Source organism: Allobaculum sp. Allo2 (assembly GCF_022701175.1).
GTDB classification, from domain to species: domain Bacteria; phylum Bacillota_I; class Bacilli_A; order Erysipelotrichales; family Erysipelotrichaceae; genus Allobaculum; species Allobaculum fili.
This window is the reverse complement of record NZ_CP078088.1, coordinates 1250024-1362794: the sequence shown is the minus strand read 5'-3', so window position 1 is coordinate 1362794 and position 112771 is coordinate 1250024. Positions and strand designations below refer to the sequence as shown.

The window sequence follows — 112771 nt, the reverse complement described above, 5'->3', positions numbered from 1 at the left end:
TGTGCCGTAGCGCAGCGAGCAGAGCTGACTGAGGCCGCACGGTTCAAACAGAGAAGGCATCAGGAAGAGATCGCTGCCGGCGTAAATGCGGTGCGCGAGATCTTCGTTGTAGCCCCGATAGAAGCAGACTTTGCCTTTATGCTGGTTTTCCATATCGCGGAATGCGTTCTGGATGGCGTCTTCGCCGGTACCAAGAATCGCCAGCTGGATTGGTGCATTAGCGAGTTCCTGGAACTTTTCGAGCATCAGGTAGAAGCCCTTCTGGTAGGTCAGACGGGAAACTACGCCGACGAGCATAACATGCGGATTGACTTCCAGGCCGAGTTCCTTCTGAAGCGCTGCCTTGTCCTGGGCTTTGCCTTTGGACATGGTGATCTTGTTGTAATGATATGGCAGAGCCGGATCCGTGTTCGGGTTCCATACAGCCATATCGATACCGTTTACGATGCCCCACAGGTCATAGCGGCGCATGTTCAGTACGGCTTCCATATGTTCGCCGTACTGGGGCGTCAGGATTTCCTGCGAGTAGGTCGGCGAAACGGTCGTGATCTTGTCGGCGTAGAGGATGCCGGACTTCATGAAGGATACGCCGCCGTCGAAACGGATGTTGCCATTGTCGAGCAGGTAGTATGGAAGGCCGAGGCAGGAGTCGGTCATTTCCGGTCCAAAGTTACCCTGGAAGAGCAGGTTGTGGATCGTGTAGACAAACTTGATGTTGGCATAGCGGGAATCGCTCGAATGCGTTTCCTTAACCATGCACGGAATCATGCCGGTCTGCCAGTCGTGGCAGTGGATGATGTTGGGCCAGTAGTTGAGCTGGTTCAGCATTTCGATGACAGCTTTCTGGAAGTAAGCGAAACGTTCGCCGTCATCCAGATAGCCGTAGAGCGCATCTCGTTCGAAATAGCCCTGGTGCTGAACAAAGAAGTAAGCCACTTTGCCCACGGTCTGGGAATAGATCGTTACCGGCACTTCACGGTAGTTGATGTTTACCGTATAGGAAGCACAGTATGTCAGATCCTGAAAATTCTTTTCTGCAATTTTTTTGTAGAGCGGCAGAACAACTTTCACTTCGTGACCCATTTCCGCAAGAGCGGCTGGCAGAGAACCGATTACATCGGCCAGTCCGCCGGTCTTAACGAATGGAAGGCCTTCTGCAGCCGCCATTAAAATAGAAGCCATTAATAATTACCTCTGCGTTTGAGATAAACCGGGTTCTCTTCGTTGCCGGTTACTTCGTGCTTGAGAACAACCTTGGCGTCCTTGTCGACAATGCAGTTGGTCAGCATGATGTTGTCGCCGATTTCAACACCCGGCAGAATCAGGCAGTTGTTGATCAGAGATCCTTTGCCGACGGTAACGTTACGTCCGATGATCGAACCCTGAACGTTGCCTTCAATTTTGCATCCGTTGGAGATCAGAGCGCCGGAAGCGGTGCCTTCACCCAGATAAATTGTCGGAGGCGAATCGTTGGTACGGGTATAGATTGGCCAGTTTGGATCGTTGAAGAAGCTCATGTTGGCTTCGTTCAGCATTGCCATGTTGGACTTGAAGTATGTGCGTTTGCTGAGGATCGGGAAGATTACGTGCGTATAGTCGACCATGTTGATCTTGACATCCCATTTTGGATTGTCTGCAACGTAGTTCAGCATGTCAGTCAGCCAGTACAGTTCGGAGCATTCGTGACCTTCTTCCACCATCTTCAGGAACGTTTTCTTGTTGATGATGTATGTATCCAGGAATACATCCATTTCTGCACCACGCGGGCCGAGTTCCGGCTGTCCGATGTACGTTTCCACGTGATCGAATTCGCCGGCTTCGTTTTTGAAGATAACGTTCGAGCTAAGGAAGTCGCGGGCATCGCGGGAATTCATTTCATGATGGTAAAGCAGCGTGATGTCTGCCTTGGATTCGATATGTTTCGCAAGCAGATTCTGGAAGTTGATCTTGTAGACCCAGTTGACCGGAGCGATGATCACGTAATCGTGATTATCTTCTTCGATTTCATCCAGGTTGGAGTAGTAGCCGTGCAGGTCGGAAGAATATTCCTGAGAAAGGCCGCTGTAGCCTACCGGAATAATCGCTACGTGACCGTGCTTGTTGTTGATGTTGTAGTGACGGGCACTGCCAATGTGGTCAAACAGAACTTTCGGGTCGCCGTTGGTGTAAACCTGAATGTTCTGGATGCCGGAGTTTGTCATGTTGGAAATTGGAATATCGACCAGACGGTAGCGTCCTACATAGTTGAACGCTGCCATTGGACGGTACTGACCTACGCCGCTGACATAGATGGCAGGAGATGTGAAGGCGACAATACCAAGTGCGTTAATCATATTAGTTATCTCCTTTCACGTCCTGATAAGCCAGGTAAATATGTTCCGAATCCGGCGAACCTACAGTGGAGCCGGCGCCGACAACAACTTTTTCGGCAACGATTGAGCGGTACACTTTTGCACCTTTTTCTACAATGCAGCCAGGCATGAGTACGCTGTCTTTTACTTCAGCGCCTTCCATGATGGTGACGTTGTTGAACAGAACGCTGTTCACGGCTTCGCCACGGATCACAGCACCCTGGTTGATGTAGCAGTGTTTAACGCGTCCAGTCGGGGATACGTACTGCGGAAGTACAGGAATATCGGAAGTGTAGATTTTCCAGTCCTGATCGCCAAGGTCGAGTTCATCGTTATGGTCGATCAGGTCCATGTTGGCTTCCCAGAGGGAGTCAATCGTTCCAACATCTTTCCAGTAGCCGCTGAAGTTGTAGGCGAACAGACGCTTCTTGTCAGCGAGCAGACGCGGGATGATGTTCATGCCGAAGTCGTGCTTGGAATCCTTGTCCTTGGCATCTTCGATCAGGATTTCGCGCAGCAGCGGCCAGTCGAAGATGTAGATGCCCATGGAAGCCAGGTTGGATTTTGGTTCGGCAGGTTTTTCCTCAAACTCAAGAATGTGGTTGTTCATGTCGCAGTTCATGATTCCAAAGCGTGGCGCTTCTTCCCATGGAACCGGGCGAACGGCTACGGTCAGATCCGCGTCGTTCTGGCGATGTGCTGCGAGCATTTTGTCGTAGTTCATTTTGTAGATATGGTCACCCGACAGAATGAGAACATATCCAGGATTGAACTCGTCGATGAAGTCGATATTCTGGTAGATCGCATCGGCGGTACCCTGATAAACACCGAACTTGGTGTCGTCTTTTTCACTAGGCGGAAGGACGTATACGCCGCTGCCGCGGGTATCGAGACCCCAGCGCTGTCCAGCGCCCGCATACGCGTTGAGCTGTACAGGTTCGTACTGTGTCAGAACACCGACAACGTTGATGTTCGAGTTTGCACAGTTACTGAGGGGAAGTCAATAATGCGGTATTTTCCGCCAAAATATACCGCAGGCTTTGCCGTTTTATTCGTCAGCTGATACAAACGGGAGCCGCGCCCGCCAGCCAGAATCATGGCGAGCATATTGTTGTTATCCATAGTTTTCCTCCTGAAACTAATTTCATTAAAAGTATAGCACTTGTAGCCTTTTCAAACACCCGCCCGCGTGCTTTTGAGGGATAAATTGTATGGGCTTTCATAGAGAAATAGTCATGGGTAGAAATAATTTCTTTACATTTATGTTTTCTTTTATTCAATAATGATTTCATTTTTGATGCATTAGATGCACTATTTGTGTCGAATTGTCAAATGGAAAGGTTTTGCCCACTTTTGCAATGTTTGCCTTTTTCCGGTTTAAACCATGACAAAACCCGCTACTTTCAGTCCGAATCGTGATAAAAATCGGACTGAAATGGCTTTCGAAGGGTAGACTGGATCGCCTTTTTCTGCTCTTTCATTTGGTTTCAGAAAACGGCACTTGCTGGCCGCAGAAGCGGCTTTAAAATGTAGCGTTTTCATGCATAAATCCGTACAGATTGAACGCGCACATTTGTATTTTTAGTATGGCAGGCATTTTCTTTCCGTCCGTTTTGCCTGTTCTCTCTTCCCTTCTCGATTCGCGCACTTCTGCTCTCTCGATTCCTGCACTCCTGCTCTCTCGATTTGCGTGCCGTTCTCTTATGGCGTAAGAAGGCCATAGAAAAACGGCAGGATCCAGAAGGAGGCTCTTCTGTTTCCTGCCGCAGAATACGGGGTTAGATCAGGACCGCGCGGTCATCGGAAAATTCGGTACCGGCTGCTTCCTTGAACTTGTTGTGGAGATCTTCTACGGTCAGCAAAGCTTTTTCGTCACCGCTTACGTCGTAGATGATCTTTCCGTTGTACATCATGATCAGACGGTTTCCCAGACGGATCGCATCGTTCATGTTGTGGGTGATCATCAGCGTCGTCAGCTTATTTTCGCTGACGATTTTTTCTGTAAGATCGAGAACTTTTTAGCCGTCAGCGGGTCAAGCGCTGCGGTATGCTCGTCGAGCAGAAGCAGATCCGGCTTCTGAAGCGATGCCATGAGCAGCGTAATCGCCTGGCGCTGGCCGCCGGAAAGCAGGCCGACCTTGCTGGTGAGGCGGGTTTCCAGACCGAGTCCGAGCGTAGCGAGCTGATCGCGGTATTTCTGCTGTTCGCTTTTGGTATTTCCCCAGCGCAGGGTACGTCCCTGTCCGCGTCTTGCCGCAAAAGCCAGGTTTTCGCCGATTTCCATATCGGCTGCCGTACCCATCAGCGGGTCCTGGAAGACACGGCCGATGAATTTGGCACGCTTGTGCTCCGGCATGAGCGAAACGTCGGTATTGTTGAGAACGATGTGCCCGCAGTCTGGCGGATATACGCCGGCGATCAGGTTGAGCAGCGTCGATTTGCCGGCGCCGTTGCCGCCGATGACGGTAACGAACTGGCCTTCTTCAATGTGAAGATTCAGATCGCTGATCGCTTTCTTTTCATTTACGGTGCCTTTGTTAAAGGTTTTGGAGACATGTGAGATTTTCAGCATCAGAACTTCTCCTCCACGCTTTCGACCGCTTCGGTCAGACGCTTATAGGCGGACGTCTGTGCGCGGTGTTCAAGAACGACCGGAATGCTCAGGGCTGCAGCTACGAGCAGCGCTGTAAAGAGCTTCAGGTTGTCCGGGTTCAGACCGAGCTGCAGAACGAGCGAAACAATGATTCGATACAAAATGCTTCCGACAACGATGGAGATCAGACGACGGAGGAATCCGCCCTTGCGTCCGAAAATGGTTTCTCCGATAACGATGGAAGCCAGAGCCATAACGATGGCGCCGATGCCCATTTTGACATCCGCGTAGCCCTGCTGCTGGCAGACCAGCGCGCCGGACATGGCGATCAGTCCATTGGAAAGCATGAGCGCGATCATCGTGGTCATGTTGGTCGACACGCCGTTGGCACGGACCATGTTCGGGTTGTTTCCCGTCGCACGAACCGACGCGCCGAGTTCAGTTCCGAAAAACCAGTAGAGCAGCGCAATCGTTGCGATGACAAACAGAATGCCGACGCAGATGACGGAAAGATAGCCCGGGGTGATCCAGCCCATGGCTGGGATGTGATCGGTCAGCCAGGAAAAGCAGGTGCTTTCGTTCATGAGCGGAATGTTGGATTTGCCCATGATCATCAGGTTGATGGAGTACAGACCGATCTGGGAAAGAATACCGGCAAGAATCGGCGGAATTTTGCAGACCGTATTGAAGAAGCCAGTCACTGCGCCGGCCAGAAAGCCAACGATCAGCGCAGCCAGTACGGTCAGATACGGATTGACGCCCATTAAGATGAGGGCCGAACTGATGGCCGCTCCCGTTGCGAAGGAGCCGTCGACGGTCAGGTCCGCAAAGTCAAGCAGGCGGAAGGTGATATATACGCCCAGGGCCATGATGCCCCAGAGGATTCCCTGTCCAATAGCACCTTCCAGAGAAAACAGAAGCGCCATTCCTATTCCTCAACGGTAACGTCTGTACCGCGGTCAACAACGGACTGCGGCAGCGTGAGGCCGAGTTTTTCTGCTGTCTTGGAGTTGAAGGAAAGCGTGCAGTCGTCCGTAGCCAGGTATTCAATGGCCATGTCTTCCGGTTTGCTTTCGCCTTTGAGGATGCTTACGGCCTGTGCGCCGGCAAGCTGTCCGAGTTTGTAGTAGTCAATACCATAAGTGGCAAGTCCGCCGTTTAAAACCATGCCTTCTTCGCCGACGATGGTCGGGATGCCAAAGCCGGTTGCGATCTGCGATACAGTCGCCATGCTTTCGGCCATCAGGTTATCGGTCGGTACGTAGATGGCATCGACTTTTCCGTTAAGGGATTCAACAACCTGCTGAATCTGGTTTGAGTCGGTTACGGAAGCTTCCACGAATTCAAGGCCGCGGGCTTCGCATTCTTTTTCGCCAGTTCAATCTGGAACGCGGAGTTGCTTTCGGCGTTGCAGTAGAGCAGACCTACGGTTTTCGCATCCGGTACGATTTCCTTGAGCAGATCGAACTGCGCTTCAATCGGGTTGAGGTCGGAAGAGCCGGTTACGTTGTTGCCTGGCTTTTCGTTGCTTTCCACCAGACCGGAATCTGCAGGGTCGGTTACCGCGGAAATGACAATTGGAATGTCCTTAGTTTCGTTGGCTGCAGCCTGCGCGGCCGGCGTAGCGACGGCGTAGATCAGATCTACTTTGTCGTTCACGTATTTCTGGGCAATGGATGTGCAGTTGGCCACTTCGTTCTGTGCCGAGTTGAAGGTAATCTGCGCATCGGCATAGCCGTTTTCCTTAAGATAATCTTCAAAGCCTTTAGCAGCCGCATCGAGTGCGGGATGTTCGGTGTACTGGAGGATGCCGATCTTGACATCGGAAGCGCCATCGGCTGCCGCGGTGATACTGGAACCATCGGCGCTGCTGGCTGTGGAGGAGCTGCCGCCATTTCCGGAACATCCGGCAAGAGGAGCGCAGCACTCAGTGCAGCAATGGAATATCTGTGCAGTTTCATTGGATAAATGTCTCCTTTTTTCGTATTGCACACATTCTACACAATTCACACATTCTGCGTCATTGTAAAAAGACTTTTCAAAAATTTTCATGAAATTAGCTTTCAGAGTGCGGAATTTCATCCGATCTTGCAATTCTTGGACCTTGCTTCTCAATTTGTTCGCTTTTCAAGAACAGAACGGCCGTTCTTTTTCTTACACGATTTCCGAATTTACAGCCGATTCCTGCGCTGAAAAGCACAGAACCGCTTTCCACTCGATTTCCATGAAAAAGCGGACCGCAAAGGTCCGCATTCATACGGGTCTGTATGGAGATGATTTAGTCGACGCCGTTGATTTTCTTTTCGTTTTCTTTGATTTTTCTTCGTGACGAGCAGCTGCCTGTTCTTTGCGTTCGATCACTTTTTCGTCATGGTCGATTTCTTTTTCACGCAGCTCTTTCATGAATTTGGACTTGTCGGCGTCCTCTTCCACTACATGCATATTCATGTCCGCACGTTTCTTATCAATTTCACGCTCGTCATGACGAACTTCGTCACTCAGAACCTTGTCTTCAAACTTTTGAATTCTTCAGCCATAATCATCAGCCTCCTGTTTGACAGTACAATTATACGATCCTTTGTACAAAGGCCCTTGTACCGTGCCCGAAAGGATAAATCCGCATGCACAGACAAAAAGCCGTCCCTGAACTGGGAAGAACGTTTTCCTTGGTTCAAAGGACGGCTTTGTTTTTCATCTTGTATCAATTCTGTCTGCTGATTTTGTGCAGACGATTTTCTGCAGCGTTTTCTTTCCCGCTCGAGCGGGCTTTTGTTAGGCGTTGGCGTTTTCTTCGAGCAGCGTATTGAGAATGTCCTCGGGCATGTAGTCGAAGCGGATCGGCGTTCCGGAGATCAGATAGTCGAGGCAGTCATCGGAATAGCCGGTTACGACATAGACCATCTTCTTGCCGTCTGGGTACGTAAGCAGCACCTTGCCGTTTTCGACCGCATAGCTGCCGCTTCTTTCTTCCATCAGTTCCTTGCCGCGGAAGTCGTATTCCTTGAATTCATGATCGTCCCAGAAGCTCTGGCAGGTGTAGAGATCTTTCTGGAAGTAGTGGATCCAGTTGCCAAGCAGGCTTCTTTCCGAGAAACCAGAAGCGATCACATCCTGGATTTCCTTGTCCTTGCGGCTGCCCAGACGGATCTTGTCGAGCGTTTCTTCCGAAGCGGCCGGCATGCCCAGCAGGCTCTGCGCGAAGTCGATAACCTGCGTGCACTGCTCGATGCGTTCCTTCAGGCTGCTTTCGAAGGCGTTTCTGGCTTCTTCGTCGGCGGGAAGGGAAAAAGTCCGTCCTGGCTGACCTGAGCGAGCAGGGATTCGAGTTCTTCTTTCTGGCTCGTCGCAGTCTGCACCATTTTCTGGATTTCCTGTTTGTTACGTTCTTCCTGGAGAGCGATCTGTTCCTTGATCTCTCGGATCATCTGATCGTTGTCCTGAATGTTCGTCTGAAGCTGACTGAAAATATCTTTCCAGACCTGAATGTCTGCTGTGTTCATAGTTCTGATCCTTTCAATGGCGGCCAAGCGGCTGCCTTTTCCGTTTGATTGTTGCAAAAAATATCTTAAGGATCAAATACGACCGTCAGAAACGAAGATCAAATTCATACAAAAATCGCCATTTATGCCCGTATTCGCTTGACAGAACGTTCAAAACGTCCTTGTTTTGTACACATTCTTTCCAGTACTTTAAACTGGATCCGGTCTATATCCAGTCCTATATATCTTCTTTCTCACAAAAATTTCTTTCTCACAAAAATGGCCGCGATAATTTTCGATCCAAAAGGAATACCTGGAACAACAGATTTCCCCAAGAAAAGCTCCCTCAAGCCCGTCCGTTTCTTTCTGGGACCGGCTTGAGGGAGCGTAATTCATTCCCTGTCTGCTCGAGCAATATTTACTGATTCAATATCTGTACTTGATTCTATTTTTTGCCGAACAGGGCACGAAGCAGCGCGATGCCGCCGGCAACCATCAGGAACACCTTGCCGGCTTCAATCAGAGCGGCTTTTGGATCGTCCTGCATTTCCTGCGCGAAATCACCGACATGATCCACAGCTTTTTCACGGAACTCGCCGAATTTTTCGCGGGCATCCTGTGAAAGTTCATTGAATCGATCATCAAAGGCGTCTGCACGTCGGTCGACTTCTTCGCCAAACTGATGCGCGTAGTCTTCGAGCTGCGAACCGGCTTCTTTCGATGCCTGATTAAAATCGGCTTCTGCTTCTTTAGCAGCCTGACTGAAATCGGCTTTCACCTGTTCTTCGGCTTTTTGCGCTTCTTCTTTTGCGGCCTCCGCGTAGGCGCCGGCTTCGGCCATTTTCGCATGGGCCTGATCGACCGCCTGCTGGAAGTCCGTCTTTACGCTTTCACGAACCTGACTGGCTTTTTCTTCGGCGCTGGCCAGATCTTTTTCATATCCTGATCGAGAACTGTTTTCTCGTCTTTTGTTGTTTCGGCTGTTTCGGGATGCATCGTGCTTTTTCTTCGTTCATAGTAAACCTCCCATTTCGACCATCTATACTCGTTCCCTTTTCCGCTTCTTCTATCCGATCCTTTTCCGCGCCGCTCAACGCTTCGTTTGGCTTTCTTACGAAATCCAGAACAAAGGAAGAACGTGAAAAAGAAGAGGCAAATCGGAAAAAGCGGCGAATCGATCCGCGGGAACCGTTCCCTGTATGGATCGGTTTATAGATCGTCTTTCTCTGTTTCCATTATCTTGCAGCATGCGTTTTTCAAGAATTGCGTTGCCTGAACAAAAAAATGGTAAGAAGCGAGAAAGCGGGCGGACAAACAAATACGCGTTTCGTTCTTTTCAATCCGTATGGATTTAAAAGAGAAAACGAAAAGCCTAAGTTCGTTCGAAAACTCAGGCTTGAATCGTTTTGTGCGTGTGTGGTATTGCAGCCGGGCAGTCGTTTACGTACGCTGGGTTTTGGGCGACCGACTAGAGATCGATTTCCTTTTCCAGAGACCGTGCAGATTGCAGTATTCGTAGACAGCTGCTTTGCCGCTCTGTCCTTTGACATCGAATACAGCGACTGGTTCCTGACCAGGAAACAGAGTCTGCTTTTCTACGGATCCATCCGGATATTCCATCCAGATGTTGGTGATCCAGTGCGCCGGAAGCATCGGGTGCTTGGTCGAGCCGACCTGTACGGAGACTTTGCCGTCTTCTACTTTTACATCCGGTACGTGTTTTTCGAGCGCAGCATCGGTAGAACCGGCTTCGAGAAGCACTGCTGGTTCGCCGTTAATGGTAATATCAAGTTCCTTGTCCACGGGCAGTACAACTTCAACTACATCGCCCTGAGCACTTTTGTAGAGTTTCATAAGAAATTCCTCCTTGTCTCTACTAGTCTACCATTGACCGTTTTGCGGCCTCCCGATTACGACCGTAAACTGACATTCGTTCGGAAGAAAAAGTATAAAAACATAGAAAACTTCACAGAAAAGATGACTTTGCCTTTTTGCGCTTTGAAAGTGGATAATTCCGTCTTCCACGCAGGCCTCGACCCGCATTTTCCGATGCCCTGGCAGCCGTTCAAACCCCTTCCCTTTGCGTAAAACAGGCAAACGTTCATCATTTCCTCATTTGTGGCCGCTTCGGGATAAGATGAAGAAAACAACAGAAAGGTTTTAATCATGTCCATTCAAATTCATGTTCTCCCTGATGGAAATCTTCAGGCGCTGACGGATCTGCCGATCACGCTGGAAGAATTCAATACATTTTTGGCGATTTCCAAAGAAAAGAAAAAACATACGGAAATTCTGAAAAACGGTCAGGTCATCACCAACCCGGCTGAAGAAATTTCCCCAAAAGATAAAGTCACCGTTCGCATCGACCAAACGTTCGATATTTCAGAAACGACACCGCTGTCCTTTGCGGGCGTTCCGATCGTTTACGAAGACGATTTCTGCCTGGTAGCCAACAAGAAGCCGTTTTTACTCGTGCATGGTGACGGCAATACCGAAGATACGCTGACCTCCCGCGTCAACGGCTATCTCGTTTCCAACGGCGCCCGCTTTGCGGCGCAGCCGGTCAACCGCATCGACCAGGAAGCCAGCGGCCTCGTTCTTTTTCCAAGCATCCGCTTGTCAAGGCGTTCCTCGATGAGCAGTTCGAAAACGGCACCGCCAAAAGGAATATCTCGCCGTTGTAGACGGCCGTGTGGATCATCGGGAAATCGACATCAACAACCCGATTGCCCGCAACCGTCACGAAGCCGAAAAGATGATGGTCTTCTCCAAAGGCAAACCTGCCCATACCCACATCACCCGTCTGAAACTGTTTGAAGACAAATCGCTCGTCTGTGCCGACATTTCCACCGGACGCAAGCACCAGATCCGCGTTCATCTGGCCAACATCGGCTATCCGATCATGAACGATCCGCTGTACGGTCTTGTCCGCAACAAAAAGGCCTGATGCTTCAGGCCTATCGTCTGCGCTTTCTGCAGCCGTACACGCGCAAGCCGATCGAAGTCGAACTCGACATGGATACCCGCTTCAAATGGTTTGATCCGGCCCTTGCCCGCAAAAGCGATAACTAATGCGGCATTTGATCTTTCGTTAACCATTTTGATCCATTTTGCTAAAACGCTGAGCTGCCAAAATCCGGCAGCTTTTTCATGTCCTGCAGCAAGATCTGGACCAGCAGGTTTCCTTTTCCTCCGGTTCAATTCGTCCGTTTTGATTCGTTCGTTTAAAGCAAATCGTGTTTGGCGGGATCGAGCAGTTCAAAATGATTTTTTCAAACGCGATCAGTCCCTCTTTTTCATGCGGCCAAGTTCCTTAGAGAGGGCGCTCCGTTCTACATTCAGATAATCGGCGAGCTGCTGTCGATCAAACGGGATTTCGAAAACGCGGCTTCCCTTTTTGAGCGCCGCAAAACGCAGATACGCAAGTACGCGGGAGCGGATCGTTCTGGAAGATGTGAAAAAGCTGCGTCTGGATAAAGCCAGATTTTTCTGCGCACCCAGCAGCGTCAGATTGTACAGAACTTTCGTCTCCCACTCCCGCATCGGCAGGAGCCGGGTTTCAGATTTTGCAAATCCAGAAGCAGAATGCGGGTCGGTTCATTGGCTGCAACCTCCACCAGTGTCGGCTCATTGCCAAGAAGAGCGTATGCCTCCGCAAAATACTGACCAGGGACGATAAGGTTTAAAATCGTCCGGTTTCCCATTTCATCCAGGCTTTCAATGCGAACGCTTCCCGACAGAACCAGACCCATTTCATGCGTTGAGCGGCCCACATGCAAAATCGTCTCTCCCTTGTCAAAATGGCGTTCTCTGGCGTGCAGCGCATGAAGCGACTGACCCAATTCATCCTCATCCATTCCTTTAAATAAAGCGGTTTTCAGCAGCTGTTTTTCGTCCATGAAAATTCTCCCTAAAATTTGTCGATGTGGTTTTAACCACATACTTATCGTCTGCATTTGAATACAGTAAAAACGAACACAGAAGCAAACAAACTGCCCGCTTGCCGCGCCTTTTAAAGGCGCGCCTTCTTTGTCCGCCCGTTCTGGGCCGGTCCGGGCAGTCTATGGAGGAAATACATATATGAAAGAGAAAATGTTCTGTTATCAGTGTCAGGAAACCGCAGGCAATACGGGATGCACCATCGCAGGGGTCTGCGGAAAAAGCCGGAAGTCGCGGCCATGCAGGATCTGCTCGTCTACGTAACCAAAGGCCTTTCGAGCATTACAACGAAAATGCGTGCTGAAGGTCTGCCGGTTTCGCAGGCGGTCAATCATCAGATTTCCAGAAATCTGTTTACAACGATTACCAACGCCAATTTTGATCGCGATTTCATCCGTCTCATGGTAGAAGACACGCTGGAAATGAAGGAAAACCTGCTCGGACAGCTTGGCAGTACGGACGGTCTGCCCGAAGCTGCCTTCTGGAACGGACCGAAAGAAGACTTTGAATCGAAAGCCGCTGAAGTCGGCGTGCTTTCGACCAAAGATGAAGATATCCGTTCTTTACGCGAGCTCATCACGTATGGACTGAAGGGCCTTTCCGCCTACTCCAAGCACGCCAACGCGCTTTTGCACGATAACGAAGCCGTTGACGCGTTTCTCCAGAACGCTTTAAGCAAAACGCTCGACGATTCGCTGAGCGTCGACGACCTCGTCGCCCTGGCTCTGGAAACCGGAAAATACGGCGTAGACGGCATGGCCCTTCTCGACAAAGCCAATACCGACGCGTACGGCCATCCGGAAATGACCGAAGTGGAAATCGGTGTCCGCCAAAACCCGGGAATTCTTGTTTCCGGACACGATCTGCGCGATCTGGAAATGCTTCTGGAACAGACGCAGGGTACAGGCGTAGACGTCTATACCCATTCCGAAATGCTTCCCGCTCACTACTATCCGTCGTTCAAGAAGTATCCCCATTTTGCGGGCAACTACGGAAACGCCTGGTGGAAGCAGCGCGAAGAGTTTGAAAAATTCAACGGTCCGATTTTAATGACGACAAACTGCATCGTTCCGCCGGCCGAAAGCTATAAAGACCGTCTCTGGACAACCGGAACGACCGGATATCCAGGCTGCCGCCATATCGATAGTGCCTATGGAGAAATCAAGGACTTTTCCGCTCTGATTGAACAGGCGAAAACGTGCCCGGCACCAGAGGAAATCGAAACCGGAACAATCGTCGGCGGCTTTGCGCATGAGCAGGTGTTCGCACTCGCCGATCAGATCGTCGAAGCCGTAAAGAACGGCGCCATCCGGAAGTTTGTCGTTATGGCCGGCTGCGACGGCCGTCAGAGAAGCCGCGACTATTACACCGAATTTGCGAAAAAGCTTCCAGAAGACGCGGTGATCCTGACCGCAGGCTGTGCCAAATACAAATACAACAAGCTCAATCTCGGCGCTATTCAGGGTATTCCAAGAGTTCTGGATGCCGGTCAGTGCAACGACTCGTATTCGCTCGCGCTGATTGCTCTGAAACTGAAAGACGTCTTTGGACTCGACGATATCAACGACCTTCCAATCGTCTACAACATCGCCTGGTACGAACAGAAAGCCGTCATTGTTCTGCTTTCCCTGCTCTATCTGGGCATTAAGAACATCCATCTCGGTCCAACGCTTCCGGCATTCCTGTCCCCAAACGTGGCGAAAGTCCTGATTGAAAACTTCGGCCTTTCCGGAATCCGTACGGTGGACCAGGATCTGAAGCTGTTCTTTGGCGACGAAGCGTAAGCAATCTGTTCGACTGGGCGAATTCCTTCCTTTCCGCTAAAGGATCCTTCCCATCCGCTTTACAGATCGATTGTAAGTGTCAAACAATCGACGGGTATACGCGAGACTGAATATTAGATACGCTAAACGGGATCCCTTTCGAGATCCCGCTTGGCGTATTTTTTATTCTTCATCGTTTTCTTCATACTTCGGATCCGGTCCACGGTATCCAATTCGAAGATATTCAGGTAAATCCTTTGAATACGGCAGAAGTGACTTCAATACATCTACCGCGATTTCATCGTCTTTGAACCATTTGAGTTCATCCAGAACGTACTCCATGTAGCGCTCTGGATTTAAGTCGTTCATTTCAGCCGATCGAAACAAAGTCATAAACGCTGCGACGACTTCCGCACCTTTGATACTCTTCGTAGTCTGGAAGTTTTTGCGATTGATCACGAATGGCTTTACGGCTCTTTCTGCCACATTATTGTCGATCGGATAATCACCGTCTTCCAGGTACCTTCCCAGCGAGTTCGCTCGATCCATGAAGTACTTGGCTGCTCTGTAGGCGGTGCTTCTTTCCTCGAATCCACTCTGAATCTCCATCATGACTCTTGTGAGTCTTTCAAAGCAGGGCTTTGAAAGTTCCTGCCGAACTTCGGTTCTCGCCTCGTGCGAGTAAGAAGCAACGTGGGATTCGATGTGGTAGAGCTTCCCGAACAGAGACAGGGCTGTGAGCAGAATCTGGAGACCCGGACTTGGTTCGGGTCTCTCTGTTTCGTCCAGCTGGGCTGCCGCTTCTGCGGCCTCTTCGTCGTTCTCCAGTGTGGTCTTTTCCCACTTCAGGACGTCTGCCTGATACTGCGCGAAGTCTGACCGGACTTTGATGGCTTCGAAGATCTTTCTTCTCGCATGGGCCATACAGTTGAGCTTTCTGCAGGGGCCATAGTAGTTGGCATATGCATAAAGCCCGTCTGTCATAAGGGCATGACGAAAAGAACCGCCAAGGAGGGAGATTACGAACTCCTGTTTCTTGTAAGGGAAAAACTTATAGACAGCCATCTGGTTCTCTTCATAGATTCCGCTGACGGCGACAACCATAGAAGACTGTTTTCGATCTTTAACCTCCGTGCACTTTAAAACCGTCTCATCCATATGGACGACGTTACAGTTTGGGAGATCCTCAATCATTTGTTTTACGAGGGGCTTCAGATAAAGATCGTAAGTTTTTTCCAGGATGTTGCCCATGGTCTGACGGCTGATCGGCAGTCCCGTGAGACTCAGGTGCTTTTCCTGACGATAGGCCGGGGTTCCCATTACGAACTTATCGTAGGCAATTCCCGCGACCATAGAGGAAGTTGCGACACTCTTGTCGATCAGTGCAGGCTCGTCAGGTTCGGCGGTGCGGATGATGGCTTTCCCGTTTTCATCCGTACACTTGTTTGGGCACGCGACTGTCTCACGCAGCACTTCTTCCAGCCTATAGCGAGCGGGAATCCGATGAATCCTATAGTGACGTTTCATTCCAACAGTTTTCATCTCACAGCCGCAAACTGGGCAAATGCGCTTTTCCCCTTCTACACTGAAGGTAGTGGTTTCTTTGACCGCTTCCTGCTTTCTGCACTTGGTGGAAGGTTTTTCTTGCTTCCTTCAACAGAACTGAGCTTTAAATCTTCAGCTTCTTTACGATAGCGGTCTCCCTCTTCCTGATATTTCGCAGCCCGGTTAAAACAATCATCGGCTTTCAGATCAAGCTGAGCCAGCTGTTTATTCAGAATATTGATATCTGGGCCGCCGTCCTCGTTTTCAGAGTAATCCAGTTTCAAGGGAACCATCTTTTCCGTAGAAGGACCAAAGCGGCCGCTTTTCACGGCTTTATTGATTTCTTTAGCGAAATAGAGATCCAGGTACATATCCTCAATAAATTTGTCTTTCTCTTCTTCCGTCATGGTGCTGATCTGATGATGAAGATCTTCGAGGAGCTCGTTGCGGATTGTCTGGTAAGGGCTCGGCACATCATGTATTAATTTTAACATATTTAGAGCGATAGATAAAGTAAATGGGATGATTTATCTTGATATTCCTTCAAGAAAATCATCCTTTTAAATTGGTTTAAACACAATGTCATTAAGTTAAGATTTCTCAGACCACATCAGCGTTAAGCAGTGATGTGGTCTTTTTCTACTCTTCAAGTCAAATCTCGAATGATTCGAGTTTTTTCACTTTTTCTAAAAATCTATTGACAAATTTCTGCTGCCGCGCGGCTGCTTCGCAGCCGATGGGGAGAACTTAAAGGAGTTTTCCCTATGACTGCTATCGCCAAAGAATGTTCTTTCTTCAGAAACACCTTCCTCAATATCATCAGCTCAGAAACGGCGAACCCTGCCAATTTTACTTCTCAGTCCGCCTTCACCCGTAAGCGGCAGATTGACCTGCATGAGCTTGTCCTCCTTCCGTTTCAGCTGACAGAGGAATCCTCGCTGCTTCCTTTCCCTGGATCCTGTTTAAGGGCGGATCATCTGTTTCAGCCTCTGCTGTGTCTCAGGCCCGTTCCAAAATCAACTCTTCACTTTATAAAAACGTCTTCAATCGGTTTAACAAGGCAACTTCCAGCTCTGATGTTAAAACCTTCAAGGGTTATCGCCTCCTCGCTGTAGATGGAAGCGAGATTCAAGTTCTTCCTGAACAGGACAATGACATCACCTATGGCGCTTCTAAAAAGGCAAGAAGAGGCACTTTGTTCATTTGAATGCCGAATTCGACGCCCTCAACTCCGTCTTTACTGACGCGCTGCTTCAACCCGGCTCTGAGAAGAATGAAGATTCAGCTCTTCTTGAACTCGCTCAGCGTTCTTCATTTCAGAAAGCCATCTTCATCGCTGATCGGGGATACGAAGCTCTTATGTCTTTCTATCGCCTGCAGAAGGAACATGTCCCTTTTGTCATACGTATCAAAGACGAGACATCATCTACAAGCATTCTCAAGTACTATAAGACTCCCGAGTCAGAAGAGTATGACATTCCTTTCAATGTGATTCTGACCAGTAAAAACAACAGGCATGTCAAAGACCATTGGGATGTCTATAAGTACATCTCTTCGTACAGGAAGCAGCCTGAATTTGACGGTCAAACGACTGAACTCCCTTTAAATATCAGGGTTGTGAGGTTCAAAGCTGCCTGCGAAGGGAATGAATCATTCATTACCGTCTGCACCAATCTGTCGGAAGCTGAGTTTGGGACCGAGGACATCAAGCAGATCTACCGTCTGCGCTGGCAGGTTGAAGTCGGCTTCAGGGGACTGAAACGAAACACCGATCTTGAATGGACTCATTCAAGGAAGCTTGATCTGGTCCAGGCAGAGATCTATGCCAAAATGACTCTCTACAATCTTTGTTCCCGTTTGCGCAACAAGGTAGAAAGATCTCGTCAGCACCAGAAGCGCATCGCTCAGGCCAAAAGCACAAGCAGAAGGCAGATTTCGGATTCATCATCAAAACGATTCAACAGTGGCTGTTCAAAAAGCCAGAATCAGCTTGAGTACACTGGAAGATCTTCTTCTGGCCAGGATATCTCCGATCAGAGAAGGAAGAGCTGATACCAGAAAGAAGAAGTGACAGATTTGAAAACCGAAAAGTCATCAGGATGATTTTTTCAACAGGTAGAAAATCATCCTTTTCGTCATGCCTGAGACGCAAAATATAAGAAATAACAACGCTCATGAACAGGGTATACGATTTTTATCCCTCCTTAACTTAATGACATTGGGTTTAAACATACTTATAAGTTCGTGGCAGAAATGCCGGCTGGGGAACAATCGACAGACCGGAAAGCAGAGAAGCCAGCTGCGAACAGTCAATTCGCATGAAGTCGGACTGGTCAGTGCTGACAGGCCACTGAAGGGAAGATCTGGAGAGTCGCTTATAAACAAGCCAGAATCCATTTCCGTCACGAAGGATACCTTTGATCTTGTTCTTCTGTCGATTAACGAAGAGAAAGAGGGATCCATCCAGCGGATCCAGAGCGAGAGGTCCTTGAACCAGGGAGACGTAACCGTCAATTCCTTTGCGAAGGTCAGCAGGCATCTGAGCCAGATAGATGTTTTTAACTTTGGAGAAATCGATACCGAGATCGATTGCAGGGATGATTGATTCCATGAAAAAGCCTCCTTGAATAAAGGAATTATCCCAAGGAGGCGGTCGAGAAAATACCCGTCTTTTATTTGACGCTTACGATCGATTTCATCCCCTGCCTGATTTCCTGAATTCTTTTTCTGCCTGGTAAACGAACAGCCCAAAGAGCCGGTTTTTCCGGTTTTCTTCGGGCTGTTTTTGTATGGGAATGGGGAAAATGCGCATTTCAAAATCGGAAAAGCTGCTAGACGTTTTCCGGTTCGGTTTCTTTTTCGCCGGACATCACCCGCACATAGGCATCGGGATCCTGGGCGTTCAAAACGGCCGGTTCAGAAGACGGACTCGCCAAAGAAGCTGGATCGGTATTTGTCTTCTGATCTTTGGAATTCTCTGTTTTCGAGGATTCGTCTTCTGTCTGGGTTTGCGGCGTTCTGGACAGTTCTTCTTCGAGTTCGTCGTTGCCTTCATGAATGGCGCGTACGTGATGCAGCGATTCCACGAGTGCATCGAGGCAGTACCAGATCCAGGCCAGCGTATAGCTCAGCGGAATCTGCTCTTTAATGGCTTCGACTTTGGATGGAAAGTGCCCGCTCTTTTTCAGATAGCGATGGAGCACAACCATGATTTCTTCCCGTTTCATTTTCGAGAAAAATTCAACGATCCGAAATTCATCGCCGTCGTAGGACGACTTGATCGCATCCAGCTGCGTGACGATCTGATCAAGATAGTCGCCGTAGTCGTACAGCGCGACGGGATCGATTTTGGCCAGCAGTGCGAGCGCCTCGACCAGCCGGCCAAATTCATAGCCAGGATCCGCTGCAGCAGACGAGCGGCCAGGCGTATAGCCGAGCGCGCTTTTCAAAATGTGGAAATCCAGATCCGGGATTTTCGGGAAAACGATATGCATCTGCGTCGTCTGGCGAATGAGATAGTTTTCCACGATCTCAATCAGGGGCAGATCCCGGTTTTCAAACGTATACACATAGCCGCAGAGCGACCCGAGCTGCTTGCGCGTTTCGAGATAGCCCTGGTTGTACATGCGCATCGCATGACCGGTAGAAAAATCCAGCGCGTTTCCCGGATTAATCAGCGGTTCGAGATAAAACATGTCTTCCGTTAAGGAAGGCGGCAGCGGTTCGCCCGGATCGTGCAGGTCGACGACGACCGTCCAGTCCAGGCTGGGATCGAGGGCATTGAGCAGATCGATCGGCACGTTATCCGCGTACATGCCATCCATATACTCTTCTCCGTTGATCGTCACTTTCGGAAACGCGGGATAGCACGCCGAGGAAGCCATTACGACTTCTTCCGCGTTTTCCGCAGTAATTTCGCCTTTAAAAAGGCGCGGGCTTCCTTTTTCGTATCGTTATACGCCATGCATCCGTAGCGTACGGGCGATTCTTTGAACGTTTCGTAATCGAACATCATCCGAAAATGTTCGCGCAGCGGTGTGATGTCCATTTTGGAATCGAAGTACTTGATAATGAAATTCAGAACTGTCCGGCTTCCGAGCACTTTTTCCTTCAGTGTCACCGGCAGAACCGGCAGATCTGCCGCAATTTCCTGGGGCTGCATGTTCATGACAAAGTCTGTAACCGTCTCGATGCGGTTTCCCGGATAAAAATGCCGACCAGCGCGCCGATCGACGTCCCGCTCAGCGCGTCAAAGGTGATGCCGGCTTCGTTAAACGCCTGCCAGACGCCGACGTGATAGCACCCTTTCGAACCGCCGCCTCCAAGGACGAGTCCATATTTTTCATTCGGCTTCTTATCGGCCGGACGCAGGTTCTGATGTCGTTCTCTGTTCATAAGCTGCCTCCATGAAAAACCAGACCAGGGCAAGCGCGACCTGGCCGGGCAGAATTCGATTGTACGGGGTCGTTTTCAGCATCGAATCGACGCCAGTGCGCGCAATCCGCTCTTTCATCAGTACGATCAGCCGCATTTTCGAATGAATGTCGTCTTCATTCTGGATTGTCGTGCGAATCGGATGGGCTTCAATCTCGCCCAGACGCGTAAAAAGCAAAGAAAGAAAATCCGCAAATGAATACACGCGATACGGATCGAGACCGGCCAGATACGCCAGAATTTCGAGCAGTTCCACAAAGCTTTCCTGTTCGAGCAGAGCCTTCGACAAGTCGCTTGGCGAATACTTCACGGCCCAGCGGCTGAGTCCTGCAATTTCTCTGGCCTCCATGGAAATACGATGAATCGAAAGAGAAAGCCCAGATAGCCTTCGTAAAAATCGATGGCTTCCTGACTGCTTCGATCAAAGGTAAAGAGATGACCGGCATACAGGCCGAGCAGTTTTCCCATTTCCAGCTCGCCCGCAGCCAGATTTTTCATGCACGCAGCGCGGAGAAATCGAGAAAGTTTTCCAGCGGCAAAATCGGCTTCATCAAAAGAGATCGACCGATGGAGAAACCGGAAGCACGAGGCCTGGCCCTTCGACATCGACGCCAAGTACCTTTTTCGCGCCCATCTTCACGGCCAGATCTACCGGCACGTTGTCCCAATAGCCGCCGTCAATGTACTCCTGATCGTTCATCTTCATGACCGGAAATGCCGGGTAACACGATGCGGAAGCCAGAATGATGTTCTGCGCGTTTTCTTCGTTCATCTCGTTTTTGAAATAGGCTTCCGGCCTTTTCGTGCTCAGATTAAACGTCATGCACGCAAAGTTGGTCGGCGATGCCCTGAACGCTTTATAGTCAAACATCGCATCCAGCGATTCCTTGAGCGGCGAGATGTTCATCCCCGTTCTCGAAAAGATGTAGCGGGAGAGAAAGTCTTCAATTTTCTTTCGATCCTGAATCCATTTGCCAAGATTTTCGGGAAAGTAAACCATATCCTTGGCAATCGCCTGCGGATGCATCGTCTGTACAAATTCGATCATCTGTGGCAGGGCACCCTGCACATACATGGCGCCGACCAGCGCGCCGATCGACGTGCCGCTCACCGCATCAAAGCGAAGCCCGGCTTCATTCAGAGCTTTCCAGAGACCGATTTCGTAGCAGCCTCTCGCCCCTCCGCCGCCTAAGGCAAGCCCATTTGGGACGGCGTTCAGGTTTTCAAACCAGCTGTTCATTCGGATCCCCTCCTTTGACAAAATAAAAATGCATTCCTGTTCAGAAATATGCATTGAGTGTACCAAAACCGGCAGGAAAGCAAACCTTTCAAAACTGGAATTCTGTTCGTTTTCTCAGGAGCCTCCGGTGCACGATCCGCGAACAGAAAAATCATAAGCAGCCCGCAAGTTTCTCATACAGAGTCATACCGTGCGCAAAGGCGATCACAAATCCGATCATCAGCGCGCTTCCAAAAGGAATATCCTCATTTGAGAAGCCAAGTAAAACGAAGCCTGTAAGAAGACTGATGGCCATGCACACCTGCATGCGTTCAAAGCCAAGCCCAAACGCCAGGCCGAAAAGCAAAAGCACATCCGCAAGCCCCAGTTTCTTCTGTCTCCATAAAACCAGACCGCCAATGCCATACACAAAGCCCAGACCATCCAAAAGCGAAAAGCCCCGCAATCCCGGGTGCGTGAGTCCGACACTCCAGAAAAGAAGAAGTCCAAACGGTAACAGCCAGTACGCGCTGAAATAGCGCGTATACAAATCTTCCATCCACGCCATGCCGCCAAAAAGACCGAGAACGCAAAAAGAGCAGTTCCTCTGACCAGGCCAGTTCGAGCAGAACGTACGGATAATACAGCACCCAGAAGATAAGTCCAGCAGCGGATCGACCATAGTGGCGCCAAATAAAAACAGAAAGCAGCCCGTGCAGACGAGCGCAGAAATGAGCAGTCGTGTCATATCTGGACGGTAACAGAAACTTGTGACTTTCCAAACCGGCTCTAGTTTCGCTCCGTACGCTGGATCTGCACGCTTTCTGTTCTGTATTTAATCTTTATAAAATCGCCAGTTTGGCGGTCTGCTTTCGGCTTTCGCTTCAGACTTCCCGCTCGAATTCCCTTCTAAAAATCCGCAGAAAGCGTTTTTAAGGACAGTCTTTCGCTTTTGGGAATTTCGATGACAGCCGGCTTTTCAAAAGGCGTGTTTTCCAGCGAAATTTTCCACGCCTGCAGCCGGTAATCGCCTTTTCCTTTTTATCGCCGTACTTCACATCCCGGGCCAGCGGGGTATGGAAATGGGCGAGCGTGGCGCGGATCTGATGAAAGCGCCCGGTATGCAGATCGATCTGCGAAAGGCACAGATGCCGTACTGGATCTTCCTCAATCGTGTGCACATCCATAATGGCGCTGTCATAGCCGTCTTTCGGGCTCTCGCTGATCAGGGCCTTTGTTCCTTCTTTTTCAGCCAGACTTCAATATGTCCCTGAACGGGCTTTTTGCGGGTAACGGCCAGGTAGCTTTTTTGAGCGCGCGCTCCCGGATCGCCTCGGCCAGCGTTCGCGCGCTTTCGGCGTTTTTGGCCGCCAGCACCAGACCGGACGTATTCCGATCCAGACGGTGCGCCAGAGCCGGTCGAAACGACTGTTCCGCTGCGGGATCGTATTCCCCGTTTTTATACAGATGCCAGAGCAGACGGTCGTTGAGCGTATCCTGGCTTTCGGCCGAATCTTTAACCGAAAGCAGACCGGCCGGCTTGTTTGCCGCAATCAGGTTTTCGTCTTCGTAGACGACATCCAGATCGGGCCGCTTTTCCATCGTCTGCGGTTTGGTTTCGAGAAGATCCGGCGCCAGAAAGAGCAGAATGTGATCGCCTTCCTGCAGGATCTGATCAAACTGCGCCCGCTTGCGGTTCACCTTGATTTTCTTATTGCGCACCGCTTTATAGAGCGCGCCCTTGTGCAGATTTGGAAACGCCTTGAGCAGAAACTTGTCCAGGCGCTGCGACGCGTCATTTTTCTGAATGATCAGCTCTTTCATAGAAATTTCTCCTTCTCCAATCAAAATTCCCGCTTTCGCGGATTTTGAATATTTCCAAAGAAAAGCGTGTTTCCACCGTCTGGACGGAGCGCTTTTCTCCTTTTCTTCTTCATTTTTCTTCTTTATGCCGACGGAGTATCCAGCCGGCTTTTTTCCATCCCGTTTTCTGTTTTCAAAAATCCTATTTTCTGAGGATGAAAGGAAGCGGCTCCGGCTTGCTTATTTCCTTTTTGTGCAGTGCGATATCATTTTGAATCAATACATTGAAAAAAGGATGACCGGAATAAAAATAATAAGGAACACACTGCGAAAGCCGCATGGGAAACCGTCACTTCCTGTGCCTGAATTTTAAGGCGATATTTTTCGATACCCCTTACATTTCCAGATAATTTTCGACAGTTCATGATTTCTGTTTGTGAATTTTGTAACAACTTGTTATTCTAAGAAAGCTGTTTAAGTAAATTCATCAGAAATCACATTTTGATTCCATACAGAGGAAGGAAGGAGCAACTTACATGAGAGGTGTTTACAACTCGGTTACCGATATTCGTCGTAAAGTCTTTGCGGCCATTGCCGATATGGCTTACAGCGATGACGTCGATTACAAAGAAAGAATGGAAGCCATTCCCTATGAAATCATTCAGGGCAAACAGGCCAAATACCGTGATTCCGTTTTTCTCGAACGTGCAATCATCGGTGAACGTCTGCGCTTAGGCATGGGCCTGCCCGTACGCGACATTACCACCGCCGGCGCGATCAGTGACGGCGTCGAAGAGAGCGCTGTAGCGACAAAGTACTATGACCAGCCTCTCGTTAACATTATCTCCTTTGCCTGCCATGGCTGCCCGGAAAAGAAAGTCATGGTCACCAGCGCCTGCCAGGGATGCCTTTCCCACCAGTGCGTAGAAGTCTGCCCGAAAAAGCCGTACACATGGTGGACGGTCATTCGAAATTGATCAGGACCTCTGCATCAAATGCGGCAAGTGCATGGAAGCCTGCCCGTATCATGCGATCGTAAAATTGAACGTCCGTGCGCGGTAAGCTGCGGCATGAACGCCATCCATTCCGACGAAGACGGAAAAGCCAAAATCGACTACGACAAGTGCGTATCCTGCGGTCAGTGCCTCGTTTCCTGCCCGTTTGGCGCCATCGTCGACAAAGGTCAGATTTTCCAGACCATCAAGGCCATGAAGGAAGGCGAAGAAGTTATCGCCGCTGTAGCTCCTGCCTTTGTCGGCCAGTTCGGTCCGACCGTCACTCCGGAAAAAGTCGTTGCGGCGCTGAAGGAAGCCGGATTCTCGGATGTTGTTGAAGTCGCCATCGGTGCCGACCTGTGCACGATTGAAGAAGCCGAAGACTTCCTGAACAAAGTTCCGGAAAAGCAGCCGTTCATGGCGACCAGCTGCTGCCCGGCCTGGTCCGTAATGGCGAAAAAGGAATTCCCTCAGTTCAAAGACTATATTTCCATGGCGCTTACGCCCATGGTTCTGACCGCCCGTCTCATTAAAAGGAACACCCGAACGCAAAAGTGGCCTTCATCGGTCCCTGCGCGGCGAAGAAGCTCGAAGCGAGCCGCCGTTCCATTCGTTCGGACGTCGACTTCGTTCTGACCTTTGAAGAAGTCATGGGCATGTTCGTCGCCAAGGGCATCGATCTGCCGCAGGTTGTTGCCGAAGAAGGCACCTTTGACAAAGGTACCGCAGCGGGCCGTGAATTCGCGGTTTCCGGCGGCGTAGCGAAAGCCGTTAAATCCCTTATCGAGAAAAACAATCCGGGTACCACGGTAAAAGTCCAGGCTGCCGAAGGTCTGAAAAACTGCCGTACGATGCTGATGATGGCCAAGGCCGGCCGTCTCAACGGCTACCTGCTCGAAGGCATGGCCTGCCCGGGCGGATGCGTAGCCGGTGCCGGAACGCTTGCCCCGATCGCCAAGACCTCGGCGCAGGTCAAGAAGTACGCCAAGGAAGACAAGATGCAGTTTGCGGACGAATCCATGCATTCGGATCGCGTGCACGAAATCTCCCATATGTACGACCCACCGGAAGAATAATTTCCAGCTTCGTCTTCCCTTAACGCTATTTACGCCGGAGCAAAACGCTCCGGCGCTTTTGTTTTTCGGGGAGATCTGTTTCAATAGAGGACAGCCGTAAACCCGTTCGAAAACGGATTTTTCACTCTGTCTTCCGATTTCTTTTATAATTGGAGGGCACGGTTTCTTCTGTTTCACACAGGTACCGGCTTCAAGGAGGCTTGACATGAAATCCATCCGCGAGTTCTACGAATATCGCGAACTGCTCAAGACGAACGTTCGCAAGGATATTCGCGGCCGCTATAAAGGTTCATTTCTTGGCGTCCTGTGGACATTTCTGACCCCTCTGCTTCAGGTGCTGGTTTACTACCTGGTATTCCCTTACCTGATGCGCGGCGGCATGCCGAACTTTCTGGTGTATCTGATTACCGGTATTTTCCCCTGGAACTTTTTCCAGAGCGGCGTGGTCGGCGCGACCGGCTGCATCAAGGCCAATGAGGGCGTCGTCAAGAAGGTTTACTTTCCGAGAAAGATCCTCGTGCTTTCGCAGGTTCTTTCCGGACTGGTCAACTTCTTCATTTCCATTCCGATCATGCTGATCTTCGTTGTGATCTACCAGATTCCTCTGACGTGGAACGTTCTCTGGATTCCGGCAATCGGAGTGATTGAAGCCCTTCTCATTTACGGCATCGGTCTGATTCTGGCTGCCGTGAATGTGTACGTCCAGGACGTTAACAACATTATTCAGTTCGTCTTAAACCTGCTGTTCTATGGAACGCCGATCGTTTATTCGCTCAGCGTGTTCCCTTCCAAGCATATTCTCGCCTATATGATCCGTCTGAACCCCCTGACGATGATCGTAGACGCCAGCCGCGCCGTCATGATGGACGGAACGGCGCCAAACTTTATCTGTCTCGGCATCGTGCTGCTGCTCGGCATTGTTCTGACCATGTTTGGTACCTGGGTATTTGACAAGCTGCAAAGAGGCTTTGCGGAAGAGCTCTAAGGCTTCCAAAGGCTTTCTATCTTTTCTTACCCGCTGATAAAGCGGCACCAATTGAGGGATTCTGCACATTTAATTTGTTGGTTACGTGTTAAACACGAAGGAAACAAGCAATCGAAAACGCATTTCTCTGCAGAATCAAGAAGACCTGATCCGGATGTTCTATCCGGATTTTGGCTGTATGGAGATCTGCTTTTTCCTTTATATAAAAAGAGCATCCCGACAGAAAAGAAATATGCGATCGAAGTTGAACTGCTTTGGTTTGCGCAAAGCGAAAATTTGACAGTGTACAAGAGTTCATTTCGACGCGATGGATTCATCAATGTTATTTTGATGTTAAACATGAAGTAAAGTAATCAGACGGCAGCCCGAACGCCGCACCGACAAAGACCTGTGCCCTGGGACTGACCGGTTTAAAAGGACATTTTATGAGCAATGAATTTTATTCTTTAATGATCAACCAGTTTCTCGTAACCCCGCATCCGGATCAGTCCGTTTCGATTGTGATGTCCGGCATCGCGGTCGATACCGAAACTCCGGAAGGCGGCGACTTTGAGCTGAAAGTCAACGGCCAGCCTGTACACACGCGCGTACGCCGCGACCGCCGCAATCAGGGTGCCCGCCTCGCCAAACAGGCACCGGAAATTACCCACGCCGGCTTTACCCTGCGTGCGGATCTGCCAAACGTGAACGTTGAAAAAGTTGAACTGACCTACAACGGCCGCGGAAAAAAGTATTCGAAGGCCAGGCGCTCGAAAAAGCGACCAATACGACTGGCCTGATGTCGATGATCGACGTCTATCTGTACCAGAAGAAAAAGACCTTCTGATCATTCAGGGCTGGCTGATCGGCACCAATTCGTCCGAGCCGTTCGAAATCACCCTGCTCGACGCGCACGGAAACGAAGTTAAGGACGCTAAAGTTCGCTTCTCCGCCCGCTTTGATGTTTCCCGCAGCTTCTTCACTCTGACCGAACGCGTCAGCGGCTTCCATATTTATGTAAACAACCCGGCCCGCTTCGATAAGCCGTTTTCCATGAAAGTGTCGAACGGGCAGCAGGAATGGATCGTTCCGATCGTTCAGCCAAAACTGAGCTGGCTTAATCTGAAAGGCATCAACGCCCAGCGCATTTCCCATGGCGTGGAATACCTGCGCATCCACGGGCTGAAACCGTTCCTTTCCCGTCTCCACTTCAAGGCGACCCATAAGGACTCCCCGTTTAACGATGAGTACAACCGCTGGTTCCTCGCGCACCGCGCTACACCGGAACAGCTTGAAGCGCAGCGCAGGGTGAAATTTGACTGGAATCCGAAAGTTTCCCTGATCGTTGCCGCGTACAACACGCCGCTCGATCTTCTGGAAAAATGATCGATTCCGTGCGCGAACAGACGTACGATAACTGGCAGCTGTGCATCGCCGACGGCTCTTCGACAAACGATGTCGAAGACTACCTCAAGGCGCATCCGGATCCAAAAATTTCCTGGTGCCGTCTGGAGAAAAACCTCGGCATTTCCGGCAACATGAACGCCGCAGCCGATCTGGCGGACGGCGAACTCATTTCGCTGTACGACCACGACGACTTCCTCGAACCGGACTGCCTGTTTGAAGTCGTTAAGGCGTTTAACGAACACGACTACGACTTCGTCTATACCGACGAAGACAAATTTGAAGACGCGACCGGCCGCTATGTCGGTCCAAACTTCAAGCCGGATTTCTCCCCGGCTCTGCTGCGTTCCACCAACTACATCTGTCACTTCCTGACGATGAAAAAGAGCGTCTATGACGCGGCCGGCGGAACGCTCAAAAGCGAATACGACGGCGCGCAGGACTTCGATCTCGTGCTTCGTCTGATGGACATCTGCAAGCCCGAAAAGATCGGCCATCTGCCGCGCATCCTGTATCACTGGCGCATGCATGCCGGATCGACCGCGCTCGATTCCGAAAGCAAGCTCTGGGCCTACACGGCCGGCGAACGTGCCCTCAAAGACTGGGCGACACGCAACGGTATGGATGTCGAAGTGCTCGATACCGACGTCCATGGCCAGTACCATCTCAAATACCCGACACCGGGCAATCCGCTCGTTTCGGTCATCATCCCCAACAAGGATCACATCAACGACCTCAACGTCTGCCTGGACAACCTTATCCGCCGCTCGACGTACAAAAACTTTGAAGTCATCGTGGTCGAAAACAACTCGACGGAACAGAAGACGTTTGAAGGCTACGAAGATATCAAGCGCACGTATCCGGATAAAGTACAGATCATTGAATGGCAGCATCCGTTCAACTACTCCGCCATCAACAACTTTGGCGTAAAGCACGCCAAAGGCGAATACCTGCTGTTTCTGAACAACGATACCGAAGCCATAAACGGCGATCTGCTTCAGGAACTCCTCGGCCAGGCCGTTCTGCCCGGTGTGGGTGCGGTCGGTGCCAAGCTGTACTATGAAGACGGCACGATCCAGCACAACGGCGTCATCATCGGCCATTCCGGGGTTGCCGGTCACGCGATGATCGGTCAGGTCGAAGGCGGCGAAAACTACCGCCTGCGTACGATGACCAACGTCTCCGCCGCAACGGCTGCCTGTCTGATGGTTCCCCGCCACGTCTTTGAAGAAATCGGCGGCTTTAACGAAGATCTCGCCGTCGCCTACAACGACATTGATCTCTGCCTGAGAATCCGCAAAGCCGGCCACCAGATCATCCAGAACCCATTTGCGATCATGTTCCACTACGAATCGCAGACCCGCGGCTACGAAGATGATGAGAAGAAAAAGCCCGCTTTGAAAACGAAGTGCGCCGCATGTATCATCTGTGGCCGGATGAACTGCGCAGCGAAGATCCGTACTACAACCCCAATCTCGACCTCACCAGCATTACCTACCAGCTGCGCAAGGACGATGAAGTCAACCCCTACATCAACCCGGACTTCCTGGGCGAAGACTACTACACATGCGGAACCCTCCGTCCAGAACGGCCAGAACCAAAAACGAAGACGAAACGAAAGCTTCGTCTGAAAAGAAATAACCGGCCCATCGATCCGGAAAAGAACCGTTCCGAAACGAGAATGCCAGGGATGAGAAGTCAGTCACTGCCTTCTCATCCTTGTTTCTTTCCGAATGCGTATGGCCATTGCCCTGCCGCCTGATGGCAGAGCCAGAACGATCAAAACCAATTTGAAAAACGAAAGAACAGGAAACAGCCTCTGAACCCGAGGTGCCTTCCTTTTTCATAAATTAAAAGAATCTGAACGAAAAGAAACTGAAACAAAGTAAGGAAATCCGTAAGGATTTCGCATTAGAAACGCGAGGTGGATTCATGGATCAGTCCAATGCTATTGAAATCCGGCATATGACCAAGACCTTCAAGATCTACAAAGACAAACAGAAAACCCTCAAGGAAAGACTCACCCGCCGCAAAGGCGCGATGACGGAAAACGTCGTCCTCGATGATATTTCCCTCGACATAAAAAGGAGAAACCGTCGCTCTGATCGGAACCAACGGGTCCGGCAAGTCGACTCTTCTCAAACTGATGACCCGCATTCTCTACCCGAATAAAGGTACGGTAGAAACCCAGGGCAAGCTGACCAGTCTGCTCGAGCTTGGCGCCGGCTTCCATCCGGACTTCACCGGCCGCGAAAACATTTACTTCAACGCGGCTGTGTTCGGTCTGAACAAGGATGAAATCGACAAGCGTATCGATGACATCATCGAATTTTCCGAACTCGGTCACTTTATCGACGAACCGGTCCGCACGTACTCTTCCGGTATGTATATGCGTCTGGCTTTCTCCGTTGCCATCAATGTTGACGCCGAAATTCTGCTCATCGACGAAATTCTGGCCGTCGGCGACCAGCACTTCCAGAACAAGTGCTTCGACAAGCTCGAAGAACTGCGCGACTCCGACAAGACGATCGTCATCGTCAGCCACTCGCTGGGCATGGTCAAAATTCTCTGCTCCCGCGCGGTATGGATTTACAAAGGCCATCTGCGCCTGGACGGCGACCCGACGTACGTCATTTCCAAATACCTGGAACAGTCCGCCATCGACAACAAGGAAGAAGCGCAGAAAGCCGCCGAAGACGCCAACGCCCATGTACGCGGCGCCGTCTTCATCGATACCCCCGCGCCCTTCCAGTCGCTGCCCAACTCGGAAAACCTTCACGTCAAAGGCTGGGGCGTTTCCAACTCCCTGGATGAACAGCTTGAAGTGCTCTTCGATGACGAAGTACTTCCCAATACGTGCCGATCCCGTCGAAGCGACGTGTTCAAAGCGTACGAAGAAGACTATGCCGGCTTCATCCATGAAGACACCGTCGGCTTTGAAGTCATCATTCCAAAAGAAAAGCTCACCGACGGTGCCCATCGCATTGAAGTCATTTTGCGCGACGGCAAAACCAAGCGCCAGATCGACCACAAGAGCATCCGTGTGCGCTTCGATGAAAATCCCGTCAACTTTGAAGACGATGATAAAGGATAAGGATCTCTATGCCTCTTTCTTCTGAATCGTCTTCCCCGCTCTCCGTTCCGGACCCGGTTTTGGAGCGCGTCAGTGTTGTCGTTGCTGTCTATAACGGCGAACCGTATTTAGCAGAACAGCTCGATTCCATCGCCAGCCAGACCCGTCCCTTTGACGAACTGCTCATTCGCGATGACGGTTCTACCGATCACAGCAACGCCGTTATTAACGCCTGGATCGAAGCGCATCCCAATTTGAACGTACGTGTTCTCGACAGCGATGAAAATCTTGGCTACATCCGAAATTTTGCCCGCCTGCTCGAAGCGGCAAGCGGCGATTTCATTTTCCTGTGCGATCAGGACGATCGCTGGCATCCGGATAAAATCGAAACGATGCTGCAGGCGCATCGGGAGTTTCCCGAAGCCCAAGTCATCGCCTCTTCCTTTTCGTTCATGAACCAGAACGGCGAACTTTTCGAAGCAGATCCCCTTCCAGGCTGGTCTAACCAGAACCTGCTCGAAAAATCCGACATCACTTTGAACGGCATGACGCCAATCGAACTTTCGGATATCTTCATCCACAACGGCTTTCAGGGCTGCGCGATGATGATTACCAGAGACATGGCCAAGCGCTACGTCGCCGATCAGAACTTTCTGCTTCCCCACGACTGGCAGCTCGCTCTGCTGGGCGCAACAACCCATTCGCTCTATTATCTGGACAAGCGGCTGTTTGACTATCGGATTCACGATTCCAATACGACCAGCCTTCCGCAAGCGTATTCCGATTCGCTGCTGACCAAACTGAAGCACGCGAGAACGTATTATTACCGCACGGCACCCTATCTCGATCGAATTCACGTCCTCTGCTCACTGCAGATTACGCAAAGTGACCTTTTCACAAAAGATATGGCCGAAGAGCTGGCGTTTCTGGAAACGTATATGGAAGCGATGGATCGCAGGTCCTTCTCACTCTATCGAAAGCTCATGAAAGATCCCAAACGTTCCTGCATGACGCGAAAAGAGCAGATCTGCGGCTGGATTTATGTCCTTGCCGGCTATCGCGACAAAAACAGAAAACGATAAAACGCGTCTGGTGATGCGTCATTCTCTGCCTCAATACCGCAAAAAGCAGGACAGGCGTACGTGCATTTACCATAAAGAACAATAGAAACACCGAACCGAAATCTTCGCGTCGCGGCAGGATTTCGGTTTTTCTTTGCGGCGCTGATCCAATTCCAGACCAAAGTTCGAAGGCGCCCGTAAAATGCGGGTAAAATAGGACTCAGAATGAAAAAGCGAAGGAAAACTTCGGGCATTTTTCTGTCGAATCGTTTCCTTCGCCTGTTCTGGAAAGCGAGCTGAATCATGAAACCTTATACCTATTATGAAGTGGCCGCGCTGACGCCGTCGGTATCGATCGGCGATCCGATGGTCAACGCCATGAATATTCTTTCTCTTTGTGAAAAGCTGCCCGAGACCGTACGTCTGGCGGTCAGCCCGGAACTCTCGTTAACGGGCTATACGTGTCAGGATCTCTTTATGAATCCCTCCTGCAGAAAAAGTGCTGGAAGCCCTGGAATGGCTTTGCGAAAAGCTGCCGGATCACCTTTCCCTTCTGGTCGGACTTCCTTTGCAGGTGGAAAACCATCTGTACAACGCCGCCGCCTTTATTTCCAATCATCAGGTTTTAGGCTTTTACGCGAAAAACTATCTGCCCAATTACAACGAATATTACGAGCCGCGCTGGTTTACCTCCGCGCTCTATTTACCGGAAAACGCGACCGTTCATTTTATGAAGCGCGCCGTTCCGGTTCGCGAGCGCATCGTGTTTGAAGACTTTACGACGGGCGCCGTGATCGGTCCGGAAATCTGTGAAGACCTCTGGGTTTCCATTCCTGTAAGTTCCCGCCTGGCAGCAGCCGGTGCCAACGTGCTGTGCAACCTTTCCGCTTCCAACGAAGTCATCGCCAAGGAAGAATACCGGACGTCTCTTGTACTCGAACAGTCCGCGCGCAATTATGCGGCTTATATTTATGCCAGTGCCGGTCCGGATGAAAGTTCCAGCGATCTCGTATTTGGCGGACAGAAACTCATCGCCGAAAACGGTCATATTCTCGCGCAGAGCTCGATCCTGCATCCGCAGGAAATCATCACCGCGCAGATCGATCTGGAAATTCTCAAAAACGAGCGCATGAAATACAAGACGTCCTTTGAATCGCTCGAAGACGGCGTAACGAAAGTACCGTTCGCGTCCAAACCTGTACATTCGATCGAACTCAAGCGAACCGTCAACGCCTATCCGTTCGTTCCTTCCGATCTGCATCGCCGCATTGCGCGCTGCCAGAAAATTCTTACGATCCAGGCGACCGGTCTGGCGACCCGTCTGAAAAAGATCCGCTGCTCCAAAGTCGTTCTCGGCATTTCCGGCGGTCTGGACTCCACGCTCGCTCTGCTCGTCTGCGTGCGCGCCTTCGATCTGCTCCATCTCGATAAGAGCGGCATTATCGCCGTGACGCTGCCGGGATTTGGTACGACCGACCATACGAAATCCAACGCCATGAAGCTGATGGAACTGCTTCACGTCACCACAAAAGTCATTCCGATCGCTGATGCGGTCAACATTCATTTCCGCGACATCGATCAGGATCCGAATACCTTCGACATTACATACGAAAACAGCCAGGCCAGAGAACGTACACAGATTCTCATGGATCTGGCCAACAAGGAAAACGCACTCGTCATTGGTACCGGCGATTTGAGCGAACTGGCTCTTGGCTGGTGCACATACAACGGCGATCACATGTCCATGTACGCAGTCAACGTATCCGTGCCGAAAACGCTCGTTCGCTATCTGGTCGAAACCGAAGCGCTCGAAGCGAAAAATCAGGGCAATACGGCTTTATACGATGTCCTTACCAGCATTTGCGACACCCCGGTTTCCCGGAACTTCTTCCGCCCGATAAAGACGGGTCGATCGCCCAGAAAACCGAACAGGTACTCGGCAGCTACGATCTGCACGACTTCTTCCTGTATCATATGATGCGATTCCACGAATCGCCTTCCAAGATTTTCGATCTGGCCTGCCATGCTTTCCCAAATACGGATCCAAAAGAAATTCTCAAGACGCTGCGTCTGTTTTATCAGCGCTTTTTCAGCCAGCAGTTCAAGCGCAACGTCATGCCAGACGGCGTCAAGGTTGGTTCCGTCAACTTCTCCCCGCGCGGCGACTGGCGCATGCCTTCCGACGCTTCCCGCTCCATGTGGATGGCCGATCTCGATTCGATCGAGCTCTAGCATCACCCGATCCGGATCCTGTTTTGCATAGAGCAAAGGATCTCCGGACTGCACCGCCCCTGTTTTTGAAAGATATTGTGTATCCATTGCCTGTCCCTTTCCTGTAGGAATCGGACAGGCTTTTTGTATAAAACCAGCCAGAAGCGGATGTTTTTTCGTAAGTGTCAAACAATCGACGGGTATACGCGAGACTGAATATTAGATACGCTAAACGGGATCCCTTTCGAGATCCCGCTTGGCGTATTTTTTATTCTTCATCGTTTCCTTCATACTTCGGATCCGGTCCACGGTATCCAATTCGGAGATATTCAGGTAAATCCTTTGAATACGGCAGAAGTGACTTCAATACATCTACCGCGATTTCATCGTCTTTGAACCATTTGAGTTCATCCAGAACGTACTCCATGTAGCGCTCTGGATTTAAGTCGTTCATTTCAGCCGATCGAAACAAAGTCATAAACGCTGCGACGACTTCCGCACCTTTGATACTCTTCGTAGTCTGGAAGTTTTTGCGATTGATCACGAATGGCTTTACGGCTCTTTCTGCCACATTATTGTCGATCGGATAATCACCGTCTTCCAGGTACCTTCCCAACGAGTTCGCTCGATCCATGAAGTACTTGGCTGCTCTGTAGGCGGTGCTTCTTTCCTCGAATCCACTCTGAATCTCCATCATGACTCTTGTGAGTCTTTCAAAGCAGGGCTTTGAAAGTTCCTGCCGAACTTCGGTTCTCGCCTCGTGCGAGTAAGAAGCAACGTGGGATTCGATGTGGTAGAGCTTCCCGAACAGAGACACGGCTGTGAGCAGAATCTGGAGACCCGGACTTGGTTCGGGTCTCTCTGTTTCGTCCAGCTGGGCTGCCGCTTCTGCGGCCTCTTCGTCGTTCTCCAGTGTGGTCTTTTCCCACTTCAGGACGTCTGCCTGATACTGCGCGAAGTCTGACCGGACTTTGATGGCTTCGAAGATCTTTCTTCTCGCATGGGCCATACAGTTGAGCTTTCTGCAGGGGCCATAGTAGTTGGCATATGCATAAAGCCCGTCTGTCATAAGGGCATGACGAAAAGAACCGCCAAGGAGGGCGATTACGAACTCCTGTTTCTTGTAAGGGAAAAACTTATAGACAGCCATCTGGTTCTCTTCATAGATTCCGCTGACGGCGACAACCATAGAAGACTGTTTTCGATCTTTAACCTCCGTGCACTTTAAAACCGTCTCATCCATATGGACGACGTTACAGTTTGGGAGATCCTCAATCATTTGTTTTACGAGGGCTTCAGATAAAGATCGTAAGTTTTTTCCAGGATGTTGCCCATGGTCTGACGGCTGATCGGCAGTCCCGTGAGACTCAGGTGCTTTTCCTGACGATAGGCCGGAGTTCCCATTACGAACTTATCGTAGGCAATTCCCGCGACCATAGAGGAAGTTGCGACACTCTTGTCGATCAGTGCAGGCTCGTCAGGTTCGGCGGTGCGGATGATGGCTTTCCCGTTTTCATCCGTACACTTGTTTGGGCACGCGACTGTCTCACGCAGCACTTCTTCCAGCCTATAGCGAGCGGGAATCCGATGAATCCTATAGTGACGTTTCATTCCAACAGTTTTCATCTCACAGCCGCAAACTGGGCAAATGCGCTTTTCCCCTTCTACACTGAAGGTAGTGGTTTCTTTGACCGCTTCCTGCTTTCTGCACTTGGTGGAAGGTTTTTCTTGCTTCCTTCAACAGAACTGAGCTTTAAATCTTCAGCTTCTTTACGATAGCGGTCTCCCTCTTCCTGATATTTCGCAGCCCGGTTAAAACAAACATCGGCTTTCAGATCAAGCTGAGCCAGCTGTTTATTCAGAATATTGATATCTGGGCCGCCGTCCTCGTTTTCAGAGTAATCCAGTTTCAAGGGAACCATCTTTTCCGTAGAAGGACCAAAGCGGCCGCTTTTCACGGCTTTATTGATTTCTTTAGCGAAATAGAGATCCAGGTACATATCCTCAATAAATTTGTCTTTCTCTTCTTCCGTCATGGTGCTGATCTGATGATGAAGATCTTCGAGGAGCTCGTTGCGGATTGTCTGGTAAGGGTTCGGCACATTCATGTATTAATTTTAACATATTTAGAGAGATAGATAAAGTAAATTGGATGATTTATCTTGATATTCCTTCAAAAAAATCATCCTTTTAAATTGGTTTAAACATACTTATAAGTTCGTGGCAGAAATGCCGGCTGGGGAACAATCGACAGACCGGAAAGCAGAGAAGCCAGCTGCGAACAGTCAATTCGCATGAAGTCGGACTGGTCAGTGCTGACAGGCCACTGAAGGGAAGATCTGGAGAGTCGCTTATAAACAAGCCAGAATCCATTTCCGTCACGAAGGATACCTTTGATCTTGTTCTTCTGTCGATTAACGAAGAGAAAGAGGGATCCATCCAGCGGATCCAGAGCGAGAGGTCCTTGAACCAGGGAGACGTAACCGTCAATTCCTTTGCGAAGGTCAGCAGGCATCTGAGCCAGATAGATGTTTTTAACTTTGGAGAAATCGATACCGAGATCGATTGCAGGGATGATTGATTCCATGAAAAAGCCTCCTTGAATAAAGGAATTATCCCAAGGAGGCGGTCGAGAAAATACCCGTCTTTTATTTGACGCTTACGTTTTTCAACAAAATGTTCTGGCTCAGAAAAGCTTGTACGCATCTGCTTTAAAACCGTTTTCCGCAAAGAATTTCTGAAATTGCTTTTTCGTGAAAGAAAGAAGATGGACGTATGTACTTTTTATGACCAGTCGTACAAGCCCGGTGTCATGGCATGGAACGCGGTGCCGATTTTTAAAAATTCTGGCACTTTTCGCAATGCCAAATGTCAATTTGAAACCGTTGTAGGCCAAAAATAAACCACGTAGGATGGAATCAACAAAGAAAGGAACAAAACGATATGAAACAGAAGCTTCAGACGTTCGGCCGATTCCTTTCCGGAATGGTCATGCCGAACATTTCCATCTTCATTGCCTGGGGTATTATCACGGCACTCTTCATCCCTACAGGCTGGTATCCGAATGAGACACTGAATCAAATTGTTTCCCCTATGCAGCGCTTCCTGCTGCCCGTACTCATCGCCTACTCCGGCGGCGAAATGATTTACGGCGAACGCGGCGGCATCATCGGCGCCTGCGCAGCCATCGGCGTAGCCGCCGGCGTAGAAACCCCGATGTTCATCGGCGCCATGGCGGTCGGCCCGCTCGGCGGCTGGTGCATGAAGAAAGTGGATGAGTTCATCACCCCGCGCACACCGCAGGGCTTCGAAATGTTATTCACAAACTTCTCCGCCGGCATCCTCGGTGCCATCCTCGCGATCCTTGGCTGCCTCGCCATCGGTCCGCTTTGCGAAGTTCTTACTTCCGCTCTTGAAACCGGCGTTGCCTTCCTCGTTCATCACGGCATGCTCTGGCTGACGAGCCTGATCGTTGAACCGGCAAAAGTTCTCTTCCTTAACAATGCGATTAACCACGGCGTATTCACCCCGATGGGGATGAATCAGGTTGCCGAAACCGGCAAATCCATCTTCTTCCTGATTGAATCCAATCCAGGTCCCGGCTTAGGCCTTCTGCTCGCCTACTGGTTCTTTGGCAAGGGCAATGCGAAAGAATCCGCTCCAGGTGCCATGATTATCGAATTCTTCGGCGGTATTCACGAAATTTATTTCCCGTACGTTCTGATGAATCCGATCACCATCGTCGGTCTGATCGGCGGCGGCATGGCCGGCGTCATCACCAACTCGATCTTTAATTCCGGTCTGGTTTCCGCAGCTTCTCCTGGATCCATCATTGCCATCCTCGGCATGACCGCCCGTGACAGCTATCTCGGCGTCATTCTTTCCATCGCGATTGCCTTCGCCGTTTCCTTCGGTCTGAACTGCGTTCTGCTCAAAGTATTCGGCAAAGACGAAGACATGGAAGCCGCAAAACAAAAAGTCGCTTCTTCCAAATCCGCATCCAAAGGCCAGGCCGTTCCAGCGGCTGCTCCAGTCCTGATTCAGGCCGACGTGAAACTGCCGAAACTTGCCTTCGCCTGCGATGCCGGCATGGGTTCTTCCGCCATGGGCGCTGCAGCACTGACGAAAAAGCTGAAAGCCGCCGGCGCAGACTGTACGGTTCCGCATTACGCCATTAACGATCTTCCCTACGATATGGAAGCCATCGTTACCCAGGCCAGCCTGGTCGATCGCGTCCGCACCAAATGTCCAAACGCAAAAATCTATCCGGTAAACAATTTCATGGGCGGTGCTGAATACGATGCCATCGTTTCCGATCTGCTCTCGAACACTTCCAGCCCAGCTCAAGCCAAACCTTCTAAAGCGCCTGGTGCACTGGAAAAATCGTCTTTGCCTGCGATGCGGGCATGGGCTCCTCCGCCATGGGCGCCGCGGCACTTGCCAAAAGCTGAAAGCCGCCGGCCTGAACATTCTCGTTACCCATTGCGCCATCAACGATCTCGCCAGCGATACCGCCTTTGTTGTAACGCATGAGTCCCTTGCCGACCGCGCCAGACAGCAGTGTCCGAACGCGACGATCCGTCCAATCACCAATTTCATGGGCGGCAGCGAATACGACGCCATCGTCGAAGAAATCGCCGGCTAAATACCTGACCCTTTCTAATCTCTCATTTCCACAGGGATCCATCGCCCTGGATCCCTCCTCGTTTTCCCTCGTTTCACCTGCATGGTTTCCTCTCTGAACTTCACAAAGGAAACGTCCCTTTAAAAACACGCCACGCTTATGAACCTTACTCAACGACAGATTCGAATCTTCCGGACGCTTCTGGACCTTGAAGACGGACAGACCATCAGCACTGAGCAGCTGGCTGCCAAAGTCAGGGTGAGTCGACGAACGCTGTTTCGCGAACTCGAATCGATCCGGCTGATTCTCGAACAATACGGCCTGTCCCTTTCCCGACGGCCCGGCCTCTCGCTCAACGGGGACAGAGAAAAACTCGCCAGAGCCCTCGACACAAGACAGGCGCCTGGCGCACTCGATAAAGACGAACGGCAGGACATGCTTCTGTATGAACTGCTGCGGGCCGAAGAAAAGAAAAGCTCATTGTCTATGCCGCCCGGTTTCAGGTTTCGGAAGCGACGATCTCGCACGATCTTGAAGACCTGCAGCCCCGTCTGGACGCCTGGGATCTCCGGCTTTCCAAAGACGGAACCATTGAAGGCAGCGAAGACGCCAGACGACGCGCCATGGCCGAACTGGTCCGTGACGGCGTCGAATACAAAACCGTGGACTATCTCGATCCCGATACCGTCCTCGAACAGATTTTCAACGGAAGTGCCATCTTCTCCCTGCTCAATCAGGACATCCTCAAACGGATTCTCGACCTGTTTTCCGAGCGGCGCGAAGAACTTGGATTAAGCCGCTACGAACAGAACTCCTATATCGGACTGGTCATTCATCTCGTCATCGCTCTCGAGCGCATCCAGGCCGGCGAACCGGCCAGCGAGCGCATCGAAGGCTTGCCGGATCTGGAAGAAAGCCGGCAGGAAGCCAGAAAAATCACTTCCTTGCTGGAAGACGAATTTGAACTGACCTTTCCGGAATCCGAAATCGATGCCATCGCGCTTCATCTGCGCGGAGCCAAGGTCAACGCCGCCACCGGTACGCTTGACCACGACCAGAACGAAATTCTCGAACTGGCCAGACAGTTTGTGGAAAGCTTCCCGCCGGGCGACGCCGCGCTGCTCAGTACCGACCCGCAGTTCATTCAGGGCCTGCTTTCCCACCTCGAACCGACGGTCATCCGCCTGAAAAAGGCCTTCCCATTTACAACCCGCTGCTCTCTTCATTAAAGGAGCAGTACGAAGCCCTCTTTGAAAAGACACGAAACGCGGCAGCGTCGATCGAACGCACGCTTTCCCTTCCCTCTCGGATGAGGAAATCGGTTTTCTGACGATGCACGTCGGCGCCTGCTTCGAGCGAAGCGGCTATCAGTACCGGCGAAAGATTCACGCAGCTGTCGTCTGTGCCAGCGGCATCGGCGTTTCCGCCCTGCTTCGTGCCCGTCTGGATAAGGCGTTCTCCAGCCAGATGGATCTCGAAAACCTCTCGCTGGCCCAGGCCAGAAAACGCGCAGATCTCGAGCTCTTCATTACTACGTTTTATCCCGGCACACTTCCGGCGCCGTTCATTCAGGTTTCGCCGATGCTGCCGGTGAGCGACCTGAAAAAGATTCAGGAACAGCTGGCCCTCATGCAGACCACACCAGCGCCGCTTGAAAGCGCCCAGGCCGGTATGGATCAGGATCTGCTGGAACTAGAAGAAGCCATTCAGGCCATTCGTCCGCTGCTCAACCGGATACCAATCATCCATTCCGATCGGAAAACCGCCGACGAACTGATTCACGAAGCCGCTTCGGTTTTCGAAGGCGATTCTGAGCGCCTTGAGCGCGATCTTCTCACCCGCGAACAGCTCGGACCCGTCGTCGATCCCGACGAAGGATTTGGACTCTTCCATACCCGAAGCCAGGGCACCGACAAGCCCCAGGTCGCCGTGCTTGTTCCAGATGACGGTACCTTCCATAACGGCCTGCAAGTCATTCTGGTCACCATTCTTCCCGAACAGCACACCAAGGCGATGCAGGAAGCGCTCAGCGAACTCAACGTTGCGCTCGCTCTTGATCCCGCGTTTCGAAACACGCTCAAAAGCGGACCCGATTCCAAGCGGCACGAAGCGCTCAACCGCATTCTCAGCGGCTATCTCCACCGCATTCAGAGCCGAATCGGCTTTTAAGAAAAGCCGGTCCTGCATAAAGCTTTCCCGCTTTATACGCCTCAATATTTTGAATTTTCCAGCAGCCAGACTGTCGGATCGTACCGATCCATCGAACATTCCGCACAGGAATCAGAAAGGAGCCCTCTCATGGCACTGTTTTTAAGAAAAAAAGCCGAAGAACCCAAAACGAAATCCTCAGTAAGGAAAACATCCGCACCGGATGCAAAGCCGCAACCAGCGATGAAGCCATCGTCTCCGTCGGCCAGATGCTGCTCGATGCCGGCTACATTTCCGAAGGCTACATTCAGGGCATGCTCAACCGCGATCATTCTCTGACCACCTACATTGGCAACGACATCGCTATTCCGCACGGCGAATACGAAGTAAAAGACTGCGTGAAGAAAACCGGTCTGGCCATCCAGGTGTATCCCGACGGTGTGGAATGGGCCGGCAGCCGGGCCCGCATCGTCATCGGCATCGCCGCCACAACCGATGAGCACATCACTATCCTGCAGAACATCGCCGAGCGCTTAGGCGACATGGAGATGGTTGAAAAAGTCGTTGCGGGCGATCCCGATCTGATCCACAGGATCATGACCATGGAGGCTGCATGATTACCACCGTTACCTTCAATCCGGCGATCGATAAAACCGCACAGGTTCCGCAGCTGATCGCCGGCGGCCTCAACCGCCTTGAGAACGTCCGTCAGGACGCAGGCGGAAAAGGCATCAATGTCTCCAAGACGCTCAAGGCGATCGGCCAGGACAGCATTGCCACCGGCTTTCTGGCCGGATCGGCCGGCAAGTTCATTGAAGACCGTCTCGACGATCTCGGCATCGATCACGTCTTCGTCCAGATCGAAGGCAGCACACGAACCAATCTGAAAGTGCTCGACGCCCAAATGAACCTGACTGAGCTCAACGAAGCCGGACCGATGTGCACCAAAGACGATCTCGACAAGCTGATCGATCAGCTTTCGGATCGCGAGGGCATTCTCGTTCTTTGCGGCAACACCGGACCGGGCGTTCCCAAAGACATTTACCGCACGCTGACCGAAAAAGCGCACGCAAGCGGCCTGCAGGTCATTCTCGACGCGGACGGCGGACTCTTTAAGGAAGGGATTCAGGCCCATCCGGACATTATCAAGCCCAACCGCTTCGAACTCGCCCAGTACTTTGGAAAGCGCGAAGAAGACATGGACGCTCAAACCATGATCGAACTGGCCAGAACGTTCATAAACGAAGGCGTCAAGCTGGTCGTTATCTCGATGGGCATTGAAGGAAGCCTCTTCGTAACCAGAGACCGCGCGCTTCAGGCTCCGGCACTGAAAATCCTGTTCCAGTCCGCCGTCGGCGCTGGAGACGCGATGGTCGCTGCCCTGGCTTACAGCCTGGAGCATGAAATGAATCTGGAAGACACCATCACGCTGGCGGTTGCCATGTCCACCGGCGCCTGCATGACCGAAGGCACGCAGCCCGCTGATGCAGCAACCGTAGAAACACTGAAACAGGAAGTAACCTGGAAGGAGATCTAAATCATGAAAACAAAAGCGATCCGCCTGTATGGCGTAGACGACATCCGTCTTGACGAATTTGAACTGCCGGAAATTCAGGATGACGAAATCCTGGTAAAAGTCGTATCCGACTCCATCTGCATGTCCACCTGGAAAACCGTAAAACAGGGTGCGAAACATAAACGCGTACCAAACGACGTATACGACAACCCGATCATCATCGGCCACGAATTCGCCGGCGACATCGTGAAAGTCGGCAAGAAATGGCAGAACCAGTTCAAGCCCGGTCAGAAATTCGCGCAGCAGCCGGCCATCCCCGGTCAGATGGAATCCCCGGGATACTCCTACCGTTACTGCGGCGGCGACACCGAATACTGCATTTTCCCCAACCACATCATTGAATCCGGATGCCTCTGGACGTACGATGGCGACGCCTACTTCGCCAGTTCAGTAGCCGAACCCGTTTCCTGCTGCATCGGCGGCTATCACACCAACTACCACACGATTCCTGGCACGTACCAGCACGTAATGGGTACGAAAGAAGGCGGCGATATCCTGATCCTTGGCGGATGCGGCCCGATGGGTCTTGGCGCCATCTCCTATGGCCTGACCTTTGAAAACAAGCCAAAACGCATCGTGGTTACGGAAATCAGCGATGATCGCATTCACCGTGCCAGAGAAGTCATCAGCGAAGAAGAAGCTGCCAGAAACGGCGTTGAACTCATTTACGTAAACACCGCCAAAATGGAAGATGCCGAAAAAGAACTGCGCGACATCACCGGCGGCAAAGGCTACGACGATGTCTTCGTCTACATTCCGAACCGGGCTGTATGCGAAATGGGTAACCGCCTGCTCGCCTACGACGGCTGCATGAACCTCTTCGCCGGCCCGACCGATCCGAAGTTCTCCGCCACCTGCAACCTGTACGACAGCCACTACTCCCGTACCAAAATCATCGGCTCGACCGGCGGTACCATCGATGACATGAAAGAAGCCATCGAAAAGAACGCCGACGGACGCATCGATTCCGCGGTCATGATCACCCACGTTGGCGGTCTCGCTTCCGCTGTAGACGTTACCAAGGATCTGCCAAACATACCTGGCGGCAAAAAGCTCGTCTACACCCACATCGACATGCCGATGACCGCGATCGACGATCTGGCCAGCCTCGGCAAGCAGGATCCGTTCTTCTACGAGCTCGACAAAGTCTGCAAAGCCAACCGCGGACTCTGGTCGGCCAAAGCCGAAAAATGCTTCTGGAACACTTCGGTGAATAATTCGCCCGCACCTTGAAGTGACAGAGCCTGAGGAAATAAACGGACCGGATTTCGCCCCATCCGATCCTATCTTCCTCATTCCTTTCTAAATCTGTACCTCTTCATCTGTATCCTTTCTGTCTCCTTTGTACAGCACCCCGCCTTCATCCATCCGGCAGGGGTGTTTTCTGCAGGTTCGTGATGCGAATTTTCACCGTCTTCGCTATTTTGGATGTACACCCCATACGCCGTTCCCAATTTTTTCTAAAACGGAATTTCCCGTTTTATAACCCGCAAAAGAAAACCGCATAAGGCCTTTTATTTTCCCTGTGCGGTTTATTGGATTTATGGAATGGAGCGTCTGGCGTTTGCGTCGGCAGTTTCTGGTTTCCTACCCAGAAGACCGGGGATCGCCTGATCCATCTCGCCAGATCCGCTATTTTTTAGAGGCAGAGGCTTTTGGATCCTCAGACGAAACTGGATCCTTCGTATTTGAAACCTCCCTCAGTCCGGCTTTTTTACAGATGAGGGACAGCCAGTAATTGAGATTGTCCAGATCCCGATAATATAAACGCTGCTTCTTTCTCTCGGCCAGAGCCTGAAATCTGGGCTGCAGTCTGGTGAATATCGAAAGCGCTTCCTGAACATAGTTTTGTTCAGCCAGCGAGATTCCATAATGAAGTTCCGTAATCCCTAGATCCCTCTCGTCGAAAACATCCGCATGTTCGCACTGAAGCTTTTTCTGGCCAGTTGAATAGCATGATGATAAGAAGCTTCGGCATTCTGCCATTCCCCGGTTCTTGAATACATATCCCCCAGACGGTCATACGTATTCATCCAGGCTTCCAGATATTGTTTTGAAAGTCCGTTTTCCGTCAAATACAGATTTTGAAAACCTTCAAGAACTTCAATGAAAATCTGGACCGCGATTTCAAATTCGTGCAGATCGTAAAAACAGCTGCCAGCCAGATATGCGGCTTTCCCCGTTCTGCCTGAATTACAGGGAGACCATACCTTTCGTAAAGACTGTCGAAAATCTCCATCTGTTCTTGATAAACCGCAAACAATCCCGATTTCCATGCCGCTGCTTTTGCTTTTCTGAATGGGAAGGAAAGCCTCTGTTTGAGTTTTTAAACACATCCGAGTTCCATGCTTTCCTGAGTTTTCCAAGGATCAGTTCAATACCGATCCCGGAAACTCTGAGCTGGTATTCCAGCGGTGCGGATTCGAGATGATCAACGATCGTATCGACGAAACCAAGGACTTCTGAAAAATCATTTTCATTCTCCAGATTTCCGATCTGGCAGAACAGATCGATTAATCTCTGTGTTTTCGAACAGAGCAGATCATACGCTTCTAACGGAATCAGAGCCTTCGCAAGATATCCATTCACGATGCAGCAGTTTTCCCAGGTGTATTCGTCGTTTTCCGGGCTGCGTCCATAAAAACGAAAGATATCCTTTTCTACCAGAGCGGAATCTTCCAGCAGAACATTTTTTGCCTGCTCATAATCCTTCAGATTCATGCAGCTTCTTCCGGCCAGTACAAGAAGAGAATAATGACGGAAACGATAGTCCTCATATTCCGCTGTGTCCGAAGTTTTTTCAAACAGCGCACTGGCCTCATATAAAACTCGAAGCGCTTCAGAATCCCTGTCCTGAATATATAAAACCTGTCCATACTGATATTTCAGAATGGCAAGGAAAAGCGTGAGTTCCGTAGAGTTCTCCTCTTCCAGATCCTCTTCAATCCTAGGAATCAGAAATTCAAGTTCAGGCTCCGCCTGCGCAATATTCTGGTGCTGACAGATGGTTATGATTCGTATGGCGCAATTTTCCAGTCGAGTGCGTGTATCGGGATCCGGATCCAGTTTATAAAGCTTCTGGAGCCGTTTTAAAAGAATCCTGCGGTATACAGCTTCGCTTTCTTCATCCTCCTGCTGAGGATACAGATCCGCAATATTTTTCAAAATCATCTCGTCCTGCAAAAGGGTATCGCAACTGGCACAGTCCTCTGCAGACAAGACGGACCGAATCTTCCACCAGCTTACAAAATGCTTCAAAGCTCTTATGTGATCGCCCGATTGCAGAGCGCATAGGGCTGCGTTGCTCAAGGCTGTGAACAGATTCTGAAGCGAAAGATCATCGCGTCGCAAGTCGTAGTCTTTCCGTGCGGACTGAACGCTTTTTCGAAATGGCCCAGCGCCGTTTCAAGGTCTCCTGAGCCATAAAAGATGCGTCCCATATCGCTCTCCAGTACATTTTCCAGAGAATCGGGATGATCGGAATTTGCAGGAAAGGCATTCAGCTGATTCAAAGCCTCTCTATAAAACTGAATCGCCCGTTCTGGATCCCTTTGACGTTCAAAGAACAGACCCGCTTTTCGAATCGAAGCTGCCGCTTCTGGAAAGCGCATGGAAACTTTTTCCGAATCTATTTTGTCTTTGTTCAGCTGGTTCTTCTCTACCGTGCAGTCCTGCATTTTCAGCAGGGCCATCTGATAACAGCTTTTGGCCTGTTTTTCTGAATCGGTAAGAGAATGGCTTTCTCCAAGCCCGTATAAACAAAGAATCATTTCCAGATTGTCATCTCGCGTCCTGTTTTGAATGTCAGAGATTCTTTTTATGGCTTTTTCAAAATAAGAGCGCGCACAGGCCGGTTTGTTCAGGCGCATATAATTCTCGCCCATCAGCCTGTATATATGAGCCAGACTGCTTTGATCGGACGGCGAAAGGTAAGCGCCTTTGTCAAGCAGAATTTTTCCAGCTGTCGTAAGGTTCGAGCCGACTGCACATAGTCTTCCTGTTCCCTGGACAGCCAGGCCTTCAGCATCAAATCTGTTTTTCTAAGTATTCTTTGCAGAAGGCGTATCCAGTGGTGCTGTTTTGGATCATGTCCTCAATTTTCTTCAGCAGATTGGAAACCCCATCCATATCCTTTTCTTCACACAGCAATGTCGCTTCAAGACCCGTTAAGTACGCTTCCCATTTCAATCGAGTACTGTATACATCCGCGCCAGAGCTGTCGTTCAGCGTCTTTTGAATGCATTCAAAGTTCTTCTGGCTTCACTGAGATGATTCTGCTTTTGCAGGATGGAGATCCTGTCGTACCAGGCTTTCCAGTAGACATCCAGCAGTTCGACACTCTCTTCGAGGCGATCTGCCAGAATATTGGTAAGAGAGCGGTAAGCGCGTAATGCTTCTTCATATTTTCCCTGCGCTTCTTTGACCTGGCCGAGAGTGGAAAACAGAAGAACGGTTAAAGGATATACATCAAACTGGCTCTCTTTTAACGCCTGCATAATCGGAAGCAGGGAGTCGTTTACTTCCTTCTCCGCTTCTTTGTACAGCCCAAGATGGATCAGATCCTGAAGGTATCCCTTTAGCGCAAGGTAAAGCTGCAGGGCATGCTCCTGGTCCCTCCTGTTCGCAAACTGTTCAGCACACCTGAAAAGGTATCGTTTAGCGTACGTTAAAGCGGTCCGATAATTTCGGCGGACTCCATCGCCAGAGAAATACATTTCCGACAATTTTCTGAACGCTTCAATATAGCCTTTTTCGGCAGCCTGTCCGATCAGCATTTCTGCCTTTTCACCGTTTCTTTTTTATTGATTCCTTTGAGAAGTGCCAGCCCGAGATAATAAAGCTTTGAGGGATCGCTGCCATCGAATGAAGTATCGGACTGGAGAAGCCGGTTCAGTCGTTTGCGTAAAACGGGGTCACTCACCGAACGAATTTCCGGAAGATCTTTATAGAGACGGGCGAGCTTTTCTGAATCCGCTGATTCCATTTCGATTGGAATTATCGTTTTTCGCATCCAGAGCCAAAGGGTATTCCTGTTTACTGATATAGTTTTCTTCTTCCAGTGCCGGGGTTACCAGCAGTGTGAAAACTTCACTCTTTTCCAGATTCTCTTTGATCACCTGATTAAAATCTTCACCAGGGATCAGATAATCGTCATACCATAACGCGACATCCCATGACGTTTCCAGAGACTGAAGGTATCCCATGAGGTTCTGTGCGTACTGCCAGTCTTTTTTCCGGTAGCTTATAAAAAGATGAAGCCGGAAGGAAGACTGGATCTTTTCAATAACATCCAGACTGACAAACATCTTATCCAGATATTCCTCCATTTTCCCTTCCAGCGTCTTTCCCTTGAGCAGATCGGGTTCCAGCTCAATAAACTGAAGATCTCCAAACACTTCCGCATAGTCGTCAATAAGGCTCGAATCGCTTAATATGGGAAGTGCAGGAAGCTTATTTCGGTCAAGAAAAGGCAATAAATTGTCTTTCAGGAAGGACTGCTTCTGGAGCAGCGATGCGGTAACGGGTACGACAGCCAGAAATACGTTTTCAAGCTGTTCCATGTCAGTCTCAGTCATTTCCTCGATGTTTCCGTCGAGCATCAGAATCGAGCAGTAAACTCTTGAAAATACGCTTTGAACAATCCGCTGGTCGATCTGTTCGGATTCGGAAGAGATAAGAAGCACCTTGGGTCGTGTTTGAAAATTTCCGTTGTCTGGGGTTATGATTTTCAGTTTCATTTTCTTTCCTCCTTTTCTGGTTCGTCAGAAATAAGGACAGCCTGATTCGATACCTGTTGAAGCCATGTGTTTATCCATTCATATTTTCAGGATTGTTTTTGCTTGAGATAAGGAAGATATCTCAAGGATTGCACCGATGACCGTCCTGGATGTTCACGCAAATGTAAGCGCTTTCCCCTGCATTTATGAGTATAGAAGAAAAAGGCAGTCGGAACAGGATGGATTATTTTCTTCAATAAACGTGTTATAAAAAGTAACGTTCCTAATCGTTTGCTGCACAAAAAACCGCATAGGGAATTTCATTTTCCCGTGCGGTTCGCTTGTTTCATGGATTGGAAAGCTAGGCGTTTTCGCCGGCTACTTCTGCCTTCTGGCCAAGCAGGCCGAGGATCGCCTGATAAATCTCGTCAAATCCGCTCTTTTCTACCGAAGAGATCGGATAGATGGATTTCATCGGAATCTGCAGATCGCGCGAGATGACTTTCAGAGCGGCCTGTCGTTTTGTCTTAGGGACCTTATCGATTTTGGTAGCCCCGATAATGATCCTGCGGCCGGTCTGCTTAAAGTAGTCGATCATGTCCAGATCGTCTGCGCTAGGCGCATGACGGGCATCGACCAGGCAGACAACGCCGGCGATCTGTTTGCGTTCTCCGAAGTAATCGTCCATCATCCTGCCCATCTGGCGCAGCTGGGCCTGTGAGAGCTTCGCATAGCCATAGCCTGGGACATCGACCAGCGCCCACTGTCCGTCAATATCAAAGAAGTTGATCAGCTGAGTTTTGCCGGGGGTGGAACCGACGTACGCCAGCTTCTTGCGACCAGTAAGCGCGTTAATGAAACTGCTCTTGCCGACGTTAGAACGGCCGACAACGACGATTTCCGGCAGATCGCTGTCCGGCCAGTTGTCCTTGCCGGAAGCGGAGACGAGAAAGGAGCTGTTCAGCTGTTTCAAGCTACGTCACCTGCCTGAACTGCAGGCTGTCCTGCAGCTGCAGCAGGAAGTGCTGCGGTTTCTGGATTCGTCTTGGCTTTTCGGGTACGCGTTTTCTTTTTCGCCTTGAGCGGTTTGGTGAGCGCGTTGGCGAGAACTTCATCTACGGTAGCTACCGGCGTGAAGGTTACGGCTTTACGCACTTCTTCCGGAATGTCTTCCAGATCCTTTTCATTCATTTTTGGAATGAGGATGCTGGTAATTCCGCTGCGGTAGGCGGCCAGGGATTTCTCTTTCAGTCCGCCGATCGGCAGAACGTGTCCGCGCAGGGTCACTTCACCGGTCATCGCCAGATTGGATTTCACCGGGATGCCGGTCATCAGCGAGGTCAGAGCAGTCGTCATCGTTACGCCAGCCGAAGGTCCGTCTTTTGGTACGGCGCCTTCCGGTACGTGCAGATGAATGTCGTTTTTGGCGAACAGTTCTCCGTCTATGCCGTAGCGATCGGCATTGGCACGCACGTAGTCGAGCGCGATGGACGCGGATTCCTTCATGACATCGCCAAGCTGTCCGGTCAGGATCAGGTTTCCCTTGCCTTCGAACTTATTGGCTTCAATCTGAAGGATGTCGCCGCCAAAGGACGTGTAGGCCAGTCCGGTAACGGTGCCGACCTGATCTTCCTCTTCGCGCTTGCCATAGTCGACTTTCTCATTGCCAAGCCATTCGTGGATGAGATCCTTGTCGATCACAACCTTGTCGAATTTCTTGCGCAGAATGCCGAGGACGGCTTTGCGGGCCAGAGAGCCGAGGGTACGTTCGAGCTGACGAACGCCGGCTTCTCTTGTGTAGTAGCGAATCAGATAGAGGATCATGGCATCGCTGATTTCGAACTGTTCCGGTTTCAGACCGTTTTCTTCGAGCTGTCTGGGCACGAGATGACGCTTGGCGATCTGGATTTTTCCACATCGGTATAGGACGAAATCTCAATGATTTCCAGACGGTCTTTCAGAGCGGCCGGGATGTTTTCGAGGTAGTTTGCGGTAGCGATAAAGAGAACTTTGGACAGGTCGTACGGCTCTTCGATGTAGTGATCGGAGAACAGCGCGTTCTGTTCGGGGTCCAGTACTTCCAGCATGGCCGAAGACGGGTCGCCTTTGTAGTCGGAAGCCATCTTGTCGATTTCATCAATCAGGAAAACCGGGTTGATGACTTCGGCTTTTTCATGCCTTCAATGACACGGCCAGGAAGCGCACCGATGTACGTACGGCGATGACCGCGGATTTCCGCTTCATCGCGCACGCCGCCAAGGGACATCTTGACGAAATGACGGCCCAGCGCGCGGGCAATCGATTTGGCCAGAGACGTCTTTCCGACTCCAGGAGGGCCTGCGAGGCAGAGGATCGGCGCTTTCAGAGACTGGGTGTTCTGCTTCACGGCGAGATACTCCAGAATACGTTCCTTGACTTTTTCCAGACCGTAATGGTCTTCTTCCAGGACCGCTTCGACCTGATCGAGGTCTTCGTTGTCCGTGGTCGTCTGCCACCAGGGCAGATTCATGAGCCAGTCAATGTACGTCTTGATGATGCCGGTCTCGCCGCTGGCTGCCGGCAGCGTTTCGTAGCGGTCGAGTTCTTCGAGAACTTTCTTGCGAATGTTTTCCGGATACGGATTGTCTTCCAGGCGCTTGCGGATTTCCTGGCCTTCCTTGCCGATGGACGGTCCGTCGGAAAGCTGTTCCTGCATCGCCGCGATTTTCTCGCGAAGGAAGAAGTCCTTCTGGTTCTGATCAATACGTTCCTTGACGGTTTCGTTGATCATTTTTCTACTTCCGCCAGATACTTTTCCTGCTCAATGTCTTCTTTAAGCATGTACAGTCTGGCGTTAATGCTGGTTGTTTCGAGATACTTCTGTTTCCGTTCGATGGAAAGCGGGAAAATCTGGGCCGCCTTGTTGGTCAGATTTTCCGGCGTAATTCCTTTGGAAAGGTCGAGCAGGAGTTCTTTGGACATGAACTTTTCGCCTGTTTTCATCCCTTCCAGGGACTCTTTAATCATCCGCATCAGAACGGTTTCTTCCGTTTCATCTGCTCTTTCGGATTCGAGAACTTCGACTTCGCAAAGATCAGACAAGGCGCCTTCTTCAAAGCTTTCAAGCTTTACCCGTTCAATACCCTGAAATTTCACGCGGACGAAACGGTCGAAACGACGAGCATGACGGATCCAGCAGAGGGTACCCACTTTGTGGATATCGTCTTCGGTGGGAGCGTCAATATCATTCTTGATCTGTGAGAACATGCAGATCTGGCCGCTGTAGTTTCCCTGTGCGTTATCAATCGCGCGGATGCTGGATTCCCGGCCGACGTCAATGACGATTTCCTGGCCAGGGAATACAACTACGCCGCGAGTGCAGATAATGGGATATGTCTTGGAATTCATTCAAGTATACCTCCTGTCTGTTACGGCCCATATATGGGCAAAAAGACGCACAAGCGTCTTTTTTATCTTAAATAAATGCCTGTTATTCAGCTGCTGCTTCTTCGCCCTGTGCGGCTTCGAGAGCTTCAACTGCCTTGTCGTGCAGAAGAGAATGTTTTACTTCTTCACGGTTTACGTTTTTGAGGATGTCTTCCACCTTCGCGTTGTTGGCTTTTGCGAAGTCTTCGATTTCGGCATCAACTTCCTCATCGGTTACTTCCAGACCGGCTTCACGGGCGATCGCGTCAAGAACGAGCGTGTTCAGAACGCGCATTCTGGACTCTTCGTAGAACTGGCCGGCAAGAGCGGACGGTTCAATGCCTGCCTGCGAGAGGAAGTTCATGAAGTTGTCCATATTGCCGAACTGGCTGGCCAGACGGTTGATCTGGTAGTTGGTTTCATTGCGGATCATGGATTCCGGAATTTCTACATCGGCTTTTTCGCCAACGGCTTTGAGCAGTTCGCCGATGAATTTTTCTTCCGCTGCGTTTTCACGTGCTTCCTGCATGCGTGTGCGCAGAGTTTCTTTCATCGCGTCAACGGTTTCCGGCTTGTCCAGATCTTCCTGCGCTTTGGCGAATTCATCGTTCACCAACGGAAGCTTGTCGCGGAATACGTCGCCGACAGTCAGGTGGAGCGTCGTTACGTTTCCTTCTGCATCGGTGTTTTCTACGTCTTTTTCTTCACCGGTCTTCATGCCAAGCAGAGCGTCTTCAACGGTTTTGTCTGCGCCGGCACCGATGACGAGCTGTTTTTTCACTTCGGAGTCGCCGTCTTTAACGGTTACGGCAACATCGTCGCCTTCTTCAATGGCACCGTCTTCAACGAGTTCGCTTTCTGCGGCTTTTTCTGACGGTCCTTAATGGCGTTTTCTACGTCTTCGTCGGTAACGGTCACTTCGTCCTTTTTAATGCCGAGGTTTTTCCACTGACCGAGTTTGGCTTCTGGAGCTACAGGTACGGTAAAGGTGAGCGCAACGCCTTCATCGTTCACTTCGAAACCGTCAAAGGAAATGCGGTCGATTGGTTCTACGTCGGCTTCTTCAATGATCGCATCGAGATGCTGACGGCTCATTTTCTCTGCTGCTGTTTCTTCGATGGCAGCTTCGCCATAGACTTTTTTGATCATGGCAGCTGGTACGCGTCCATTACGGAAGCCTTTGATCTGGGCACGGCCGGCCAGGTTTTTCAGAGCGGCTTTGCATTCTTTCTGCCACTCAGCCTGGTCAAATGTGGCGGTAACGGTAACGGTATTGTTATCGTTTTTACGGAATTTGTCTTCATACTCAAAATTTTCCTCTCGTTTCTATACGCAGCGGGTACGGCTTGAGACCGTCGGGATAATACTTCTTTTCCATCGCTTCCAGACCGGCCTCGTCGTTCATCTCCCTGCAGACAAGCCGGATAATGGATCCGGCCAGACGCTTTGGATCATAGCCCTCAAAATCATTGGGGAGCATTTCCAGGATTTCCTGGTCCAGAAGCTGATAAGCAAATCGGGCGCCGAACGTTCGATTTCCTTCCAGCATCGTTTCCAGCCAGTCTCTGGTCTGCAAAATGATCGACGTTTTATCGGGGTCATTTAAAAGGGATGGGTTAAACCGATAACTGACGTTGTCTTTTTCCATTGTAAACAGAGAATCTGTTTTCTGTCGGATCAAAGCCAGAATCAGTTCGCCTTTAAATTCCTGCAGAAGCACTGGACTCGAAAGCAGCTGCTGACATGCGTCATGACAGGCATTCAGATCCATCGTACAAAGAAGCGAAACGGCTTTTTCCTGATCCGATTCGGATCCATGGATCAGCCTGAGAACGCTGGCCATATCGTCCGGGTTCTGTTTATTGTCACTTGCGGGATCATTTACGGAATCCGCAAGACGGGGATTCAATTCCAATGTGCTGTCCTTTCGGTTCATACTGCCTCCGAGCCTGAAAATTATACAGAAGCGGTCGTGTTCATGACAACCATTCTTCCATTTCACAAGCCTCAATCATTGTAACAAATTTCAAAATAAAGCTGTATTTATCAGTCCTGACGCCGCTAAATCTTAGCGGGTGCATATGCGGGCAATCCGTTTTGAAAAGTACAGACGATGCAGAGGCTTTCTGAACACTCTAAACCCTTTCTTACGGCATTCCCTAAAGCTTCCGGTTCAGGACGCAGTCTCATTCTGGCAGGAAAGAACCGTATCCTTTTAAAGGGGTGAATTTCTGATCGGGCGGATGAAGGCTCTGTATCGCGAACAGGCCTGCTCTGACTTTTGAGGCCTTTCCGCTGGTCTGGTCATATTGCGCATTTCACTGAAATTTTTCATCAATCGGCATTTCTCACCTGAAAAGCCGTTTTTTGTATCCGATTTCGTCAATTCAAAAGATTTCGTACAAACCGGACTGAAATTCTGACCCCTGAACAATACGCTTGGATTCAAAAATCGCTCCTTCTATAAAATTAAGGATGTAAGGGTTATCAGCAATTCTGGCACAAACCAGTGCAGGCAGAAAGGAGAGAAACTGCACGGGCCAGAAATGGATCGCTCCATCGTTTGATCGAATCTCCCCGCTTCGATCGGACAGGGCGGTCTGGAAGAAGCGTCTTTTTTTCGCCTCTTCCTGCGTGCAGCCAAACGTATGCCGCACAAACAAAAATAAGGATTAAAGAGAAAATCTAAGAAAGGTTCAGCATGATTTACAGAAAAATGAACAGTCTGTTTGTGCTGACGCTCAGCACCTCGCTTGGTCTGTCCGTCCTGCAGGCTGCGCCGAACATGACCTGTGTCCTGGCCGCGGAAGAAACCGCCCCGAAGCCGGTGCTTTCCGTCAGCTTCGATCAGGAAAGCGCCAAGGACGAAGCGGCGGCGAAAACAACGGAACCGTTGTCGGCTCCCCGGAATACGGCAAAGGAAAACTTGGAAAAGCCATCCATCTCGTCAACTCGATCGAACGCACCGATGAAGCGAAACAGTATATCAACTTTGGTCAGCCGGATGATCTGAAATTTGGAACCGGCAGTTTTACCGTTCAGTTCTGGTACAAGGCGTCGGCCGATTCTCAGACCGAAGGTTGCATCGTCGGCAACAAGGAATGGGTTTCCGGATCGAATCCCGGCTTTACCATCGGCGATATGGTCAACGGCGTCACGCTCAACTTCCAGACACCGGGCGGTTCGCGTACGGATTCAAGCCGCATCACGACGCCGACCGACGGCACCTGGCACCACATTGCGGCCGTGATCGACCGCGGCCGTGCCAAAACGATGACGTACTACATCGACGGCAAGCAGGCGGAAGCGCCCAAATCGATTGCCGCCCACCATGGAACAATCGATTCGTCCGACTTTTTGATCGGTGCCTCGAACAAATCCGACGGCACGAAGTTCCTGGCGGTAGACGACGCGTGGATCGATGAATTCAGTGTCAGCCGCCGTGCGCTGAGCGCCGAGGAAATTGCCGCATCCGCCAATACGTATTTAATGGATCTGGAGCTGGAGCGCATCGACCGGCCGATCGATCTGATGACCGCGGGCGAACGCTACACCCCTGACGCTATCGAAACAATGAAAGCGTCCCTCGCTAAAGCGCGAAGACATGAAAGCTGAAGGTGCCGATCGGCAGGCCATTTATGACGCGCTGTTAAAGGAATACGACACGTTCATGGAAGGTACGCCGGCTAAGCTGAGCTTCCACGTCGTCTCCGACCTTCATACGTCCAGTGAAGCGTCTCTGAATACTTTCTCCGAAGCGCTCGCCGACATGAATACGATCAACCCCGAAGCCAAAGCGATCCTTCTGGCCGGGGATCTGACACAGAGCGGCATGCCAGAACAGATGACGAGTTTCTACGACCGGCTTGAGGCCGGTCTGAGCGAGAAAACCGAAGGCGTTCTGGTCGCCATGGGCAACCACGAAATGCGCGGACCGACGTCATCACAGTGGGAAGACAGTCCAAGCGGCGTAAACGCCCATTTCCCGATCATTTCCGCCAGCTATCTGGAAAACAACGCCAGATATATGGGTGAAAATGACGACAAGCTCTACTACGATCAATGAATCGACGGCTATCACTTCATTGTTCTCAACTCTGAAAACTCGCCGAAGGATATGGCGTGGCTCTCGCAGGAACAGCTCGACTGGCTCGATGAAAAACTGAGCGAAGACGAGTCGCTTTCCCGCCCCGCTTTCATCATGATCCATCAGGCACTCAACTATACCCACTCCGGTTCGATGAACTACAACGGATTCGGCGATCAGGATGAAGCCATGAAAACCATCCTGGCTAAACATCCCGAAACGATTCTCATCACCGGTCATATTCATAACCCGTTTGGCACAGCGGAAATCATGGACTCCGTCTGGGGAACCCTTGTCGATGTTCCTGTCTTTACCGGCAAAGGCCTGGGCTATGAAGTGTATGTTTACGATACGGAAGTCGTATTCCGTGCAAGAAACCACAATACGAAAGAATGGATGCCCGATTACGATGTCATCGTCGAACTCAACACACTGCCTTCTCTTGTGGCCCGCACCAAAGCACTGAACGAAAAAGACTACACCGCCGACTCCTGGAACAAAGCGTATCCAGCGCTTCAGGAGTACCAGAGTCAGGCTGAAGAAATTCAGGCCAGGACGTACGGAAACTTTGGCGCTGCTGCGCGTCAGGCCATCAACGTCCTCCAGAAAAAGTACCTTGCCGCGTTCGCAGAACTTGAAGAAGCCGTTCCCGCTGACCGAAGCAAGCTTCAGGCTTCCGTTGATACCGCTGCTGCCCTGCAGACCGCCGGCGGACTCGAAGGTCTTGAAGAAAACATCGTCGCCGAATTCAATGCAGCCTTAACCGAAGCCAATGTCCTGTTAAAAGATGAAAGCGCCACGCAGGAGCAGATCGATGCATCCAAAGTCCGTGTCGATCACGTCCTCGATCTGGCGGCGTTAAAAGACGATCTGAGCGCGCTCAACGCGCTGATCGCCAAAGCCGAAGCCATCGATTCCGACAAATATACCGAAGCCTCCGTTTCCGCACTTACCACAGCGGTGTCGCAGGCAAAAGCTCTTAAAGCGGATCTGAGCCGTCTGAATCAGGAAAACATCACTGCCGCTTCGACTTCCCTGCAGACCGCTATCGACGGTCTCAAAGTCAAAGTCGATCGAAGCGCTCTGCAGACGGCGGTAAATACGGCCGAAGCGAAACAGGAAGCCGGCGATCTTAACGGTCTGCCCCAAGCGATTGTATCGGAATTTGAAGCCGCTTTAAGTGAAGCAAAACCCCTGCTGGTAAACGAGAACGCCGCGCAGGAACAGGTCAATACATCCAAATCCCGTCTGGATTGCTCACTCGAACTCGTCGCTCTCAAAGGCGATCAGCTGCACTGGATACGCTGATCGAAACCGCAGAAGCTGTCGATTCCAAGCTGTATACAGAAGAGTCACTTACGAATCTGACGTCCGCCCTGAACGAAGCCAAAGCGCTCCAGACAAATCTTGAAGCCCTCAGCCAATCCTCCATCGCAAACGCCTGCACCAATCTGCAGAACGCGATCGATACCCTCGAACTTCTGCCTGTCCTGACGCTGAATCTGGATACCCTGCACTTCCTTTCGCAAAAGGCGCACGGATACGCCAAGGCGCAGTTCCAGTCCGCCGGCTGGCAGACGATGGAAGACGTTCTGGAAGCCGCGGATGAGATGATCGCGTCTGTCGATGAGGCATCCGCAGAAGCGATGACGCAGGAAGATATTGATGCGCAGGTGAAAGCCCTGCATGCATCGATTCTCCATCTGCGTCTTCTTCCCGACGCGAAACGTCTTTTCTGATTTCATAACGAAATACGAAAAGCCGGAATCCAAAACAGCTAAGTAAATCCAAATACGCAAATCCAGTTCCATAAAGAACAAAATTTCTTCTGCACATCACAAAGATATTCGGGCTGCGGTGTTCAGATCTCACACATTCGGGCAAAAGGATCCTTCGAATTTTTGAAAAAATCCGGCGGATCCAGATTCCACATCCGCAAAATCGATCGTTCACACGCGATCGATCTGCAGATTTCACGAACGCTTTCCGGCCAGGAAGAATAAACTGTCGCTGAGCCCTGCACTTCCTGCCGCCTCGATGAAAATGGGGTCCACAAAGTTTCATCGATCGAAATCGTTCCATTTACCGCATATAAATTGTCGACAGGCCGAAGCCCGGGCGCATTTTGCCCGGATTACGGCCTGTTTTTGTGAAAAGGCATCCGAATCGGATTCCTCTTTCTTCGCCTTTTCTGCTTTAGTTTTGTGTTTTCATCCGATTCGCTTGCTTTTCCATTCCGTATTGGAATACCTTTGACCCTCGCCCTGAACAGTCTGGCCGGAACAGTCAAATCCCGCATGGTTCATGGTGAATTTGTTAAAATGGACACAGAAGGAAGATGAATATCATGGACTATAAAATTGAATATCCTAAGAAAAATGAGGCAGTAATTACCTTCACCATTCCGAAAGCGGAATACGAAGCCGATATCGAAGCTGCCAAAAAGCAACCGGATCCGAAGATCCAGCGGTAGCCCAGGAATACGCTCTGGCTCAGGAAGGCGGAAAAGTCTTCACCGAAGCCGCAAAGGAACACACACTCAAGCTGGCTACCCAGCCTGCATTCCTTTCCGAAGCGGATGCCGACGGCAACGTTCAGGTTACCCTGACCTGCACCCTCGTTCCAGAAGTGACTCTCCTGCCTATACCGGACTGAACTTTGAAAAACAGCCGATCACCGTATCGGAAGAAGAAGTTCTCCAGAACGTTATGGGCCGTATCAACCAGACGAACCTCTTCGAACCGCTCCCAGAAGACGCGGTTGCGGAAGACGGAAATCAGGTTGTCATCGACTTTGTCGGTGAAAAAGACGGCGTCGCCTTCGAAGGCGGAAGCGCAAACGATTATCCGCTGGTTCTTGGAAGCCACACCTTCATCCCTGGCTTCGAAGATCAGCTGATCGGCGTCAAAGCCGGCGACGAGCGCAGCGTAGAAGTTGTCTTCCCGTCCGACTACTTTGAAGCCTCTCTGGCTGGACAGCCGGTTATCTTCAAAGTCACCGTAAAATCCGTTCAGAAAGCCATCGTCCCGGAACTCAACGATGAATTCATCAAGAAGATGAACCTCGAAGGCTGCAGCACCGTTGATGAGCTGAAAGCCAAGATCCGTGAAGAACTGACCCAGATGAAAACCGAACAGGAAGAAAACCGTCTGGCCATGGCGATCCTCACCCGCGTAGCGGAAGGCGCGCAGATGGACATCCCGGCAGCCATGATCGACTCCCAGGTTTCCCAGCACATGGAACAGTACGAAAACCAGCTCAAACAGTACGGTATGAGCTTCGATGACTTCCTGAAAGCGTCCAAGCAGACTGCGGAAGAATTCCGTGCCCGTCTGGTACCGGAAGCTGAAAACGAACTGCGTTCCGCACTCGTTCTCGATGCCATCGCCAGTGCCGAACAGATCGGTGCCGACGAAAAGGATCTTGCCAAAGAGTACGAACTGCTCTCGACCGTTTACAACTTCCCGCCTGAACAGCTGAAAATGTTCATCCCGCAGGAAGCCGTAGCCGCGCAGATCACTCAGCGCAAAACGCTTGAATTCCTGAAAGCCAACAACACCAAAAAGACTAGTTTCCTCGCCAGTAAAAATCAGCGGCTTCTGCCCGCATCCAATCCCAGGATGCCGGGCAGAAGCCGCTTTTTCATGTTCATCATTTCATAAACGGGCAGGCCGTTTCGGACACAGTGGAGCGGGTATGCGGATTTCGATCGTCGCGCATACTGGAGCCCTTTGTCGTGTGCAAGGGCAGTTCACCGAGCTGTTTTTCAATCTCCAGAAGCGCCTGTGCAAAATGCACGAGATCGTCTGGCAGGCGATCCGAATTTGTTTCTTTACGCAGCTCGTTTCCTTTACGAATCAAACCGTATTTTGCACAGACAGACGCAAGACGAGACTGATTCTCATTTTCAATGGCGATTCCAGATAGTTCCAGACCGTTCAGAAGTGTCCTGTCATCGCTGGCGTATCCCCGCATCTTACTTTTCCAGATACACGATAATCTGATCCCCGTGTCGATCGAAATACGGCTGCCGGCATTCCATGCAGGACCCTCGATCCGGCTGTTCAAGCCATGCGTTCATCGCGGTCACAATTCCCGCACGATCCAAATCCATACTTTGTCCTATTTCTCAGACAGACCCTGCGTATCGATACTTTCCTCATCTTCAAAATCCAGATGAAGCGGTCTCCAGAAACGGCCGGGCACATGCAGACTTTCTTCGCTTTCCGGCACCCAGAGGGCATGCAGATTTCGATTGCCGCTCATGCCTTTGCGTACCATCAGACAGATGTTGCCGCGCTCGTCATACCAGCCGCCAAAGCTCCAGCCTTTGCGCCTGGGAACCGGCAAGGTAAACGAAGGCGTATTGATCGAGTAGGAGAGCACCGGATCGACGTCCAGCACGCCTTTGTCCGGATCCAGGCGAATTTCGTATTCTTCTTCCTTCCATCCCGCGTAAAGCGTTGTTGGCTTGGCAAAGCGCATGGACGGATTCCAGGCGCGATGACAGGCTGGATCAAGATACCAGCCCGTAAAGCGATGGCCAATCCGGATCGGCGAAAACGGCGGGTGAATGCGTCCCGCGCCATCGGTTTTTACCGGAGCGACGCGGCTTCCTCCACATGAGTCAAAGGAAATTTCCACCAGAGCATCGAACGTTCCTTTCAGACGGATTCTTCGCATCCACGACGGATCGATGTATTCGATCAGCTCGCCATCCATCAGCCAGCCGGTAAAGAGCTTGCCTTCGCACTGCGCCGGGTACAGCTTGAGCAGACCGCTTTCGACGGTATAGCTGTGGGGGTTCAGCGGCGAGTTCATGCCCTCGTCGAGTTCGTAAATGATGTTGTAGGAAAGCGGCTTCCAGCTGGGATACAGCTGCATCGTATCGGGCAGAAGTCCCGCCGGGTTGACTGGACGCGTCAGTTCCGGATCGACGTACCAGCCCGCGAAGTAGTACCCTTCCCGCTCCGGGGTATTTTTCGATGATGTATGGGAATCCAAAAGGCGGCTTCGATCCAGAGTCTTTGGCGCGTTCGTTCCGTTCTGGATTTCTTTTGAATATCTTTGGGCATAAATTGCTTGATCCTCTTTCGATTAGTGCTAAAATAATCTCGCTGTCCTGGTAGCTCAGTTGGATAGAGCATGCGCCTTCTAAGCGCACGGTCGGGTGTTCGAATCATCTCCAGGACGCCACTTAGAACGAATCGCCTGAAAAGGCGTTTTTTTGCCTTTTCGGATTTGCCTGCCATCTCGCCTGTTTTCTTTTTACGAAGACAGGCTTTTTCTTTCTAAGCGTTCTGGAGTTCATTTTATCACTGAACCGGGTGCGTGGGCAGAGGCGGTACAAATCGGAATCCGGTTTGTACGTCTTCGTCAGAATCCCTCGCGCGCTGGAGATTTCTCCAGATGAAGACGCTCATCGACCATTCAAAAATCCCGGCCTGCTTTTCTTCAAGCAGACCGGGATCTGTTTTTCCGTTTCGTCGATCAGGTAGATCGGCTTACCACCAGCCGCCGGTCCAGCTGTTTTTCGGTTTGAACGGCCAGTCTTCCTGATGGATCAGTTTTGCGTGGATCTGATCGTTATCGTCGACTTCAATCACCGCGTAGCAGGGCGAATTGCCATCCCGCGGAAAACGCATGCTTCCCGGGTTCACCAGCAGGACGCCGTTGACCTTCTTGATGAGCGGTACGTGCGTATGACCGAATACCGCAATCTGACAGTCGTTTTCCTTAGCTAAGGCGGCCAGTTTTTCGAGCCGGCTGTAATAGCCAAGGCGATGGGAATGCGTCATGTAAATGCGGATCCCCGCATAGGAGACGACCCGGCTGTCTGGCATCATACGGTTTCCGCCGTAGTCATTGTTTCCGCGCACGAAAATCCAGGCGGGAAAGTATTCCGGGCTGTTTTCGAGATCTCCGCAATGCAGAAAGAGATCGGCATGCGGATACGCTTTTCCAGTTCGGTGAGCAGGTTTCCTGCTCCATGGGTATCGCTGGCCACAATAATCTGTGCTTTCAATCCTGCTTCCTCCGTTTCCTGTTTTGAGCAGCGTGATATAGAAAGATCTGCTCTTCGATTTCTATTTTAGTTCCTCGAGAACTTCGCCCTTTTCAAAAAGCTCAGAGGCTGCGTCTTGACCGACATAGCGCAAAACGAACGGCTGCCATTTGACCCCGGTTTTCTCTTCCTTCTGCTGGGGATAGCGGAAGACCCAGCCGTATTTCCAGCTATTCTCGCTCAGCCAGTCGAGCGTGCTTTTCTGCTCTTTACTGAGATCGTCGCAGGCTTTGCTCCAGTCTTCGCCTTTTTCTTTCGAAACCACGTCGTTCCATTCGTCAAAGCCGGAAAGACGAACGCTCAAGCCGAACTGTTCTTCCCGGGTGCCGTATGGGCCCTGATTGTACGAGGCATGTTCCTGCGCCTGCTGCTGGTCTGCCTGACTCATGTAGCCGCCGACGGCCTTGAGTTCATGACCGGCTGCAGCCGCGTCACTGGCCATCTGCAGCCAGCTCGCTGCGGCGGGATAGCGCAGGCTGATGCCCGGCGCGATTTCGGTCAGATCGCCAGGTTCCCAGCGCAGAATCGTTTCGGTTCCATTGAGAACGGCTGTCAGGTCATCGGGGCGTCCGTGATAGAGCGGCAGCGTGCTGCCGGATTCGAAATAGTTGATCAGATCCGTATAGGACAGCCAGCCGAGCAGTTCGCTCATCCGGTCGGCGTCCATGCGATCCCGGTACGTGTTGACGAAATAGACCACAAACTGCGGATCAGCCGCCTGAGCGGCCATGATCTGCTGGTAATAGCGGATGTTGTCCATGTTGAATTCCGCTACGCTCGCGTAGGGCAGCACTTCTTCGGGCAGCAGCTGCATGTTGATCAGCGTGTTGATGTCTTCGTCATCGAGCAGCACCGCCAGCTGATTGCGCTGTTCCGGCGTTCCGTACGGGTAGCGGGTCAGCGGATCGGCCACTTTCTGCAAATGGAAAAAGGTCAGCAGCGCAAAGGCCACGCAGCAGAAGAAAATGACGAGGCGGGTACGCAAAATGACTTTGTTCGATTTCATCGAATGGGTTTCGTTCGCTTTCATTCCTCGCTTCCCCTTTCTGCCCTCTCTTCTGTATGGAGCGAATCGGCCGGATCAGATATTGCAACACTCGGATCCGACGCCGGCGTTTCTGCCGCCGTTCGGGTATTTCCGGCATCCGACACGGGGACGGTTTCGGCGTTTTCCGCCGGACTGGCGGTATCCGTCTTTTCTTCATCGTTTTCGTGCAGGCGCGCATAGAGCAGCGCCGCCGTTTTGGCCGGAACGATTTTTTCAAAATCTTCTAAGGACGCTGCCCGCATCTTTTTCAAAGACGGGTAGGCCGACTGAATCTGTTTTTTGCGCTTTGGCCCAATGCCGGCAATATCGTCGAGAATCGACTTGGTCATGCCCTTGGCGCGCAGTTTCTGGTGGTACGTTATCGCAAAGCGGTGCACTTCATCCTGCATGCGCGTCAGCAGGAAAAACAGCGGATCGGTTTTATCGAGCGGGATTTCCTGAAGATTTTCATTGAGGAGCGCTCTCGTCGAGTGCTTATCGTCCTTGACCAGACCCGCGATCGTCAGCGGAATGCCCAGCTCATCGCGAATGCTCTGGGCGGCATGAATCTGACCGACACCGCCATCGACGAGAAGCAGATCCGGCATTGGCTTGTTTTCGCGCTGCAGCCGGGAATAGCGGCGGCGCACGACTTCCTTCATGGAGTCGGTATCGGAGCGGTAGCCGTCGAGCTGGTATTTGCGGTACGCATTTTTATCGGGCTTGCCGTCGCGGAAGACGACCAGACCGGAAACGTTGTACGTTCCGGAAATGTGCGAGTTATCGAACAGCTCAATCGTATGGATCGGCTTATGGAAAATGGTCGAAAGCTTGCGGTTGGCGCCTTCGAGTTCACGGTCCTTGCGGTAAATGAGCTGGAACTTCTGTTCGTGTGCTTCTTTCGCGTTGGCGCACGCCAGTTCGGTCAGCTTCTTTCGATCGCCGCGCTGCGGAATGATGATTTTCGTATCGAGCGCGTCTTCGAGCGACTCCACATCCGTTCCTTCCGGCACGTAAATGGTCGATGGGATTTTGTTCGTCTGATAGTACTGCAAAATATACGACACAAACGCGTCCTGCACGTCTTCATAAATTGGTGCAACGGACATGTTGCGTTCGAGCAGCTTGCCCTCGCGCACGAAAAAGCCCTGGAAGGAAATGTAGCCTTTGTCTTCGTACCAGCCAAAGACATCGAAGTTGTCCCGGATCGAAAAGTCGATTGTCTGCTTTTCCTGAATGTAGTCGATGGAACGGATCTGGCCAAGCAGTTCCTGTGCCCGCTCGAAATTCAGGTTCTGGCTCGCTTCGGCCATCTTTTCCTGCAGCTCTTCTTTCACTTCCCCGGTATAGCCTTTGAGAAAGCGAATGATTTTCTCGCGGCGCGCGAGCGCCTCTTTTTCATCGACTTTCTGAAAGCAGAAGCCCGGACACTGGTGCATGTGATAGTACAGGCAGGGCGTCTTGCTCATCGTGCGGCAGCGGCGCATCGGGTAGAGCTGACTGATCAGCTTGACCATGTCGTAGGCGTACGTCGAAATCGGATAGGGACCGAAAAAGTCGCTGTTTCTTCCCTTGGCCTTACGGGTAATGCGGACCTGGAAATCCGCCCCTTGGTGACTTCAATGTATGGATACATTTTGTCATCCATGAACATGATGTTAAAGGGCGGCCGGTATTTCTTGATCAGATTGATCTCGAGAAGCAGCGCTTCCTTTTCGGTTGTGGTATTGATGAATTCAAAATCTTCGATGCGGGCCACCAGTTTGGTGGTCTTGTTATTGTGAACGCCGTGAAAGTAGGATCGAACCCGGTTTTTGAGAACCTTGGCTTTTCCGACGTACAGGATTTCCTGATTTGCATCTTTCATGATGTAGCATCCGGGCTTATCCGGAAGCAGTTCCAGTTTTTCTGAATATGTTCGGTCAGCGGCATACGATCCTTTCTAACTCTTTGACAAGAGTGCATTCGTTCAAAAATAAATGGAAAATTCAGACGTTATCTGCGGTCAGAAGACCGTCCTTTTTCATTATCAAACGTCTGTGGGACGAAAAAGCGTCCTTTTTCAGTATAGCAAAGCGCGCAATCCCCGGCTTTGCGAAAGATTGCGCGAAAATCCGACCTGCACTGCAGACGGTTTATTTCAGTTCGACGAGCGTAGCGCCTAGACCGCCGTCGTTAGGTCCGCCGCTGGAAATGCGCTTGACCTGCGGATGGCTCTTGAGATCTTTCCAGACCGCGCTGCGCAACGCGCCGGTACCCATGCCATGAATGATCCGGACGTTTTTAATATTATGGTAAACCGCCTGATCAATATAATGGTCGAGCTCGCGGATGCCTTCTTCGACACGCATGCCGATCAGGTTCAGTTCCATATTGAACGGACGGAAGGAAAGATCCGGACTTTCCTTTTTACGCGGCTGTTTCTGCGCTTTGGGCTTCTTGATCTTTTCGAGCTGATCGACGCTCAGATTGACGCGTCGGCCATTGACCATGACGACAGCCTTATTCTTGCGCACCTGAACGACTTCGCCATGATTGTTGAGGGAGATGACATGGACGTAGTCGCCCGGTTCGATCGTTTCCTGCTTTTCGACCGCCGGCTCTTCGGTTTTCTTCGCGTCGTCGAGCTGACTGAGCTGACCCATTTTCTCGATCTGTTCGTGACTGGCTTTTCCCGTGCTGGCCCGCAGATCGCGCAGGATGGCTTTGGCTTCTTCCTGCTTTTCGTAAAGCATGTCTTCAAGCTGGCGGGCATAGTCGTCGTCGAGACGCTTTTTCATGGACGCCCATTTTTTCTGGTCTTCGTCCGCCTTTTTCTGCAGACGGTGTGCGTCCTTAACGAGCGCGTCGAAGCGGTCTTTCTGCTTCTGTACCTGGGCCTGCTGCTTTTCAAGAACCGACAGCTGCCTGGCGGCTTCGGATTCGTTCTGAGCTTTCAGCTCCCGGGCGCGTTTGAGTACATCTCCGTTCAGCCCGAACTGGCTGGCAATCGGGAACGCGCAGCTCGCGCCGCTGATACCAGGTAAATAGCGATACGTCGGAACAAGTTTCACAGGATCGAATTCCACCGATCCGCACAGCACGCGCGGATTCGTTTTCCCAAAGGCTTTGACCGCGTTGTAATGGGTACTCGTTAAAATCGTAGCCCCGCGATCCATCAGCGCTTCGATGACCGCCTGAGCAAGCGCCGCGCCTTCATCCGGATCCGTTCCGCTGCCGATTTCATCGAGCAGAACGAACGTATGTTCGTTGGCTTTCTTAATGATTTTCGCGATTTTGGAAATGTGCGACGAGAACGTCGACAAGTTGTTTTCGATCGACTGCTCATCGCCGACATCGAAATAAAACTGTTCGTAAATGGGAAGCATAGCCCGATGGGCGCTGACCGGAAAGCCGCACTGCGCAAGAAGAATAAAGAGCGCGATCGTCTTGAGCGTAACGGTCTTGCCGCCCATGTTCGATCCGGTAATCATCAGACAGTCCTGTTCATCGCTCAGCGCATACGAGTTGGCGACTGCGGTTTTCGCATCCAGCAGCGGATGTACCGCGTGATCGATATGCAGCGCGTGGCTCATGCCCTGCAGCGTCGGAATGCATCCGTCGTGCAGCTGCATCCAACGTGCTTTGGCCAGAGCCGTATCGATAATTTCGAGCGTTTCGTCGTTGGACAGAAGCGCCTTGGCGTTTGCGCCGACTTTGCGGCTGAGCTCCTTGCAGATGCGCTTCTTTTCTTCTTCGATTTCGTTTTCCAGACTGGCTGCCGCGTTATTGAGCGTCGCCAGCGCGTCTGGTTCTACGTAGCTTCCGGCCCCGGACTGGCTCGTTCCATGGACGATGCCGCCAAACTTATACTTGTCGGCCGCCTTGACCAGAACGCAGAGGCGTCCTCCGGAATACACCGTCATCGTATCGACCAGCGAAGACGAATGCGCCTGAATGAACTTTTTGGCTGCAGCCGACAGATCGGCTTTCGTCTGCACCAGCTGACGGCTCAGGTTCTGCAGGCGGGCGCTCGCATCCGGTCGAATCGATCCGGAAAGATCGATCGCTTCATCGATGTCCGCCGCCAGGGAAGACAGGTTGGCCAGCGTAGAGGCCAGATCCGAAAGCATCGGTTCCTTTTCGGGCGAAAACGCCTTGGCCGCGGTCTGCGACGCCGTAATAAACAGTGAAATTTCCAGCAGTTCGCTGCCGTTCAGCGCGATGCCCTTTTTGGCCAGCTTGACGGATTTTGTGATGTCGCCAAGTCCGCCTAACGAAAGCTCCTGCCCATCCTGCAAAAACGCAAAGGCTTCTGCGCAAAGATCCAGCTGACGCCGAACGACTGCCGTCGATTTGAGCACTCTTGCGTCTTTTAAATGGGCTGCGGTTTTGGGCGAAGCCGCCAGGCTGGCAAACTGCTCCAGTACCGCCGGCATATCGATGGCATTCCAGTTATCTACGTACATATCCGTCCCTCTCTTTCCTTCTAAATTCCGCAATGGAATTCGTTGTTTCTTTGCATAAATTCAGTATTTACTGCAGAGTCCTGTCGACTCTGGTTTCTGTGAAATCTTTTCTTTCAGCCTGCACCCGATCCGCTGATCCGCAGATACGCGTAAAAGCGACTGGGATCGGCATTGTATCGTCCGTCTTTTGCACGAGGAAATACAGCTTTCCTCTGCAGGGAAGGCCCGGCGGTCCGGAAACGGCCGCAATCCCTGTAATGATACAATAGGAACATGGCAACTGTTGTACGAACCATGAGCTCGAGCCAGATCGAGACTCTCCACAAAAACTCAAACCGCTCTCCAAAGCGAAAAATCTTCCCTCTTACGCGGCCTGGTCGATTTATGTCCTGGATTCTTCCGGGAAAAAGTCGTCGTGACCGCCTATACGTCCGGTAAAGTCGTCATTCAGGGCGGTGATATCGACTGGGTCGTCAGTGTCGCCGATGACATTTTAGGAAAAGACGAATCCAGCGGACGGTTTTCGGCCGCAGAACTTGACGATGTCCCACGGGTCCGTCCCGCGTCGAATTCGTCTTCTGCAGGTCACGGGTCCAAAGCCAATGTTTTCCCGCAGGCCGGCAGCGATGAAGTCGGCACCGGCGATTACATGGGCCCGGTTACCGTCGCTGCGGTAATCGTCCCGGACCAGGAATGTGCCGCGAAGCTGCACGCGATGGAAATTACCGATTCCAAGAAAATGACCGACGCGCGCATTCTTGAAGTGGCCCCGCAAATTGAAGCGATGGTTCCCCATTCCATCGTTATTTTACAAAATGCCCAATACAATCGCATACGCGAGGAAAAAGGCTATAACCTCAACAAGATGAAAGCCATGATGCACAATCAGGTGTACCTGAATCTGCAGAAAAAGGCTATGCCCTGCCTGAACTTTGCGTGATCGACCAGTTCTGCATTCCGCGCACGTACTATAGCTATCTGGCGCAGGAGAAAAACGTCATTCGCACCATTCATTTTGAGACGAAGGCGGAATCGCATTATATCGCGGTTGCGGCCGCTTCGGTACTCGCCCGCTACGCCTTTTTAAAAGTCTGGGAACAGCTCGAGGCGAAAGCCGGGATGCCGCTGGAAAAAGGCGGTGGAGACAAAGCCACCCAGAGCGCCAGAAAGCTCATGGCGAAAATTGGAAAAGAGCGCATGCCGGAATTTGTCAAAATGCATTTCGTCAATTCCCAGAAAATCGGCCTGGTCTAAGCCCGCAGTACATCCAGAACGTCTCCCTCTTTTGGAACCGTTCTGGATTTTCTTTGCCCAGAATGCGTGCGGGAAAATCAAAAATCCGATAATTCAAAAATTTGAAAATTCAAAAATCCCGAAATTTGAAAATTCCAGAAGAATCCAAAACGTGAATTCCGCGCAAAGAGCGAGCGCGCAGGCATTATCGCCTGCGCGCTGTATGGATGGAAACGGATAGTTTTAAGGGCATCGGTTTCGTTTGTTTCGTCTATTCATCTGGATCTGTTCGGCGTCTGTTTTTATCCGACTGCTTTGTGAACGAGCAGATCGATTTCAGCAGATCTCCATCCAGACAAATCTTACTTCCTGCAGTCCGGGCAGCCGCACTCGCGGGAGCCGTCCTCAGCACAGCGGTCCTGGCCTTCTTCGATGCGGGCATCGATATGGACCTGATAGGGCAGCTGAATGAGTTCAATCCCGGCATCCTGGAACATGCGCTTGCTGGCGATGTTGCCTTCGCTGCCGCAGTACTTGTCCGATTCGTATACGACGCGGGTGATGCCGGACTGAATGATCGCCTTCGCGCATTCGTTGCACGGAAAGAGCGATACATACAGGGTACAGCCCGCCAGCGACTGAATGGAGTTGAGAATGGCATTCAGTTCCGCGTGCACGACAAAGGGATACTTTGTTTCCAGAAACTGGCCTTCCCGCTCCCAGGAGTAGACGTCGTCATCGCAGCCGCGCGGAAAGCCGTTGTAGCCCATGCCTACCACGCGCTTTTGCGGATTGACGATGCAGGCGCCGACCTGCGTGTTGGGATCTTTGGAACGGAAGGCGGCCAGATGGGCCATCGCCATGAAATACTGATCCCAGCTCAGTACCGAACGTTCTCTCATGCGTTTGCTGCTTCCTTTTCCAGCTCAGCCAGAACTTTTGCGAACGTCGGATCGAGCGGCGCTTCAAAATGCATCTTTTCTTTCGTACGCGGATGGATCAGCTCGAGCTGCATCGCGTGCAGCAGCTGTCCGCCCGCTTCAATCGTTTTTCTCGGACCGTATTTCGTGTCGCCGGCAACCGGATGCTGGATATAGGCCATGTGTACGCGAATCTGGTGGGTACGACCGGTTTCCAGCGAACATTCGATGTAGGCGTAGTCCTTGAAGTTTTCCAGAACGGTAAAGTGCGTTACGGCCGGTTTCGAGTTTTTCGCTGTTACCGCCATTTTCTGGCGGTCTTTTTCATCGCGGCCGATCGGCGCGTCGACGGTTCCGATCGTATGCGAGAACGGATGATGGACGATGGCGCGGTAAATGCGGCGCAGGCTCTTGTCCTGCAGCTGGGCTGCGAGAGATTCGTGCGCCATGTCGTTTTTGGCCACAACGAGCAAACCCGAAGTGTCCTTATCAATACGGTGCACAATGCCCGGACGCTTTACGCCGTTAATGCCGGACAGATCCTTGCAATGGTAGAGCAGACCATTGACCAGCGTATGTTCCATATGGCCAGGGGCAGGATGGACAACCATGCCTTTGGGCTTATTGATGACGATGATGTCTTCGTCTTCGTAGACGATATCGAGATCCATTTTCTCCGGAAGAACTTCCAGACTCTGTGCAGGCGGCATATGGATTTCGAGAATATCCCCTTCCTGCATTTTCCGGCTGGCTTTAACGCTGCGGTCGGAAAGTTTGACACGATCTTCTTCAAGAAGGGACGCGGTGCGCGTACGGCTAAGATCAAGGACTTTGCAGATGTACTTGTCCAGACGCATACCGGCATCTTCCTTACTGCAGGTCAGCGTGATCTGCTGGGAACCGTCGTCCAGATCGACGGTCTGAATCGAATCGGATGCATCGAGATCGTCTTCGAAGTTTACGTCGGTCATAACTTCAGGGGTGTATTGACCGCATAAAGTGTCTCTTCGACGTTTTCGCTGTTTTTTCTTCCTGTGGCTTTGGATCCATATTATTTGGACTGACTGGATTTGCTGGATTCATTGAACGCTTTCCTCTCTTTCCATTCCTCGACCAGAACGATCACAATGAGCAGCGCGACGCCGATGGTCAGGCAGACGTCGGCCACGTTAAAGACCGCGAAGGGCGATCCGAAAATATAAAAGCGGAAGAAGTCGCGGACATAGCCGAGCGTCATGCGGTCGATCAGGTTGCCGAGGGCGCCTGCCGCAATCAGAGACAGGGCGAATTCCACTTTCGTACTATCGGTTTTCATAAAATAATACGCGATGACGCAAAGGGCGACAGTCGTGAGAATTCCGAAAAATCCCATCGAGACGCCGGTCATGCTGGAAAAGGCCGCTCCAAAGTTTCGTAAGTACGTCAGTTCAAAGAAACCTGGAATAACTTCAATCATGCCGTTGAGGGGAATGCTTTTAACAATGGCCCATTTGGTCCACTGATCGAGGCCGACCATCAGAACGATGATCAGAGCCCCGACCCCTAAAGCGGGCAGTTTCTTTTTCAGTTTTTGTTTTCGCGTCAGTTTATCGTTGTTCGCAGTGTGAGCTGGCTGTTCCATAGACAGGACCTCCCTTTCGATTAAAAACTTTCTTATGTGTATACAGGCTGTATCATGCTCATTTTTGGCATGCGTTTTTATGGATTGCACTTAGTTTTATCGTACGCGCATTCCTTTTGAAAAAGGATCGCACGCCTGAATGAACTGCAGGTTAAAGTCGGGTACGGGACAGTATGATGTTGCTTTAATCCCGCGCAAGCGTGCCTTAATCACAGCCTGTATCATCTTACCGGTTCTTCTGCTCGGAACGCAAAGAACCGAACCGCGCAGGACGGTTCGGCTGTCTGTTTCTGAATGGGATTTAAATTCTATTTGAAGACGTTTCCGAACGGCTTTTGGAAGGAAAAGCAGGTTCAAAATCGACCCGTCAAAAAGAGAAGCCGGTTTATTCTTCTTGAGCATCCGAGTCTTTTTTAAGGCGTCGAGAATGGGAAGGATGTATTTCGGGTTGGTCACATCGTACGTTTTAACGATCAGCCGGGCCATTAACGCCTGAGGTTCGGTCTTGTTTTTCTTTGCGAGAAACGTGCGGATGAACAGTTTCATCATCGCTTTGGAAGACGCGGGCAGTTTTTCCAGGTTAAAACCGCCGGGGCAGTAAAAATATCCTTTACGTTGTGTTCTTCAAAAGCGCGCAGACACTTTTTGCGAAGCCGCTTCACTTCCTCGTTTTCGGACGGACTGGCGCCGACAATATACAGAATCCGTTTCTGATCAGGACAGGTCGGCAAATTGTCCTTCAACCAGTGGAGATCATGAAGATAGCCTCCGCTGATCCAGCTTCCAAAAACGATGGCCTCATACTGCGATAAATCTTCGGTACTGGCGGCTGACACGTCCAGGCAGTCCGCATGGGCTGCCGAAGCAATCCAATTCGCATAGCGCTTGGTAAAGCCCGTCTGCGAACTATAAATGACAGGTGTTTTCATAACTTTTTCCTGTAATACGAAATTCCTGTTCGGGCGGATCATTTCCCTGTTTTCCTGTTTCAGGAAAAATCCGTCGCATCCTTTTCTACTCTTTTAAGGAAAGGCTTTTGGATTCCGGTTTCCTTTTTCCTGGGGCAGAAGATTCCCCGTTTTCTGGTGCAGGAAGAAACCGGCTATTTCCAGAGTCTGGTTCTGAAAAAGCCTTTTACCCGGTTCTGTCTTTTTACGAATCGGCTTCCTTTTCCATTTCTTCCTCGATTTCATCGATCCGGTTCTGGAGTCGATGGAGCAGATGAAAGAGCGTTTCGACTTCTTCGTCCGTAAAAATTTCAAACAGCGCTTCACGCTCCTGCGGGCAGACTGGGAAGTAGCTGTCGTGGAACGCGCCGTCCTGATCGGTTGGATACAGGCAGACGGAGCGCTGATCTTCCGGGTTTGGCTGCAGCGTGACATAGCCTTTTTCACCAGCACATCGGCCAGCTTTTTGACATTCTGTCTGGAACAGCCCAGTAATTTAGCAAGCTGCGTAAAGGTCATCGGTTCCTTGGAATAGCGAACGATCGCCAGAAGGATGATCTGTTTCAGGGAAAGGTCGGGAACGGACTGATCAAACAGCGTCTGGAGCCGGTTGGCGGTAATCAGCAGCATACAGAAGATAAACATTTTCTGGGTTTCTGCTGAGCCGTACAGTTTTTTGATCATTTCTTCCGAATTCATAGTTGTCTCCTGATTGGCAACTTGTTACCGAATATATTAGCAACTTGTTGCGTACTTGGGCACAGAAAGGTGAAAACGCTTTTCGAATATTGAAATTTCACCAGGAATTGTGCCTGTTCTCATCTTTTATCCATTGGTTTTTGCCTCCGGAAATGGCCTCGTTCAGTACGTTCGAACAATATGAATCGATCATTCTTCCCTGTCTGCACAAAGTGCCAGGCTGTCGATCCTATCGACGGGTGCGGTTTGGAAATTTCACTTACAGAACCCTATGGATTCAAGAAAGCCGGTACGGTCAAAAAGCAATCGCGTATTTATCCATTTTCGTTGTCACAATCCGCAATGGCAAGACATTTTCCGCCGTTTTTGACAAAATTTTCATCCCCATGGGATACCCATTGTTTTGGAAACTGATCAAAGACACAATTCTTTCCCGATTTTCGCCATGCACCAGGCCAGACCAGGACACCTCCAAAGCATCAAATACGGCCAAGTCGAAAATCCAGACGCGATCCAGTACAATTCGGACAGATTGCGAAGAACCAAATCGAGAAGGCAGAGAAAAACCGGCTAGAACAGCCGGTTTCCGTTTTTCGATTGAACAGCATTTTGTAAAAGAGCCACAGGCTCAGGCAGAACGAAATAAAGAATCCCGCCAGACCCAGCACCGGAATGCCAAGCAGCTGCGGTTTCATGCCCGTCGTACAAATGATGGAACTGCCCATCAGCAGCGCCGCAATGAGAATGCAGACGACAAGGCGGTCCACCAGATGACTGATCTGGGGCATCAGATGATCGAGATCCGAAATTTTGATGCCGACCTGAAGACGGCCTTTCTGCAGCAAGGATAACGTTCGATCCAGCCGAACCGGCATGTGCGTGAGCGCCTTCAGTCCCGCATAGCTTTCCTTTAAGAAGGTGCTGATTTCCTTGTTCCAGTCGATCTGATCAAGCGTTTTTCCTTCGCTGGAAATGTATTCCAGCATATTCACCTGATCGTCGAGATCTTTGAGTGTCCCCTGAATGGTCACCATCGACCGGGCAAGCATCGTAATCGAGCTTGGCAGCCGTATGGAATAGCGCTGACAGATTTCAATGGCCTCCGTCACCATCACTCCCAGGTCCAGATCTGAAAACGACTGGTTGATGTAGCGGTTTAAATACGTTTCAAGCGCGTTGGAAAAGCCGATGTAGTCGAGATCTTCCGGCGGAATGCCGATATTGAGAATCGCGTCGCAAAGCCGTGGCAGATCGCGCTGCGCCAGCGCGTCCAGTGCTTCGCTCATCTGCTGGGCCTGTCCGCGCGTCAGCTCGCCCATCATGCCAAAATCAAGCCAGACGATTTTATCGTCGACAATTTTCAGGTTTCCTGAATGCGGATCCGCATGGAAAAAGCCGTGCTCAATAACCTGGTCAATGAAGTTCATGCCCAGTTTCATCGCGATTTCCTTACGGGAATAGCCTTCTTCTTCAAGTGCCGGATAGTTGTCGATTTCGATGCCGTCGATTTCTTCCATCACCAGCATGTTCTGTCTCGTATACTGCGAATATATTTTCGGGATATGCAGGTAAGGAACGTCATCGTTTTCCGCCCCAAAGCGAATCGCGTTGGCCGCCTCATGACGGAAATCCATTTCTTCCTGCGCCGTTTTCCAGAACTCGTCGATGACGTCATCGAGATTGACCAGACCGGAAATGACCTGATCGAGAGAAATCAGCTTTGCGGCTTTTTTCATCATTTTGACATCGACCTGCATCTGTTCGTAAATGCCCGGCCGCTGCACTTTGATGACGACTTTGTCTCCATCTGGCGTGATCGCCTCATGGACCTGGGCCATACTGGCGGAACCTAAGGGCTTTTCGTCGATGTACGAAAAGATCTGATCGATCGGCTTTCCATACGCCCTTTCAATTTCTTCCTTGACCACCGCATACGGCATCGGATTCACATCCGAGCGCAGCTTTTCCAGTTCCTTGGCATACTCCTTAGGCAGCAGATCCGTACGCGAAGACATGATCTGGCCCAGTTTGACATACGTCGGACCGAGATCTTCAAAATCTCGCGCAGCTTAACCGGGGTGATGCCCTGCTGGACATGGTGCCGGCTTAAGACTTTGACAATCTGCGCAAAGCGCTCGCCCGAAGAAACGAGCTTTGTGGAACTGGAAGATGAATTTGTGCTATTGGTCGCCATTTTTCTGTTCCTGGTCTGCCGAAGACGAGGCAGACGATGCAGAAGAAGAAGCCGTCGATTCGGCGGATTGGGAAGAAGCGGAAGAAGCGCCGGCTTGTCCCACAGGACCGCTTTCCTGACGGAATTCGGTGGATACCGAATGGGAATCGCTCATGACTTTCGCGGATGTTCGATGCAGCGGGGTATTCAAGTCGACTTCGGATTCGGTCGCGTTTTTGGTAATTTGGATTGCAAACGAGGGCAGCGGGATATGCAGAGAAATATCGATCGCCCAGTCGTTTTTCTGCTTGATTTTAAACATATACAGATTTTAGCACAGGCCCATTCCCGCCCGGAAGCCATGTCCAAATCGTTCGTCCCCGGCAGGAATAAAACGAAAGCGAATACCGATACCGCTGTCTTCAGAGCCCAAAAGAAAAGCCGGACGACCCGGCTTTTTATGTGTCTGAATTGAATATTGAATAAGAGTAAACTGGCAAAATCATGCGCGAAGGATCCGACCAGAGTGAATTTCATACGGAATTCCATCCAGAACTGGATGGTATAGCAATCGCTGTCGATCAGACGTCAAGCTTGAGATCTTCATTGGTGTACCAGCCAAGTTTTAAGAACAGATGATGGAAGAGCAGCGTGAAGATGGCGGGAAGAATGAACGAAATCAGGATCAGTGCCGTCCAGTCCATGAAACCGATGGAAGCACGAAGGCCTTCGGAAATTTCCGTCATCCAGCCGGTGAATACGCCGATCTGTCCGACCAGACCGCAGGTGCCCATGCCAGAAGAAATGGCGGCGCCGTTCATCTGTAAATTGAACAGGCAGGTGGCGATTGGACCGGTAATGGCGCTGGCCAGAATCGTCGGCAGCCAGATGACTGGCTTGCGTACGATATTGCCCATCTGCAGCATCGAAGTTCCCAGCCCCTGGGCAAAAAGACCGGACCATTTATTGACCGCGAAACTCATGACCGCAAATCCGACCATCTGCGCGCAGCAGCCAGCCAGGGCAGCGCCGCCAGCCAGACCGGTTAACGAAAGCGCAGCACAGATTGCGGCCGAACTGATCGGCAGCGTCAGGAAGATGCCCATCAGTACCGAAACGATGACACCCATTAAAAAGGGCTGAAGTTCGGTAGCCCACATGATCATGCCGCCAAGCGCGGTCGCCCCGCTGCCGATCGCAGGCGCGAAGGCAATCGAAAGCAGAGCACCGATGCAGATTGTAACGAAGGGCGTAACGAGAATATCGACACGGGTTTCCTTGGAAACGAGCTTGCCGCATTCGCAGGCGATGACCGCCACCACGTAAACTGCAAGCGGACCGCCGGCTCCGCCTAGGGCGTCCGCCGCATAGCCGACCGCAAGGAGCGAAAACAGTACAAGGTTTGGCGCGTGAAGGGAAACGCCGATGGCTCCGGCCATCGCCGGCCCTTTGACCGCCGTCGCGTACGAGCCGATTTCCGCGAGAATCGGCAGATTGAGCAGGGTTCCCATCGTATTAAGAATGGTTCCCATTAACAGAGAGGCGAAAAGTCCCTGGGCCATGGCGGAAAGGGCATCGATTCCATACCGTTTGGCAGAAATCTGAACGTCCTTTTTGGCCAGGAATGCAGCAGCAGAACTCATGATTTATTTTTCCTCAACTTTCCTGTAATTGCTCAAAGTATAGGAAGAATCGTGTTTTCGTACAATGCGAATCGAAACCGTACACCTTGAAAAATCCCAAAACTTTGCAGTTTTATGGGATTTTTCTTTCGTGAATGCGCTTGCATGAATCCCCTCGTTTTCGGATCTGTTTTCCTATGAATCCAGCAGGAATATGAAACGCAAAACCGGATCTTCTACTGTATTTCTTTGTATTTCTCCCTCCACTTTCTGTCTGCTTTTACCGCCTTCTCGGACTGTTTTCTGAAAGCGGATCTTCCCTCCTCTTCGCTTTCCCAGAGAAAAAGCGAGTCCCGGATCGAAGATATTCTTCGAACGATGGACTCGCTGTTTTTTCTATATCCAAACTGGATTACGCGTTGAGCGATTTCTGTTCTTTCAGATCGTCCGTAACTTTTTCATCGGCCGCTTTGACTTCATCGGCATCGGCGACAAAGCTTTTGGCTTCCTGCCCGTTTTTCTCATTGAGCAGAGCCTGCTTGTAAAACGCGAGACGGTCGATCTGTTCCTTGGATAGCTGCGGATACTTCGGATCGATGTTCTCAAGCGCTTTTAAGATCGCTTCACTGACGAGATAGCGAGCAAACCATTTCTGATCTGCCGGAATGACATACCACGGACAGTGCTTGGTCGCGGTGACGTTGATCGCGTCTTCGTAAGCGTGCGTGTAATCGTCCCACAGGGCCCGTTCCGAAAGATCGGCTTCGGAGAACTTCCAGTTTTTCTCCGGTCGATCGATGCGTTCCAAAAGCGTTCTTTCTGTTTCTTCGCGGAAACGTTCAGGAAGATTTTTACAATCTGGTAGCCGTTCTGGTACAGGTATTCCTCAAAGCCGCAAATCTGAGAATAGCGGCGTTCAATAATATCCTTATTTTTAATCGAAGCCGGCAGGTTGTAGTTTTTCCAGAGCTCACGCACTTTAACGATCAGCACATCTTCATAGTATGAGCGATTGAAAATAGCGATTTTGCCCCGAGCCGGCAGTGCCTTATTGAAGCGCCAGAGAAAATCGTGGGAAAGATCTTCATGTGTCGGGGATTTAAAGCTGTAGACATCCACGCCCTGCGGATTGACACCGCTCATGACATGCTTGATCGTTCCATCCTTGCCTGCGGCATCCCGCGCCTGAATCAAAATGATCAGACCGGCGCTTCCATCCGCATACAGCTTATCCTGCAGCTGCTGGATCTGAAGCTGGTTGGCGGCCGTTCGGGCAATGATTTCCTCTTTCTTTTTCTTATACGCACCCGCCTGACAGGAAACATCCGAAAGGTGAAGTGCTTCTTTTCCATTGTATTTATAGGACTTGAGCATAATAGGCCCTTCTTTCTGGTTTCAGTATAGACAGGCGAACGAACGGCTTTTTGTCGTTTGCCCAAAGGGTGTAAAAAGCGCATGCCCAAACGACATGTGCCCAAAATCAAAAACATGGAAAACGTCTCCAGAATTCCGCGTTTCAGCCTTTTAAAAAGACAGACAGGAGTACGAAGCAACGGAAGCTGCCCGACCTTTTAAATGCTGGTCTGGGTTGGCGGATTGATCTTCTTTTAAGCAGATGCAACTCGATCCAGCCGCGTCCTTCGACCATGAGTATGGCTGTAAAGATCAGCAGGCCGCCGGTTACCATCATGACGGACGGAACCTGATGCAAAATCAGAAAGCTGAAAATGTTGGCCCAGAGACTTTCCGTCCCCATTAAAATGGAAGCCGCCGCGCAGGATGTGTATTTCTGCGCCGTCGTCTGCATCAGATAGCACAGGAATGTCGACAGGCAGACTGTATACGCCAGAGAACCGATCGTTTCCATCGAAATCTGCGCCGGCCACGGTTCAAGCAGACCAAACGGAATGGCCAGAACCGCCGCGGTGCTTAGCTGCAGCGCGTTGACAACCGCAACCGAAAGGTGTTCGGACCGGCCAAGCGCGACAATCTGTGCCGCGAAGAAAACCGAACAGCCCAGCGAAAGCAGATCGCCCCAGCGAAGACCGAAGCTGCCGCTGCTCAAGGAAAGAAAGCCGATGCCCGCCATGCAGACTAAAGAGGCGCAAAGAACGAGCCCATCCGGTTTCTGTTTCCAGACAATCCAGGCCAGATACGGAACGAGAACCACATTGACCGACGTCAGAAACGCGTTCATTCCCGGTTCGGTCAGATTGATGCCAAACGTCTGCAGCGCAAAGGCGATGTACAGAAAGCATCCCGAAATCAGACCCGTTTTCATGGCTTCCTTCTGTACTTTTTCCCGTTTGACCAGAACTGGAATCCAGGCGAGCAGCGCTGCCCCGGCAAATCGAATGAGAAGCATCTGAAACGGTGTAAATGTCTTTAACGCGAAATCCGTAGCAATAAATCCCCCGCCCCAGATCACGCCGATCAGCAGGCAGAGCAGGTTCGCGGTTTTCTTATTCATGAAACAATCCAACCTCCTAAAACGATGGCCGACTTTTCAGGCCAGTCCGCTTTATTGAATCACGTTTGCGGCCTTCCATTTGAAAAAGATCGAGAAACCCACAAAACCGATCGGGTTTTGATCACTTCTGCGTAAAACCAGACCGATTGGTTTTTCAGTCTTACTCGCTTTACCGATCCTGCCTTTCGGATTAAATCCAGTAATTTCTCAGAACCATCTCCGGATTCGCTTAAGTCATTTGTGAATTATCGCCTGTCCGATCCATAGAAATAGATAGAACCTTGCCGAAACAGCCCCTCTATTTCTTCAAAAGGCACCGTCCTGATCAAGGTCCTTCCAGAACGCGCCAAAGAAAAACAGCGTTCCTGCTTTTGGATTCAGAAGCGCTGTTCGATATTTCTGTTTGATGGATTTCAATCCTTTTCTACCCTTCCAATGGAAAGACCAAAACGGACAGGAAATCGAATGCGGTGTGGCAAATTGCGGTATGGAAAGACCGCAAAAATCAAATACAGAACGGAGCTGGCTACGCCAGGGTCGCCGCCTGCAGCAGAGATGGATCGGCATACGCCATCCAGACAGGAAGCGCCATCTGCGGTTCCGGTTCATCGAGGAAACGATCGAATAATCCATCGTTTCTTCTGCAGAAGCCGGTTCGATATACTGGTCGATGCCGCAGTCCTGCTCGTAAATCGCATCCGCCTGCTCCTGGGTAATCATGTCGTTGCGAACCATCGCCCGCAGAACAATTTCCTGTTTGGCTTTGGCAGCATCGAAATGAACGAGCGGGTTTAACGCCGAGGGCGACTGCGGAATTCCTGCCAGCAGTGTCGCCTGCGCGTCCGTCAGCTCCCACGGTTCGACGCCAAAGTAGCCGTTGGCTGCCTGGCGAATGCCATGGAAGTTGTTTCCATAGTTAATGATGTTCACATAGAGGGAAAGGATCTGATCTTTCGTGCAGATTTTATCGAGACGGGTCGCCAGTACGATTTCACCGGCTTTCCATACCGGGGTACCGTCATACTGTCCATACAGGTTTTTCACCGTCTGCATATCGATCGTGGAACCGCCCGATTTAGGCATCCAGGGGACGATCTGGGAAAGGCCTGCGCGAATCAGCGCTTTCAGATCCACCGCCTGATGACTGTAAAAATGCGCATCTTCGACCGCAATCGTCGCCTGATACAGCATAGGGAAACTTCTTCGTACGGCGTATAGCCGGGCATTGCCTCGGCCCGATCCACCAGCGAAGAGAGATTCTCTGGATTCAAATTCATTGGCGGTATAGATTCCCATGCCAAAGAAGATCACGGTTCCCGCCAGCGCTGCAAACACGGTCAGGCTGAGAACCCATTTCAGAAGCTTTTTCAATCTTATCGCCTCCTTTAGTGCAACCAGATCTATCCCCGTTTTTCACAGGAAACCGATCGTCCTATCCCGTTTTATAAAACGGGAAGTTTTATTTTAAGCGTCTTATCTGGCTGTGTCCTAAGTTTAGCATGATCAAATTGCGGGATTCATGGCTTCGCCTTTAGTTTGCCTTGCATCCCTGTAAGGCTGGTGTCACCTGCCCGCCCTTCCCTCTTTCTTTTGGTTCAATGAAAAATTTTGTGGGATTTGGGATTCCTGATTGATGGGTTTCTTGAAGCATCGATGATCTTAAGAAAGAAATACCCATCATCCTTGAAACCGTAAGCTTGTCGTCTTACGGTCTTGATCTTGTTATTCATGCCTTCAATCTTTCCTGAAGATATCCCAAAAATGGTATGTGAAAGGATCCCTTCGTAATGGTTCTCGATTAGTCGCGCAAACCATTTAAAGTGCTTTTTTCGTTCCTTTGCACGTGTCAATCAGTGAATTCAGCAGCTGCACCATCTCCTCTGGATCTGAGCATTTGAAGGCTCTTTCCAGCTGGTCTTTTACCAGATCGCAGGTCATGAAGAGAGAGTTCACTTTGAGTAGTTCGTTGTAACGTTTGACAAAACCTGTTTTGGCAAGAACTGGCTTTAACCCAAACAAGGTGTTCTCGCCACCCATCATGGCTCCAGCCTTCCCTTTTGCATCTTTGGAAGCCAGCGTTGCCTTAGAAGACATCAGAATATACTTCGACCCTTTGAGAAGCCTGGCCTGCTCGATTTCACCGCTTGCGATCAGCTCTCTCTGAACATCCTTCCGGACTTCAGAGACCACTTTATCGTTAAAATTCTTAACGATATGAAAATAGTCAAATACGATAGAAATCCATGGGAATCGATCTTGAAATGCTTCCTGAAAATCAGAGTTCATGTCACAGGCAACAGCTTGAACATGACTCATCCATTCAATACCCGCATGATCAATAAAATCGTATACGACCTGTTTCTTCTTGCCTCTGGCAATCCAAAGAACATGGCCGGTTTCCAGATCGATGATATGGGTGGCGTATTTATGGCCGTTATGAAGCTTGAATTCATCGATAGCCAGATATCGACTGCAGGTATCGGGTTTCTTCAGCACTGGTCCGAGTTCCGTCTGATCCGTATAAAGCCTGCTCAGCCTGGCTTTATCAATCTCGCCAACGAGATGAGCTCCGACACCAGTCCGCTCAGCGATTTCCTTCAGGGTATAGCAGCCGCTTGCCAGCAGATCTTCAATGTACGATTCGAGAGCTGTAGTAATCGTATGCTTCTGTGCTCTGAATGGAATAGATCGCATTTGTGTATGATGGCCGTTCTCGCAGAAGAGGCGCTGAACCTTCACGGTGACATGGATATAAGTCAAGCCAAAGGGAAGGTGACGCAGTGTGATTGAACGAGATGATTTGATGTGCATCTTCTGACCGCAAACGGGGTAGATTCGTTCTTCATCAGTGACTTCACAGAGTACTCCGTCACACTGATAGATGGAATGATTTCCGGAAGCATCGATCCGGGAATAAACACCTGACTGGGTAAAGCCCGGCAGCGATGAGGGAATGAAAAGCAGACCGTTATTCGATTCATTGGAAACTTGAAAAGCAGCTGAAGAGTTAGTAGAGTACATACGGGATCTCCTGTATCTGGTAGTCTTGATCGACTCTTTCAGCTTACGGAAGACCCTTTTATTTTCTATATTAAACTGTACCCCAGAAAGTGGACAATTTTTTAGAGTCAACCTATTCCAAGGACACCCGATTAGCAGCGACCCCAACTACTGGACGATCGTTTTGATCTGTTCCCTAATTGCGGACACTTTCTAATCGACGTTCTTTCGCTGATCACTTTCAGCCCGCATACTGTTCGTGACGGAAATCCCCAAAGGAGACCATTATGAACAGAAATCGCTTCAGCGAAGAACAGATGTCAGCTCTGGCAGCTAATCCATACACAAAGGCTGTCTTTCCAACCACGATCAAATTCACTGACGAATTCAAGGCCGAGTTCCTCCGCCTTTACAACCAGGGCTGCCTTCCACGGGAGATCTTTGTGAAGCTCGGATATGATCCGAAAATGATCGGGGAGAGCAGAATGTCCAACACTGCCTATCTCATTTCCCAAAGCCGGAAAAAGACATGTGATAAAGGAGATGAAGTGGCCAGACTGGAAGGCGAAGTCCGGGCATTGCGCAAAGAGCTCGATACACTAAAAAAATTATTGCACTGGCGAACTCGAGGAAGCCAGGTTGCTCATGATGAACAGGCCTGCTTCAAAATACGCGCTGATTCAGGATGTCATTATGGATCCGGAAAATGTCCTGACTGTGACTGAGCTGTGTGCAATGAACGGTGTCAGTCGTTCAGGTTACTACAGCTGGTGTGCTCAGACAGAAAGCCGTGAACAAAGAGAAGCCCGGGACAGAGCAGATTTCGAACTGATTCTGCAGGCTTTCCGGAAAGCGCGCGGCCATGCCGGTGCCAGACAGATCCAGATGATCCTTCTCCATCAAAGCCCCAGTATCAGGTTCAACATGAAAAAGATCCGGAGGCTCATGAGAAAGTTCAACCTGGAATGTCCGATACGTAAAGCGAATCCTTACCGCCGTATGGCGAAGGCGCTGCGTACGGACAATGTCAGTGAGAACCTTGTCCGTCGGGAATTCGAAGAGCACGGGCCCAGAACGATCCTGCTGACTGATATTACTTACATCCCTTACCAGGGAAGTTTGCCTATCTTTCAACGATTCTTGATGCCTGCACCAAACAGGTCCTGGCTTACAGAGTCAGCGACAATCTCAAGGTTGACTTTGTTCTGGAGACAGTAAAGCAGCTGGTGGAGAATCACGGAGACGAGCTGGAAACAGATGTGATTGTGCACTCAGATCAGGGTGTCACTACACAAGTGTCGGGTTTCGGGAACTGCTCCGTCAGAAGAAACTGCGCCAGTCGATGTCACGCAGAGGAAACTGCTGGGACAACGCTCCTCAGGAAAGCTTCTTCGGCCATATGAAGGACGAGATCCGTGATGATCTGAAGAAGTGCCGGACTTTCCAGGAGATCTGTTCGCTGCTGGACGAGCAGATCCGCTACTACAATGAAGAGCGGTATCAGTGGGATCTGGCGAAGCTGTCACCAGATGAGTTCTACAAATACGTAACAACCGGCCGATATCCTCTTTCAGAATGAATGGGATTTAAGGGGCGCGCAGAATTTTTCTTCCACTCGGTCCCTGCGGGACCGTCCTTGACAGCAGGGCCCTTGCCCCTGGACCCACAAAAGCCGCCTTCAGCAGAAAAGTGAATGGTTCACCATTCAGCTGAAGGCTCAGCAGTGTACCAGGGGCAACCCTCTGTAAAGGAGCGCTTCAGAAAAACTCTGAGCGCATCGCTTCATCGGATTTGTTCACAAATCCTGCTCAAACAACAGACAAACAGATAACAGGGATAACGTGTCCGAACAAAGGGTTCTCTCTAATTATCGTGTCCTTGACATGGGGTACACTTCATATGAAGACATTGGCTCGGAGGATCCTACAAATATTTTCATAGAGCCAGAATATTATATCTGTGCGAAAAAATCATTTGGATTTATGTACCTGTATTCCTTAAAGTCTTGCCATTTCTATCTTCCACAGCTGACAGTTTCCCTTCGTGTTCTGCGGCAATCCGTTTTTCAGGCAGACCAAATTTCCCAGTAATCTATTGGAAATCTAATTCCAGTTCGATGAGTCGTCCTTAAGACCGAACCCCAATGGTGAGGAAATTTCATGGAGTCTTCAAATCAATTCAAGGAAAAGCAGACCCCGATTCGAAACGCAGGTTATCCATCCACTCAAAGTTTTTGTTCATAAACTTCTTTACTTTTTTTCTCAAACCATTATATTTATTAAATAAGTTCCTCATCACGCCTAGACCTTATCTCCACCAATAAGGAATGCGCACCAGGATGGGGTCTTTTTATTTTTCCAAAACGATTGCGTAATGCTAAGCAAAAAGCCAGACAAAAGACAATGTCTTCTCTGGCTTTATAAAACGGAACTGCATCCGGCAGTCAGCTTCAACACGGGGGATGTCAAAAATTTTGTGTAAATTCGTTTTTGGTAGTTGAAACATTTGGCGTTTCGAAGGCTCAAAACACCTCGCTGGACGAGGAGCGAGTGAAAATTTCTGGAGCGGCCCTTTATAGCGGGCGCCCCCTGCTAGACTTGTGTCGCCCCTGCCAGGGTGGCATTTTTCGACGGCGGGGACGTCTTCAGGGAGTGCAGGGGAGCGGGGACCCGCTGTAAAGGGTTTAAGCGGAAGAAAATTTCATGAGCGGATTTCGGATCTGCCGCTTATCTGGCTGAGTACTTCTCCAGCCTGGCGTCCAGTTCTTCCTCGCACAGGAGCTGATTGCGTACCATTGCCCAGTTTTGAACCGTTCGTCCCTGCCATTTCTTCTCAAGCTCCACAATGCGTAGATACAAAGCCTTATAAACTGAATCCTCATTTGGAAACGAGCCCTTTTTGTTACTTTTCGCAGGCTGGAGTTAACCGACTCAATCGCATTGGTTGTATACATTATCTTTCGGACAGCGCTGCCGTGGTTAAACAGCTGGAGTACGTGATGAAAGTTACGTTCCCAGACGCTCACGGAACCAGGATATTGGCTCCATTTCTCCTTAAATTCATCGAAAGCACCCTCTGCTTCTTTAGCGTTCAAAGCACCGTAGACTCTCTTGATATCCTTGCAGAAACCAGCTCTTTCTTTGTTTGGAATATATTTAAGCGAGTTACGAAGAATATGAACAATGCAGCGCTGCACAGTAACGTTCGGAAATACAGCCTTAGCGCCGCTTTCAAGCCCGCTTACACCGTCCATGGACAGGAAAAAATGTCTTCTATGCCTCGTGCCTTCAGTTCGTCAAAGATCTCCATCCAAAAGTGCCTGGATTCGCTCTCGCCGATCCAGATGCCAAGGATATCTTTGCAGCCTTCCGTGTCATAGCCAAGAACCACATATACAGCCTGTTCTTTTGCACCACGATCGGTTTTGACCGATACATAAAGGCAATCGACGAATACGAAAGGATAGCACTTCTTCAGGGGACGATGACGCCACTCATCAACAACCGGATAGACACGATCAGTGATGTTTGAAATCGTATCCGCAGAGACCGAGAAGCCATAGATATCCTGGATGATGTCGGAGATGTCGCGCTGCGACATGCCCTGGCCATACATACGGAGTATTTTGTCCTCGATATCTGAAATATCCCGACTGCCTTTAGGAACAGCCTGCGGTTCGAATGTACCAAGGCGCTCACGAGGAATACGCAGATCCAGCTCGCCCTGAGAAGACCTTACAGTCTTCTCAGAATAGCCGTTCCGCCGATTGTCCGTCGATTTAGGAGCATGCGATGTTTTTGTCAATTGAAAACTGGTCCAGTTGCGTAATTGAAAACTGGTCCACTTTGGGTTATAGAAGACTGCTCTTTCCAGAGCAGTTCCTTCTCCCTTCACCCCCTAGGGGTGACGCGCTTTTCTGATTTTTCCGCCTGATTTTTCTTCAACCCATTTCTTGGTTTCACGAAGCCTGTAACTCTGGCCGGTCATATTGATCATGTAGGCCTTATAAGCCAGTCGATCAATCATCGCTGACGTCAGTACTTCATCTTTGAAAATCTCGCTCCAGCGGTTGAGCTCCAGATTGCTTGTGACGATCAAGGACTTCTTGCCATTGCGACTCGAAATCAAGTTAAACAGAATCTCACCAGATTTCTGATCGAATGAGCAGTATCCAAGTTCGTCCAATATCACGAGGTCAAAACTTTCAAAACGCTTCTTATATCGAAGCAGCTGGTTCTGGCTCATGGCTTCACGGATCTCGATCAACAGATCGGACACCCCGATAAACAGAACGCTCATATTGTTCAGACAGGCTTCCATACCCAGACAGATAGACAAGGCACTTTTTCCCGTTCCTGGATTTCCAATCAGGATTACGTTTTCTCCATTTTTTATAAAGTCCAGACTTGAGAGCTCTTTTACTTTCTGCTGGATTTCGATTCTCAAATGTTCTGTTTGAAAGTCTTCCAGAGACATCCGATTTGGGAAATGCGCCAGCTGGATCCGCTTCTGAATACAGTTTTCATTGCGGCTGATCGTTTCGCCTTTGAGGACCTTTTCCAGAAATTCTTCGTAATCAAGGTGATCTTCTCTCGCCTGGGCAGCCAGTTCCTTATAGTTCTGGCGGATAAAAGGCAGGCGCAGCCTTTTGGCGTAAGCTTCAATGTTCATTTCATACTCGCTTTCTAGGCAAAGAGTGCCTGGTATTCCTCTACCTGTGCGGCCAGAGGCTCATAGACAGATTGGCGCTGAGGTGCCTGACAGGCTTCTATCCTGAGCAGATCTTTGATTTCTTCCATAGGCCGGTCTTTGTGTCTGGTGAGTATTTCTATGAATTCTTTCGGCTTTTCGCTAAAATAGTTGTCGTAAATTGATTTGAGTTCTGGATCCGCTTTGAGGGCTGTACTGTTTCTTAAAGCTCCAGGCTTTTTACGCAGCGTGCTTAGATAGTGCCGAATATCGAAGCACGTTTTTGTTTTCCATCATTGATTCTCTGATGTTCAGCTACCTGTTCATGTTCGTAATAAACTTTGATTGTTTCTGTGTAGGTTTTAACTCTTACTTTTTACCAATCAGATTATCGGGAACGGAATACTGATTATTGTCAACGCTGATTAAAGAGTATTTACTATCCGCTCAGCGATCTGAGCCGCTTCATAGTCAGGAAGGAGCGGCTTCAGAAACGGCTGTTCTTCTTTCCGCTTCGTATCTTTATTCAGTTCATCCAGACGATCCTTGAGCCACATTCTAGCTTCTTCGAGACTGTCGAATTTGTATTTCAAGGCGAAGCTCTTATTTCGAACTACTTCAACGGAACGTTCGACGGATCCTTTCTCATTTCCAGAAAATGCGTTCGTAACGTTTACCCTGAACCCGTAGTAATGGGCGAAGCGGATAAGTTCCGGATTAATTTCTTTCTCGTTTCTTCCTATGAATTTCGAGACGACGTTTCTCATATTGTCGTAAACGCCCTCTCTGAAGATTCCGCCGACTTCATTGAAGAAGCGGATCATCGATTCAAAGAAGACCTGACTTTTCTGGTTTTCGTACAGGCAGGCAGCTCGATAGCCTGACCATGGCGAAGTCATAACGGCCAGATAGAACGTCTTTCTCTGACCATTAATCATCAGCTTCACTTCGCCAAAATCGTATTCAAACCGGTCACCTGGTTCGTAGTCCTGACTGATGAAGCATTCTCTGTGCCTGTTCCTTTTCTCTTTGACCCTTTTTGTGATGGTCGACAATCCAATGTCGAATCCAGCAGCCCTGATCAGATCCCAGATCTGTAAGCAGGTCAGCTGCTGCTTATGGTCAGACCCGAGCAGGCGTGTCTTTTCTTCTTCGTCTTCAAGAATTTGATCCAGAAGCGCGTCGACCTCTGGACTGTATTTCCGAGGTTGTCTGGATGAACTGTCGTATGAAGGCGGATCGATACACTCCTCAATAAACGTTCGGCTGTTTTCGTGGGTTGGATCAGCTTCCAGAGACTCTCTCTTTCCTTGTACTTCCTGTAATACTTCTCACCAGTGGTTCTCGAGATCGAGCACAGCGCAGCGGCTTTTCTGGATGAGACTCCTTGTGTTCGTAAATCGATGTATTTGAAAACTGTCATCTGAGTATGCACTTTCTAGTCCTCCATTACGGAGTACGATACAAGTCAGGTGGCCCAGTTTTCAAATCCGATTTTCGCTTTTTGGACCAGTTATAAACTACAAAAACATGCGATCCGCTGGTATAACCGAGATGCGAATCAAGTTCTCCCTGGAGCATCTGTTCAAGGACAGGGCCAAATATTTCCCTGATGAGGTCTGAGGCTTCTTTAAACGTCTTAGGTTTGTATTCCTTAACGATGGTTGAAGCAATCTGTTCCTGAAGGGTTGGTGCAGCTTTAGCTTTACGTGGCATAAGTGGTCTCCTTGTATAAATTTGTCAGGCTCAAGCTGATTGTATCAGTCTGATGCCTTGATGGAATTTACACAAAAGACCTTACACTCTCAGGGCTGGCTCCATGTGAGGGTGGAGTCAGTCCTTTGGTCGTTATTTCGCAAAATCTATCAGACATTCTTTCCTGCAGAAAGGAAAAATACTAATAATATTTCTAATGCACTGGTTTACAAATATTGAGACAAATTGTTCGCCATTAGTTCTGCTTGAGAAAGAACCAGATCAATCGCACCAGGAATTTCTTCAGGTGGATAATGGTACTTCCTCAAAAGACGTCTAATATTTTTGCGGATTCCGGCTCTGGCACTTTCTTTGCGTTGCCAGTCAATCGAGACACTATGCCGAAGAATATCCGTGAGCTCTTTTGCAATCTGTACCAGTTGGTCGTTTTCATAAAAGTCTTTTACCGCTTCCGGCTTGCAGAGAGCATCATAGAAAGCGACTTCTTCAATAGATAAACCCAGATCATTTCCTGCCTGACTGGCATTCCTGATATCTTGGGCCATCCGCATCAATTCCTCAATCACTTCTTCATTCGTTATCAACCCATTCACATAGGAATTTAACGCTTTCTTCAAGCGATCAGAAAACTCTTCTGATTTAACAACATTAGTTCTTTTGAAGCCACGGATTTCATCATTCAGTAATCTTTTCAGAAGTTCCAGGGACAGATTTTTTCCCTCCATATTTCTGATTTCCTCTAAGAAGTCAGTATCAAAAGTGAAAATTCTTCCCCACGATCTGAGAAAAGGCTTACCACACCCTCACTCTTGATCGTCTGTTTCAGAAGTTCATTAATTTGAGCGTTCACTTCTTTCAAAGACAGCCTGCCCGAAGCACCGGAAGTCGAAATCCGATTTAAAAGCGTTTTTGCAGCGATAAAATAACCCGCTTCTCTTTGTTGTTTATCATCAACCAAACTGCTGCACAGAGAGAGACTGCTTCAAACGCTGGGCTTCCTTGATAAATTTGAACTGTGCTCTTTCTTTTTCTGGAATATTCATTTCTTGATGGGTTAAATCCATGATGTGATTCACTCCACCAGTGATTGCTCTTCCTTTTTCCAAATCCGTACCTTGCAAAAAGGACTTATAGTCGTACCCTTTGAATAAGTCTCTACAGCTGAATAGAGCCTCTTCAAATATAGGAAGTGCCTTTTTCTTAATATCTGGGTCACCAAAATTCTTCTGGTCGCTCTTGGTATAGTCCTTCATTGCTTGCTTTAATGCGGAGGCAATACCAATATAATCGACTACAAGTCCGCCCTCTTTATCCCCGAAGACACGATTCACTCTGGCAATCGCCTGCATCAGGTTATGGCCGCTCATTGGTTTAAAAACATACATAGTAGCCAAGGATGGAACATCAAAACCCGTGAGCCACATATCACGAACAATCGCGATTTTGAAATCAGACTCATTATCTTTGAACTCTTTTGCCAAATCCGCTCGATACTTATCCGTACCCGTATATTCGTGCCACTCTTCTGGATCTTTATTACTTCCAGTCATTACAATCTTGACCTTTTTATCCCAGGTAGGTTCAAGCTCCAGCATCTTATGGTAAAGCTTCACAGCAATTTCTCTGGAGTAAGCAACGATCAGCGCTTTCCCAGTCAATAAATTTTCACGATTTTCTTTGTAGTGATCAATAATATCTCTTGCTAGAGAGTCAATCGTTTCATCACTGCCAAGAATAGCCTCCATATTGCTAAGTTCTTTTTGCTTTTATCAATTGTGATCTCATCTGCCTCAGCAGCCAACATATCGTACGTGTTGTCGATTCTTCGAAGAGTCTCTTCATCGAGTTTAAGCTTCATAACCCGGCTTTCATAGTAAACCGGTCTGGTCGCACCATCTTCAACAGCTTGAGTCATGTCGTAAATATCAATATAGTCTCCGAACACAGCTCTCGTGTCTTTATCTTCAGAATCAATTGGCGTTCCAGTGAAGCCGATATAGGTCGCATTTGGAAGACTATCGCGAACTTTTTGGCTGCCCCAATCACCGTTTTTGCAAGAACATTCCCGTATTGATCCTTGGTCGTTACAAATTTTTCAGTAAGACCGTATTGACTACGATGGGCCTCATCCGCCATAACAATAATATTTTTCCGTTTAGATAGAGCTCCCCATTCTTCTTCGAATTTGGCCATAGTGGTAAAGATGATACCGCCACTTTGTCTATTATTTAAAAGCTCATATAGATTTTCTCTAGAGGTGGCCTGAACAGGCGTTTGACGCAGGAACTTATGACAATCCGAGAAGGTCTTAAATAGCTGATCGTCAAGATCACGGCGATCAGTAAGGACAACAAAAGTTGGATCATCCATTTGCTGGTCTAATAAATGAGTATAGAAAACCATAGACAGCGACTTACCGCTGCCTTGAGTATGCCAAAATACTCCCCTCGTCCGTCTGTTTTTGAAGCCAGCATCGTGGAATGAACGGCTTTCTCAACGGCAAAATACTGATGATATCCAGCCAGAGTCTTGATTAGCCGACCACCAGGCGTCATGAATAAAATGAAGTTTTTCAGAATATTCAGGAAACGATCCTTCTGGAAAATGCCCGTAAAAAGGTTTCAAAGTTTGCAAACTTCGTGTTTTCATAATTTCCATCTGTCGTTTTCCAGTCCATATAACGGTCTTCATTGCTCGAGATTGTACCAGCTCGTGAAACCAACATATCGGACATCACGCAAATTTGATTATAGTTAAATAAGCAGGGGATATCCAGCATATAATTGCGCAGCTGAACATATCCCTCAGAAGCACCTGTTTCATCCCGTGATGGCGATTTGAGCTCGATCACAACTAATGGCATTCCGTTTACAAACAGGACAAGATCTGGCCTTTTCTTTTTAAATTCTTCTACAGTGAACTGATTCACGATGAGAAAAGAGTTGTTCTGTACATCGTTATAATCGATCAAATGAACCAGATCATTTTTCATTTCACCATTTCGATAGTAGGAGACTCTCAGCCCATTCTGCAGATAGTCTGTAAATTGTTCATTCCTGGTTTCAAGAGAACCGACCTCCAAATTCCGAATTTTGACTACTGCTTCGTCAAAGGCAGCAGCTGGAAGGTCAGGATTACACATTCGTAGTGAATCTCTTAATACCTCGAGAAGAAGGGGATCCCTATAATCCCGATCCATATCTGGACCATATTGATATTCATAGCCTAATTCTGACTCGAACAACTGTATCAGAGTCTTTTCATAGGAATCTTCAGTGTATTGATTCATGGAATCCCTCCTTTTCTAGGATTTAGCTGGTGAAAACAAGAATTTATTGGCTTAGAGCTCAATATTAGATATGTCAAGTTCACCGGAGAATAGTTTTGGAAGCAAGATATCTCTTAAGTTGGCAAGCTTTAAATTTTCCGCCTGATTTGCCCAAATGGTTTCAAAAGAGGAGAAACAACATCTGTAAATGAGTTCATTTCTTCTGCTGTTGGCACGACTATTTCTGTTTTCTGAAAATCAGGAACTGTAAGCTGTTGTTGCGTAGTCCCAGTTCCGAGAATTTTGGAGTTCCTTAACCACAGATAAAGATATTTCGCAGATACTATTTCTTTTTCGGGACTAAGGTGATAAGCCGGACTATCGGGGTATATGGTCGATGGCGCAAGCAAACATAACCAATAGTTCCTCTCGCGGAGACCGTAATGCTTTCATCCTCAATTTTGTACCCACTTGAAAATCCATAAAGGCCTTCGTCTCTAATGCCATTAGAATAAATTGGATATGGATATTCTGTGGTTTGAACGGCAGATACAGTTTTTGGTTTATCTCCCCAGCTCCTATTAGGGATACATCCGCGAGAGTGGTCTTTTTCCATCCATCTCGTGATGGTCCTGGTGTGAGGAATCGACTTCTGAAAATTTCCTGTATTTGCTGTTCTAAATTCTTGTTTATCTGATTATTGAGATCGATTTTCGCTTGCATTCGCTCAATCAAATTTATCTGCTTTTTCTGAAATTCCAAGGAAGGTAAATCAATTTCAATGTTTTTAAAGTTCTTCAATGGTTGTGCCAAAGCTGGAACACCAGTCTGGTTTTTAAATGCCAAAATTTTCGATTGCCCTTCTCTGGTGTGGAAATAATAAACAAGGTATGGAACGTATACTTGATCTTCATCAAAAGAGACGCGGAATTGTCTCTGCGAGACTAAGTATTCATTGTATTTAGAGTCTTTCGGGATATAGGCTATCTGCCCAACAGTTCCGCTAATAGTAACAACAACATCACCTTTTTGGCGATAGATCGGCTTAATGATCGCGCCTTCTCTTCCGAAACAAATTTCGTTATATTGTCAGTCACCTTAACTCCCTTGAGATTAGCTCCATCTACGATGGGGAAACCGGATGAAGTGAAGCATTCAACTTTTAAATTCGAACCAAAAGGTCCTGCCGCGATATCTTTAATTACCTCGTCTAATTTAATTATCATCCAATACACCTCCTATGTGAGCTTTTTACATTACTTTGTTTCACCATCGCATATTGCATGGTTGTATCAATCCGTTCATGTCCAAGCAATTTTTGCAATTGCTCAACCGGCATACCTTTATCAATGGCTGTTGTAGCCATAGTCCTTCGAAACTTATGGGGATGGACTTTGGTGATTCCGGCACCTTCGCCGATAGTCTTTAGTCGTGACTCTACCCCATTTATCGTCAATCTGGCATATGGCTGCTTTAATCCTACGAACAGCGCTTCTCCTCCATCTACCCGTTCAGACAAATACTTGGAAAGATGGAGCTTAGTGCGCGCATCAAAGTAGACTGGACGTTCTTTATTACCTTTACCAAATACAATGCATTCCCTCTCGGTTAAATCAACGTCATCAATGTTAAGTTTGACAAGCTCACCAACACGCATACCTGTGGAGGCAAGCAAATCAATCATTGCCAAATCTCTGCTGTTAGACGTTGAATCTCTCATTTTTCGAGTTCTTCATCAGAGTAAGTGTCTTTGATCACCTTATCTGTTTTAATTTTGTGAATCCTTCTTGCTGGACTCTTTAGGATATGGTCCTCTTCTTCGAGCCAAGAAAAAAGCTTGAGATAATTCTTCGGATATTATCGATAGTTACTTTGCTTGATCCATGTAGCTTCTGATAATCAGATAAATAAGATCGGAGATCATCAGTCATGATTCCAATAACAGGCTTACTAATCTGATCGAGCATCTTTTGAATAGTTTTTCTATAATAATCAATCGACTTCTCAGAGCAGCCTTCGACCTGTTTGGCCGATAAAAACAAATCCAAATACTCTTCATTTTGCTTAGAAGGGTCTTCCTGATGATTTTGAGAAACATCGAACTGCGAAACTACAGCTCGAATAACAGTCTCAATCGTTTTCAACTCTCCGTAACCAAACAAACCACTCAACGCCTGGACAACACTGTTCACTAAGATTTCCTGCATAATCTTCACCTCGCCTACAGTGAGTATGCAAATATCAGTAGGTGGAGCAAACAAGAATTTAGAGCAGCAGGCGCAGGCTATTTACGAAGAACTCTTCATTAAAAAGCCAACCCGCAGTGGGAAACAGGACTTCTTTCAGATTTGGTAGAGGTTAAATACGGAAAAGATCATAAAAAGCTGGCTGATGGTGGCTATCCCGTATATGGTTCTGGTGGAATTATGCGTTATGTTGAGCGACCACTCTATTCTGGGGAGTCAGTTTTGATACCTCGTAAGGGTACACTCAACAATGTAATGTATGTCAATGGGGCGTTTTGGTCTGTAGATACGATGTTTTACACTAAGATGCAACGCCCTAATGTGGCAAAGTTTGTTTTCCATTTTATAAAGAGTAAGGATCTTGCTTCGCTGAATGCTGGTTCTGCTGTTCCGAGTATGACAACAAACATTTTGAATGCAATGCAGCTCCGTATCCCATATGAAAAGACACTCCGAGAGTTTGAAGAACTTGTTTTACCTATGTATAAAGCCATGCAGGAAAACGAAACGCAATCCTCAAGACTGGCCTCAATAAGGGATGCTCTACTCCCTCGCCTTATGTCCGGCGAGCTGGATGTCTCGGGCATCGACCTCTAAGCCGCTAAATTCTTGTTTATGAGAGCATTGTTATCCATTTTCTCATCTAGAGAATTCAAGATGCCGGCTATTCTTTTTGAAGCTGAAGAGGCGGAAGATCAATTTCCTGGTTTTCCATATCTTGCTTTGTTATATGAGCCATCACACTTCCATGTCCGCCAGCTTGCATTCTTCGAACATTGTTTAGAAGCCAGTAATACAAATAGTATTTATCTGCTTTACTGTCATCTACCTGCAGTTTCCAAATATGATAGTGATAAATAGATTTTGGTCCGCGATAAATTTTTGGTCCGAATGATGCTGACCAAGCAAACAACAAATCGTCATCCTCACAGTATTTATCTGATTCAAGTTCTAAATCTGAATAGAGCATTTCTGAATTGGTAAAAAATTACCCACTCGAAGAACTTGATATTTTCCTTTCTCTAGTAGTTCGTTTAATTTATAGGCACGGCCATTAATCACCCGACAGACATCTTTAAATTTCATACCCAATATTCTCCAGTTGCTTCCTGATTTCATCTTCGAGTTCACGTGATTGTTTAAACAAATCACCAAGTTCAGAAGTCAGGCGTTTCATTTTTTCGTCGAATGGCTCTCCATCTTCTTTGTCTTCTTCAATTCCTACGTATCTGCCTGGAGTTAGAATATAGTCCTGTTTTGCGATTTCTTCGGTATCGACTATTGCCCAGTGCCCTGGATTATTCTCAAGGTTACCTTCTTCGTAGGATTGATAAAGTTCACCTATCTTTTTAACATCTTCATCGGAAAATTCGCGCAGTTTCCTGGAAACCATGGTTCCCATATCTTTAGCGTCAATAAAAAGCGTCTTTCCTTTTTGCTTTTTATTCATTGAAAGAAACCAGAGTGAAACAGGGATACCCGTTGAATAGAAGAGCTTTTCAGGCAAAGCTACTATGCAATCAACCAAGTCTGCTTCAATGATTTTTTACGGATTTCGCCCTCACCCTTTGTCTGAGTAGAAAGCGCACCATTTGCCAGGACCATACCGATCTTTCCGTTTCGGTTCAGGTGAGAAATCATATGCTCCATCCAGGCAAAGTTTGCGTTTGATTCAGGAGGTGTTCCATAAGCCCATCTCGGGTCATCTTCGAGCGATTTGTGCCACCAGCTTTTATCGTTGAAAGGAGGATTCGCCATCACAAAATCCATCTTTTCATGAGGGTGAAGATCTTCCAAAAGGTGTCTGCGTTGTGGGGGCCGAGGTTTGCATCAATTCCTCTGATCGCCAGGTTCATCTGAGCAAGCTTCCAGGTAGTCGGATTAGATTCCTGCCCAAACACGGAAATATCATTCAGGTGACCTCCATGATTCTCAATGAATTTTGCAGACTGCACAAACATTCCGCCGCTACCGCAGCAAGGATCGTAAACACGGCCATGGTAAGGTTTTAAAACCTCAACAAGCGTGCGCACTACAGAAGAAGGCGTATAGAATTCGCCTGCGTTTTTGCCTTCCTGGGAAGCAAATTTCTGGAGACAATATTCATAGGTTCTTCCGAGAATATCTTTTTCGTTTCCGTGTTCGTGCATTTTGATATTGGTGAACAAATCGACAACTTCACCTAATCTTCGCTGGTCCATTTCAGGGCGGGCATAGTTTTTGGTAGAACGCCTTTCAGTTTTGGGTTCTCTTTCTCGATTTGTTCCATCGCAGAGTCGATGGCTGTTCCAACAGAGTTTGTATGCGCGGAGTTCTTAATCACATCCCATCGAGCACCTTCCGGAACGAAAAATATGTTTTCAGAAATATACTCATCTTTATCGTCAGGATCAGCATATGGGTCTTTTAAAAGTTCAGCACGTTTTGCTTCGAAAGAATCAGAGATATACTTCAAAAGATTAAGCCGAGAATAACGTGTTTATATTCAGAAGCATCCATGCTACCGCGGAGAACATCGGCTGCACTCCACAGTTCAGCTTCAAATCCCACATCTGCTTTATTAGATACTCTCTTCTTTGTATTTGCCATAAGTCTCCTTCTTTTGCCTCATGGGCTATGTATTCTTTCATTATAATCACCCCTGGATTGCAAAGGGCTTTCATCGAAAAAAATCAGGCTATCAGTGGCTTCTTACACCGAAAGATCAGCCGCTATTTAAGCCTGATATAAAGATTGGTTTTCCTGTCCCCTCAATATTGGAAATGGACCAATTTGTTTAGCGATACCATCCTGATAAATCTTTTTTCGCAAAAGGGGCATAAACCAAATGGTCCATTCCATCTTTTATGCCCCGACTCCCGGCGGATTACCCCGTTCTCTTGGCACGGAAAAGCGGGCGTGTTACGCCCGAATAGCATGGTCGACTTACGCCGATAGATAAATCTAAATATATTAAAAATTACTATATGAAGCTTTAAACTCAAACCTTGGGATTCTGATCTCAGATTTCGGAATTCAGAACCCTAAAATACGAAATCTCAGTCTGATTTATTGGAATATACATCTAAGGCCTTCTGCAATCGCCCAAATCGAACGATGCAGTTCATTGCGTTCCCGCAGCCTGTTTTCTGTCACAATAATTCCTTCTGGCTTTGAAGCTGCACGAGTTTCGTATTTCTTTGCGTTCATTCGTTACTGGTTCAATACACCATGAGCGCCATTCTTTTGCTCAAATTTCGTAAAGGTGTCTGAATTTGATTGTTCGTTTCAGAGCCTTGTGAAGACTGTCTTTAGTAATCTTAAGCTCATTATTCACAACAGCTTTAACTAAATTTGGATATTCTTTGGGTTCGCCTCAATCATTGAAATAGGACTTGAAGAACCATCTACGCCTTTTCCTTTATGATGAATCGGTCCAATAATGATATCCGAATACTCATAATTAAGTTTTAGTTTGCCGTAATTAAATCTCTTGATTTCTTCATTAGTCACGAATTCAATCTGTCTGGGGTCAATTCCAACTTGAGAGGCAATTTGATCAATTGCTTTTTATCGAGGTGCGTAAATCCAATGATCATGACCTTGGCTGTATATCGATTGAAGATCCAGTCGTTTTGGGTTGTTTCTGTATCCTCATAAAAGCCAATCTTTTTAGATAAGACTCAAGCCCTCCTGTTCGATTCTCCAGGAGAAGACGATCAGATACGTAGGAACAGACTTCATATGCCAGATTGTCAAGGCCCTGTTTATCTAACGCCAAGAGACTCACCACCCTCATCAAAAAGAGAATCTCGTTTTGCAATAATTCTCTCTACCCGCTGTCTAGCTTCTTTCAGCCGGTCTTGAAGGATCTTATATCTGGCTCCCATGACTTTCTGCTGCTCCAGATCAAGTTTGGGAATTTCCATATTTTTAAGATCCGGGGTTGTAATATTTTTTATAACAGAGCCTTTACTGATGGATTCCAATCTGTTTTTACCGTCGCTCGAAGTGAGGTAAGCCATCAAATACCGAGGATCAATTTTTTGAAGATCGGGGCGGATAACAAGAAAGTTGCTGCTAGGAATCACATGCATTTCTCCAATACCTTCCATAAAAGCAATCTGTGGTGCGACCCCTTTGGAAAAGATCAGAATATCACCATCCATTAAATAAATATCATTTTGAGCTGAAGAATCTTCGCCGATTGTCTCCAATGCGGAGATATCAATCTGCTGATCACGCAGTGCCTTGGCTGTAAGAAGATAACAATCGCCTTCAGCATTCTCATTCATCTTAGCCAGATTTTTCCTCTGAATACTTCAGCAACATCCTTAACACAGTATGTATTCTCAAAGTCTCTCAGACTAGTCTGAGTGTAGTAGCGCTGCGGATATAAAAGGGAGCTGTCAGCTTCTGCCTCTGCAACACTTAAATCGTTAAAGAGGGTCTCGTGATTACGAATCGTTGACTCTAATCCTTCCAGAAGCTCCTTCTGTTTCTGCAAACTCTTTTTCGGCCAAGAGAAAAGATACTATTAAGATCACAGATTTGAATCTTCGAATTCTCTTTTTACTCAGAATAAGAAGCACAGGAGAAATAGAAGTATTAGGGAGGATTCCAGCAGGAAGCTGAATGACTTTTTCAATAACGCTGCTCTTGATCAATGCATTGACGAACTTCTTTTCGGAGTTAGAGAAGAGGACAGAAGGCGTAGTGACCAAAGCGGCAATTCCATCTTTATCCAATGAAATAAGAGCATCATTAACCAACTCAGCCTCGTACGACCGAACGTTGATTTCTTCACCATTAAAAGCGAGGATTGGTGTGCGCTCTACTCGTCTCATTCCAAATGGAAGTTCTCCAAGAACAAGATCAAATCGGCCTTTTTCTGTTTTATGATTCAAGCGATCGATTCTCACTTCGATGGGCAGGTTAAACACCCTGCTAACAATTTGCTGAAGCATGCAATGTCTGGGGTTCAGGTCTTCTGAAACAATTCTGGCAGTCGGGAAATCCTGCGCCGCTTTTGCAGTAATATTTCCACGACACGAATTCATATTGAGGATTCGCAGCGGTTTTACATCCCCTCAAAAAGTCGAATCAGATCAGGAAGAATCTTCAGACCGTTTCCGGGTTCCGTAGAATCAGTAATCGAAAGAGCATTAATAATGGTACTCTTGATCCCTTCATAATCCAGATCCCGTAAAGCCTCTGTCCATAAAGAGACAGCCTCCTGATTAGCCCCGTCTACATTGATGTCGCTAATGTCTTTGTTTAATACATGGGCTGCTGCTACAGCCAGATTTAAAATTTCTTCACTTGATTTGACAGCGCTCAGCTCTTTCATTGGAGATTCAACTTTTAAAATCTCCAGATCACTAGCAATTCTTTCTTTTGATGTCTTTACTTCTGTTGGCAAATTCGTACCTCCTAAGTTTATTTAAACTTTTTCCTTGAGCTTATTCTGGCATTAATCCGACCAAAATTCAAGAAGTTTATATAAACTTTTTCATGATTATTTATGGCAATCCAATTATCATGAGGAATTATTGCCTTTTAACCCTGTGAGACGGAGGAAAACCGAAAAGAAGACATTAGAACGCAAGAAAAACTGTACAGAATTGTTCTGATCCAGGTTCTGTATATGTAAATTCTACTGACTTATTTTTGTCAATTGAAAACTGGTCCAGTCGTAAACTAGAACTTTCCCAATCAGCTAAACTATACGGTCGGATTTTTGCGTGGACGACCACGTTTCCTTTTGGGCTGGTCTACTGGATCTGGTCGTGGAATCAGATCCAGTTTTTGAAGAATTTCTATCTGACCAGGATTCATCTTGATCAGTTCCCACTCATTATCATTTTTATTCTTTTGCCTCTTTGCAGGATATGCATGATTTTCTTATAGCTCATGTCCTCAAGGAGGCCTTTTTCGTCGAACAGGTTCAAAAGTCTGAACGTGATGACGGTCGACAGAAAATCAATGAATTCGCTGCCGATCACTGAGTAGTCATCATGGACTCTGGTTACATCAAAGCCGAGGGCGTTCTTGTAGTACCGCATAACGATCTCGATTTGCCAGCGATAACTATAGGTCTTCCAGGCATCTTCCGGAGACAGATCGACATCTGATTCAAAGACCACTGTTCCAAATGTACGCTTTTTCTTTTCGTATTCTTCGAAATCGTACTTATCTTTACGATGCTTATCCAGCCAGTCCGTCTCCTCCTGAGCCGCTCTTCTCGGATCACGGAAACTGTAGAGCCATTTTCCCTTATTGGACAGCTTCTCTTTCTTAAACTGAATCGGTTCCATCTGCCCAAGAAAGCCGCAGCAGCCTTCGATCACGCCCTCGAAGTTATACATCTCATGATCGAAGGCAAGCTTGGCATTCCGATGAAGCGGGTTGAAGTAATGAAGCTGCGGGCAGTCTTTAAGGACTTCTTCGATCGATTTGACGGGAAACCCTTTATCACCAACCATAATTCCGCTTTGAATACCGTTCTGTTTCACAAAACTGTCATAGGATGTCAGATCGAGCATATTGCCGGGAAAGCACTGCGAACAGATGGGCTCCATTTTTCCAGATCAAATGCATAAAGTACGGAAATATCCCGTCTTCCTTTCAGTCTGGCCTTTCTGGAAAACTCCGAGAGCGTGTTTTGTCTGGAGTCGTTCGACTTCAGTGTTCCATCGATCAGAAGATGATCATCAATCCCAACTTTGGCTGCCCGGTTTTTCATGAACTTCAGAATTCGGTTGCATGTTTTACCAAGATCTTTTGAAATGTACTGATCGTATTCTTGCTCATCGCGGTTTCTGGCATCAGCTCCGTCAGAAACGACTCATCGTAACTCTCTTTGAGTTCGCAGTCTTTGATATGCGGATAGCAGACGCGAAGAATGGCCATGCACAGAATCTTATCGGCGTCCTGACGGTTATAGACCTGAAGCAGTTCTTCCATCAATTCAGCGGACTGCCTGTAACAGAGCTCAACATTGGCCCAGTCTTTAAGAACTGTCTTAGATGTATGAACCGCTGGAGAAGTCGGTTCTTCAAGAGGTACGAATTTGCCATTAATGATGTGGCCGATAGTAGGACCATCGACTGGATAACAATGGCCATTCTTGCGAATACAGCCGACTCGCTGTTTGACAGCGTATCGATCTTTTTTCCATAAGCGTAAACAATCGTATTTTTGGGACGGGCGACGGCCCGGATATCAGCTGGGACAGACATTTTCGGCTCCTTTTTTGTATAGTGTAATTCTATCATTATTATACCATTAAATGACCTATACAGGGAGGATTTTTATATTCAAAATGAAATTTCTCAGAATCGAATTGATTTATAATTTTGCTTAATAAAGCTCGTTAATCGTAGTTATGGTCATTGAGCCAGGGAAAATTAAAAGAGAGCCTCGGAAAAAGGCTCTCTGATGGGATGAAATTTCAAAAACGAGCGATTTGTATAGTTAAGCTCATTGGGAAAGTTCTAGTAAACTGTACCCCTAAATTCGTACAGATTTTTAGATATCAGTCAAACACACAGTTTAGTCAATGGAATTATCCCCAGAAGCAGTTTAAAAAATCTGGTTTTATATTTTGATCCAAGCTATAAACAATATTCAACTGCGAAAACTCTAAGCAAAAGCCCAAATCAAGCAAACGGATTTGGGCTCTAATGCCAGGCAGAGCATGGATTGGATTAAATGACGAGTTCACTTAAGAATATCTATAACTTATTTTGTATATTTAATATCAAATCTGAAAGTCTTTTCTCCAACGTCATAGTTATCCGAAAAGGTATCGATAACAAATGTGAAATCTTTTCGTTCTACAGCCGGATAGCTGATAATGCCGGTTGCACTTACACCAGGCAAAATATCATAGGGGAGTTCTTCATAATCCGCATTATAATTCATTTCCTCTTCGTATTGTTTTCCGTCCTGGACGATTTTCGCGGATATTCCGTATACGCCCCAACTATCCTGAGTCGTGTTTTTACCGTCAAATAGACTCTGGTTTCCTTTTTGAAAATTCGACCTTATGGACAGTAATTTCTAATCCGTTCTGGTTTTGAGTCATGTTTGGATTTAACTCAACTTCTGTTGGAGATAAAGCGTCTTTATAGTCAAGAATCTGATAATCCGTAACCGCAACGGCAGGAGCGGTCAGCGTCGATCCAAAGTTATTTTGAGATTCTCCCTCATCAGCTACCTTTCCGGTAAATTCAAAATAACTGTCCGCCTTGATGGAAAATTCCCCGGCTGGCACGTACAGCCATAAGAGATCATTGGCAGCAGTCTCATCATCAATAATCGGATGCGCCTGAACAATATAATTTCCGTCCTCATCTTTTTCTGGACTGGTGAAGCACTGTGCTTTCATCTTAATGCAATGGTCAACGTAGTCTTCTGTCTTTGTGAAAAGACCGTTAAGTTCATCGCCTTCCATAGGTACCAGTACGTCATTCTCATAAGTACCTACTTCTCTTCCCCGCTTTTCCAGACAGTTTCACCGTCTCCTTCGAAATGTCCGTCCTTAAATGTACCTGTATAGGTCCAGCTTTCTCCTTCATCATTTTTCGAAGTAAATTTCCCTTGTCCATCTGGGATTCCATCTTTCATATCGCCAGAATAAACGCCGGTCCGATCTCCATAGCTGAGATGGAGCGTCATTTCTTCTCCTGATGAGCAGCCTGCGATGATGAACGCCGGCAGTAGCAGTACTAATGCTTTTTTCATCCTGTTTTCTCCTTCTTATCCCCATTCTTCAAACCCGATAACCATTTTGGATTCAGGCTGCAATCAAGAAACAGCCCAGTCTTGACTATCCGCCCTTCGAAACAGCGGCTATAGATCTTCTAGTTTCATCCATTTTCAGAAGGGCTGTTTTGATCATTCCCTGCTCCCCTCAAGGTCATGTCAAAGATCTGCACTCAACTCATCGTTTTCTTTTGAGAAGAAAACCTGCCCGACCCGTTTTCACGTGGCAAACTGAAAAGGAGTCCTGTGTTGTCTTTCGAGAGTATTTGAGCTGCCTGAGAAAGTTACTGTCCGACGGGAAACGAATACCTGACCTCCCAAAAACAGGCCAAGTTCTGTCTGTTTGAAAATTTCAACGGGATTCTGCAGTTAAAACAATCATACTCAAAAAAATAATCACATAGGATAAAACAAAATGAATCTGGTTATTTTTGACAAATTTATTGATCATTATGTCTTGAAATGTGGAGTTATTCCTTTTGCTTTCTGCCTGACTGTATGTCCTATTGCCGGATTTCTATCGGATATAGCATAGCCGATCCAGTCTCAGCGATTTGCTTGTCCAGCCCATACTCTCCCCCTTTTTTGAGAGGATTGAAGTAAGCTTGAAGCGTTCGCTTTTTACGGAAAGAGTGTAGACGGGAGAGCACAGGCGGTTGTACAGCAGAGCGTATTGCGTCGTCCGTATATTTTTGAATCTTGCTTCCTGCCGCATCGACACGTTTTCCTGCCAAAGAAAAAGGAGATCCGAAGATCTCCTGAAAATAAATTCGTCTGAATTCTGTTACTTCTTTTTCTTCCCGTTACCTTGGTTGAGAGTTTTCATGATCTGGCGAACCTGAGCTTCAGAAGGTTTTCTTCCCATCTGAAGGTACATGGCACGGATCATTTTCTCATTGATTGGCGGGTTTTCTTTCAGGTCCTTTTCAAACTTGCGCTTGGTCAGGAAGAAAGTAATGACTGCACCGATTAATGCACCAACCAGCGCATACAGGATAGAAGACCAGAGATTGTCCATTTGTATCGCTCCTCTTTTCTCTTGATATTTTACACAAATCCAGGGATATCCTCAATTTTCTTTCATGGCCTTTCATGAGAATCGTCATGGCCTTCTGCAGCCTGACTGCGGGTGAAAGAGACGGGGCTGAACTGGATTTTTGTTTGGGTTTGTAACAGATCTAATCAACAGGCGTTTCAGACTGGATTCGACTTCGATCTGTCCTGGATCAACCCATTCGGGAATAAAGTGTTCCTTTCTGAACGGATTGCTGGGGGATATTCCGATTTTTTGCCTGTGTACTGTGTACTGTGGACCTGTTTAGATCGACTGTATTCTGTTCGATTCAGTCCTATTCAGTTCTGTTCAGCCCTTGCTAAGCTGCCTGGCTTCTACTCCACACTGTCGAAGAGAGAAAGCTGCGGTTTCTCGTCTGCAGTATCTTCTTCATCTTTGCGAGTCCCGCTTTCGAGTTTTCGATTGGGACGGATAAGCGGTTTTGGCTCATCGAGCTTAGGCGAAGACGCCCAGCCGGAAGAGAGCGGCTTGCGGGTAAGCAGACGAACCGCAACGGGTTCGCTCTGCATGCCTTCAAAGCGCAGAAGATCGGATGCGGAAACGATCTGGAAAGCTTCCACGGATACGGGTTTGGATTTGATGATTCGGAATAAGGTATCGCCTTTGGACGGGCGGTTATAGGCATTGATCTGATCGAGCGCGATGCGCTTGAATTCGCCCTGACTGTTTTCGATGACGAGATCACTCTGATCCATCAGGCCCATGCCAAGCACGCTGTCTTCGTTTTGCAGGCGAAGGGCGCGTACGCCTTTGGATTTGCCTTTGGCGACGGGAATCTGACTGGTTTCCAGACGTACGCCATTGCCCAGGCGGGTGACGATCAGAATTTCATCGTCATCTTTGCCGGAGGCGAGCACTTCGACGAGTTCATCGTTAACGCCAAGTCCCATGGTGCTTACGAGTCTTCCCTTGGAGGGAGTGTCGCACAATCGAAATGGGAGCGGCGGATCTGTCCGTTTTGGAGATCATGATCAGATCGGTGTTCTGCGGTTTTCCATGGATCGCATAGACGGCGCAAATGCGCTCGTTGACTTCGGTCTTGTACATGGAGGAATAGTGAACGCCCAGATCTTTCCACTTTTTCTCTTCAAGCAGATAAACCGGGATCAGACCCATGCGGCCTTTGCTGGTGAAGAAAAGCAGAGAGTCGAGCGTCGAAATCTGATCGACGTATTCGAGATGATCCCCTTCCTTCAGCGCCGGATTGTTCTGGTCGCTGGAGGCGTACGAGCGCAGCGGGACGCGCTTGAAATAGCCCTGGCTGCTGATCATGGCGACAACCTGTTCATCGGCGATCATGTCGGTTTCGTTGATGACGATATCTTCGACTTCTTCGACGAGCTGCGAGCGGCGCGGCATGACAAACTCTTCTTCGAGTTCATGAAGTTCGGCTTTCATCAGCTCCTTGCGGGCATTCGGATCCTTAAGAATCTTTTCGAGGTCGCGGATTTCCTTTTTCAGGCGGCTGAACTCGCTTTTGAGATCCTTGACGTCGGTCGAGGACAGGCGATACAGCTGCATGGTAACGATGGCTTCGGCCTGCGCTTCGCTAAAGCCGAACTTGTTCATGATGTTCGCTCTCGAATCGGCTTTTCCTTTGGACGCGCGGATGGTCGCGATGACTTCATCGAGAATCGAGAGGGCCTTGATCAGACCTTCAACGATGTGCATCCGCTCGTTTTTCTTGCGCAGATCAAAACGGGTCCGCTTGATGACGACGTCTTCACGGTGTTCGAGAAACGCGTCCAGCATGTCCCCCAGCGAGAGCTGTTTTGGCGTCCGGTTGACGATCGCGATGACGTTGTAATGGTAGTTGATCTGCAGATCGGTGTTTTTATACAGGTAGTTGAGAATGGCCTGCGCATTGGCTTCCTTTTTCAGGTCGATGACAATGCGAAGTCCCTTCCGGTCGCTTTCGTCGCGGACATCGAGCATGCCGCTGACTTTGGCATTCAGACGGATTTCATCGATCCGCTTTACGAGATTGATCTTGACTACTTCATACGGAATTTCAGTAATGACGATCTGGTTGATCGTCTTGCTTTCGACGATTTCAGCTTTGGAGCGAATGACGACTTTGCCGCGTCCGGTATCGAGCGCCTGAAAAATGCCGTCCTTGCCCATGATGATGCCGCCGGTTGGAAAGTCCGGCCCTTTCACATACTGCATTAAGTCCTTCGTCGTCGAATCGGGATGGTCGATACGATAAATCGAGGCCTGAATGACTTCGTCAAAGTTGTGAGGCGGAATGGAAGTCGCATAGCCGGCCGCAATACCGGTAATACCATTGATGAGCAGATTCGGATATCTTGCCGGAAGAACGGTCGGCTCCATTTTTTCATCGGAAAAGTTTGGCGACCAGTCGACGGTTTCCCGGTCGATGTCCTGCATGAGATAGCCGGCGATTTTAGACAGTCTGGCTTCCGTGTAACGCATAGCGGCTGCGGGGTCGTCGTCAATCGAACCGTTGTTTCCCTGCATGTCGATCAGCGGAAGCGCCGACTTCCAATCCTGAGACATGCGCACGATGGCATCGTATACGGACGTGTCGCCGTGCGGGTGATAGTTACCGATGACGTTACCGACGGTTTTCGCGGATTTGCGATACGGCTTGTTGTAAGTGTTGCCGTCTTCTTCCATCGCCCAGAGAATACGGCGCTGTACGGGTTTCAGTCCGTCGCGGGCGTCTGGAAGGGCGCGTTCCTGAATGATGTACTTGGAATAGCGCGAAAAGCGGTCGGCCAGAATTTCTTCAAGCGCCGAGTCGACGACTTTTGGCTCAACGGGCTGTACGTCCGCTGCTTTTTCTTTCTTGGCATCCGCTATTCTCCTTCCTTAAAGTCATCTTCCAAAGTGAAGACGACGTTGTCTTCGATCCACTGCCTTCTCAGATCCGCACGGTCGCCCATCAGTTCGCTTACGCGCTTTTCGGCCAGGCGGCCGTCTTCGAGCGTAACACGCAGCAAGGTTCGGGTTTCGGGGTTCATGGTCGTATCCCAGAGCTGGGATGCGTTCATTTCACCAAGACCCTTATACCGGCTGATGTGATAGCCGGTTTTGAATTTGGCTTTCATTTCTTCCAGCTCTTCGTTGGAATACAAATAGTACTCTTCATCCTTTTTCGCGATGCGATACAGAGGCGGAAGGGCGATATATAACATGCCGGCTTCGATGAGCGGGCGCATGAATCGATAGAAAAACGTCAGAAGCAGGTTCTGAATGTGCGCGCCGTCATCGTCGGCATCGGTCATGATAATGACTTTATGGTAGTTGGAATCTTCGGCATCGAAGCTGCTGCCTACACCTGCGTCAAGAGTATGAATGATGGTGTTGAGCTCTTCGTTTTTCTCTACCTGTTCCAGCGTGGCATGCTCGGTATTGAGCACTTTGCCTCGAAGCGGCAAAATGGCCTGATATTTCGAGTCCCGTCCCTGCTTGGCCGAACCGCCGGCGGAATCGCCTTCGACCAGATACAGTTCCTTGCGTCTTGCATCTTTGGACTGGGCATGCACGAGCTTTCCGGAAATAATCTGTTCCGAACGATTTTTCCTTTTCCCTTGCGGGCTTTTTCACGCGCTTCGCGCGCCGCTCTTCGTGCCGCACCGGCCTTGATCATCTTGCGGATGAGCGTAGCGGCGGTATCGGTGTTTTCTTCGAGGAAGTAGCGCAGGTTTTCACTGACGATCGCGTCGACCGCACCTTTGGCCTGCGGAGTTCCCAGTTTTTCCTTGGTCTGCCCTTCAAACTGAAGCAGCGTTTCCGGAATAGCCGTATGCAGGACAAAGGTCAGTCCTTCTCGAATGTCCGAGCCTTCCATGGATTTGTCTTTTTCCTTTAACAGGCCGACTTTTCGCGCGTAGTCGTTGAACACGCGGGTCAGTGCCTGTCTTGCGCCGGTTTCATGGCTTCCGCCATCGCGGGTGCGAACGATGTTCGCAAACGAAAGCATGTTTTCCTGATACGTATCGACGTACTGGAATGCGGCCTGCACTTTGATGCCTCCGGATTCGCCTTCAAAGGAAACGACCGGCGAAATCGGATCGTGATCGACGTCGAGCTCTTCGACGAACGCCTTAAGTCCGTCTTCGTAGACGAATTCGTCTTCTTTCGGGTTTTCGCGCTTATCGATCAGACGGATTTTCAGTCCTTTTAACAGGAACGCGTCTTCCTGTACCCTCTCCTTAATGCGGGAGTAGGAAAAACGGTTTTCCTTAAAAATCGTCGGATCCGGAAGAAACGTTACTTTCGATCCGGTCTGCTTCGTCTTGCCGATGACTTTCAGTTCGCCAACATGACGGCCGCCGTTTGAGAAATCGAGTTCGTAAATGTTCTTTCCGTCCTTAACTTCGACTTTGACCCAGGAGCACAGCGCGTTGACTACACTCGCGCCGACGCCGTGAAGACCGCCGGAAGCCTTATAGGAAGAATCCGAAAACTTGCCGCCCGCATGGAGCACGGTAAAGATGACCTCCAGAGCGGACTTGCCGGATTTGTGCTTGCCTACCGGCATGCCGCGTCCAAAGTCTTCCACGCTGCAGGAGCCGTCCTTGTTCAGGGTCACAATGATTTCGTTTCCAAAGCCGTTGAGGGCTTCGTCAATGGAGTTGTCGAGAATTTCCCAGACCAGATGATGAAGGCCCCGACGATCCGTCGAACCGATATACATGCCTGGTCTTTTTCGAACGGCATCAAGACCTTCCAGAATGACAATTGAATTTTCATCGTATTGCGTCTGTGCCATAGTCTTCCTCCCTTTTTCTAGTTCTGCTTTATGAAAGCCGGTTGTATACCGGCCAAATGGTAGGTTTGGTTTTTTGTCTCAATATTTTATTTTCGACTGGAACGCGCTGGGTATATCTTGAACGATTCCATCGAATGTTCCCGTATCCCATTCAAAAAATGGATCCGGAATGAGGCGATGCCAAAGGCATGTATTGTAAACAATATTTTTCATTCTTTCCACCCAGAGTCTTTTAAAAAACTTCTTCGTATAGGCTTGCGACAAAGGATATTCCAAATGTTTACCGCACCTGATAACCGATTCGTCCGCTCAGCCGCGGCTTCCAGTCTTGCGTTCGGGCTTACTACGTGCGCATCCTCTGCGCTCCTTTTTCCCTTTGGACATAAATACTTTCTTACCATACTTCGCGCATTCTTTCCAATCTGAGATTGTCGGTCGATGCATACCCTGCTCGCGCATTCAGCCATGCAATAATAGAAGACAGAAGAAACTTCTTTCTTGAAAGTGAGGAATTTCAACATGAAAATTCTGCTCATCTGCGGATCCCTTCGCAGTACATCGTTCAACATGGAACTCGCTCAGGACGCCAAAAAGGCGCTGGAGGCTATGGACATCAAAGCCAGCATCCTTCCCTATGGCGATCTTCCCTGTTCAATCAGGATCTCGAAGCCCCGGAACTCGAAAGCGTATCCCGCATTCGTCAGGAAATTCGCGAAGCCGACGGACTCTGGTTCTTTACTCCGGAATACAACGGCATGATTACAGGCGTCCTCAAAAACCTGCTCGACTGGATGAGCCGTCCGACCGCTCCCGATTATACGCGCGCTTCTTCCGTTCTTTATGGAAAGTCTGCGGCCATCAGCGGCGCCGGCGGCCGTATGGCGGCCAAAGGCTCGCGCGAACAGCTCGCCATTCTGCTCAAACGGCTTGGTGTCAAAGTCTGCCCGGAAGAATACGGTCTGGCCTTAACTCCAGAAGAGTTCAGCACCGATTCGTTTACCGATCCAGACGGCGTAGCCGATGCCATCGCTTCTCAGGCCAGAGAATTCATCGTCTGGCTCAAAGGCTGATCCGGTTTTCGAATCCTGAAAGGATCGCTTCGACCTCCAGTTCATATCCGTCCGGTTTCAAACGGCTTAGATCCTTTTCTACCGCGATTTCTTCTTACCGCGATTTCTTTCTGCGATACGGATTGGAATCGAAATCGGATTGCGTTTCGACCTTCTTTTGTCGGCAGGCATTCAAATCTGCTCTTATAAGAATTCCAGATTTTTGCCTGCAGCTTTCAATTTACGATTTTTCAAAGAGGCTTCGGCCTCTTTTTCTTTGCGATTTCGTACGTTTTCAAAAAGTCACGTCTTAAGCATCCTTATCTGACACACTCAAGGCTATGAAAGAATCCATATCCCATTTGAATTTATCTTTTCCCGATTCTTTATCGTCGGATTCGGATGAGGCCATGATGCTGAACGATCCGGCTGTGGAAGGCTATGGCGGATCTGACCTGGAGCCTTCCTTTCCTCCCGTTTTTCTGCATGGGAATTTTGATCTGGACCGTCCGGACGGCCCGAACGGTCCAGGCGGATCCGAACGCACTCTGCATCTGCGCATTCCGAATCTCTTTGGATCTTCATCTGAACGGAATTCGAATGCTTTCGCTTCTCTCGAAGCCTCCTCGGCCTCTGGATCAGACCTTTCTGGTGTTTCTGGCGTTTCGAATGCTTCCGGTGGTGCCGGCATTCGGGAAAGTCGCCTGTCTTTCGTTCTTCAGTATTCGTACCGGCCAAAGCCGGCTTCCCTCCGTCCGGCTTGGACGGTAATTACCGTCTTGTTGATCCTTGGCCGGACGTTTCGACAAAGACGTCCCCTGCTTTGCTTGCCGACTATATCGAGTACGACTACCTCCATTCCTGCCTGCTTCTTCATTTTCAGGATCAGGTGGTGCGGGAAAAGGCGTCGACGATAAACGCCTGGCTGGATGCGCGCTGTCTGCAGGCGGGCAGTTCTCTGCAGGGACGAAAGGAAGCCGCCGCATTTTATCTTAGCGCTCGTAAGTTTCTGCCGATTCTGGTTTCTCTCTCGCCGCTCGAAGTATGGGTACCGCTGCTGCCGCAAAAGGATCCGAAACGGATCTACTGCAGCCTGGCGAACATTCTCAGTCTCGAGCCGTCGGGGACGCACAAAAAACCGCTGCCGGATCCGCTTTCGCGATGGCCTCCTGCTGGAGGGACTTGAGCGAAAGCGTACGGAGCGGATTTTGGTTCAGGCGTATAAATTTATTTTGATGCTTTATTCGTCGCAGTCTTCGCAGTATGCGTCGGACATGCTTCTTTCATGACGGAGCGTGTTTACGCCGCAGCCGTCGATGCAGACCATGGCATCGTCGGGAAGATGAGGCGATTCGACGAAGGTCAGCGCCGGGTAAGGCTGATCGACGAAATTGCTGAAGACTTCCAGGAACTTGTCGCGCAGTTCGATGTCAACCAGATAGACGGTGAATTTCAGAATGTGATCAAAACGCAGATCGAACTGGTGCAGGACATCGGTCACCGCATAGCAGGCGGAAACGCACTGGTCGTGGAACGTGGATCCTTTTCCGATCTGACCGGAAAGGTAGAAGAAATCGCCTAGCTGAACCATGCTGGAGACGCAGTCGTACTGGCTCATCGGTTCGCCGGTCTTTAAAAACAGATTCATTCGTAATCCTCCTCCATATCGTCGCTGCTGGAGATAAGAACCTCCCTGGGTCGGCTTCCCTGCGAAGGGCCGATCACGCCGTTGGCTTCAAGCTGGTCCATGACGCGTGCGCTGCGGGCGTAGCCGATGCGAAAGCGCCGCTGGATCAGGGACGTACTGGCTTTCTTGCTGACGATAACGAAATTTCTTATTTCATTATACAAGGGGTCTTCTTCAAACGATTCGCCATCCATCGGATTGTTTTTCGTTTCCTTGAGCAGAAGGAACGTTTCCTCATATTCCGGCTGCGCCTGCTGGCGGACGTAGTCGCAGATGGCTTCCACTTCCTGATCCTGGATGAAAACACCCTGAATTCGCTTAGGCGAAGTGGCGCCGTTATCGAGGAAAAGCATGTCGCCATAGCCAAGCAGTTTCTCGGCGCCGGACTGGTCGAGAATCGTCCGGGAGTCCGGTCGGGAGGAAACCATGAAGGCGATACGGCTTGGAATGTTGGCTTTGATGACGCCGGTAATGACGTTGACCGAGGGTCGCTGTGTGGCGACGATCAGATGAATGCCGGCGGCACGGGCGAGCTGGGTAATGCGCTGGATCGACTGTTCGACATCCTTGCTGGCGGCAAGCATCAGGTCAGCCAGCTCGTCGATGATGACGACGATGCGCGGCATTTTCTGCAGCTCTTCTTTCGGGTTGCGGCGAACGTATTCGTTGTAGCCGGCCAGGTTGCGAACGCGTACGGCTTCAAAGCGGGAATAGCGCTCATCCATCATGTCGACGATAATTTTGAGCGCGCCCGAAGCGAGCGCCGGATCGGTGATAACCGGCGAGAGCAGATGCGGAATGCCGTTAAAAGGCGTGAATTCGACTTTTTCGGGTCAATCAGCAGAAGCTTCACTTCATCGGGATGGGTACGCATGAGCAGCGAACAGATGATCGAGTTGACGCAGACGGACTTACCGGAACCGGTCGCGCCCGCGATCAGAAGGTGCGGCATGCGATCGAGTCGTCCGTAAATGTTTTCGCCCATCAGATCCTTGCCGAGCGTAAAGAGCAGCGGATGCGAGGCTTCCGATTTGGGAATGCCGGCGATGAGCTCGCGCATGCTGACGGTGGTCTTTTCTTCGCTGGGCACTTCAATACCCACCGCGCTCTTGCCGGGGATCGGCGCTTCGACACGGATGTCCTTAGCAGCCAGCGCCATCTTGATGTCGTTTTGCAGATTCACGAACGTGTTGACGCGAACGCCCTGTCCGGGAATGACTTCAAATTCGGTAACGGAAGGACCGATATGAATTTCGCCAAGACTCGCTTCGACTCCAAATTCCTGCAGGATGCGAATGAGCGTTTCCCCGCGTTCGGCGGCGCTTTTCTGGTTGATAGTGCTTTTCGATTTTGCTTCATTTCCTGAAGCAGGCTGATCGGCGGCAGCACATAGCCGTCCGCTTTCGGGGAAAGATCCAGCGGTTCGGCTTCGTAGCGAACCGGCTTGTTTTCTCGAGAAGACGGGGTGCGGCTGGAAGCTGCCGCTTTTTTCTGGACGGTTTTACCTCGCCCAGCTGATCGGTCATGTCTTTGACCGTTCCGTTTACAGCGGAGCTGCTCAGATCGGGCGCCGTTTCCTGCACGGAGCGCGTTCTGCGCCGGCGCGGCAGTCTTTCGGCATTTGCCAAATCCGATGGGGCCTCGTTTCGGGGATCTTCATAAAGCGATTCATCCGAAAAGTCGGAGGAACGACTGTTCTGGCTCTGAGCCGCTGCTGCGCCACCCGCACCGGCTGTTACACCAGCCGCGGCACCTGCAGCTGCAGCGCCAAGTGCCGCTGCGGCCGCATTCTGACTCTGCGACTGCGCATTCAGACCCGTCTGGGCAAGCTGCATGGCCTGTGCGGCCATCTGTCCAGTCC

General features: G+C 49.5%; 118 protein-coding genes, 1 tRNA gene and 19 pseudogenes (2 of these 138 cut by a window edge). 39 read left to right on the top strand and 99 right to left on the bottom strand.

Annotated features, from left to right (window positions below):
- From glgA to KWG61_RS07635, 12 genes and pseudogenes are all read right to left on the bottom strand, one after another.
- Positions 1 to 1182, bottom strand: partial view of a glycogen synthase GlgA gene (gene glgA, locus KWG61_RS07690; RefSeq protein ID WP_230268199.1) — the 5' portion only. The gene continues 255 nt to the left of window position 1, outside the view; only the first 1182 of its 1437 coding nucleotides appear in the window; it begins with the start codon at positions 1180 to 1182; its stop codon lies beyond the left edge, outside the window.
- Positions 1182 to 2333, bottom strand: coding sequence for a sugar phosphate nucleotidyltransferase (locus KWG61_RS07685; protein WP_230268200.1), 1152 nt, complete (start codon positions 2331 to 2333; stop codon positions 1182 to 1184). The genes glgA and KWG61_RS07685 overlap by 1 nt, the downstream gene beginning before the upstream one ends.
- A gap of 1 nt (position 2334) precedes the next feature.
- Positions 2335 to 3473: pseudogene (locus tag KWG61_RS07680) on the bottom strand (glucose-1-phosphate adenylyltransferase).
- Between the two features lie 656 nt (positions 3474 to 4129).
- A pseudogene (locus KWG61_RS07675) lies at positions 4130 to 4923 on the bottom strand (ABC transporter ATP-binding protein).
- A complete protein-coding gene (locus KWG61_RS07670) occupies positions 4923 to 5870 on the bottom strand; it encodes an ABC transporter permease (RefSeq protein WP_230268203.1) in 948 nt (315 codons plus the stop codon). The pseudogene KWG61_RS07675 and the gene KWG61_RS07670 overlap by 1 nt, the downstream one beginning before the upstream one ends.
- Positions 5871 to 5872: 2 nt before the next feature.
- A pseudogene (locus tag KWG61_RS07665) lies at positions 5873 to 6996 on the bottom strand (ABC transporter substrate-binding protein).
- A 201-nt stretch (positions 6997 to 7197) separates the two neighbouring features.
- The gene (locus tag KWG61_RS07660) at positions 7198 to 7392 is read right to left on the bottom strand and encodes a hypothetical protein (RefSeq protein WP_242745471.1); all 195 of its coding nucleotides are present in this window, start codon (positions 7390 to 7392) and stop codon (positions 7198 to 7200) included.
- A 324-nt stretch (positions 7393 to 7716) separates the two neighbouring features.
- A complete protein-coding gene (locus tag KWG61_RS07655; protein WP_242745470.1) occupies positions 7717 to 8124 on the bottom strand; it encodes a hypothetical protein in 408 nt (135 codons plus the stop codon).
- A gap of 56 nt (positions 8125 to 8180) precedes the next feature.
- Positions 8181 to 8444 (bottom strand): hypothetical protein, encoded by a 264-nt coding sequence (locus tag KWG61_RS07650; protein ID WP_242745469.1) that lies wholly within the window; start codon positions 8442 to 8444, stop codon positions 8181 to 8183.
- A gap of 424 nt (positions 8445 to 8868) precedes the next feature.
- Entirely contained in the window at positions 8869 to 9264 is a 396-nt protein-coding gene (locus KWG61_RS07645; protein ID WP_242745468.1) for a hypothetical protein, read from the bottom strand.
- A 599-nt stretch (positions 9265 to 9863) separates the two neighbouring features.
- Entirely contained in the window at positions 9864 to 10277 is a 414-nt protein-coding gene (locus KWG61_RS07640) for a desulfoferrodoxin family protein (protein ID WP_242745467.1), read from the bottom strand.
- Positions 10278 to 10583: 306 nt separating this feature from the next.
- Complete coding sequence (locus KWG61_RS07635; protein WP_242745466.1) at positions 10584 to 10793, bottom strand: hypothetical protein; 210 nt, start codon at positions 10791 to 10793, stop codon at positions 10584 to 10586.
- Between the two features lie 286 nt (positions 10794 to 11079).
- Here KWG61_RS07635 and KWG61_RS07630 point away from each other — a divergent pair.
- Together KWG61_RS07630 and KWG61_RS16175 are read left to right on the top strand one after the other, a co-directional pair.
- Positions 11080 to 11370: pseudogene (locus tag KWG61_RS07630) on the top strand (pseudouridine synthase); the annotation flags it as partial.
- Positions 11370 to 11495 carry a hypothetical protein gene (locus KWG61_RS16175; RefSeq protein ID WP_256460816.1) on the top strand — a complete coding sequence of 42 codons (126 nt, stop codon included), beginning with the start codon at positions 11370 to 11372 and terminating at the stop codon, positions 11493 to 11495. The pseudogene KWG61_RS07630 and the gene KWG61_RS16175, both read left to right, overlap by 1 nt.
- A gap of 210 nt (positions 11496 to 11705) precedes the next feature.
- Here KWG61_RS16175 and KWG61_RS07625 read toward each other — a convergent pair whose 3' ends face one another.
- Both KWG61_RS07625 and KWG61_RS07620 read right to left on the bottom strand, forming a co-directional pair.
- Positions 11706 to 11966, bottom strand: a complete 261-nt coding sequence (locus tag KWG61_RS07625) for a helix-turn-helix domain-containing protein (protein ID WP_242745462.1) — start codon at positions 11964 to 11966, stop codon at positions 11706 to 11708.
- Positions 11930 to 12322, bottom strand: a complete 393-nt coding sequence (locus KWG61_RS07620; protein ID WP_242745460.1) for a Crp/Fnr family transcriptional regulator — start codon at positions 12320 to 12322, stop codon at positions 11930 to 11932. Before KWG61_RS07620 ends, KWG61_RS07625 begins: the two co-directional genes overlap by 37 nt.
- A gap of 234 nt (positions 12323 to 12556) precedes the next feature.
- Here KWG61_RS07620 and hcp point away from each other — a divergent pair, with 234 nt between their 5' ends.
- Positions 12557 to 14146 carry a hydroxylamine reductase gene (hcp, locus tag KWG61_RS07615; protein ID WP_242745458.1) on the top strand — a complete coding sequence of 530 codons (1590 nt, stop codon included), beginning with the start codon at positions 12557 to 12559 and terminating at the stop codon, positions 14144 to 14146.
- Between the two features lie 162 nt (positions 14147 to 14308).
- Here hcp and KWG61_RS07610 read toward each other — a convergent pair whose 3' ends face one another.
- Both KWG61_RS07610 and KWG61_RS07605 read right to left on the bottom strand, forming a co-directional pair.
- A complete protein-coding gene (locus KWG61_RS07610; RefSeq protein ID WP_242745456.1) occupies positions 14309 to 15667 on the bottom strand; it encodes a transposase in 1359 nt (452 codons plus the stop codon).
- Between the two features lie 38 nt (positions 15668 to 15705).
- Entirely contained in the window at positions 15706 to 16164 is a 459-nt protein-coding gene (locus KWG61_RS07605) for a hypothetical protein (RefSeq protein ID WP_242743383.1), read from the bottom strand.
- 500 nt (positions 16165 to 16664) lie between these two features.
- Between KWG61_RS07605 and KWG61_RS07600 the strand changes: the two genes are divergently transcribed.
- Together KWG61_RS07600 and KWG61_RS07595 are read left to right on the top strand one after the other, a co-directional pair.
- Positions 16665 to 16877, top strand: a complete 213-nt coding sequence (locus KWG61_RS07600) for a hypothetical protein (RefSeq protein ID WP_242744878.1) — start codon at positions 16665 to 16667, stop codon at positions 16875 to 16877.
- A complete protein-coding gene (locus tag KWG61_RS07595) occupies positions 16874 to 17722 on the top strand; it encodes a transposase (protein WP_242744289.1) in 849 nt (282 codons plus the stop codon). The genes KWG61_RS07600 and KWG61_RS07595 overlap by 4 nt, the downstream gene beginning before the upstream one ends.
- A gap of 172 nt (positions 17723 to 17894) precedes the next feature.
- Here KWG61_RS07595 and tnpB (KWG61_RS07590) read toward each other — a convergent pair whose 3' ends face one another.
- The 10 genes from tnpB (KWG61_RS07590) to KWG61_RS07545 all read right to left on the bottom strand — a co-directional run bounded on the left by tnpB (KWG61_RS07590) (position 17895) and on the right by KWG61_RS07545 (position 23147).
- A complete protein-coding gene (tnpB, locus tag KWG61_RS07590; protein WP_230268547.1) occupies positions 17895 to 18281 on the bottom strand; it encodes an IS66 family insertion sequence element accessory protein TnpB in 387 nt (128 codons plus the stop codon).
- Between the two features lie 220 nt (positions 18282 to 18501).
- Complete coding sequence (locus tag KWG61_RS07585) at positions 18502 to 19554, bottom strand: hypothetical protein (RefSeq protein ID WP_242745455.1); 1053 nt, start codon at positions 19552 to 19554, stop codon at positions 18502 to 18504.
- Positions 19554 to 19838, bottom strand: a complete 285-nt coding sequence (locus tag KWG61_RS07580) for a hypothetical protein (protein WP_242745454.1) — start codon at positions 19836 to 19838, stop codon at positions 19554 to 19556. Before KWG61_RS07580 ends, KWG61_RS07585 begins: the two co-directional genes overlap by 1 nt.
- Positions 19835 to 20065: a patatin-like phospholipase family protein gene (locus KWG61_RS07575; protein ID WP_242745453.1), complete on the bottom strand. Its 231-nt coding sequence runs from the start codon at positions 20063 to 20065 to the stop codon at positions 19835 to 19837. Before KWG61_RS07575 ends, KWG61_RS07580 begins: the two co-directional genes overlap by 4 nt.
- Complete coding sequence (locus KWG61_RS07570) at positions 20025 to 20414, bottom strand: hypothetical protein (protein WP_242745452.1); 390 nt, start codon at positions 20412 to 20414, stop codon at positions 20025 to 20027. The genes KWG61_RS07575 and KWG61_RS07570 overlap by 41 nt, the downstream gene beginning before the upstream one ends.
- Positions 20411 to 20602 carry a hypothetical protein gene (locus KWG61_RS07565; protein WP_242745451.1) on the bottom strand — a complete coding sequence of 64 codons (192 nt, stop codon included), beginning with the start codon at positions 20600 to 20602 and terminating at the stop codon, positions 20411 to 20413. Before KWG61_RS07565 ends, KWG61_RS07570 begins: the two co-directional genes overlap by 4 nt.
- A gap of 52 nt (positions 20603 to 20654) precedes the next feature.
- A complete protein-coding gene (locus tag KWG61_RS07560) occupies positions 20655 to 21344 on the bottom strand; it encodes a patatin-like phospholipase family protein (RefSeq protein WP_242745450.1) in 690 nt (229 codons plus the stop codon).
- Between the two features lie 151 nt (positions 21345 to 21495).
- Positions 21496 to 22071 (bottom strand): hypothetical protein, encoded by a 576-nt coding sequence (locus tag KWG61_RS07555; protein ID WP_242745449.1) that lies wholly within the window; start codon positions 22069 to 22071, stop codon positions 21496 to 21498.
- 184 nt (positions 22072 to 22255) lie between these two features.
- Positions 22256 to 22510 carry a hypothetical protein gene (locus KWG61_RS07550; protein ID WP_242745448.1) on the bottom strand — a complete coding sequence of 85 codons (255 nt, stop codon included), beginning with the start codon at positions 22508 to 22510 and terminating at the stop codon, positions 22256 to 22258.
- A gap of 61 nt (positions 22511 to 22571) precedes the next feature.
- Positions 22572 to 23147: an RluA family pseudouridine synthase gene (locus KWG61_RS07545; RefSeq protein WP_242745447.1), complete on the bottom strand. Its 576-nt coding sequence runs from the start codon at positions 23145 to 23147 to the stop codon at positions 22572 to 22574.
- Between the two features lie 515 nt (positions 23148 to 23662).
- On the opposite strand from KWG61_RS07545, the pseudogene KWG61_RS07530 reads away from it, so the two are divergent.
- The 3 genes and pseudogenes from KWG61_RS07530 to KWG61_RS07520 all read left to right on the top strand — a co-directional run bounded on the left by KWG61_RS07530 (position 23663) and on the right by KWG61_RS07520 (position 26961).
- Positions 23663 to 25197, top strand: a pseudogene (locus tag KWG61_RS07530) (4Fe-4S dicluster domain-containing protein).
- 205 nt (positions 25198 to 25402) lie between these two features.
- Entirely contained in the window at positions 25403 to 26182 is a 780-nt protein-coding gene (locus KWG61_RS07525; protein WP_230268274.1) for an ABC transporter permease, read from the top strand.
- 425 nt (positions 26183 to 26607) lie between these two features.
- Positions 26608 to 26961 (top strand): hypothetical protein, encoded by a 354-nt coding sequence (locus KWG61_RS07520; RefSeq protein WP_242745443.1) that lies wholly within the window; start codon positions 26608 to 26610, stop codon positions 26959 to 26961.
- Between the two features lie 16 nt (positions 26962 to 26977).
- Here the strand turns inward: KWG61_RS07520 and KWG61_RS07515 are convergent, their stop codons facing one another.
- Positions 26978 to 27172, bottom strand: a complete 195-nt coding sequence (locus KWG61_RS07515) for a hypothetical protein (protein ID WP_242745441.1) — start codon at positions 27170 to 27172, stop codon at positions 26978 to 26980.
- Between the two features lie 42 nt (positions 27173 to 27214).
- Between KWG61_RS07515 and KWG61_RS07510 the strand changes: the two genes are divergently transcribed.
- From KWG61_RS07510 to KWG61_RS07480, 7 genes are all read left to right on the top strand, one after another.
- The gene (locus KWG61_RS07510) at positions 27215 to 27547 is read left to right on the top strand and encodes a hypothetical protein (RefSeq protein WP_242745439.1); all 333 of its coding nucleotides are present in this window, start codon (positions 27215 to 27217) and stop codon (positions 27545 to 27547) included.
- Complete coding sequence (locus KWG61_RS07505; RefSeq protein ID WP_242745437.1) at positions 27544 to 29196, top strand: glycosyltransferase family 2 protein; 1653 nt, start codon at positions 27544 to 27546, stop codon at positions 29194 to 29196. The genes KWG61_RS07510 and KWG61_RS07505 overlap by 4 nt, the downstream gene beginning before the upstream one ends.
- A gap of 301 nt (positions 29197 to 29497) precedes the next feature.
- Positions 29498 to 29737 (top strand): hypothetical protein, encoded by a 240-nt coding sequence (locus KWG61_RS07500; protein ID WP_242745435.1) that lies wholly within the window; start codon positions 29498 to 29500, stop codon positions 29735 to 29737.
- Entirely contained in the window at positions 29667 to 30659 is a 993-nt protein-coding gene (locus KWG61_RS07495; protein ID WP_367614350.1) for an ABC transporter ATP-binding protein, read from the top strand. Before KWG61_RS07500 ends, KWG61_RS07495 begins: the two co-directional genes overlap by 71 nt.
- Before the next feature lie 8 nt (positions 30660 to 30667).
- Positions 30668 to 31720, top strand: coding sequence for a glycosyltransferase (locus KWG61_RS07490; RefSeq protein ID WP_230268271.1), 1053 nt, complete (start codon positions 30668 to 30670; stop codon positions 31718 to 31720).
- 478 nt (positions 31721 to 32198) lie between these two features.
- The gene (locus KWG61_RS07485) at positions 32199 to 33677 is read left to right on the top strand and encodes an NAD(+) synthase (protein ID WP_242745431.1); all 1479 of its coding nucleotides are present in this window, start codon (positions 32199 to 32201) and stop codon (positions 33675 to 33677) included.
- Positions 33674 to 33931, top strand: coding sequence for a hypothetical protein (locus KWG61_RS07480; RefSeq protein ID WP_242745429.1), 258 nt, complete (start codon positions 33674 to 33676; stop codon positions 33929 to 33931). The genes KWG61_RS07485 and KWG61_RS07480 overlap by 4 nt, the downstream gene beginning before the upstream one ends.
- Before the next feature lie 247 nt (positions 33932 to 34178).
- On the opposite strand, the pseudogene KWG61_RS07475 reads toward KWG61_RS07480, so the two are convergent.
- The 3 genes and pseudogenes from KWG61_RS07475 to tnpB (KWG61_RS07465) form a co-directional block, all read right to left on the bottom strand.
- Positions 34179 to 35314 (bottom strand): annotated as a pseudogene (locus tag KWG61_RS07475) (transposase).
- 260 nt (positions 35315 to 35574) lie between these two features.
- Positions 35575 to 36018 carry a hypothetical protein gene (locus KWG61_RS07470; protein ID WP_242743428.1) on the bottom strand — a complete coding sequence of 148 codons (444 nt, stop codon included), beginning with the start codon at positions 36016 to 36018 and terminating at the stop codon, positions 35575 to 35577.
- Between the two features lie 92 nt (positions 36019 to 36110).
- Positions 36111 to 36497, bottom strand: coding sequence for an IS66 family insertion sequence element accessory protein TnpB (tnpB, locus tag KWG61_RS07465; protein WP_230268547.1), 387 nt, complete (start codon positions 36495 to 36497; stop codon positions 36111 to 36113).
- Between the two features lie 356 nt (positions 36498 to 36853).
- Here tnpB (KWG61_RS07465) and KWG61_RS07460 point away from each other — a divergent pair.
- The 5 genes and pseudogenes from KWG61_RS07460 to KWG61_RS07450 all read left to right on the top strand — a co-directional run.
- Positions 36854 to 38245: pseudogene (locus tag KWG61_RS07460) on the top strand (PTS mannitol transporter subunit IICB); the annotation flags it as partial.
- 71 nt (positions 38246 to 38316) lie between these two features.
- The gene (locus tag KWG61_RS17315; protein ID WP_367614349.1) at positions 38317 to 38361 is read left to right on the top strand and encodes a hypothetical protein; all 45 of its coding nucleotides are present in this window, start codon (positions 38317 to 38319) and stop codon (positions 38359 to 38361) included.
- Between the two features lie 332 nt (positions 38362 to 38693).
- Positions 38694 to 38888: pseudogene (locus KWG61_RS17310) on the top strand (helix-turn-helix domain-containing protein); the annotation flags it as partial.
- A 269-nt stretch (positions 38889 to 39157) separates the two neighbouring features.
- Positions 39158 to 39763 (top strand): PRD domain-containing protein, encoded by a 606-nt coding sequence (locus tag KWG61_RS07455; protein ID WP_242745425.1) that lies wholly within the window; start codon positions 39158 to 39160, stop codon positions 39761 to 39763.
- 103 nt (positions 39764 to 39866) lie between these two features.
- Positions 39867 to 40703 (top strand): PTS sugar transporter subunit IIA, encoded by an 837-nt coding sequence (locus KWG61_RS07450; RefSeq protein ID WP_242745423.1) that lies wholly within the window; start codon positions 39867 to 39869, stop codon positions 40701 to 40703.
- Between the two features lie 41 nt (positions 40704 to 40744).
- Here the strand turns inward: KWG61_RS07450 and KWG61_RS07445 are convergent, their stop codons facing one another.
- The gene (locus KWG61_RS07445; RefSeq protein ID WP_242745422.1) at positions 40745 to 41014 is read right to left on the bottom strand and encodes a hypothetical protein; all 270 of its coding nucleotides are present in this window, start codon (positions 41012 to 41014) and stop codon (positions 40745 to 40747) included.
- Between KWG61_RS07445 and KWG61_RS07440 the strand changes: the two genes are divergently transcribed.
- From KWG61_RS07440 to KWG61_RS07430, 3 genes are read left to right on the top strand one after another with little or no spacing between them, the layout of a single operon-like run.
- On the top strand, positions 40895 to 41299 hold the full coding sequence (locus tag KWG61_RS07440; protein ID WP_367614348.1) for a PTS sugar transporter subunit IIA: 405 nt from the start codon (positions 40895 to 40897) through the stop codon (positions 41297 to 41299). The two genes, KWG61_RS07445 and KWG61_RS07440, sit on opposite strands and share 120 nt — an antisense overlap.
- On the top strand, positions 41296 to 42219 hold the full coding sequence (pfkB, locus tag KWG61_RS07435) for a 1-phosphofructokinase (RefSeq protein ID WP_242745419.1): 924 nt from the start codon (positions 41296 to 41298) through the stop codon (positions 42217 to 42219). The genes KWG61_RS07440 and pfkB overlap by 4 nt, the downstream gene beginning before the upstream one ends.
- Before the next feature lie 3 nt (positions 42220 to 42222).
- Positions 42223 to 43491 carry a zinc-binding dehydrogenase gene (locus KWG61_RS07430; RefSeq protein ID WP_242745418.1) on the top strand — a complete coding sequence of 423 codons (1269 nt, stop codon included), beginning with the start codon at positions 42223 to 42225 and terminating at the stop codon, positions 43489 to 43491.
- 656 nt (positions 43492 to 44147) lie between these two features.
- On the opposite strand, the gene KWG61_RS17305 is transcribed toward KWG61_RS07430, so the two are convergent.
- The 10 genes and pseudogenes from KWG61_RS17305 to KWG61_RS07385 all read right to left on the bottom strand — a co-directional run bounded on the left by KWG61_RS17305 (position 44148) and on the right by KWG61_RS07385 (position 53316).
- Positions 44148 to 44291 carry a tetratricopeptide repeat protein gene (locus KWG61_RS17305; protein WP_367614289.1) on the bottom strand — a complete coding sequence of 48 codons (144 nt, stop codon included), beginning with the start codon at positions 44289 to 44291 and terminating at the stop codon, positions 44148 to 44150.
- Positions 44292 to 44451: 160 nt separating this feature from the next.
- Positions 44452 to 45423, bottom strand: a complete 972-nt coding sequence (locus KWG61_RS07425; protein WP_242745417.1) for a hypothetical protein — start codon at positions 45421 to 45423, stop codon at positions 44452 to 44454.
- 140 nt (positions 45424 to 45563) lie between these two features.
- Positions 45564 to 45950: a tetratricopeptide repeat protein gene (locus KWG61_RS07420; protein ID WP_242745416.1), complete on the bottom strand. Its 387-nt coding sequence runs from the start codon at positions 45948 to 45950 to the stop codon at positions 45564 to 45566.
- 531 nt (positions 45951 to 46481) lie between these two features.
- Positions 46482 to 47033 carry a hypothetical protein gene (locus tag KWG61_RS07415; protein ID WP_242745415.1) on the bottom strand — a complete coding sequence of 184 codons (552 nt, stop codon included), beginning with the start codon at positions 47031 to 47033 and terminating at the stop codon, positions 46482 to 46484.
- Positions 47034 to 47201: 168 nt separating this feature from the next.
- Positions 47202 to 47996, bottom strand: a complete 795-nt coding sequence (locus tag KWG61_RS07410) for a TIR domain-containing protein (RefSeq protein WP_242745414.1) — start codon at positions 47994 to 47996, stop codon at positions 47202 to 47204.
- Positions 47997 to 48336: 340 nt separating this feature from the next.
- Positions 48337 to 48939 (bottom strand): ribosome biogenesis GTP-binding protein YihA/YsxC, encoded by a 603-nt coding sequence (yihA, locus tag KWG61_RS07405; protein ID WP_230267613.1) that lies wholly within the window; start codon positions 48937 to 48939, stop codon positions 48337 to 48339.
- A 122-nt stretch (positions 48940 to 49061) separates the two neighbouring features.
- Positions 49062 to 51362 (bottom strand): annotated as a pseudogene (gene lon / locus KWG61_RS07400) (endopeptidase La); the annotation flags it as partial.
- An 82-nt stretch (positions 51363 to 51444) separates the two neighbouring features.
- The gene (locus KWG61_RS07395; protein WP_242745412.1) at positions 51445 to 52161 is read right to left on the bottom strand and encodes a hypothetical protein; all 717 of its coding nucleotides are present in this window, start codon (positions 52159 to 52161) and stop codon (positions 51445 to 51447) included.
- Positions 52162 to 52184: 23 nt separating this feature from the next.
- Positions 52185 to 52661 (bottom strand): annotated as a pseudogene (locus tag KWG61_RS07390) (trigger factor family protein); the annotation flags it as partial.
- Positions 52662 to 52686: 25 nt separating this feature from the next.
- Positions 52687 to 53316, bottom strand: a complete 630-nt coding sequence (locus KWG61_RS07385) for a hypothetical protein (protein ID WP_230267602.1) — start codon at positions 53314 to 53316, stop codon at positions 52687 to 52689.
- A 765-nt stretch (positions 53317 to 54081) separates the two neighbouring features.
- On the opposite strand from KWG61_RS07385, the gene KWG61_RS07380 reads away from it, so the two are divergent.
- The 7 genes from KWG61_RS07380 (at position 54082) to tig (ending at position 59129) form a co-directional block, all read left to right on the top strand.
- Positions 54082 to 54393 (top strand): hypothetical protein, encoded by a 312-nt coding sequence (locus tag KWG61_RS07380; RefSeq protein WP_230267601.1) that lies wholly within the window; start codon positions 54082 to 54084, stop codon positions 54391 to 54393.
- Positions 54318 to 54995, top strand: coding sequence for a LamG domain-containing protein (locus tag KWG61_RS07375; protein ID WP_367614347.1), 678 nt, complete (start codon positions 54318 to 54320; stop codon positions 54993 to 54995). Before KWG61_RS07380 ends, KWG61_RS07375 begins: the two co-directional genes overlap by 76 nt.
- Positions 54985 to 55446, top strand: coding sequence for a metallophosphoesterase (locus tag KWG61_RS07370; RefSeq protein ID WP_230267600.1), 462 nt, complete (start codon positions 54985 to 54987; stop codon positions 55444 to 55446). The genes KWG61_RS07375 and KWG61_RS07370 overlap by 11 nt, the downstream gene beginning before the upstream one ends.
- Before the next feature lie 51 nt (positions 55447 to 55497).
- Positions 55498 to 56775: a hypothetical protein gene (locus KWG61_RS07365; protein WP_230267599.1), complete on the top strand. Its 1278-nt coding sequence runs from the start codon at positions 55498 to 55500 to the stop codon at positions 56773 to 56775.
- Positions 56721 to 57206, top strand: a complete 486-nt coding sequence (locus KWG61_RS07360) for a hypothetical protein (RefSeq protein WP_230267598.1) — start codon at positions 56721 to 56723, stop codon at positions 57204 to 57206. Before KWG61_RS07365 ends, KWG61_RS07360 begins: the two co-directional genes overlap by 55 nt.
- Positions 57207 to 57814: 608 nt before the next feature.
- Entirely contained in the window at positions 57815 to 57940 is a 126-nt protein-coding gene (locus KWG61_RS16170) for a hypothetical protein (RefSeq protein WP_256460815.1), read from the top strand.
- The gene (gene tig / locus KWG61_RS07355) at positions 57894 to 59129 is read left to right on the top strand and encodes a trigger factor (RefSeq protein WP_367614346.1); all 1236 of its coding nucleotides are present in this window, start codon (positions 57894 to 57896) and stop codon (positions 59127 to 59129) included. The genes KWG61_RS16170 and tig overlap by 47 nt, the downstream gene beginning before the upstream one ends.
- Here the strand turns inward: tig and KWG61_RS07350 are convergent.
- The 3 genes from KWG61_RS07350 to KWG61_RS07340 are packed head-to-tail and all read right to left on the bottom strand — an operon-like array spanning position 59119 to position 60471.
- Positions 59119 to 59442 carry a DUF1828 domain-containing protein gene (locus KWG61_RS07350; RefSeq protein ID WP_230267596.1) on the bottom strand — a complete coding sequence of 108 codons (324 nt, stop codon included), beginning with the start codon at positions 59440 to 59442 and terminating at the stop codon, positions 59119 to 59121. The genes tig and KWG61_RS07350 overlap by 11 nt on opposite strands.
- A gap of 1 nt (position 59443) precedes the next feature.
- Positions 59444 to 59581: a hypothetical protein gene (locus tag KWG61_RS07345; RefSeq protein WP_230267595.1), complete on the bottom strand. Its 138-nt coding sequence runs from the start codon at positions 59579 to 59581 to the stop codon at positions 59444 to 59446.
- Positions 59582 to 59589: 8 nt separating this feature from the next.
- Entirely contained in the window at positions 59590 to 60471 is an 882-nt protein-coding gene (locus KWG61_RS07340; protein ID WP_242745410.1) for an InlB B-repeat-containing protein, read from the bottom strand.
- A 115-nt stretch (positions 60472 to 60586) separates the two neighbouring features.
- Between KWG61_RS07340 and KWG61_RS07335 the strand changes: the two genes are divergently transcribed.
- A tRNA-Arg gene (locus tag KWG61_RS07335) sits at positions 60587 to 60663 on the top strand.
- A gap of 308 nt (positions 60664 to 60971) precedes the next feature.
- On the opposite strand, the gene KWG61_RS07330 is transcribed toward KWG61_RS07335, so the two are convergent.
- The 5 genes from KWG61_RS07330 to KWG61_RS07310 all read right to left on the bottom strand — a co-directional run bounded on the left by KWG61_RS07330 (position 60972) and on the right by KWG61_RS07310 (position 67006).
- On the bottom strand, positions 60972 to 61493 hold the full coding sequence (locus KWG61_RS07330; RefSeq protein ID WP_256460848.1) for a metallophosphoesterase: 522 nt from the start codon (positions 61491 to 61493) through the stop codon (positions 60972 to 60974).
- Positions 61494 to 61553: 60 nt separating this feature from the next.
- A complete protein-coding gene (locus KWG61_RS07325; RefSeq protein ID WP_230267592.1) occupies positions 61554 to 62561 on the bottom strand; it encodes a D-alanyl-D-alanine carboxypeptidase family protein in 1008 nt (335 codons plus the stop codon).
- Complete coding sequence (gene uvrC / locus KWG61_RS07320; protein ID WP_242745599.1) at positions 62558 to 64096, bottom strand: excinuclease ABC subunit UvrC; 1539 nt, start codon at positions 64094 to 64096, stop codon at positions 62558 to 62560. The genes KWG61_RS07325 and uvrC overlap by 4 nt, the downstream gene beginning before the upstream one ends.
- Complete coding sequence (locus KWG61_RS07315; RefSeq protein WP_242745408.1) at positions 64063 to 64425, bottom strand: GIY-YIG nuclease family protein; 363 nt, start codon at positions 64423 to 64425, stop codon at positions 64063 to 64065. Before KWG61_RS07315 ends, uvrC begins: the two co-directional genes overlap by 34 nt.
- 268 nt (positions 64426 to 64693) lie before the next feature.
- A complete protein-coding gene (locus KWG61_RS07310; protein WP_230267590.1) occupies positions 64694 to 67006 on the bottom strand; it encodes an endonuclease MutS2 in 2313 nt (770 codons plus the stop codon).
- Between the two features lie 415 nt (positions 67007 to 67421).
- Here KWG61_RS07310 and KWG61_RS07305 point away from each other — a divergent pair, with 415 nt between their 5' ends.
- Positions 67422 to 67946 (top strand): hypothetical protein, encoded by a 525-nt coding sequence (locus KWG61_RS07305; protein ID WP_242745406.1) that lies wholly within the window; start codon positions 67422 to 67424, stop codon positions 67944 to 67946.
- Positions 67943 to 68260 carry a hypothetical protein gene (locus KWG61_RS07300; RefSeq protein WP_367614288.1) on the top strand — a complete coding sequence of 106 codons (318 nt, stop codon included), beginning with the start codon at positions 67943 to 67945 and terminating at the stop codon, positions 68258 to 68260. The genes KWG61_RS07305 and KWG61_RS07300 overlap by 4 nt, the downstream gene beginning before the upstream one ends.
- Before the next feature lie 341 nt (positions 68261 to 68601).
- On the opposite strand, the gene KWG61_RS07295 is transcribed toward KWG61_RS07300, so the two are convergent.
- From KWG61_RS07295 to KWG61_RS07230, 15 genes and pseudogenes are all read right to left on the bottom strand, one after another.
- Positions 68602 to 69141: a dCMP deaminase family protein gene (locus KWG61_RS07295; RefSeq protein WP_230267588.1), complete on the bottom strand. Its 540-nt coding sequence runs from the start codon at positions 69139 to 69141 to the stop codon at positions 68602 to 68604.
- Entirely contained in the window at positions 69138 to 70016 is an 879-nt protein-coding gene (locus KWG61_RS07290; RefSeq protein WP_230267611.1) for an RluA family pseudouridine synthase, read from the bottom strand. Before KWG61_RS07290 ends, KWG61_RS07295 begins: the two co-directional genes overlap by 4 nt.
- Positions 70017 to 70210: 194 nt before the next feature.
- Positions 70211 to 70780, bottom strand: coding sequence for a signal peptidase II (lspA, locus tag KWG61_RS07285; protein ID WP_230267587.1), 570 nt, complete (start codon positions 70778 to 70780; stop codon positions 70211 to 70213).
- Between the two features lie 96 nt (positions 70781 to 70876).
- Positions 70877 to 71329, bottom strand: a complete 453-nt coding sequence (locus KWG61_RS07280) for a hypothetical protein (RefSeq protein ID WP_242745403.1) — start codon at positions 71327 to 71329, stop codon at positions 70877 to 70879.
- Positions 71326 to 71709, bottom strand: coding sequence for a flavodoxin domain-containing protein (locus tag KWG61_RS07275; RefSeq protein ID WP_242745401.1), 384 nt, complete (start codon positions 71707 to 71709; stop codon positions 71326 to 71328). The genes KWG61_RS07280 and KWG61_RS07275 overlap by 4 nt, the downstream gene beginning before the upstream one ends.
- Before the next feature lie 93 nt (positions 71710 to 71802).
- Positions 71803 to 72426 (bottom strand): MarR family transcriptional regulator, encoded by a 624-nt coding sequence (locus KWG61_RS07270; RefSeq protein ID WP_242745398.1) that lies wholly within the window; start codon positions 72424 to 72426, stop codon positions 71803 to 71805.
- Positions 72427 to 72721: 295 nt separating this feature from the next.
- A complete protein-coding gene (locus tag KWG61_RS07265; protein ID WP_242745397.1) occupies positions 72722 to 72919 on the bottom strand; it encodes a hypothetical protein in 198 nt (65 codons plus the stop codon).
- On the bottom strand, positions 72906 to 74441 hold the full coding sequence (locus KWG61_RS07260; RefSeq protein ID WP_242745396.1) for an AarF/UbiB family protein: 1536 nt from the start codon (positions 74439 to 74441) through the stop codon (positions 72906 to 72908). Before KWG61_RS07260 ends, KWG61_RS07265 begins: the two co-directional genes overlap by 14 nt.
- Positions 74442 to 74606: 165 nt before the next feature.
- Positions 74607 to 74921, bottom strand: a complete 315-nt coding sequence (locus KWG61_RS07255) for a hypothetical protein (protein WP_230267583.1) — start codon at positions 74919 to 74921, stop codon at positions 74607 to 74609.
- 259 nt (positions 74922 to 75180) lie between these two features.
- On the bottom strand, positions 75181 to 76242 hold the full coding sequence (locus KWG61_RS07250; RefSeq protein ID WP_230267582.1) for a PTS transporter subunit IIC: 1062 nt from the start codon (positions 76240 to 76242) through the stop codon (positions 75181 to 75183).
- A 391-nt stretch (positions 76243 to 76633) separates the two neighbouring features.
- Positions 76634 to 77595: pseudogene (locus tag KWG61_RS07245) on the bottom strand (PPK2 family polyphosphate kinase).
- A 142-nt stretch (positions 77596 to 77737) separates the two neighbouring features.
- Entirely contained in the window at positions 77738 to 78691 is a 954-nt protein-coding gene (locus tag KWG61_RS07240; RefSeq protein ID WP_242745395.1) for a DMT family transporter, read from the bottom strand.
- A gap of 306 nt (positions 78692 to 78997) precedes the next feature.
- Positions 78998 to 80062, bottom strand: coding sequence for a biosynthetic peptidoglycan transglycosylase (locus tag KWG61_RS07235; protein ID WP_242745394.1), 1065 nt, complete (start codon positions 80060 to 80062; stop codon positions 78998 to 79000).
- 224 nt (positions 80063 to 80286) lie between these two features.
- On the bottom strand, positions 80287 to 80541 hold the full coding sequence (locus tag KWG61_RS17300) for a transposase (protein WP_367614287.1): 255 nt from the start codon (positions 80539 to 80541) through the stop codon (positions 80287 to 80289).
- Entirely contained in the window at positions 80507 to 81712 is a 1206-nt protein-coding gene (locus KWG61_RS07230; protein WP_242745393.1) for a transposase, read from the bottom strand. The genes KWG61_RS17300 and KWG61_RS07230 overlap by 35 nt, the downstream gene beginning before the upstream one ends.
- A 266-nt stretch (positions 81713 to 81978) precedes the next feature.
- Between KWG61_RS07230 and KWG61_RS07225 the strand changes: the two genes are divergently transcribed.
- The 3 genes from KWG61_RS07225 (at position 81979) to KWG61_RS07215 (ending at position 83270) form a co-directional block, all read left to right on the top strand.
- Complete coding sequence (locus KWG61_RS07225) at positions 81979 to 82416, top strand: HTH domain-containing protein (RefSeq protein WP_242745391.1); 438 nt, start codon at positions 81979 to 81981, stop codon at positions 82414 to 82416.
- The gene (locus KWG61_RS17295; protein ID WP_367614286.1) at positions 82337 to 82909 is read left to right on the top strand and encodes an IS3 family transposase; all 573 of its coding nucleotides are present in this window, start codon (positions 82337 to 82339) and stop codon (positions 82907 to 82909) included. The genes KWG61_RS07225 and KWG61_RS17295 overlap by 80 nt, the downstream gene beginning before the upstream one ends.
- Positions 82910 to 83033: 124 nt before the next feature.
- Complete coding sequence (locus KWG61_RS07215) at positions 83034 to 83270, top strand: IS3 family transposase (protein WP_242745387.1); 237 nt, start codon at positions 83034 to 83036, stop codon at positions 83268 to 83270.
- A 1104-nt stretch (positions 83271 to 84374) separates the two neighbouring features.
- On the opposite strand, the gene KWG61_RS16165 is transcribed toward KWG61_RS07215, so the two are convergent.
- From KWG61_RS16165 to xerA, 15 genes and pseudogenes are all read right to left on the bottom strand, one after another.
- Positions 84375 to 84944 (bottom strand): transposase, encoded by a 570-nt coding sequence (locus KWG61_RS16165; protein WP_256460814.1) that lies wholly within the window; start codon positions 84942 to 84944, stop codon positions 84375 to 84377.
- Positions 84932 to 85495: a transposase gene (locus KWG61_RS16160; RefSeq protein ID WP_256460813.1), complete on the bottom strand. Its 564-nt coding sequence runs from the start codon at positions 85493 to 85495 to the stop codon at positions 84932 to 84934. The genes KWG61_RS16165 and KWG61_RS16160 overlap by 13 nt, the downstream gene beginning before the upstream one ends.
- 93 nt (positions 85496 to 85588) lie before the next feature.
- Complete coding sequence (gene istB / locus KWG61_RS07205) at positions 85589 to 86362, bottom strand: IS21-like element helper ATPase IstB (protein ID WP_242745385.1); 774 nt, start codon at positions 86360 to 86362, stop codon at positions 85589 to 85591.
- Positions 86363 to 86805: 443 nt separating this feature from the next.
- Entirely contained in the window at positions 86806 to 87546 is a 741-nt protein-coding gene (gene istA / locus KWG61_RS07200) for an IS21 family transposase (RefSeq protein ID WP_242745597.1), read from the bottom strand.
- A 283-nt stretch (positions 87547 to 87829) separates the two neighbouring features.
- Positions 87830 to 88096, bottom strand: coding sequence for a hypothetical protein (locus KWG61_RS07195; RefSeq protein ID WP_242745383.1), 267 nt, complete (start codon positions 88094 to 88096; stop codon positions 87830 to 87832).
- Between the two features lie 206 nt (positions 88097 to 88302).
- Positions 88303 to 88821 carry a type I restriction enzyme endonuclease domain-containing protein gene (locus KWG61_RS17290; RefSeq protein ID WP_367614285.1) on the bottom strand — a complete coding sequence of 173 codons (519 nt, stop codon included), beginning with the start codon at positions 88819 to 88821 and terminating at the stop codon, positions 88303 to 88305.
- A 14-nt stretch (positions 88822 to 88835) separates the two neighbouring features.
- Complete coding sequence (locus KWG61_RS17285) at positions 88836 to 89054, bottom strand: hypothetical protein (RefSeq protein WP_367614284.1); 219 nt, start codon at positions 89052 to 89054, stop codon at positions 88836 to 88838.
- Positions 89047 to 89841, bottom strand: a complete 795-nt coding sequence (locus KWG61_RS17280) for a type I restriction enzyme endonuclease domain-containing protein (protein WP_367614283.1) — start codon at positions 89839 to 89841, stop codon at positions 89047 to 89049. The genes KWG61_RS17285 and KWG61_RS17280 overlap by 8 nt, the downstream gene beginning before the upstream one ends.
- The gene (locus KWG61_RS17275; RefSeq protein WP_367614345.1) at positions 89799 to 90071 is read right to left on the bottom strand and encodes a hypothetical protein; all 273 of its coding nucleotides are present in this window, start codon (positions 90069 to 90071) and stop codon (positions 89799 to 89801) included. The genes KWG61_RS17280 and KWG61_RS17275 overlap by 43 nt, the downstream gene beginning before the upstream one ends.
- Positions 90008 to 90505, bottom strand: coding sequence for a DEAD/DEAH box helicase family protein (locus tag KWG61_RS17270; RefSeq protein WP_367614344.1), 498 nt, complete (start codon positions 90503 to 90505; stop codon positions 90008 to 90010). Before KWG61_RS17270 ends, KWG61_RS17275 begins: the two co-directional genes overlap by 64 nt.
- 172 nt (positions 90506 to 90677) lie before the next feature.
- Positions 90678 to 91385, bottom strand: a complete 708-nt coding sequence (locus KWG61_RS17265) for a type I restriction endonuclease (RefSeq protein ID WP_367614282.1) — start codon at positions 91383 to 91385, stop codon at positions 90678 to 90680.
- Positions 91386 to 91707: 322 nt separating this feature from the next.
- Entirely contained in the window at positions 91708 to 91980 is a 273-nt protein-coding gene (locus tag KWG61_RS17260; RefSeq protein WP_367614281.1) for a restriction endonuclease subunit S, read from the bottom strand.
- A gap of 116 nt (positions 91981 to 92096) precedes the next feature.
- Positions 92097 to 92342, bottom strand: a pseudogene (locus KWG61_RS17255) (hypothetical protein); the annotation flags it as partial.
- A 5-nt stretch (positions 92343 to 92347) separates the two neighbouring features.
- Complete coding sequence (locus tag KWG61_RS07180; RefSeq protein WP_242745381.1) at positions 92348 to 92590, bottom strand: hypothetical protein; 243 nt, start codon at positions 92588 to 92590, stop codon at positions 92348 to 92350.
- Positions 92587 to 93571, bottom strand: a pseudogene (gene xerA, locus KWG61_RS07175) (site-specific tyrosine recombinase/integron integrase). The gene KWG61_RS07180 and the pseudogene xerA overlap by 4 nt, the downstream one beginning before the upstream one ends.
- A 126-nt stretch (positions 93572 to 93697) precedes the next feature.
- Here xerA and KWG61_RS07170 point away from each other — a divergent pair.
- Positions 93698 to 94207 (top strand): annotated as a pseudogene (locus tag KWG61_RS07170) (restriction endonuclease subunit S); the annotation flags it as partial.
- A gap of 67 nt (positions 94208 to 94274) precedes the next feature.
- Here KWG61_RS07170 and KWG61_RS07165 read toward each other — a convergent pair.
- The 17 genes and pseudogenes from KWG61_RS07165 to parE all read right to left on the bottom strand — a co-directional run bounded on the left by KWG61_RS07165 (position 94275) and on the right by parE (position 108174).
- Complete coding sequence (locus KWG61_RS07165; protein WP_242745377.1) at positions 94275 to 94580, bottom strand: restriction endonuclease subunit S; 306 nt, start codon at positions 94578 to 94580, stop codon at positions 94275 to 94277.
- Positions 94581 to 94685: 105 nt separating this feature from the next.
- Positions 94686 to 95760: pseudogene (locus KWG61_RS07160) on the bottom strand (N-6 DNA methylase).
- Between the two features lie 32 nt (positions 95761 to 95792).
- Positions 95793 to 96109: pseudogene (locus KWG61_RS17250) on the bottom strand (type I restriction-modification system subunit M N-terminal domain-containing protein).
- A gap of 828 nt (positions 96110 to 96937) precedes the next feature.
- On the bottom strand, positions 96938 to 97102 hold the full coding sequence (locus KWG61_RS07155; RefSeq protein ID WP_242745375.1) for a hypothetical protein: 165 nt from the start codon (positions 97100 to 97102) through the stop codon (positions 96938 to 96940).
- A gap of 254 nt (positions 97103 to 97356) precedes the next feature.
- Complete coding sequence (locus tag KWG61_RS07150) at positions 97357 to 97884, bottom strand: restriction endonuclease subunit S (RefSeq protein ID WP_242745372.1); 528 nt, start codon at positions 97882 to 97884, stop codon at positions 97357 to 97359.
- A gap of 162 nt (positions 97885 to 98046) precedes the next feature.
- Positions 98047 to 98649: an N-6 DNA methylase gene (locus KWG61_RS07145; protein WP_242745370.1), complete on the bottom strand. Its 603-nt coding sequence runs from the start codon at positions 98647 to 98649 to the stop codon at positions 98047 to 98049.
- Between the two features lie 20 nt (positions 98650 to 98669).
- Positions 98670 to 99011, bottom strand: a complete 342-nt coding sequence (locus KWG61_RS07140; RefSeq protein ID WP_242745367.1) for a hypothetical protein — start codon at positions 99009 to 99011, stop codon at positions 98670 to 98672.
- A 421-nt stretch (positions 99012 to 99432) separates the two neighbouring features.
- On the bottom strand, positions 99433 to 100134 hold the full coding sequence (locus KWG61_RS07135) for a transposase (RefSeq protein WP_242744872.1): 702 nt from the start codon (positions 100132 to 100134) through the stop codon (positions 99433 to 99435).
- Entirely contained in the window at positions 100122 to 100334 is a 213-nt protein-coding gene (locus KWG61_RS07130; protein ID WP_242745364.1) for a hypothetical protein, read from the bottom strand. Before KWG61_RS07130 ends, KWG61_RS07135 begins: the two co-directional genes overlap by 13 nt.
- 5 nt (positions 100335 to 100339) lie before the next feature.
- On the bottom strand, positions 100340 to 100555 hold the full coding sequence (locus KWG61_RS07125) for a hypothetical protein (RefSeq protein WP_242743373.1): 216 nt from the start codon (positions 100553 to 100555) through the stop codon (positions 100340 to 100342).
- A 777-nt stretch (positions 100556 to 101332) separates the two neighbouring features.
- The gene (locus KWG61_RS07120) at positions 101333 to 101515 is read right to left on the bottom strand and encodes a hypothetical protein (protein WP_242745362.1); all 183 of its coding nucleotides are present in this window, start codon (positions 101513 to 101515) and stop codon (positions 101333 to 101335) included.
- Positions 101516 to 101600: 85 nt separating this feature from the next.
- Positions 101601 to 102047: a hypothetical protein gene (locus KWG61_RS07115; protein ID WP_242745360.1), complete on the bottom strand. Its 447-nt coding sequence runs from the start codon at positions 102045 to 102047 to the stop codon at positions 101601 to 101603.
- Between the two features lie 29 nt (positions 102048 to 102076).
- Complete coding sequence (locus KWG61_RS07110; RefSeq protein ID WP_242745358.1) at positions 102077 to 102337, bottom strand: hypothetical protein; 261 nt, start codon at positions 102335 to 102337, stop codon at positions 102077 to 102079.
- An 805-nt stretch (positions 102338 to 103142) separates the two neighbouring features.
- On the bottom strand, positions 103143 to 103376 hold the full coding sequence (locus KWG61_RS07105) for a YneF family protein (protein ID WP_230268240.1): 234 nt from the start codon (positions 103374 to 103376) through the stop codon (positions 103143 to 103145).
- Between the two features lie 371 nt (positions 103377 to 103747).
- On the bottom strand, positions 103748 to 104323 hold the full coding sequence (locus tag KWG61_RS07100; RefSeq protein WP_242745356.1) for a DNA gyrase C-terminal beta-propeller domain-containing protein: 576 nt from the start codon (positions 104321 to 104323) through the stop codon (positions 103748 to 103750).
- The gene (gene parC, locus KWG61_RS07095) at positions 104307 to 106142 is read right to left on the bottom strand and encodes a DNA topoisomerase IV subunit A (protein WP_242745595.1); all 1836 of its coding nucleotides are present in this window, start codon (positions 106140 to 106142) and stop codon (positions 104307 to 104309) included. Before parC ends, KWG61_RS07100 begins: the two co-directional genes overlap by 17 nt.
- 113 nt (positions 106143 to 106255) lie before the next feature.
- A pseudogene (gene parE, locus KWG61_RS07090) lies at positions 106256 to 108174 on the bottom strand (DNA topoisomerase IV subunit B).
- A 519-nt stretch (positions 108175 to 108693) separates the two neighbouring features.
- Between parE and KWG61_RS07080 the strand changes: the two are divergent.
- Both KWG61_RS07080 and KWG61_RS07075 read left to right on the top strand, forming a co-directional pair.
- Positions 108694 to 109244: pseudogene (locus KWG61_RS07080) on the top strand (NADPH-dependent FMN reductase).
- A gap of 802 nt (positions 109245 to 110046) precedes the next feature.
- Positions 110047 to 110409: a hypothetical protein gene (locus tag KWG61_RS07075; protein WP_242745354.1), complete on the top strand. Its 363-nt coding sequence runs from the start codon at positions 110047 to 110049 to the stop codon at positions 110407 to 110409.
- Between the two features lie 54 nt (positions 110410 to 110463).
- On the opposite strand, the gene KWG61_RS07070 is transcribed toward KWG61_RS07075, so the two are convergent.
- From KWG61_RS07070 to KWG61_RS07060, 3 genes and pseudogenes are all read right to left on the bottom strand, one after another.
- Positions 110464 to 110871 carry a RidA family protein gene (locus KWG61_RS07070; RefSeq protein ID WP_230268235.1) on the bottom strand — a complete coding sequence of 136 codons (408 nt, stop codon included), beginning with the start codon at positions 110869 to 110871 and terminating at the stop codon, positions 110464 to 110466.
- Positions 110868 to 112296, bottom strand: a pseudogene (locus KWG61_RS07065) (DNA translocase FtsK); the annotation flags it as partial. The gene KWG61_RS07070 and the pseudogene KWG61_RS07065, both read right to left, overlap by 4 nt.
- Positions 112266 to 112771, bottom strand: partial view of a hypothetical protein gene (locus KWG61_RS07060; RefSeq protein WP_242745353.1) — the 3' portion only. Its footprint extends 412 nt past the window's final position; the window shows 506 of its 918 coding nt (coding positions 413-918); the start codon falls outside the window, past its right edge; it ends in the stop codon at positions 112266 to 112268. The pseudogene KWG61_RS07065 and the gene KWG61_RS07060, both read right to left, overlap by 31 nt.

Bases quoted from the DNA above. Each gene is read 5' to 3' on its own strand.
- KWG61_RS07685 (WP_230268200.1), bottom strand. From the start codon at position 2,333: ATGATTAACGCACTTGGTATTGTCGCCTTCACATCTCCTGCCATCTAT.
- KWG61_RS07670 (WP_230268203.1), bottom strand. From the start codon at position 5,870: ATGGCGCTTCTGTTTTCTCTGGAAGGTGCTATTGGACAGGGAATCCTC.
- KWG61_RS07660 (WP_242745471.1), bottom strand. From the start codon at position 7,392: ATGAATATGCATGTAGTGGAAGAGGACGCCGACAAGTCCAAATTCATG.
- KWG61_RS07655 (WP_242745470.1), bottom strand. From the start codon at position 8,124: ATGCCGGCCGCTTCGGAAGAAACGCTCGACAAGATCCGTCTGGGCAGC.
- KWG61_RS07650 (WP_242745469.1), bottom strand. From the start codon at position 8,444: ATGAACACAGCAGACATTCAGGTCTGGAAAGATATTTTCAGTCAGCTT.
- KWG61_RS07645 (WP_242745468.1), bottom strand. From the start codon at position 9,264: ATGGCCGAAGCCGGCGCCTACGCGGAGGCCGCAAAAGAAGAAGCGCAA.
- KWG61_RS07640 (WP_242745467.1), bottom strand. From the start codon at position 10,277: ATGAAACTCTACAAAAGTGCTCAGGGCGATGTAGTTGAAGTTGTACTG.
- KWG61_RS16175 (WP_256460816.1), top strand. From the start codon at position 11,370: ATGCTTCAGGCCTATCGTCTGCGCTTTCTGCAGCCGTACACGCGCAAG.
- KWG61_RS07625 (WP_242745462.1), bottom strand. From the start codon at position 11,966: ATGCGGGAGTGGGAGACGAAAGTTCTGTACAATCTGACGCTGCTGGGT.
- KWG61_RS07620 (WP_242745460.1), bottom strand. From the start codon at position 12,322: ATGGACGAAAAACAGCTGCTGAAAACCGCTTTATTTAAAGGAATGGAT.
- hcp (WP_242745458.1), top strand. From the start codon at position 12,557: ATGCACCATCGCAGGGGTCTGCGGAAAAAGCCGGAAGTCGCGGCCATG.
- KWG61_RS07610 (WP_242745456.1), bottom strand. From the start codon at position 15,667: ATGAAAACTGTTGGAATGAAACGTCACTATAGGATTCATCGGATTCCC.
- KWG61_RS07605 (WP_242743383.1), bottom strand. From the start codon at position 16,164: ATGTTAAAATTAATACATGATGTGCCGAGCCCTTACCAGACAATCCGC.
- tnpB (WP_230268547.1), bottom strand. From the start codon at position 18,281: ATGGAATCAATCATCCCTGCAATCGATCTCGGTATCGATTTCTCCAAA.
- KWG61_RS07585 (WP_242745455.1), bottom strand. From the start codon at position 19,554: ATGGCTTCCTCGGCGTGCTATCCCGCGTTTCCGAAAGTGACGATCAAC.
- KWG61_RS07580 (WP_242745454.1), bottom strand. From the start codon at position 19,838: ATGAACATGCAGCCCCAGGAAATTGCGGCAGATCTGCCGGTTCTGCCG.
- KWG61_RS07575 (WP_242745453.1), bottom strand. From the start codon at position 20,065: ATGAACAGAGAACGACATCAGAACCTGCGTCCGGCCGATAAGAAGCCG.
- KWG61_RS07565 (WP_242745451.1), bottom strand. From the start codon at position 20,602: ATGAAAAATCTGGCTGCGGGCGAGCTGGAAATGGGAAAACTGCTCGGC.
- KWG61_RS07560 (WP_242745450.1), bottom strand. From the start codon at position 21,344: ATGAACAGCTGGTTTGAAAACCTGAACGCCGTCCCAAATGGGCTTGCC.
- KWG61_RS07555 (WP_242745449.1), bottom strand. From the start codon at position 22,071: ATGACACGACTGCTCATTTCTGCGCTCGTCTGCACGGGCTGCTTTCTG.
- KWG61_RS07550 (WP_242745448.1), bottom strand. From the start codon at position 22,510: ATGGATGTGCACACGATTGAGGAAGATCCAGTACGGCATCTGTGCCTT.
- KWG61_RS07545 (WP_242745447.1), bottom strand. From the start codon at position 23,147: ATGAAAGAGCTGATCATTCAGAAAAATGACGCGTCGCAGCGCCTGGAC.
- KWG61_RS07525 (WP_230268274.1), top strand. From the start codon at position 25,403: ATGAAATCCATCCGCGAGTTCTACGAATATCGCGAACTGCTCAAGACG.
- KWG61_RS07520 (WP_242745443.1), top strand. From the start codon at position 26,608: ATGAGCAATGAATTTTATTCTTTAATGATCAACCAGTTTCTCGTAACC.
- KWG61_RS07515 (WP_242745441.1), bottom strand. From the start codon at position 27,172: ATGGAAGCCGCTGACGCGTTCGGTCAGAGTGAAGAAGCTGCGGGAAAC.
- KWG61_RS07510 (WP_242745439.1), top strand. From the start codon at position 27,215: ATGAAAGTGTCGAACGGGCAGCAGGAATGGATCGTTCCGATCGTTCAG.
- KWG61_RS07505 (WP_242745437.1), top strand. From the start codon at position 27,544: ATGATCGATTCCGTGCGCGAACAGACGTACGATAACTGGCAGCTGTGC.
- KWG61_RS07500 (WP_242745435.1), top strand. From the start codon at position 29,498: ATGGATCAGTCCAATGCTATTGAAATCCGGCATATGACCAAGACCTTC.
- KWG61_RS07490 (WP_230268271.1), top strand. From the start codon at position 30,668: ATGCCTCTTTCTTCTGAATCGTCTTCCCCGCTCTCCGTTCCGGACCCG.
- KWG61_RS07480 (WP_242745429.1), top strand. From the start codon at position 33,674: ATGATGCGATTCCACGAATCGCCTTCCAAGATTTTCGATCTGGCCTGC.
- KWG61_RS07470 (WP_242743428.1), bottom strand. From the start codon at position 36,018: ATGAATGTGCCGAACCCTTACCAGACAATCCGCAACGAGCTCCTCGAA.
- tnpB (WP_230268547.1), bottom strand. From the start codon at position 36,497: ATGGAATCAATCATCCCTGCAATCGATCTCGGTATCGATTTCTCCAAA.
- KWG61_RS07455 (WP_242745425.1), top strand. From the start codon at position 39,158: ATGGCCGAACTGGTCCGTGACGGCGTCGAATACAAAACCGTGGACTAT.
- KWG61_RS07450 (WP_242745423.1), top strand. From the start codon at position 39,867: ATGCACGTCGGCGCCTGCTTCGAGCGAAGCGGCTATCAGTACCGGCGA.
- KWG61_RS07445 (WP_242745422.1), bottom strand. From the start codon at position 41,014: ATGATCGCGGTTGAGCATGCCCTGAATGTAGCCTTCGGAAATGTAGCC.
- pfkB (WP_242745419.1), top strand. From the start codon at position 41,296: ATGATTACCACCGTTACCTTCAATCCGGCGATCGATAAAACCGCACAG.
- KWG61_RS07430 (WP_242745418.1), top strand. From the start codon at position 42,223: ATGAAAACAAAAGCGATCCGCCTGTATGGCGTAGACGACATCCGTCTT.
- KWG61_RS17305 (WP_367614289.1), bottom strand. From the start codon at position 44,291: ATGAATACGTATGACCGTCTGGGGGATATGTATTCAAGAACCGGGGAA.
- KWG61_RS07420 (WP_242745416.1), bottom strand. From the start codon at position 45,950: ATGGCCCTGCTGAAAATGCAGGACTGCACGGTAGAGAAGAACCAGCTG.
- KWG61_RS07415 (WP_242745415.1), bottom strand. From the start codon at position 47,033: ATGCTGATCGGACAGGCTGCCGAAAAAGGCTATATTGAAGCGTTCAGA.
- KWG61_RS07410 (WP_242745414.1), bottom strand. From the start codon at position 47,996: ATGAAACTGAAAATCATAACCCCAGACAACGGAAATTTTCAAACACGA.
- KWG61_RS07385 (WP_230267602.1), bottom strand. From the start codon at position 53,316: ATGAACCGAAAGGACAGCACATTGGAATTGAATCCCCGTCTTGCGGAT.
- KWG61_RS07380 (WP_230267601.1), top strand. From the start codon at position 54,082: ATGATTTACAGAAAAATGAACAGTCTGTTTGTGCTGACGCTCAGCACC.
- KWG61_RS07370 (WP_230267600.1), top strand. From the start codon at position 54,985: ATGAAAGCTGAAGGTGCCGATCGGCAGGCCATTTATGACGCGCTGTTA.
- KWG61_RS07365 (WP_230267599.1), top strand. From the start codon at position 55,498: ATGGCGTGGCTCTCGCAGGAACAGCTCGACTGGCTCGATGAAAAACTG.
- KWG61_RS16170 (WP_256460815.1), top strand. From the start codon at position 57,815: ATGGACTATAAAATTGAATATCCTAAGAAAAATGAGGCAGTAATTACC.
- KWG61_RS07350 (WP_230267596.1), bottom strand. From the start codon at position 59,442: ATGCGGGGATACGCCAGCGATGACAGGACACTTCTGAACGGTCTGGAA.
- KWG61_RS07345 (WP_230267595.1), bottom strand. From the start codon at position 59,581: ATGGATTTGGATCGTGCGGGAATTGTGACCGCGATGAACGCATGGCTT.
- KWG61_RS07325 (WP_230267592.1), bottom strand. From the start codon at position 62,561: ATGAAAGCGAACGAAACCCATTCGATGAAATCGAACAAAGTCATTTTG.
- KWG61_RS07315 (WP_242745408.1), bottom strand. From the start codon at position 64,425: ATGAAAGATGCAAATCAGGAAATCCTGTACGTCGGAAAAGCCAAGGTT.
- KWG61_RS07310 (WP_230267590.1), bottom strand. From the start codon at position 67,006: ATGTACGTAGATAACTGGAATGCCATCGATATGCCGGCGGTACTGGAG.
- KWG61_RS07295 (WP_230267588.1), bottom strand. From the start codon at position 69,141: ATGAGAGAACGTTCGGTACTGAGCTGGGATCAGTATTTCATGGCGATG.
- KWG61_RS07290 (WP_230267611.1), bottom strand. From the start codon at position 70,016: ATGCGTCTGGACAAGTACATCTGCAAAGTCCTTGATCTTAGCCGTACG.
- lspA (WP_230267587.1), bottom strand. From the start codon at position 70,780: ATGGAACAGCCAGCTCACACTGCGAACAACGATAAACTGACGCGAAAA.
- KWG61_RS07280 (WP_242745403.1), bottom strand. From the start codon at position 71,329: ATGATGAAACTGTTCATCCGCACGTTTCTCGCAAAGAAAAACAAGACC.
- KWG61_RS07275 (WP_242745401.1), bottom strand. From the start codon at position 71,709: ATGAAAACACCTGTCATTTATAGTTCGCAGACGGGCTTTACCAAGCGC.
- KWG61_RS07270 (WP_242745398.1), bottom strand. From the start codon at position 72,426: ATGAATTCGGAAGAAATGATCAAAAAACTGTACGGCTCAGCAGAAACC.
- KWG61_RS07260 (WP_242745396.1), bottom strand. From the start codon at position 74,441: ATGTCTTCGCGTACGGATCTGCTGCCTAAGGAGTATGCCAAGGAACTG.
- KWG61_RS07255 (WP_230267583.1), bottom strand. From the start codon at position 74,921: ATGTTTAAAATCAAGCAGAAAAACGACTGGGCGATCGATATTTCTCTG.
- KWG61_RS07250 (WP_230267582.1), bottom strand. From the start codon at position 76,242: ATGAGTTCTGCTGCTGCATTCCTGGCCAAAAAGGACGTTCAGATTTCT.
- KWG61_RS07240 (WP_242745395.1), bottom strand. From the start codon at position 78,691: ATGAATAAGAAAACCGCGAACCTGCTCTGCCTGCTGATCGGCGTGATC.
- KWG61_RS07230 (WP_242745393.1), bottom strand. From the start codon at position 81,712: ATGTACTCTACTAACTCTTCAGCTGCTTTTCAAGTTTCCAATGAATCG.
- KWG61_RS07225 (WP_242745391.1), top strand. From the start codon at position 81,979: ATGAACAGAAATCGCTTCAGCGAAGAACAGATGTCAGCTCTGGCAGCT.
- KWG61_RS17295 (WP_367614286.1), top strand. From the start codon at position 82,337: ATGATGAACAGGCCTGCTTCAAAATACGCGCTGATTCAGGATGTCATT.
- KWG61_RS07215 (WP_242745387.1), top strand. From the start codon at position 83,034: ATGTCACGCAGAGGAAACTGCTGGGACAACGCTCCTCAGGAAAGCTTC.
- KWG61_RS16165 (WP_256460814.1), bottom strand. From the start codon at position 84,944: ATGGACGGTGTAAGCGGGCTTGAAAGCGGCGCTAAGGCTGTATTTCCG.
- istB (WP_242745385.1), bottom strand. From the start codon at position 86,362: ATGAACATTGAAGCTTACGCCAAAAGGCTGCGCCTGCCTTTTATCCGC.
- KWG61_RS07195 (WP_242745383.1), bottom strand. From the start codon at position 88,096: ATGCCACGTAAAGCTAAAGCTGCACCAACCCTTCAGGAACAGATTGCT.
- KWG61_RS17290 (WP_367614285.1), bottom strand. From the start codon at position 88,821: ATGGAGGGAAAAAATCTGTCCCTGGAACTTCTGAAAAGATTACTGAAT.
- KWG61_RS17280 (WP_367614283.1), bottom strand. From the start codon at position 89,841: ATGGAGGCTATTCTTGGCAGTGATGAAACGATTGACTCTCTAGCAAGA.
- KWG61_RS17265 (WP_367614282.1), bottom strand. From the start codon at position 91,385: ATGAATCAATACACTGAAGATTCCTATGAAAAGACTCTGATACAGTTG.
- KWG61_RS17260 (WP_367614281.1), bottom strand. From the start codon at position 91,980: ATGGAAAAAGACCACTCTCGCGGATGTATCCCTAATAGGAGCTGGGGA.
- KWG61_RS07180 (WP_242745381.1), bottom strand. From the start codon at position 92,590: ATGATAATTAAATTAGACGAGGTAATTAAAGATATCGCGGCAGGACCT.
- KWG61_RS07165 (WP_242745377.1), bottom strand. From the start codon at position 94,580: ATGCTCTATTCAGATTTAGAACTTGAATCAGATAAATACTGTGAGGAT.
- KWG61_RS07150 (WP_242745372.1), bottom strand. From the start codon at position 97,884: ATGAATGAGAATGCTGAAGGCGATTGTTATCTTCTTACAGCCAAGGCA.
- KWG61_RS07145 (WP_242745370.1), bottom strand. From the start codon at position 98,649: ATGAATTCGTGTCGTGGAAATATTACTGCAAAAGCGGCGCAGGATTTC.
- KWG61_RS07135 (WP_242744872.1), bottom strand. From the start codon at position 100,134: ATGCTCGATCTGACATCCTATGACAGTTTTGTGAAACAGAACGGTATT.
- KWG61_RS07130 (WP_242745364.1), bottom strand. From the start codon at position 100,334: ATGAAAAACCGGGCAGCCAAAGTTGGGATTGATGATCATCTTCTGATC.
- KWG61_RS07125 (WP_242743373.1), bottom strand. From the start codon at position 100,555: ATGGAAGAACTGCTTCAGGTCTATAACCGTCAGGACGCCGATAAGATT.
- KWG61_RS07120 (WP_242745362.1), bottom strand. From the start codon at position 101,515: ATGAATTATAATGCGGATTATGAAGAACTCCCCTATGATATTTTGCCT.
- KWG61_RS07115 (WP_242745360.1), bottom strand. From the start codon at position 102,047: ATGGAAGGCGATGAACTTAACGGTCTTTTCACAAAGACAGAAGACTAC.
- KWG61_RS07110 (WP_242745358.1), bottom strand. From the start codon at position 102,337: ATGAAAAAAGCATTAGTACTGCTACTGCCGGCGTTCATCATCGCAGGC.
- KWG61_RS07105 (WP_230268240.1), bottom strand. From the start codon at position 103,376: ATGGACAATCTCTGGTCTTCTATCCTGTATGCGCTGGTTGGTGCATTA.
- KWG61_RS07100 (WP_242745356.1), bottom strand. From the start codon at position 104,323: ATGGGACTTGGCGTTAACGATGAACTCGTCGAAGTGCTCGCCTCCGGC.
- KWG61_RS07070 (WP_230268235.1), bottom strand. From the start codon at position 110,871: ATGAATCTGTTTTTAAAGACCGGCGAACCGATGAGCCAGTACGACTGC.